This window comes from Croceicoccus marinus, assembly GCF_001661675.2.
Classification (GTDB): domain Bacteria; phylum Pseudomonadota; class Alphaproteobacteria; order Sphingomonadales; family Sphingomonadaceae; genus Croceicoccus; species Croceicoccus marinus.
Genome location: NZ_CP019602.1, coordinates 2,403,862 through 2,519,204 on the forward strand (window position 1 = coordinate 2,403,862; position 115,343 = coordinate 2,519,204).

At 65.8% G+C, this 115,343-nt stretch carries 96 protein-coding genes and 2 tRNA genes (2 of these 98 only partly in view); 51 read left to right on the forward strand and 47 right to left on the reverse strand.

Going from position 1 to position 115,343, the window contains the following annotated elements:
- Both A9D14_RS11485 and A9D14_RS11490 read left to right on the forward strand, forming a co-directional pair.
- On the forward strand, positions 1 to 1,079 hold the 3' portion of the coding sequence (locus A9D14_RS11485; protein WP_066846558.1) for a capsular polysaccharide export protein, LipB/KpsS family. Its footprint begins 625 nt before the window's first position; the window shows 1,079 of its 1,704 coding nt (coding positions 626-1,704); its start codon lies beyond the left edge, outside the window; it ends in the stop codon at positions 1,077 to 1,079.
- Positions 1,079 to 2,272, forward strand: a complete 1,194-nt coding sequence (locus A9D14_RS11490; protein ID WP_066846561.1) for a glycosyltransferase family 4 protein — start codon at positions 1,079 to 1,081, stop codon at positions 2,270 to 2,272. The genes A9D14_RS11485 and A9D14_RS11490 overlap by 1 nt, the downstream gene beginning before the upstream one ends.
- Positions 2,273 to 2,276: 4 nt before the next feature.
- Here the strand turns inward: A9D14_RS11490 and A9D14_RS11495 are convergent, their stop codons facing one another.
- Positions 2,277 to 2,888, reverse strand: a complete 612-nt coding sequence (locus A9D14_RS11495) for a sterol desaturase family protein (protein ID WP_066846564.1) — start codon at positions 2,886 to 2,888, stop codon at positions 2,277 to 2,279.
- A gap of 85 nt (positions 2,889 to 2,973) precedes the next feature.
- Between A9D14_RS11495 and A9D14_RS11500 the strand changes: the two genes are divergently transcribed.
- Positions 2,974 to 3,774: an SDR family NAD(P)-dependent oxidoreductase gene (locus tag A9D14_RS11500; RefSeq protein ID WP_066846566.1), complete on the forward strand. Its 801-nt coding sequence runs from the start codon at positions 2,974 to 2,976 to the stop codon at positions 3,772 to 3,774.
- Here the strand turns inward: A9D14_RS11500 and A9D14_RS11505 are convergent.
- On the reverse strand, positions 3,771 to 5,276 hold the full coding sequence (locus A9D14_RS11505) for an LTA synthase family protein (protein ID WP_232468525.1): 1,506 nt from the start codon (positions 5,274 to 5,276) through the stop codon (positions 3,771 to 3,773). The genes A9D14_RS11500 and A9D14_RS11505 overlap by 4 nt on opposite strands.
- 321 nt (positions 5,277 to 5,597) lie before the next feature.
- Here A9D14_RS11505 and A9D14_RS11510 point away from each other — a divergent pair, with 321 nt between their 5' ends.
- Positions 5,598 to 6,779 (forward strand): capsule biosynthesis protein, encoded by a 1,182-nt coding sequence (locus tag A9D14_RS11510; RefSeq protein WP_066849011.1) that lies wholly within the window; start codon positions 5,598 to 5,600, stop codon positions 6,777 to 6,779.
- 51 nt (positions 6,780 to 6,830) lie between these two features.
- On the opposite strand, the gene A9D14_RS11515 is transcribed toward A9D14_RS11510, so the two are convergent.
- The gene (locus tag A9D14_RS11515; RefSeq protein ID WP_232468527.1) at positions 6,831 to 7,940 is read right to left on the reverse strand and encodes a polysaccharide biosynthesis/export family protein; all 1,110 of its coding nucleotides are present in this window, start codon (positions 7,938 to 7,940) and stop codon (positions 6,831 to 6,833) included.
- Positions 7,941 to 8,133: 193 nt separating this feature from the next.
- On the opposite strand from A9D14_RS11515, the gene A9D14_RS11520 reads away from it, so the two are divergent.
- Positions 8,134 to 9,942: a glycosyltransferase family 2 protein gene (locus A9D14_RS11520; RefSeq protein ID WP_066846573.1), complete on the forward strand. Its 1,809-nt coding sequence runs from the start codon at positions 8,134 to 8,136 to the stop codon at positions 9,940 to 9,942.
- 173 nt (positions 9,943 to 10,115) lie between these two features.
- Complete coding sequence (locus A9D14_RS11525; RefSeq protein WP_066846575.1) at positions 10,116 to 11,519, forward strand: methyltransferase domain-containing protein; 1,404 nt, start codon at positions 10,116 to 10,118, stop codon at positions 11,517 to 11,519.
- Between the two features lie 66 nt (positions 11,520 to 11,585).
- Here A9D14_RS11525 and A9D14_RS11530 read toward each other — a convergent pair whose 3' ends face one another.
- From A9D14_RS11530 to A9D14_RS11565, 8 genes are all read right to left on the reverse strand, one after another.
- Entirely contained in the window at positions 11,586 to 12,035 is a 450-nt protein-coding gene (locus A9D14_RS11530; protein WP_066846577.1) for an alginate O-acetyltransferase AlgX-related protein, read from the reverse strand.
- Positions 12,036 to 12,215: 180 nt separating this feature from the next.
- Positions 12,216 to 12,476, reverse strand: coding sequence for an alginate O-acetyltransferase AlgX-related protein (locus A9D14_RS11535; protein ID WP_157668213.1), 261 nt, complete (start codon positions 12,474 to 12,476; stop codon positions 12,216 to 12,218).
- Entirely contained in the window at positions 12,448 to 14,250 is a 1,803-nt protein-coding gene (locus A9D14_RS11540; RefSeq protein WP_198302014.1) for a glycosyltransferase family 2 protein, read from the reverse strand. Before A9D14_RS11540 ends, A9D14_RS11535 begins: the two co-directional genes overlap by 29 nt.
- 72 nt (positions 14,251 to 14,322) lie before the next feature.
- Entirely contained in the window at positions 14,323 to 14,970 is a 648-nt protein-coding gene (locus A9D14_RS11545) for an ABC transporter ATP-binding protein (protein WP_066849014.1), read from the reverse strand.
- The gene (locus A9D14_RS11550) at positions 14,967 to 15,749 is read right to left on the reverse strand and encodes an ABC transporter permease (protein ID WP_066846586.1); all 783 of its coding nucleotides are present in this window, start codon (positions 15,747 to 15,749) and stop codon (positions 14,967 to 14,969) included. Before A9D14_RS11550 ends, A9D14_RS11545 begins: the two co-directional genes overlap by 4 nt.
- Positions 15,749 to 16,930 (reverse strand): KpsE/RkpR family capsule polysaccharide export protein, encoded by a 1,182-nt coding sequence (locus tag A9D14_RS11555; RefSeq protein ID WP_066846589.1) that lies wholly within the window; start codon positions 16,928 to 16,930, stop codon positions 15,749 to 15,751. The genes A9D14_RS11550 and A9D14_RS11555 overlap by 1 nt, the downstream gene beginning before the upstream one ends.
- A gap of 60 nt (positions 16,931 to 16,990) precedes the next feature.
- The gene (locus A9D14_RS11560; protein ID WP_066846590.1) at positions 16,991 to 17,869 is read right to left on the reverse strand and encodes a DUF5672 family protein; all 879 of its coding nucleotides are present in this window, start codon (positions 17,867 to 17,869) and stop codon (positions 16,991 to 16,993) included.
- 1 nt (position 17,870) lies between these two features.
- A complete protein-coding gene (locus tag A9D14_RS11565) occupies positions 17,871 to 19,493 on the reverse strand; it encodes a glycosyltransferase family 2 protein (RefSeq protein ID WP_066846592.1) in 1,623 nt (540 codons plus the stop codon).
- A 236-nt stretch (positions 19,494 to 19,729) separates the two neighbouring features.
- On the opposite strand from A9D14_RS11565, the gene rfbA reads away from it, so the two are divergent.
- The 8 genes from rfbA (at position 19,730) to A9D14_RS11605 (ending at position 27,906) form a co-directional block, all read left to right on the forward strand.
- Entirely contained in the window at positions 19,730 to 20,617 is an 888-nt protein-coding gene (gene rfbA / locus A9D14_RS11570) for a glucose-1-phosphate thymidylyltransferase RfbA (RefSeq protein ID WP_066846598.1), read from the forward strand.
- Between the two features lie 10 nt (positions 20,618 to 20,627).
- The gene (gene rfbC, locus A9D14_RS11575) at positions 20,628 to 21,173 is read left to right on the forward strand and encodes a dTDP-4-dehydrorhamnose 3,5-epimerase (protein WP_066846601.1); all 546 of its coding nucleotides are present in this window, start codon (positions 20,628 to 20,630) and stop codon (positions 21,171 to 21,173) included.
- A complete protein-coding gene (rfbD, locus tag A9D14_RS11580; protein WP_066846604.1) occupies positions 21,170 to 22,042 on the forward strand; it encodes a dTDP-4-dehydrorhamnose reductase in 873 nt (290 codons plus the stop codon). The genes rfbC and rfbD overlap by 4 nt, the downstream gene beginning before the upstream one ends.
- Positions 22,035 to 23,096 carry a dTDP-glucose 4,6-dehydratase gene (gene rfbB / locus A9D14_RS11585; RefSeq protein WP_066846607.1) on the forward strand — a complete coding sequence of 354 codons (1,062 nt, stop codon included), beginning with the start codon at positions 22,035 to 22,037 and terminating at the stop codon, positions 23,094 to 23,096. The genes rfbD and rfbB overlap by 8 nt, the downstream gene beginning before the upstream one ends.
- 164 nt (positions 23,097 to 23,260) lie before the next feature.
- Complete coding sequence (locus A9D14_RS11590) at positions 23,261 to 24,316, forward strand: NAD-dependent epimerase/dehydratase family protein (protein WP_066846610.1); 1,056 nt, start codon at positions 23,261 to 23,263, stop codon at positions 24,314 to 24,316.
- A complete protein-coding gene (locus A9D14_RS11595) occupies positions 24,316 to 25,593 on the forward strand; it encodes a class I SAM-dependent methyltransferase (RefSeq protein WP_232468529.1) in 1,278 nt (425 codons plus the stop codon). The genes A9D14_RS11590 and A9D14_RS11595 overlap by 1 nt, the downstream gene beginning before the upstream one ends.
- A gap of 197 nt (positions 25,594 to 25,790) precedes the next feature.
- Positions 25,791 to 26,915 carry a glycosyltransferase family 4 protein gene (locus A9D14_RS11600; protein WP_066849020.1) on the forward strand — a complete coding sequence of 375 codons (1,125 nt, stop codon included), beginning with the start codon at positions 25,791 to 25,793 and terminating at the stop codon, positions 26,913 to 26,915.
- A 10-nt stretch (positions 26,916 to 26,925) separates the two neighbouring features.
- The gene (locus tag A9D14_RS11605; protein ID WP_066846613.1) at positions 26,926 to 27,906 is read left to right on the forward strand and encodes an endonuclease/exonuclease/phosphatase family protein; all 981 of its coding nucleotides are present in this window, start codon (positions 26,926 to 26,928) and stop codon (positions 27,904 to 27,906) included.
- Between the two features lie 19 nt (positions 27,907 to 27,925).
- Here the strand turns inward: A9D14_RS11605 and A9D14_RS11610 are convergent, their stop codons facing one another.
- Positions 27,926 to 29,416 (reverse strand): lipopolysaccharide biosynthesis protein, encoded by a 1,491-nt coding sequence (locus A9D14_RS11610; protein WP_083987884.1) that lies wholly within the window; start codon positions 29,414 to 29,416, stop codon positions 27,926 to 27,928.
- 472 nt (positions 29,417 to 29,888) lie between these two features.
- On the opposite strand from A9D14_RS11610, the gene A9D14_RS11615 reads away from it, so the two are divergent.
- A complete protein-coding gene (locus A9D14_RS11615) occupies positions 29,889 to 30,212 on the forward strand; it encodes a hypothetical protein (protein ID WP_087910509.1) in 324 nt (107 codons plus the stop codon).
- A gap of 53 nt (positions 30,213 to 30,265) precedes the next feature.
- Here A9D14_RS11615 and A9D14_RS11620 read toward each other — a convergent pair whose 3' ends face one another.
- The 4 genes from A9D14_RS11620 to A9D14_RS11635 form a co-directional block, all read right to left on the reverse strand.
- Positions 30,266 to 31,738, reverse strand: coding sequence for an O-antigen ligase family protein (locus tag A9D14_RS11620; RefSeq protein ID WP_066846623.1), 1,473 nt, complete (start codon positions 31,736 to 31,738; stop codon positions 30,266 to 30,268).
- Positions 31,739 to 31,844: 106 nt separating this feature from the next.
- Positions 31,845 to 32,891 carry a glycosyltransferase gene (locus A9D14_RS11625; RefSeq protein WP_083988055.1) on the reverse strand — a complete coding sequence of 349 codons (1,047 nt, stop codon included), beginning with the start codon at positions 32,889 to 32,891 and terminating at the stop codon, positions 31,845 to 31,847.
- 101 nt (positions 32,892 to 32,992) lie between these two features.
- Positions 32,993 to 35,128, reverse strand: coding sequence for a GumC family protein (locus A9D14_RS11630; RefSeq protein ID WP_066849026.1), 2,136 nt, complete (start codon positions 35,126 to 35,128; stop codon positions 32,993 to 32,995).
- Between the two features lie 103 nt (positions 35,129 to 35,231).
- Entirely contained in the window at positions 35,232 to 36,554 is a 1,323-nt protein-coding gene (locus A9D14_RS11635) for an outer membrane beta-barrel protein (protein WP_157668214.1), read from the reverse strand.
- Between the two features lie 895 nt (positions 36,555 to 37,449).
- Here A9D14_RS11635 and A9D14_RS11645 point away from each other — a divergent pair.
- Together A9D14_RS11645 and A9D14_RS20080 are read left to right on the forward strand one after the other, a co-directional pair.
- The gene (locus tag A9D14_RS11645; protein WP_232468531.1) at positions 37,450 to 37,995 is read left to right on the forward strand and encodes a polysaccharide biosynthesis/export family protein; all 546 of its coding nucleotides are present in this window, start codon (positions 37,450 to 37,452) and stop codon (positions 37,993 to 37,995) included.
- Between the two features lie 185 nt (positions 37,996 to 38,180).
- On the forward strand, positions 38,181 to 38,858 hold the full coding sequence (locus A9D14_RS20080; protein ID WP_066846629.1) for a response regulator transcription factor: 678 nt from the start codon (positions 38,181 to 38,183) through the stop codon (positions 38,856 to 38,858).
- An 88-nt stretch (positions 38,859 to 38,946) separates the two neighbouring features.
- Here the strand turns inward: A9D14_RS20080 and A9D14_RS11655 are convergent, their stop codons facing one another.
- The gene (locus A9D14_RS11655) at positions 38,947 to 40,233 is read right to left on the reverse strand and encodes a cell wall hydrolase (RefSeq protein WP_066846632.1); all 1,287 of its coding nucleotides are present in this window, start codon (positions 40,231 to 40,233) and stop codon (positions 38,947 to 38,949) included.
- A 161-nt stretch (positions 40,234 to 40,394) separates the two neighbouring features.
- Here A9D14_RS11655 and A9D14_RS11660 point away from each other — a divergent pair, with 161 nt between their 5' ends.
- The 5 genes from A9D14_RS11660 to dapE all read left to right on the forward strand — a co-directional run bounded on the left by A9D14_RS11660 (position 40,395) and on the right by dapE (position 44,175).
- Positions 40,395 to 40,859 carry an MJ0042-type zinc finger domain-containing protein gene (locus A9D14_RS11660; protein WP_066846635.1) on the forward strand — a complete coding sequence of 155 codons (465 nt, stop codon included), beginning with the start codon at positions 40,395 to 40,397 and terminating at the stop codon, positions 40,857 to 40,859.
- 103 nt (positions 40,860 to 40,962) lie between these two features.
- Positions 40,963 to 41,577: a DUF4136 domain-containing protein gene (locus A9D14_RS11665; RefSeq protein WP_066849033.1), complete on the forward strand. Its 615-nt coding sequence runs from the start codon at positions 40,963 to 40,965 to the stop codon at positions 41,575 to 41,577.
- 26 nt (positions 41,578 to 41,603) lie between these two features.
- Entirely contained in the window at positions 41,604 to 42,737 is a 1,134-nt protein-coding gene (locus A9D14_RS11670) for a M14 family metallopeptidase (protein WP_087910510.1), read from the forward strand.
- Between the two features lie 45 nt (positions 42,738 to 42,782).
- On the forward strand, positions 42,783 to 42,923 hold the full coding sequence (locus A9D14_RS19525; protein WP_157668215.1) for a hypothetical protein: 141 nt from the start codon (positions 42,783 to 42,785) through the stop codon (positions 42,921 to 42,923).
- Positions 42,924 to 43,008: 85 nt separating this feature from the next.
- Entirely contained in the window at positions 43,009 to 44,175 is a 1,167-nt protein-coding gene (gene dapE, locus A9D14_RS11675) for a succinyl-diaminopimelate desuccinylase (RefSeq protein WP_066846641.1), read from the forward strand.
- Here dapE and A9D14_RS11680 read toward each other — a convergent pair.
- Positions 44,145 to 44,504 (reverse strand): YigZ family protein, encoded by a 360-nt coding sequence (locus tag A9D14_RS11680; RefSeq protein ID WP_066846643.1) that lies wholly within the window; start codon positions 44,502 to 44,504, stop codon positions 44,145 to 44,147. The genes dapE and A9D14_RS11680 overlap by 31 nt on opposite strands.
- Positions 44,505 to 44,624: 120 nt before the next feature.
- On the opposite strand from A9D14_RS11680, the gene A9D14_RS11685 reads away from it, so the two are divergent.
- Both A9D14_RS11685 and A9D14_RS20305 read left to right on the forward strand, forming a co-directional pair.
- Entirely contained in the window at positions 44,625 to 45,863 is a 1,239-nt protein-coding gene (locus tag A9D14_RS11685; RefSeq protein WP_066846646.1) for a dicarboxylate/amino acid:cation symporter, read from the forward strand.
- 212 nt (positions 45,864 to 46,075) lie between these two features.
- The gene (locus A9D14_RS20305; protein WP_269769210.1) at positions 46,076 to 46,210 is read left to right on the forward strand and encodes a hypothetical protein; all 135 of its coding nucleotides are present in this window, start codon (positions 46,076 to 46,078) and stop codon (positions 46,208 to 46,210) included.
- Between the two features lie 49 nt (positions 46,211 to 46,259).
- On the opposite strand, the gene A9D14_RS11690 is transcribed toward A9D14_RS20305, so the two are convergent.
- The 8 genes from A9D14_RS11690 to lgt form a co-directional block, all read right to left on the reverse strand.
- Positions 46,260 to 47,192 carry an N-acetylneuraminate synthase family protein gene (locus A9D14_RS11690; RefSeq protein ID WP_066846649.1) on the reverse strand — a complete coding sequence of 311 codons (933 nt, stop codon included), beginning with the start codon at positions 47,190 to 47,192 and terminating at the stop codon, positions 46,260 to 46,262.
- Between the two features lie 193 nt (positions 47,193 to 47,385).
- Positions 47,386 to 48,630, reverse strand: a complete 1,245-nt coding sequence (locus A9D14_RS11695) for a DUF2279 domain-containing protein (RefSeq protein ID WP_083987886.1) — start codon at positions 48,628 to 48,630, stop codon at positions 47,386 to 47,388.
- A gap of 230 nt (positions 48,631 to 48,860) precedes the next feature.
- A tRNA-Gly gene (locus tag A9D14_RS11700) sits at positions 48,861 to 48,934 on the reverse strand.
- Positions 48,935 to 49,079: 145 nt separating this feature from the next.
- Entirely contained in the window at positions 49,080 to 49,934 is an 855-nt protein-coding gene (locus A9D14_RS11705) for a cytochrome c1 (RefSeq protein ID WP_066846653.1), read from the reverse strand.
- Between the two features lie 30 nt (positions 49,935 to 49,964).
- Positions 49,965 to 51,290: a cytochrome b gene (locus A9D14_RS11710; RefSeq protein WP_066846656.1), complete on the reverse strand. Its 1,326-nt coding sequence runs from the start codon at positions 51,288 to 51,290 to the stop codon at positions 49,965 to 49,967.
- 12 nt (positions 51,291 to 51,302) lie between these two features.
- The gene (gene petA / locus A9D14_RS11715; protein WP_066846659.1) at positions 51,303 to 51,881 is read right to left on the reverse strand and encodes a ubiquinol-cytochrome c reductase iron-sulfur subunit; all 579 of its coding nucleotides are present in this window, start codon (positions 51,879 to 51,881) and stop codon (positions 51,303 to 51,305) included.
- A gap of 232 nt (positions 51,882 to 52,113) precedes the next feature.
- Entirely contained in the window at positions 52,114 to 53,208 is a 1,095-nt protein-coding gene (locus A9D14_RS11720) for a class I SAM-dependent methyltransferase (protein ID WP_066846660.1), read from the reverse strand.
- Positions 53,209 to 53,212: 4 nt separating this feature from the next.
- On the reverse strand, positions 53,213 to 54,091 hold the full coding sequence (lgt, locus tag A9D14_RS11725; RefSeq protein WP_066846662.1) for a prolipoprotein diacylglyceryl transferase: 879 nt from the start codon (positions 54,089 to 54,091) through the stop codon (positions 53,213 to 53,215).
- A gap of 260 nt (positions 54,092 to 54,351) precedes the next feature.
- Between lgt and A9D14_RS11730 the strand changes: the two genes are divergently transcribed.
- Entirely contained in the window at positions 54,352 to 57,099 is a 2,748-nt protein-coding gene (locus A9D14_RS11730) for a [protein-PII] uridylyltransferase (RefSeq protein ID WP_066846665.1), read from the forward strand.
- Positions 57,100 to 57,309: 210 nt separating this feature from the next.
- The gene (locus A9D14_RS20310) at positions 57,310 to 58,611 is read left to right on the forward strand and encodes an MlaA family lipoprotein (RefSeq protein ID WP_083987888.1); all 1,302 of its coding nucleotides are present in this window, start codon (positions 57,310 to 57,312) and stop codon (positions 58,609 to 58,611) included.
- A gap of 20 nt (positions 58,612 to 58,631) precedes the next feature.
- Here the strand turns inward: A9D14_RS20310 and gltX are convergent, their stop codons facing one another.
- From gltX to rpoB, 6 genes are all read right to left on the reverse strand, one after another.
- The gene (gene gltX / locus A9D14_RS11740; RefSeq protein ID WP_066846667.1) at positions 58,632 to 59,984 is read right to left on the reverse strand and encodes a glutamate--tRNA ligase; all 1,353 of its coding nucleotides are present in this window, start codon (positions 59,982 to 59,984) and stop codon (positions 58,632 to 58,634) included.
- A 41-nt stretch (positions 59,985 to 60,025) separates the two neighbouring features.
- Positions 60,026 to 60,550 (reverse strand): hypothetical protein, encoded by a 525-nt coding sequence (locus A9D14_RS11745; protein WP_087910511.1) that lies wholly within the window; start codon positions 60,548 to 60,550, stop codon positions 60,026 to 60,028.
- Positions 60,550 to 62,211 carry an NAD+ synthase gene (locus A9D14_RS11750; protein ID WP_066849046.1) on the reverse strand — a complete coding sequence of 554 codons (1,662 nt, stop codon included), beginning with the start codon at positions 62,209 to 62,211 and terminating at the stop codon, positions 60,550 to 60,552. Before A9D14_RS11750 ends, A9D14_RS11745 begins: the two co-directional genes overlap by 1 nt.
- Before the next feature lie 148 nt (positions 62,212 to 62,359).
- Positions 62,360 to 64,678, reverse strand: coding sequence for a putative bifunctional diguanylate cyclase/phosphodiesterase (locus tag A9D14_RS11755; RefSeq protein ID WP_066846671.1), 2,319 nt, complete (start codon positions 64,676 to 64,678; stop codon positions 62,360 to 62,362).
- Between the two features lie 202 nt (positions 64,679 to 64,880).
- Positions 64,881 to 69,245 (reverse strand): DNA-directed RNA polymerase subunit beta', encoded by a 4,365-nt coding sequence (gene rpoC / locus A9D14_RS11760; RefSeq protein ID WP_083987889.1) that lies wholly within the window; start codon positions 69,243 to 69,245, stop codon positions 64,881 to 64,883.
- A 73-nt stretch (positions 69,246 to 69,318) separates the two neighbouring features.
- Positions 69,319 to 73,509 carry a DNA-directed RNA polymerase subunit beta gene (gene rpoB, locus A9D14_RS11765; RefSeq protein ID WP_066846673.1) on the reverse strand — a complete coding sequence of 1,397 codons (4,191 nt, stop codon included), beginning with the start codon at positions 73,507 to 73,509 and terminating at the stop codon, positions 69,319 to 69,321.
- 491 nt (positions 73,510 to 74,000) lie between these two features.
- Here rpoB and A9D14_RS19530 point away from each other — a divergent pair, with 491 nt between their 5' ends.
- The 12 genes from A9D14_RS19530 (at position 74,001) to A9D14_RS11825 (ending at position 84,401) form a co-directional block, all read left to right on the forward strand.
- Entirely contained in the window at positions 74,001 to 74,177 is a 177-nt protein-coding gene (locus A9D14_RS19530; protein ID WP_157668216.1) for a hypothetical protein, read from the forward strand.
- Between the two features lie 41 nt (positions 74,178 to 74,218).
- Positions 74,219 to 74,749 (forward strand): DUF2975 domain-containing protein, encoded by a 531-nt coding sequence (locus A9D14_RS11775; RefSeq protein ID WP_066846678.1) that lies wholly within the window; start codon positions 74,219 to 74,221, stop codon positions 74,747 to 74,749.
- The gene (locus A9D14_RS11780) at positions 74,749 to 75,003 is read left to right on the forward strand and encodes a helix-turn-helix domain-containing protein (protein WP_066846681.1); all 255 of its coding nucleotides are present in this window, start codon (positions 74,749 to 74,751) and stop codon (positions 75,001 to 75,003) included. The genes A9D14_RS11775 and A9D14_RS11780 overlap by 1 nt, the downstream gene beginning before the upstream one ends.
- A 321-nt stretch (positions 75,004 to 75,324) precedes the next feature.
- Positions 75,325 to 75,840 carry a 50S ribosomal protein L10 gene (gene rplJ / locus A9D14_RS11785; RefSeq protein WP_066846684.1) on the forward strand — a complete coding sequence of 172 codons (516 nt, stop codon included), beginning with the start codon at positions 75,325 to 75,327 and terminating at the stop codon, positions 75,838 to 75,840.
- An 89-nt stretch (positions 75,841 to 75,929) separates the two neighbouring features.
- Positions 75,930 to 76,304, forward strand: a complete 375-nt coding sequence (gene rplL / locus A9D14_RS11790) for a 50S ribosomal protein L7/L12 (RefSeq protein WP_066846687.1) — start codon at positions 75,930 to 75,932, stop codon at positions 76,302 to 76,304.
- 139 nt (positions 76,305 to 76,443) lie between these two features.
- On the forward strand, positions 76,444 to 77,874 hold the full coding sequence (locus tag A9D14_RS11795) for an MATE family efflux transporter (RefSeq protein WP_083987891.1): 1,431 nt from the start codon (positions 76,444 to 76,446) through the stop codon (positions 77,872 to 77,874).
- A 243-nt stretch (positions 77,875 to 78,117) separates the two neighbouring features.
- A complete protein-coding gene (gene groES / locus A9D14_RS11800; RefSeq protein ID WP_066846697.1) occupies positions 78,118 to 78,405 on the forward strand; it encodes a co-chaperone GroES in 288 nt (95 codons plus the stop codon).
- Between the two features lie 47 nt (positions 78,406 to 78,452).
- On the forward strand, positions 78,453 to 80,102 hold the full coding sequence (gene groL, locus A9D14_RS11805; RefSeq protein WP_066846699.1) for a chaperonin GroEL: 1,650 nt from the start codon (positions 78,453 to 78,455) through the stop codon (positions 80,100 to 80,102).
- A gap of 176 nt (positions 80,103 to 80,278) precedes the next feature.
- Positions 80,279 to 80,686: a baeRF12 domain-containing protein gene (locus A9D14_RS11810; RefSeq protein ID WP_066846701.1), complete on the forward strand. Its 408-nt coding sequence runs from the start codon at positions 80,279 to 80,281 to the stop codon at positions 80,684 to 80,686.
- Positions 80,687 to 80,705: 19 nt separating this feature from the next.
- Entirely contained in the window at positions 80,706 to 81,314 is a 609-nt protein-coding gene (locus A9D14_RS11815; protein WP_083987892.1) for a biliverdin-producing heme oxygenase, read from the forward strand.
- The gene (locus tag A9D14_RS11820; RefSeq protein ID WP_066846704.1) at positions 81,311 to 83,875 is read left to right on the forward strand and encodes an HWE histidine kinase domain-containing protein; all 2,565 of its coding nucleotides are present in this window, start codon (positions 81,311 to 81,313) and stop codon (positions 83,873 to 83,875) included. The genes A9D14_RS11815 and A9D14_RS11820 overlap by 4 nt, the downstream gene beginning before the upstream one ends.
- Positions 83,835 to 84,401 carry a hypothetical protein gene (locus A9D14_RS11825; protein WP_232468534.1) on the forward strand — a complete coding sequence of 189 codons (567 nt, stop codon included), beginning with the start codon at positions 83,835 to 83,837 and terminating at the stop codon, positions 84,399 to 84,401. Before A9D14_RS11820 ends, A9D14_RS11825 begins: the two co-directional genes overlap by 41 nt.
- On the opposite strand, the gene A9D14_RS11830 is transcribed toward A9D14_RS11825, so the two are convergent.
- A complete protein-coding gene (locus A9D14_RS11830; protein WP_332459783.1) occupies positions 84,398 to 85,471 on the reverse strand; it encodes an agmatine deiminase family protein in 1,074 nt (357 codons plus the stop codon). The genes A9D14_RS11825 and A9D14_RS11830 overlap by 4 nt on opposite strands.
- Before the next feature lie 46 nt (positions 85,472 to 85,517).
- Here A9D14_RS11830 and A9D14_RS11835 point away from each other — a divergent pair, with 46 nt between their 5' ends.
- Complete coding sequence (locus tag A9D14_RS11835) at positions 85,518 to 85,985, forward strand: COG3650 family protein (protein WP_157668217.1); 468 nt, start codon at positions 85,518 to 85,520, stop codon at positions 85,983 to 85,985.
- A gap of 440 nt (positions 85,986 to 86,425) precedes the next feature.
- Positions 86,426 to 88,738 carry a CDC48 family AAA ATPase gene (locus A9D14_RS11840; protein ID WP_066846708.1) on the forward strand — a complete coding sequence of 771 codons (2,313 nt, stop codon included), beginning with the start codon at positions 86,426 to 86,428 and terminating at the stop codon, positions 88,736 to 88,738.
- Between the two features lie 36 nt (positions 88,739 to 88,774).
- On the opposite strand, the gene A9D14_RS11845 is transcribed toward A9D14_RS11840, so the two are convergent.
- The gene (locus A9D14_RS11845; protein ID WP_083987894.1) at positions 88,775 to 89,926 is read right to left on the reverse strand and encodes a mechanosensitive ion channel family protein; all 1,152 of its coding nucleotides are present in this window, start codon (positions 89,924 to 89,926) and stop codon (positions 88,775 to 88,777) included.
- A gap of 56 nt (positions 89,927 to 89,982) precedes the next feature.
- A complete protein-coding gene (locus A9D14_RS11850; protein WP_198302015.1) occupies positions 89,983 to 91,296 on the reverse strand; it encodes a sensor histidine kinase in 1,314 nt (437 codons plus the stop codon).
- A gap of 245 nt (positions 91,297 to 91,541) precedes the next feature.
- Between A9D14_RS11850 and A9D14_RS11855 the strand changes: the two genes are divergently transcribed.
- Complete coding sequence (locus A9D14_RS11855) at positions 91,542 to 93,140, forward strand: helicase HerA-like domain-containing protein (protein ID WP_066846712.1); 1,599 nt, start codon at positions 91,542 to 91,544, stop codon at positions 93,138 to 93,140.
- A 273-nt stretch (positions 93,141 to 93,413) separates the two neighbouring features.
- Here A9D14_RS11855 and A9D14_RS11860 read toward each other — a convergent pair whose 3' ends face one another.
- The 4 genes from A9D14_RS11860 to A9D14_RS11875 form a co-directional block, all read right to left on the reverse strand.
- Positions 93,414 to 94,826: a sensor histidine kinase gene (locus tag A9D14_RS11860; protein ID WP_066846714.1), complete on the reverse strand. Its 1,413-nt coding sequence runs from the start codon at positions 94,824 to 94,826 to the stop codon at positions 93,414 to 93,416.
- Positions 94,827 to 94,832: 6 nt separating this feature from the next.
- A complete protein-coding gene (locus A9D14_RS11865; protein WP_066846716.1) occupies positions 94,833 to 95,591 on the reverse strand; it encodes a response regulator in 759 nt (252 codons plus the stop codon).
- A gap of 39 nt (positions 95,592 to 95,630) precedes the next feature.
- Positions 95,631 to 96,167 (reverse strand): EF-hand domain-containing protein, encoded by a 537-nt coding sequence (locus A9D14_RS11870; protein WP_066846718.1) that lies wholly within the window; start codon positions 96,165 to 96,167, stop codon positions 95,631 to 95,633.
- 238 nt (positions 96,168 to 96,405) lie between these two features.
- A complete protein-coding gene (locus tag A9D14_RS11875) occupies positions 96,406 to 98,208 on the reverse strand; it encodes an aminopeptidase P family protein (protein WP_066849069.1) in 1,803 nt (600 codons plus the stop codon).
- 96 nt (positions 98,209 to 98,304) lie between these two features.
- Here A9D14_RS11875 and A9D14_RS11880 point away from each other — a divergent pair, with 96 nt between their 5' ends.
- Together A9D14_RS11880 and A9D14_RS11885 are read left to right on the forward strand one after the other, a co-directional pair.
- Complete coding sequence (locus tag A9D14_RS11880) at positions 98,305 to 100,452, forward strand: S9 family peptidase (RefSeq protein ID WP_083987896.1); 2,148 nt, start codon at positions 98,305 to 98,307, stop codon at positions 100,450 to 100,452.
- Entirely contained in the window at positions 100,449 to 100,874 is a 426-nt protein-coding gene (locus tag A9D14_RS11885; protein WP_198302016.1) for an acyl-CoA thioesterase, read from the forward strand. The genes A9D14_RS11880 and A9D14_RS11885 overlap by 4 nt, the downstream gene beginning before the upstream one ends.
- 21 nt (positions 100,875 to 100,895) lie before the next feature.
- Here the strand turns inward: A9D14_RS11885 and A9D14_RS11890 are convergent, their stop codons facing one another.
- Together A9D14_RS11890 and A9D14_RS11895 are read right to left on the reverse strand one after the other, a co-directional pair.
- Positions 100,896 to 101,597: a TonB-dependent receptor gene (locus A9D14_RS11890; protein ID WP_066846722.1), complete on the reverse strand. Its 702-nt coding sequence runs from the start codon at positions 101,595 to 101,597 to the stop codon at positions 100,896 to 100,898.
- Positions 101,598 to 101,677: 80 nt separating this feature from the next.
- Positions 101,678 to 103,396 (reverse strand): GGDEF domain-containing protein, encoded by a 1,719-nt coding sequence (locus tag A9D14_RS11895; protein ID WP_066846725.1) that lies wholly within the window; start codon positions 103,394 to 103,396, stop codon positions 101,678 to 101,680.
- Between the two features lie 201 nt (positions 103,397 to 103,597).
- Here A9D14_RS11895 and A9D14_RS11900 point away from each other — a divergent pair, with 201 nt between their 5' ends.
- Positions 103,598 to 104,218, forward strand: a complete 621-nt coding sequence (locus A9D14_RS11900; protein WP_232468536.1) for a flavin reductase family protein — start codon at positions 103,598 to 103,600, stop codon at positions 104,216 to 104,218.
- A 97-nt stretch (positions 104,219 to 104,315) separates the two neighbouring features.
- On the opposite strand, the gene A9D14_RS11905 is transcribed toward A9D14_RS11900, so the two are convergent.
- Positions 104,316 to 104,819, reverse strand: a complete 504-nt coding sequence (locus A9D14_RS11905) for an RrF2 family transcriptional regulator (protein WP_232468538.1) — start codon at positions 104,817 to 104,819, stop codon at positions 104,316 to 104,318.
- Between the two features lie 54 nt (positions 104,820 to 104,873).
- Here A9D14_RS11905 and A9D14_RS11910 point away from each other — a divergent pair, with 54 nt between their 5' ends.
- The gene (locus A9D14_RS11910) at positions 104,874 to 105,326 is read left to right on the forward strand and encodes a globin domain-containing protein (RefSeq protein ID WP_066849086.1); all 453 of its coding nucleotides are present in this window, start codon (positions 104,874 to 104,876) and stop codon (positions 105,324 to 105,326) included.
- A 13-nt stretch (positions 105,327 to 105,339) separates the two neighbouring features.
- Positions 105,340 to 105,618 (forward strand): TehB family protein, encoded by a 279-nt coding sequence (locus tag A9D14_RS11915; protein ID WP_066846731.1) that lies wholly within the window; start codon positions 105,340 to 105,342, stop codon positions 105,616 to 105,618.
- A 281-nt stretch (positions 105,619 to 105,899) separates the two neighbouring features.
- Here the strand turns inward: A9D14_RS11915 and A9D14_RS11920 are convergent, their stop codons facing one another.
- A complete protein-coding gene (locus A9D14_RS11920; protein ID WP_066846734.1) occupies positions 105,900 to 108,302 on the reverse strand; it encodes an FtsK/SpoIIIE family DNA translocase in 2,403 nt (800 codons plus the stop codon).
- A gap of 145 nt (positions 108,303 to 108,447) precedes the next feature.
- Positions 108,448 to 108,981 carry a thiamine phosphate synthase gene (locus A9D14_RS11925; RefSeq protein ID WP_066849089.1) on the reverse strand — a complete coding sequence of 178 codons (534 nt, stop codon included), beginning with the start codon at positions 108,979 to 108,981 and terminating at the stop codon, positions 108,448 to 108,450.
- 55 nt (positions 108,982 to 109,036) lie between these two features.
- Here A9D14_RS11925 and A9D14_RS11930 point away from each other — a divergent pair, with 55 nt between their 5' ends.
- Both A9D14_RS11930 and A9D14_RS11935 read left to right on the forward strand, forming a co-directional pair.
- Positions 109,037 to 109,762: a YggS family pyridoxal phosphate-dependent enzyme gene (locus A9D14_RS11930; RefSeq protein ID WP_083987898.1), complete on the forward strand. Its 726-nt coding sequence runs from the start codon at positions 109,037 to 109,039 to the stop codon at positions 109,760 to 109,762.
- On the forward strand, positions 109,749 to 110,039 hold the full coding sequence (locus A9D14_RS11935; RefSeq protein ID WP_066846737.1) for a GNAT family N-acetyltransferase: 291 nt from the start codon (positions 109,749 to 109,751) through the stop codon (positions 110,037 to 110,039). The genes A9D14_RS11930 and A9D14_RS11935 overlap by 14 nt, the downstream gene beginning before the upstream one ends.
- 117 nt (positions 110,040 to 110,156) lie before the next feature.
- Here the strand turns inward: A9D14_RS11935 and A9D14_RS19865 are convergent, their stop codons facing one another.
- Together A9D14_RS19865 and A9D14_RS11945 are read right to left on the reverse strand one after the other, a co-directional pair.
- Positions 110,157 to 110,528: a Flp family type IVb pilin gene (locus A9D14_RS19865; RefSeq protein WP_066846738.1), complete on the reverse strand. Its 372-nt coding sequence runs from the start codon at positions 110,526 to 110,528 to the stop codon at positions 110,157 to 110,159.
- 192 nt (positions 110,529 to 110,720) lie between these two features.
- Positions 110,721 to 110,795: transfer RNA gene (locus tag A9D14_RS11945), tRNA-Thr, on the reverse strand.
- Between the two features lie 128 nt (positions 110,796 to 110,923).
- Here A9D14_RS11945 and A9D14_RS11950 point away from each other — a divergent pair.
- Together A9D14_RS11950 and bla are read left to right on the forward strand one after the other, a co-directional pair.
- The gene (locus A9D14_RS11950; protein ID WP_066846739.1) at positions 110,924 to 111,106 is read left to right on the forward strand and encodes a hypothetical protein; all 183 of its coding nucleotides are present in this window, start codon (positions 110,924 to 110,926) and stop codon (positions 111,104 to 111,106) included.
- Between the two features lie 95 nt (positions 111,107 to 111,201).
- A complete protein-coding gene (bla, locus tag A9D14_RS11955) occupies positions 111,202 to 112,269 on the forward strand; it encodes a class A beta-lactamase (protein WP_066846741.1) in 1,068 nt (355 codons plus the stop codon).
- A gap of 120 nt (positions 112,270 to 112,389) precedes the next feature.
- Here the strand turns inward: bla and A9D14_RS11960 are convergent, their stop codons facing one another.
- Complete coding sequence (locus A9D14_RS11960) at positions 112,390 to 112,662, reverse strand: hypothetical protein (RefSeq protein ID WP_066849091.1); 273 nt, start codon at positions 112,660 to 112,662, stop codon at positions 112,390 to 112,392.
- 269 nt (positions 112,663 to 112,931) lie between these two features.
- Here A9D14_RS11960 and polA point away from each other — a divergent pair, with 269 nt between their 5' ends.
- Positions 112,932 to 115,343 carry the 5' portion of a DNA polymerase I gene (gene polA / locus A9D14_RS11965; RefSeq protein WP_066849094.1) on the forward strand. It continues 480 nt past the right edge of the window, so the window shows 2,412 of its 2,892 coding nt (coding positions 1-2,412); the start codon lies at positions 112,932 to 112,934; the stop codon falls past the right edge of the window.

Here is a 115,343-nt window from a genome sequence, read left to right on the forward strand (position 1 = left end):
CTGGCGAGACCATTGTGGCGGCCTGCGGGATCGCCTGGTGGAAACGTGCCGAAATTCGCCGTTTCCTGTGGACGCCGGGGCAGCGGCTGCGGATCGTGTCCAGCCCGCGCCGCGCAGTCGCGGTCGCGGCCCGGGCGGGCGGCGCGCTGGCCATCTGGCCCTCGCGCGTGTCGCCCGCGCTGCTGGCCGCGGCGCACGACAAGGGCGTGCCGCTGGTGCGGGTGGAGGACGGCTTCGTTCGCTCGGTCGGGCTGGGCAGCAATCTGGTGCCCCCATCCTCGATTATCGTCGACCGCCGCGGCATCCATTTCGACCCTTCCGGCCCCAGCGCGCTGGAGGACATACTGGCGGGCGCTGAATTCTCCGAAGAGCTGTTGGGCCGTGCGCGGGCATTGGCGCAGACCATCCTGTCCGCCGGTATCAGCAAATATGCGGCTGGCCGCGGCGATACCGCGCTGCCGCAGCGGAAGGGCGGTCGCTGCATCGTGCTGGTGCCCGGCCAGGTCGAGGACGACATGTCGGTGCTGGCGGGCGGCGGCGGGCTGACGTCGAACCTGGAACTGCTGCGCCGCGTCCGCGCGCGAGAGCCCGAGGCGGAGATCTGGTGGCGGCCGCATCCCGATGTCGATGCGGGCCACCGGCTGGGGACGGTGCCCGACGAACAGGCGCTTCGCCATGCCGACCGCATCATGCGCGGGGGCAGCATGGCGGCCCTGCTCGACCATGTCGATGCGGTGCATGTGCTGACCTCGCTGACCGGGTTCGAGGCGCTGATGCGCGGGCGCGAGGTGGTCTGCCACGGCACGCCGTTCTATGCGGGCTGGGGACTGACGCGCGATCTTGCCCCGGTGCCCGACCGGCGCGGGCGCAGGCTGGACATCGACCAACTCGTTGCAGGTGTGCTCATCCTCTACCCGCGCTATCTCGATCCGGTGACCGGACTCCCCTGCCCTCCCGAAACGCTGGTGGCGCGCATGGCGCGGGACAGCGCGGTCAACCGGCAGGGCTGGATCGGTCCGCTGCGCCGCTGGCAGGGCCGCCTGATGACGCGGGTGCGGAAGCTGGGCAGCACCGCGTGATGAGCGGCGTGATCCTCGATATCTCGCGCCTGATTTCGCGCGTGCGCCATGTGACTCCGTCGGGCGTCGACCGGGTCGAGATGGCCTATGCGCGCGGGCTGCTGGCCGAATATGGCGACGGCCTCGCATTTGCGGCGGTCCATCCCTCCGGCCTCTATGGGCGCCTTAGGCGCAAGGCGGCGCTTGCCTATCTGGACGAGCTGGAGCGGCGCTGGGCGCATGACCGCGAAGACAGCCGCCAGCGCTCGCTGGGTTCGGCGATGCCGTGGCTGTCGGCGCTGCGGCCGACGGCTCGCGGTATCGGGTCGGGCGGTGTCTATGTACAGGTCTCGCCCCATCATCTGACCCGCAAGGAACAGGTGGGCCGCATCCTGGCGCGCGAAAATTGCCGCTATCTGGTGCTGGTCCACGATCTGATCCCCATCGAATATCCCGAATATGCGCGCCCCGGCGGGGCCGAGCTGCACGCCAGGCGCATGGACAGCGTCGGCAGCCATGCCGATGCGGTGATCGTCAATTCGCAGGCAACCGGCGCGTCGCTGACCCGCTGGCTGCAGGCGAACGGCCACCGCGTCCCGCCGGTACACGTGGCGCTGCTGGGGACCGAGCCGGTGGCCGACGTGCCGGCATTCCGGTTTCCTGACGAGAGGCCCTTCTTCCTGTGCCTTGGCACCATCGAGCCGCGCAAGAACCACCTGCTGCTGCTGCATTTGTGGCGGGAGATGGCGGCCAGCCTTCCCGCCGAAACGGTGCCGCGGCTGGTCGTGGTCGGCCGCCGGGGGTGGGAGAACGAGCAGATCGTCGACCTGCTGGACCGGTGCGAGGGTTTGCGGCCGCATCTGGCCGAGATCAACCGCTGCCCCGATCATCAGCTGGCCGCCTTGCTGCGCGGCGCGCGCGCCCTTGTCATGCCGTCCTTTGCCGAGGGTTACGGCATGCCCATTGCCGAGGCGCTGAGCGTCGGCACGCCCGTCATCGCCAGCGACAAGCCGGCCCACCGCGAGGTCGGCGGCGCGGCGCCCGATTACCTCGACCCGCTGGACGGTCCCGGCTGGCGCAAGGCGGTGCTGGATCACGCGGGCGGAGGATCGTTGCACACCGGCCAGATGGCGCGGCTTGCCGAATGGCGGGCTCCCGGCTGGGGTGCCCACATGGCCACCGCGCGCAAGGCCATCGAAAGCCTGCGCGGCTGAACCGTCAGCGCTTCAGCGAGCGCAGATGGCTTCCGAAGACGCGGTCCCAGAACAGGAAGGTGACCGCGTAATTCGCATTCTCGTCAATATGATGGTGACGCATGTGATGGCGCTTGATCGCGCGTGCGAGCCCGCTGCGCATCGGCAGCTGGTGACAGGCGAAATGGGTCAGGTCGTACATTACATAGCCCAGCATGAAGCCCAGGAAAGCCCATGTGCCCGCATCGCCCAGCAGCAGTGCGAAAATGCCCCAGATGCACAGCGCGACCGGAATGCTGACCACCGGCGGCATCAGATTGCGCAGTCGGTCGTTCGGTTGCAGATGGTGGCTGCCGTGGATCAGGAAGGCCAGCGCCTGAAGCGGTGCGAAGCGCGCCTTCCAGTGGAACAGGAAGCGGTGCATCGCATATTCGAACAGGCTCCACACCAGAAGCCCGGCGGCGGAAAGGCCAAGCCCCGCCAGCGGACCGACCGCGCCCCAGCCCGCCAGCGCGATCAGCGGCAGCAGCACGCCCCAGGTCACCAGGAACCACGAGAGCGATACGACCGTCAGCCGCTCCAGCCACGCGTTCTGGAACAGGGGCATGCGGTTATCGATGGAAGCGGCGCGTTTCATTGCCCCCAAGTCTGGACAGAACGGCCCTGCCGCTGTCAAGCGGTTCGCACCGAAATGGCCTGTATGAAAGACAGATGATGCCGACATGTCGAAAATAGGTCGCACATTTCCCGGCATTTCCGGTCCGAAACGGATCCTTGTCACCGGCGCGTCGGGCGGGCTGGGTTCGGCGCTGGCGCGCGTGCATGCGGCGCCGGGCGTTTCGCTGTGCCTGTGGGGCCGCGATCGCGCCCGGCTGGACGCGGCGGCCGACCAGTGCCGCGCGCTGGGATCGGCGGTAGAGGTGCGCAGCCTGGATCTTGCCGATGGCGAGGCGGCGCTCGATGCCTTGCGGGCAGAAGATGCCGACATGCGATTCGACATGGCCTATCTGGTCGCAGGCAGGGGCGACACGCGCGCGCCGGGACAGCGCATCGAAAGCGCCGGGCTGGCGCTGCGCCTGGGGCAGGTCAATTTCAGCGTGCCCGCCGCGATGGCCAGCGAACTGGTCCAGCATATGGCCGAACGCGGCGGCGGCCGGGTGGTGCTGATCGGATCGGCAGCAGGCCAGCATGCGCTGCCCTTTGCGGCGGCCTATGCGGCCAGCAAGGCGGGCCTGGCCCGCTATGCCCAGGCGCTGCGGATCGCCGCCGCGCCGCTGGGCGTTTCCGTGACGCTGGCGGCGCCGGGCTTCATCGACACCCCCGCCGGGCGCGCGGTTCCGGGACCAAAGCCGCTGCTGCTAGGCGCCGACGAAGCCGCGAGGCGGATCGCGCGCGCGGCAATGGCGGGCAAGGGCCATTTCGTCACGCCCTGGCCGTTCGCCGCCTTGCGCGTGATCGATCGGATGCTGCCCACCGGCCTGCGCGCGCGCCTGCTGCGCGGCCTCGCTCCGCCCGGGGGCTAGTCCGCCGCCGGGCTTAGCGTGCAGTCCAGCACCAGATGATGCAGCGCGGCGGGCGTCAGGTCGCGGCGCTGGCCGTCGCCGCGAATCGGCCGCCCCTGGCCATCGAAGCGCAGCACGACATAGGGCGTGTGGCGCTCGCCGCCCGGCTCGCTGGCGCCGGGGATGCTGGGCCGGTGGTCGCCGAAGAAGACCAGCATGGCGGGCCGGCGCAGCGCCGCGATTTCGCCGCGCAGATCGGCCAGCATCGCATCGCCCTTTGCCACCAGCCGCAGATATTTGGCGACGAGGCGGCTGGCTTGCGTTCCCGATGGCGCATCTTCGGCGCTCTCGTCCGCCGACCACGGGCCGTGATTCTCGATCGTCACGGCATAGAGCAGCGTCGGATCGGCGGCTTCACGGGCCAGTTCCATGATCTTGCGGGCGATGGCCGCGTCGGTGACATAGCGCCCCTCGCCCTTGGCGGGCGGGTCGAAACTGTCCTCTCCCACCAGGCGCGCGAAGCCGCTGGCGGGCAGGATCCGGTCGCGGCCATAAAAGCGCATGTCGTGCGGGTGGATGAACATGCTGTTCCAGCCAGCAGGCTCCAGCCGCCGGGGCAAGGCATAGGCCGTGTCACGCAGCGCGGTAAGGAAGGGGTCGAACCGGCGAAAGCCCAGTTCGCTTTCCTCTCGCCCGAAGATCACTGCATATTCGGTGCGCATCGTATAGGCGCCGAAACCGCTGACCTGCAGGCGTCCCCATTGCCACGCATCGTTTCTCGCCCCGGCAAGCGCGGGCAGCGCCAGTGCGGGATCGCCGAACAGATCGACCGGGTCGGCAAAGGATTCGCACTGGATTGCGACGATCAGCTGCGGCGCGTCGCCCCCGCCGATGGCGCGGCGGACTGGCGGGCGGGCGGGCGCCTCGACAACGGCGCGCCAGCGGCGCCAGTGCAGCAGCAAGGTCGGCACCAGCCCCAGCCGCATCACATCGGCTTCGGCATCGGGCACAAGCGCCAGCGCGCCGAAACGCGGCAGGCGCATGATCGCAGTCAGCGCCGCCAGGCTGGCCAGCGCCAATCCCGCGCCCAGCAAGTGCGGCAGCGGTTCGGGCACCAGCAGCCAGGCCACCAGCGCGGCCAGCAGCACGGCGACGATGATCATCGCGGCGATCTGCAATCTGGTCAGCGCCGACAGATAGAATTGCGGATGCCGGAAAATCGCGCCCACCAGCGCCAGGTCGGAAAACAGCAGGGGTTCGCCCAGCATCGCCCGCTTGGCGTTCGACGCCAGCGTCAGCAGGGCCAGCAGCGCGAATGCCAGCAGGACGGACAGCGCCGCATTCCCGCACAAGGCCAGGAACCCGCCATACAGGGCCACGCTGACCAGCGCGAGCAGCACGCTGCCCTCCACGCTGCGCCAGCCGGCGCCGAAACGCCGCGCGGCCTGCGGGCGAGCCAGCCCGTCGAGCACCAGCGCGGCCGCGATCAGCGGAAGTATCGGCAGCAGGACGGTCAGGATCACCGGGGTGTCCGTCGGAAAGCAAAGGCATGGTTGAATTGTGACATCAGGGCAACGTCCGTGCGCATAGTTCATCCCATGGTCAAGGTAGTTACGCTCTGGCTTCGTCTGATGGGGTAAGACGGGTCCGATCCCATTGGATTCAGGGCCGGAACGCATTAGCGGAAGCAGCATATGTATCGTTTGACCGACAAGGAAAATGCCGTGCCGGCGGTTCCCGACAGGGCGCTGGGGCATCGGTCCGGCCGTTTTCCCACGCCGGCCGCCGAACCTAACGACGAAGGCAATCCCGAACGGCGCAGCGTGCTGCTGCTGCAGGGCCTGATGGGCCCGCTTTTCCGCCGGCTGGGGCAGGAACTGCTGAAAGACGGCCATGCGGTCCACAAGGTGAACTTCAACGGCGGCGACCGGCTCTACTGGCGCCTGCCCGGCGGTATCGAATATCGCGGTTCGCTCGAGGACTGGCCCGAGGCGCTGCGCGCGATCCTGCAGGACAAGCAGGTTACCGATGTCGTGCTGTTCGGCGATTGCCGGTTGCACCATCTGGCCGCCACCGCCGTCTGCCGCGAAATGGGCGTGCCCGTCCACGTGTTCGAGGAAGGCTATATCAGGCCCGACTGGGTGACGCTGGAACTGGGCGGGGTGAACGGCCATTCGCTGCTGCCGCGCGATCCGCAATGGTACCGCGACGCCGCCGCCGCGCTGCCGCCGGTGCCCGAACACCGGCAAGTGCCCTCGTCCTTCCGCAGGCGCGCGCTGGAAGGGCTGCTGTACAATGTCGGCGATGTGCTGACGCGGCGGGCCTATCCGCACTGGACCAACCATCGCCCGTGGCACCCGGTGATCGAAGGCGTGGGATGGATGCGCAAGCTGGGTCGCCGCAAGGCGGTGCGCAGGCAGGCCACCGCGCTGATCGAACGGCTGGTGATCGAGCAGCCGGAATATTACCTTTTCCCGCTGCAGCTCGACAGCGATGCGCAGATCCGGCTGCATTCGCCCTTCGCGGGCGTGGCCGACGCGATGCGGCTGGTGCTGGAATCCTTCGCCAGCCACGCCCCGGCGAATACGCGCCTGGTGGTCAAGGAGCATCCGCTCGACAATGGGGTGCGCAACTGGCGCGAGGAGACCGAGAGCCTGGCCGCGCTGTTCGGCATTTCCGACCGGGTCGACTACATGGGCTGGGGCGATATCGTGCCCATCGCCCAGCGCGCGCGCGGCATGGTAACGATCAACAGCACCAGCGGCACGCTGGCGCTGGCGCTGGGCGTGCCGGTGGTGGTGCTGGGGCACGCGGTCTACGACATTCCCGACATCACCTGCCAGGACGGGCTGGACGCGTTCTGGACGAACCCCGCCGCCCCCGATCAGCAGACATTCGCGGCCTTTCGCCGCGTGCTGGTCGATCGCTGCCTGATCCCCGGCGGCTTCTTTTCGGAAGAAGCGCTGGAAAAGGTGGTGCGCCATGCCGTCGCCCGGTTCGAGGGCAAGGCGCTGCTTCCGGAATGATTCGCAAGACGTCGGCCCCGGTACGGTGCCGGGGCCGATGCCCGCGAACGATCAGTTGCCGAGGGTGTTGGCCACGGTGGTCACGGTGACAACCGGCGCGAACAGCTGGCTGATCGTCTGGATCAGCAGACGCGGCTGGTTCGCCTCGGCATTGCCGAAGTAGAGGATGTCATCGTCGCGCAGCGCGAATTGCTGCGCCAGGAAATAGGTCGGCGTCTTCATCAGGTTGAAGTGATAGACGACCGGCTCTGCGCCGTTCGGCCCGGTAAAGCGCAGCAGAAACACCGCCTGCGGGTCCGCCGTGCTGCGATCCGGGCCGCCTGCATTGGCAATCGCCTCCATCACCGTCATCGTGTCACGGGTGAACGGGAACTGCTGGACCCGGCCCGACGCGCCCATCACCGAATACATCATCGGTTCGGGCAGGATTGTCAGCCGGTCGCCGGGATAGGCCTTCAGATCCTCGTACATGCCGGCCATGACCTTGCTCAGCCGGATGCGCGCCTCGTTCTCTCCACGCTTCACCCTTAGGACGAGGTCCTTGGGATCGCCGCGATAACCTCCCGAAAGCGCGACCACGTCGGACATGCTTTCCTGGTTCGTCTGCAGCACAAGCCGCCCCGGCTGCACGACTTCGCCCGCGACGATCACCGAATTGGTGATGACTTGCTCGCGGTTCACCAGCACCTGCGGATCCTGCGAAAGGGTCCGCAGCGACTGGCTGATCATCTCCTGCACTTCGGTGACGGTGCGGCCCCTTACATTAAGCCGGCCGACATAGGGAATCGTAATCTCACCGTCGTCGTTGACGCGGCTGGCGGGCAGCGCCTGCATCTTGACTGCGGGGTCGAAGCTGCCGCCCATCTCCGCACTCGCGCCCGTGCTACCGAACAGGGGGATGCCCGCTTCATAGATGCTGATTGCCAGCACGTCGCCCGGCCCGACGATGTCGGTCGGCGTCGTGGGCTGCATCGGCAGGGTCCACTCGACGGGGGGAAGCACCGGGGGCACGACTTCCGCGCGGTCCACTTCGACAATAGCAATCTGCGGGCCCGTTCCGCTCTCGACCGCCTCTTCGGCAGTCGATCGGATCTGGCTGCCGGTGGGCCCGGTGCTGGGCAGCGTCGAACACCCGCACAGGATGCCCAGCGTGACAGGCACCAAGCAATATCTAAAATTCATGCGCAATTGCAAACCAGTCTGTTATAGCGATCGGCCCACCTAACGAATTACCATTGGCAGGCAAAGGCCGAACTCGCTTTACTCGTCCAACCGATTGCGCCGTGCGGGAAAGGACCATGCCCCCCTCGCGCACAATCCGTCCCGGCCGGGCAACGCCCCTGATGCGATTGCAATGACGCGACACTCAAACCTTCAGTCGGCCCGCCGGATCGCGGCGATACGCGATGCGCTGCTGCTGGTCCTGCTCCGTCCGGGCAGGCTGGCGGGCGCGGGCTGGGCAAGGCTGTGCGGCAAGCGGGTGCGCGCGCGCAACCGGCTGCACGCCGCAATCGCCAGCCTTCCCTTCGCGCACCAGCGCCGGATGCAGGCGGCAGCGCTAGACGATTTCGGCGTCCTGTCGGGGGTGGAGGATGACGCGCTGCCCGGATTGGCCGTTCATCTGCATCTGCAGCCCGGCGGCCGGCCCGAACAGATCCGCCGCGCGCTCACCTCGGCGCGGCGGCAGAGCCTTGCGGCGCGGCGCATTCTGGTAACCGCCGCCGACGGCGCGCCGACCGACTCACTGGACGGCGCGGTCGAACTGGTCGCCGGCCGGTTTCCGGACCGCTTGTCCGGCCTGGGCGCCGCGCTCGATGCAGCGCATGGGCTGGGGATCGAGCTGCTGGTCCCGCTGGCAGCCTGCGACGCCCTGCCCGGCGACGCGCTGACGGCCTATGCGGCGGCGACCACGGCCTCTGGTGTCCCCTGCCTGCTTTACGGCGATCAGGACGAATTCGGACCCGGCGGCGGCCATGGCCGCGATCCGTGGCTGAAGCCGCAATGGGACCCGCGCCTGTTCCTGTCGCAGGATTATATCGGCCATGCCTGCGCGCTTCCGGTCAATGCGGTCAGGGCCGATCTTGCCGCCGTGCCGCCGCGCGCCGGAGAGGCGCTTTACGAACGGTTGCTGCGTCTGACGCTCGATCCGGCGGGGCCCGCCCTTGCCGTTCGTCACGTCCCCCGCGTTACGGCCCGTACGCCGGTGGGTGCATGGCTGCGTGAACAGGAAAGCCGCCGCGTCGCGGTCGCGCGCCTGCTGGACGGGCGGGCGACCATCCGGGCCGGACAATACGGAGCGGTCGCGGTCGAATGGAACCTGCCCTCGCCGCTCCCCCGCGTCAGTATCGTCGTCGCCACGCGCGACCGCGTCGAACTGCTGCGCACCTGCATGGAAGGTCTGCTCGAAGACACCGATTATCCGAATTTCGACATCGTACTGGTCGACAACGACAGCCGCGATCCCGAAACACTGGACTATATGGCGGGTATCGCCGCCGATCCGCGCGTGCAGCTTCTGCGCTGGCCGCACCCGTTCAACTATTCGGCGATCAACAATCATGGCGCGCGCCATGCCTCGGGCGAGTTCCTCTGCCTCCTTAACAACGATGTCGAGATCGTGCATCCCGACTGGCTGACCGCCATGGTGCGCGAGGCTGTTCAGCCCGGCGTCGGCGCGGTGGGCGCACGGCTGCTCTATCCCGACCGGTCGATCCAGCATGCGGGCGTGGTCATCGGCATGGGCAACGCCGCGGGCCATGCGCATCGCGGACTGGTCGAGGGCGAGGCGGGCTATTTCGCGCAGGCCCATGTCGCGCGCGGCGCCAGCGCGGTCACCGCCGCCTGCCTGCTGGTGGCCAGAACGCATTTCGACGCGGTCGGCGGGCTGGACGAGGAAGGGCTGGCGGTGGCCTACAACGATGTCGACCTGTGCCTGAGGCTGCGCGCGCTGGGCCTGTCCAATATTTACACCCCCGCCGCCACGCTCGTGCACCACGAAAGCAAGTCGCGGGGTCTGGACTTCGCGCCCGAACACATGGAACGCTATTTGCGCGAACTCGCCGTGTTTCAGCAGCGCTGGGACAGCATCGGACATGTCGATGCATGGCATCACCCGCATCTCGACCGCGCGAGCGAGACCTATGTGGCGGGTTTCCCACACTGATTGCGAACGAGCGGGGCGCTAGGCACGGGCGCGGCAATTGCACCCTTGCCTTCGCCGGATTTGACGGGCAATTGCGTTTCCCTGACATGCGGTACGACCCACGAAGGTCCGCCAGCCATCGCTCGCCGCGATGCGTCACACCATTCCGTCAGACAGGAGCGCGTCGGTTCAGGATGCATGATACTGCACTAGAGATCGGCCGTCTGGCGATCGAGATCTACGGCGGCGGCGCCGGCCAGAAAATACTCGAGATCGGTTCGCTGGACGTGAACGGCTCGCTTCGGCAGTTCCAGCCCGAAGGCAGCCATTATCTCGGCGTCGATCTGGAGGCGGGCGATGGCGTCGACATGATCGTCAAGCCGGGCCAGCCGCTGCCGTTCGCCGACGGCAGTTTCGATCTGGTGCTGGCCTCCTCGGTGTTCGAGCATGACCCCGCCTTCTGGAACACCTTCCTCGACCTGGTGCGGCTTCTTCGCGAGGGGGGCATGCTGTACATCAACGCGCCGTCCAACGGGCTAGTCCACCGCTATCCCGAGGATCACTGGCGCTTCTATCCCGATTCCGGCCGTGCCCTCGAACGCTGGGCCGCGTCGCAGGACATGGAAGTCCGCCTGATCGAGAGTTTCATCGCCCCGCGCAAGAAGGACAACTGGAACGATTTTGTCGCGGTGTTCCGCAAGGGATCGGACGAAGGCGGCCTGTCGGGCCGGTTCATCCATGCGGAGGTCGAAGGGTTCAACGTCTGGACCATAGGCGTCGCCGAACCGCTCAAGTCCGTCGGCCCGACCGAGGACATGCAACTGCTGCGGACCGAGCGCGAAAGCGCGAAGAAGCTGAAGGACGAGCGCGAGCAGGCGGTCAAGGCAGCGGACGATGCAAGAAAGGACGCCGCGGCCACGCAGGCCACCCTTGAAAGCAGGTTGCGCCAGCGCGAGGAGGAAATCGCGCAGACGAGCAGCGAGCGCGACAAGTATCGCAAGGCTGCTGACGAAGCCGGCAAGCTGCAGAAAGATCTGACGGAAGCCAATGGCTGGGTGTTCCGGCTATCCCACGAACGGCAGAAATTCGCAGCCGAGCTTGCACGCGTGCGAAATCGCGCGGCGCGGCTGGAAACCGAACTGAAGGCCGAAAAGGCGGCGACCCGCAATCTGTCTGCCCAACTCAAGCGCGAGCGAGCGAAGGTGGAAAAGCTGGCTGCAGCCATGCCAAAGCAGACCGGATCGTCCGAAACGCCGGAAAAGCTGCGCGCGGCCGAGGAAAGCCTGCGCGCCCGCTATGGCGAGCTTGCCACCATGACCCGGCTGCTAAAGACTGCGGAGACGCAGCGGCAGAAGATTGCGGACGACAGCGAGCGCATGGTCGAGATCACCGCCGTCCTGAACGCCACGCCTCGCTGGTGGGCACTGATGCCACGCTCGTGGAGGCGGAGCAAGGAACACGCCCGGCTCAAGTCGCGCCGCCTGTTCGATGCTGCCAGCTATCTGCAGCGCTATCCCGACGTGGCCGGCGAAGGCATGGACCCTGTCGTTCACTTCATGCGCCACGGCAGGCACGAAGGCCGCGAGCCGATCGGCTGAAGCGGGTGGGTGGGTCCAGGGGCGGGGACCTGCCTATTCTGGATATTGGGCCAGCGATTTTATCGATCAGCTTGCAGTGCGCTTCTTCGCAACATGCTCCGCATTGGTCGGTCCAGCAGCGTCATCGGGAACGCTGACGAGGAAACGTTCGACCTGCTGGCTGACCACGAAATCGGGCTTTTCGCGCGCTATGATGCCGTAATCGATATTCGGCTGCCATACAGCGACCACTCGTGAGAAGCGCGATGCGAACATCTGCATCTGCGCGGAACCGAAGGAGTCCCTAAATAATACCAATGTAGGCAGACTGGTATCCTCGTTCTCCATGATCAGCAGTCGGCCCACATTATTGACGCCATTATCCTCGACCAGCCTGAATCGGGGGTTGAGCATACGACCCAGTTGCGTTTCGGTCGTCTGGCCGATCTTTTCCGTCAGATCGCCGGGTATGGTGCGCAGGTCGAATGCAATATCTTCCGCGCCGAGTTCTGGCAGCCCCAGTTCCCGCATCAGCACGTTAAAGGCGCATGCGGCTCCGCGATGGTTCCAGTGTGTATCGCCCTCGCAATAGGTCTGATAATCCAGCGAGCCGGCGATCAGGTCGTCCAGAAAGTAACGATGCGGGATACGGCCCTGTGCCGCATCAAGGATGTCATGAACCGGTCGGCGTTCCGCGAGGACAATCTCGGTGGGAAGTTATTGCGGATAGACGCAGGCCTTGTTGGGAATGATGCCAAAGAAGTAGCGATCGGTTAGTTCCGCCATCCGCGAGGCGCGGTATTCGAACAGGCGGCGCCACCGATCCTGGAAATCGCCGGGCAGCGGATAACGACCCGTAACCTGCGCCATCACATCATTCGTATCCTGGCAAAGGAACAGCCAGCCATCGCGGCCGACCATGACATTGCGATGCGTGGCCGGAACAGGCTCAGGCTGCGGCACGGGATTGGCTTTCAAGCTTTTCGAGTTTTTCGACATATTCGTCGATCACAACCTGGATCGCAGGACGATATTTCGGATCAGCCACATCGCGAACGATCTCGCGTATTTCCATCGCATTGCGTATCTTGCCCGGTGTAGTCAGGCCCGACCATGTTCCGCCACTGTGATGACGATAGGCGGTCATCGCGTCATTGATATATCCGATCGGCCCATGCTTTTCGAGGAAGAACGCGACAGTGATTTCAGAGAGACGGTACGTATAGGCATGATAAGGAAGCCTTCTCATAAGGTCGGTAACGAAGACGCAGGCTGAGAAATTGACTATCAGATTCATGTTTGGATCCGCGATGAAATCCGAACCGGTTAGCTTGTCGGTCTTCAGCTTGATCTGCCGCTCGAGATATCGGACCTCCTGCGACCCATTCTTCTCACGCACCATTTTGATTTTCGAAAAGACCATCGAGCATTCGGGACTTTCCCGCAGGAAGCGGACTTTCCTTGCGATGTTATCGTCGGCTTCCCAATAGTCGTCGCCTTCGAGGATTGCGATATATTCGCCTGCCGCTTCCCGGAAGCAGCGGCGAAAATTTTCGGATATACCCATGTTGAATGGGCTCGAGATGTTTCGCACGACATGTGGATGCTTCTTCGCGAACTCCGCTATGATCTCTGGCGTGCGGTCCGTCGATCCGTCATCGGCGATCAGGATTTCGAAGGTGAACCAGCCCTTCTGACAGATCGCACTTTCCAGCGCTTGAAGGATATATTCTTCTTGATTGTAGCTCAGGACCGCGATGGTTACCGTAGGGCGGAAATCATGCTTGCGGTGAACCTGCATGCGGGCCTGGGGATAGGACTGGTTGCGCGTGATACGCTCGTCGGAATCACGGTCGCAGTAGTCCATCAGCACCACCGGAAGATGTACCGGCGGAAACACCTTGGCATAGCGGAGGATCAGTTCCCAATCGACAAGGCGTTTCAATTCGCTGTCGAAACCGCCTAGCATCTTGTAGCACATGCGCGAGTGACAGAAGACGCCGATGTCGATAAAATTGCGTGACGCCAGATCTTTCAGATCGAAGGCGCGTCCACCGATCCTGTCGCTACCGTTTACCTTGAAGTTGGCATAAATCGTCTGTGTCTGCGGATTACGTACGATCGCCTGCGCGAACGTGTCGAGAAACTCCGGACGGATCGTATTGTCGGAATCTAGATATGTGATCCACTTCCGCGATGCCTTTGACAAGCCGATATTCCGGGCCATGCACACGCCGGAGCCAGTCTCGTTACGGATATAGACGATCTGCCCGGCGGCCAGAGCATCGGCATATTTGCGCGCGACGAGCTGCTCGGTTCCGTCGGTAGAGCCATCGTCCACAATCACCAGCTCGAAGTTGCGGTGCGATTGCGCCATCAGCGAATCGATTGCCGCCACGATGCAATGAGCCCGGTCGCGGGTCGGCATGATCACGGAAAAGGCAATGCCGGCGGGATCGGTCAGCGGCAATGACGCCGTTGCCGCACCTACCGGACCGGATGTCCCAGCCGCCGAAATTGGTATAGGCGCGCCCGTGCGGACGTGGTGAAGCAACGGGTTCTCATTCTCGGCAAGGCTTCCGACATGCCGTTCGCGATAGGCACCCGTGTCAAAAGTCGGGGAAGGATTACGCCCCAAATGCGCACCGATCCAGAGATAGTGTTCGACCGGATCGATCCCGGCGTCGGCAACGTCCGGATACTGGGTCCGATACCAGTTCTCGTCAAACAAGCCGCTCTGCTTGATGGTCATGATGTCTTGCTGCATTCCCGAACCCGTCATTTTTCCCGTCGCTTGAAAAGCCATTGGCCAAGTGATGCGCCCTCAAAGCCCCTCGTATATCGAAAGGGCCTCGCCCACATCCTCGTGCATGGTGGCGATGCCCTGGTGCAGGACGATCGCGCGATTGCAGTATTTCCTGACCATCTCCAGGCTGTGCGAGGCAAGCAGCAGCGCGCGGTCCTGTCGCTGTTCGAAGAATTCCTCCTCGCACTTCTTCTGGAAAGCGCGATCGCCCACCATGATCACCTCGTCGATCAGATAGCATTCGAATTCGATTGCCAGCGACAGGGCGAAGGCCAGCCGCGCGCGCATGCCCGACGAGTAGTTCTTGACCGGCATGCGCAGCTGGCTGCCAAGCTCGGTGAACTCCTCGATGAAATCGCGCATCTCGCGATAGGGTCTGTCATAGATGCGCGCGATGAAGCGGGCGTTGTCGAAGCCCGTCAGGCTGCCCTGGAACCCGCCGTTGAAGCCCAACGGCCACGAACAGCTCATCTTGCGCACGATCTTGCCCGACGTCGGCATCTCGACCCCGCCGATCAGCCGGATCAGCGTGGACTTGCCAGCGCCGTTGCGGCCGAGCAGGCCGATGCGGTCGCGCGGGTTGATCGTGAAATCGACTCCGCGCAGCACCGTCTTGGTGACCGGGCCGCTGCGGTACTGCTTGTGGAGGTTGCGGCAGTGGATCATGCCACGGCCAGCGTCCGGCGAACCCGGCGGCACAGCACCAGCCCGGCGAAGATGAACCCGAAGCTGACGATCAGCGCCTTGGGCACGTCGTAATAGGGAAGCACCAGCTCGCCGAACAGGCCGGCGCGCATCATCTCCATTCCTGAGACCAGCGGCGACCACATCAGCGCATCGCGCAGCTTTTCGGGCAGCCACGAGGCCATGTTGAACACGCCGGACAGCGGGATCGCGATATAGACGCTAACCGGGACCAGCTTCTCCACCACCGTCGACACTTCCGACAGCGGGGCAAGGACGAGACAGATCGAGAGGACGAACAGCACGTAGATCGCCCAGCCCGCGATCAGCAGCGCGACATCGGCGGGCATCGGGAAAAGGCCAAAGAACATCAGCACGATCCCACCGAAGATATAGGCCATCATCGCACCGATCGCTTCCAGCGCGACCCGCACGAAGACGAAATCCAGCACCTTGACCTGCCGGTGATACAGCAGCGCGCTGTTGGCGACGAAAATCTTGGCCGATTGGCCGAAGGAATGGCGCAGGAACGTCAGCGGGATATAGCCGCTGACGACAAAGGGGATGATGCCGATCCCGTGGCTTTCAGGACCCTTAAGGAAGGACCACAGCGTGCCCACCATTCCGGCGAACAGCAGCGGTTCGGCCATGATCCACAGGAAGCCGATATTCTCGCGTCCGAAGCGGGTGACCAGTTCGCGGACCATCAGCGCCTTGATAACCTTGGCCTGGATCCGCAGGCCTTCAGCAAAGCGTTCCATCAGTCGTCCGGCGCGTGCTCGAGTATTCCGACGACGAGCATCCAGCCGACCAGGTACAGGCACAGGCAGGCGAACAGCACGGCCAGCACGCTCTTGAGCCTGTTCGGCAGCAGCGCATCGTCAGGGCGGTTGGGTTCGACCACCCGTTCAAGATAATATTGCTGGCTCACGGCCTCGGCGCGCGCCTGTTCCAGCGAGGCGTTGGCAGCCGTCAGCATCTGCGTCGCGAATTCCTGTTCGACCAGCAGCGTTTCATAGCCCGTCAGCTTCGACGCGATGCCGCCCGGCGTGCCGACGGCGCGTCCGGTCTGTTCGGCGACCTGCTGGGCCAGCGCCGCCACCCGTTCGCGCATGGCGGGCAGAGAGGGATGATTGGGCGTCGCGGCCTCGACCTCGGACAGCTTGGCACGCATGGCCGCTTCCTGCGTGATCAGATTGCTCGATACCGCAAGCACGGCGGCGCCCTGCTGCTCGGGATCGAGCAGGTCGGACTGGTTGCGAAAGGCCGCCAGCTGCACGCGCGCATTGCGCACCCGCTGCTCGGCAAGCTGCACGCGGTCCTGCGCCTCGTCGATGGCCTGAGCGTTGACCCGCTCGTTCAGCCGGTTCACCAATTGCTCGCTCAGGTCAAGCAGGCCCGCGTTCAGCGTCTGCGCATCTTCCGGCCGGAACGCATTGACCTGCAGGATCGTCAGCCCCGTTTCGGCATCGGGACCGGCATAGACCATCTCGTTGTAATATTCGTACAGGTCCTCGAAATTACCGCTTTCGAACGGGCCGGGGAACTGGCTGAGAAAGTCGGCCTCTTCCGCCGAGAAGATCGCGCGCACGTCGACCGAGCGCGAGACGTCGACGAGGGCATCGCGCGAGCGCAGATAGCCCAGGATCTCGCTGCTCTGCTCCTGCCCGCCGCCCAGGCCGGCGTTCTGCATGAAGCTGCTGAACGACGACATCGAATTGGCACGCCGGTCGGGCGCCTTGATCACGAAACGCGATTCCGAGACATACACGTCCGCCGCGATCACCCCGTAATACAGCGAGGCGATCAGCGTGGGTGCGATCACGAACAATGCGAACCAGCGCCATTTCGTGAGCTTGTCGCCGACCTTGCGGAGAAGACCGCCGCTATTGTCGGTGCCAACCTCCTCGGCCAGTCGCTGAAGATCTTTATCGTGATGCATCAAGGCAGGTTTCTGTATAGCGCGTAGTAAAGACGCAGGTTTCAGTACCGTAGGTCAGGCTTAATCACCATTCCCGGACGGGATGCAAAGAGATTCGCGATTCTTCCCCGGTTTGTTTACCCGCCGGAATCGCCGCCCGATCGTCGCATCGCCCAGTCTGCGCCCGATCATCGCCAAAGCGCGCCGTGCCCCCCTAGCGCCCCCGAACACCGCGCGCAACAGGTCGGCGAAGTCGGGTTTCAGGCTCGATCGCTCGTCCAGCGAGGCATAGGCGGTCCAGAAACCCTCTGCCCCCAGCACGCGCGGCATCAGGAACACGCCGTGATAGCCGAAACTGCGATCGGGGTCCCCGGCGCGTTCGGCGGCGAACCGGTCGGCGACTTCGCGCGGGGCGAAACGCATGCCCTTCGCCTCGAGCAGGGGGCGATTGGTGCGCCCGATGGCCAGGTCCTCGGGGTGGTGGGCGGCGAAGTCGGGTGACCGGCATGCCTCCAGCAGGCGGCGGCTGCGCAGCGAGAAGCCGCCATTGCCCACGTCGTGCCCGTCGCCGAACTGCGGCCAGCTTGCCCCGACATAGTCGTAGTCGAGGAATTCGGCGCTCCAGCGCCCCGCGTCGATGACATGGCCGTCCCATTGCACGACCAGGCAATGCGAGCTGACCACGTGATCCGCCAGCCCTTTCAGGATGAACGACGAATAGGCCGCGGAGGACAGCATCGGCGCGACATGCACCAGCTTTATCGGCGCGGGCACCGGCGGCGCCTTCGCGATCGAGGCGCTGTCGGTGAACAGCAGCACCTGCGCAAAATCGATCTGGGCCATGCACGCTTCCAGCGCGCGGATCGTCGCTGCAAGGTTCACCGAACTCGCGGCGCAGAGCGTCACCTGGGGCAGCGACAGGCGGCGGTCGCCTGCGATCGTGGGGTTGGAATCGTCCATGTCAGATCCGCACCACGAATCGTCCGGAAAACGGGCTGAGCTGCGGGTGGTGGAACGGGTCCGCCGCCCTCTCGCTTCCGTCATTCGGGTCCAGCCCCGTGCCCCACCGCTCCTTCAGCGCGGCCAGTTCGCCCGCCAGCCGTGCCGCGCCGACCGGATCGCGGTCGAGCCCGCGCGAAACGGATTCGTGATGGATCAGCACGGCGCGCGGTTCGTAGAACGATTGCCAGCCGCGCGCTTTCAGCTTCAGACAAAGGTCGACATCGTTGAAGGCAACGGCGAAATTCCGTTCGTCCATCCCGCCGACTTCCAGGATCCGCGACCGCTGCGCCACCAGGCAGGCGGCGGTTACCGCCGACACGAACTGCGGCAACGCGTGGCGATGGAAATAGCCCTCCTCCTCGGGCCGCAGCAGCCGGTGCGCATGCGCCGCGCCCCCGCCCACGCCCAGCACCACGCCCGCGTGCTGGATCCGCCCGTCGGGATAGAGCAGCTGCGGCCCCACCGCACCGACTTCGGGCCGAAGCGCCTGCCGGACCAGCGTTTCCAGCCAGTGCGGGTCGCGGATCTCGATATCATTGTTGAGCAGGCAGACCATCCTGCCCGTCGCCTGCTCGACCGCGCGATTGTTCATCGCCGCGAAGTTGAACGCGCCCGGATGGCGCAGCACCCTTGCCGTCTCCGGCTCCAGACCCTTTAGGAAGGCGAGCGCTTCCGGATCGTCGCTGTCATTGTCGATCACGATCACGTCCAGCGCGCCCGCATATCGCGTGTCGGCAATTCCCTGCAGGCAGGTGCGCAGCAGGTCGACCCGATTGCGCGTGGGTACGATGATCGTGACCGATGGCTGGGACGAAGACGGATCGTGGCGGGCAGCGGCGGGCCGGATCGGGGCCGGGCGATCGCATCGGTGGTGGAGAATGGCGCGTACATGCAGCGGGTGCGCGCCTTCGGCCGCGGTGCGGGCTAACACGCGGCGCGTCAGGACCTCGGCGCGGTTGCCGCGCGGCAAGTCGTCCAGATCGCTCGCGCCCACGCGCAGCAGCGAGGCGCCTGTCAGAAAATCGTGATGCTCGAACAGGTCCGCATTCCAGTCTGGCTTGAAATGCGGCCTGCCGCGCGATCCGTCGGCGCCGATGATGTCGTCGTCGGCATAGAGGACATGGGTCCCCGGACCGGCCTGCGCGGCGGCATGGCGATAGGCGCCGCCGGCGCCCTCAGCCAGCAAGTCCCCCGCCTGCAGCGGCATGATCCAGGCCGCATGACCGGCATCGCGCATGGTCGCGGCGGGCGCGGCGATGTGCTCGATCCCCTCGCGCCGCAGGCTGGCCAGTGTCCTCTCGATGCCGGGCCCGTCCTCGACCAGCGCGACGATCGCGGGGCCCTCGACGGGCTGTGGCCGGTCGTCGGCTTCCGCCTGCGCCATCAGCCACAGCCGATAGGCGCGCGGCGAAGCGCCAAGCAGCGGCGCCATCTGCGAACGCGATCGCAGCCGCTTGCCGCACAGCCGCCACCACGCCGCCAGCAGCCACGCGCGCGGCGCTGCCCGCAGCGCATCGGCATGCACGGCAACGTGCAGCAGCGCCCGCCGCGCAGCGTCCAGCTTGGTATTGCCACCCGTCATCGACCCAAGCCGTTACCGCCAAGATGAAGCGGCGCAAGCCCCGTGCCCGAAAATGTGCGGATTTCGCGGTGGCGGGGCCGCCCGCCCGCATCCGCCGCGGCCCTGTGGGGTTGGCCCGGGGCAGGCTTGCAAGCCGGGTTCATTGCCCGTAGTCAGCCGACCGCAAGGGTTCAGGTGCAGGCCCGTTCGTCCGGACCGTCCGAGACTTGAACGGGCAGGCACGCAGCACAAGGGCAATGATAGTGCAACGCAAGGGCATCGTGCTGGCCGGGGGTTCAGGAACCCGGCTCTATCCGCTGACACGCGGCGTTTCCAAGCAGCTGGTCCCGGTCTATGACAAGCCGATGATCTATTACCCGCTGGCCGTGCTGATGCTGGCGGGAATCCGCGAGATCCTGATCATCACCACGCCCGAGGACCAGGCGCAGTTCCTGCGACTGCTGGGCGACGGGTCGGAATGGGGCCTCACCCTCGAATATGCGGTGCAGCCCAGCCCCGACGGTCTGGCGCAGGCATTCCACATCGGCGCCGATTTCGTGAAGGGCCATCCCAGCGCGCTGGTGCTGGGCGACAACATCTTCTACGGCCATGGCCTGCCCGAACAGCTGGCCGCCGCCGATGCCCGGACCGAGGGCGCAAGCGTATTCGCCTATTGGGTGTCGGACCCAACCGCCTATGGCGTGGTCGGCTTCGACAAGGGCGGCATGGCCACCAGTCTTGAGGAAAAGCCCGCGAACCCCAAGTCGAACTATGCGGTCACGGGCCTGTATTTCTATGACGAGACGGTGGTGGACCGCGCGCGCGACCTCAAGCCCTCGCCCCGCGGAGAGCTCGAGATCACCGACCTCAACCGCCTCTATCTCGACGACGGATCGCTATCGGTCGAAATCATGGGGCGCGGCTATGCGTGGCTTGACACCGGCACGCATGGATCGCTGCTGGATGCGGGCACCTATGTCCGCATTACCGAGGAACGGCAGGGCCTGAAGATCTGCTGTCCGGAAGAGATTGCCTGGCGCAACGGCTTCATCGACGACGCCAGGCTGCGCCAGATCGCCGAGCCGCTGAAGAAGTCGGGCTATGGCGATTACCTGCTCGGCCTGCTCGACCACGGCCCGGATTGAGGGGCGCGCCATGAACATCATCGAGACCCGCTTGCCCGGCGTATTGATCGTCGAGCCCAAGGTGTTCGGCGACGAGCGCGGCTTCTTCCTGGAAAGCTGGAACCGCGCGCGCTTTGCCGAGGCGGGGCTGGACGTCGATTTCGTGCAGGACAACCATTCGCGGAGCAATCGCGGCGTGCTGCGCGGCATGCATTTCCAGAACCCCGGCCCGCAGGGCAAGCTGGTGCGCGTGGTATCGGGAGCGGTATACGACGTGGCGGTGGACCTGCGCCGGTCCAGCCCGGCCTTCGGCCAGTGGGTCGGCGTGGAACTGAGCGCGGCCAACCACCGCATGCTGTGGGTGCCCGAAGGCTTCGCGCATGGCTTCCTGACATTGGAAGACGGCACCGACTTCCTCTACAAGTGCCGCGGCGGATACGAGCCCAAGGCGGAGCATTCGCTGGCGTGGGACGATCCCGATGTCGGAATCGAATGGCCGCTGGACGGGATTGAGCCGATCCTGTCGGGCAAGGACGCGCAGGGCACGCCGCTGGGCGAAGTGGAGACGTTTGCATGAAGGTGCTGATCACTGGCGCGAACGGACAGCTGGGCCGCGCGCTGGCGGCGACTGCGCCCGGCCCGCACGAGTCCGACCGGCACGAGATCGCCGCGCTGACCCGCGCCGAACTCGATCTGGCGGACGCGGACAGCATCGCCTCGGCCATCGCGAACCGCAAACCGGACGTGGTCATCAATGCCGGTGCCTATACCGCGGTCGACAAGGCGGAGAGCGAGACCGACCTCGCGCAGCGCATCAATGCCGACGCGGTGGGCCTGCTGCGGCGTAGCTGCGCCGACATCGGCGCGCGGCTTGTCCATGTCTCGACAGATTTCGTGTTCGATGGTGGTGCGGCCCATGCCTACCGCGTGGACGACATGCGCAATCCGCTGTCCGCCTATGGCCGCACCAAGGCCGCGGGCGAGGACATGGCCGGCCCCGACGCGCTGATCGTGCGCACCGCCTGGGTCTATGCCGCGGGCGGCGCCAGCTTTGTCGCCACCATGCTGCGCCTGATGCGCGAGCGGGACGAGATCGGCGTCGTATCCGACCAGATCGGCGCGCCGACATGGGCGACTTCGCTGGCGCGCACGATCTGGGGCCTGATCGCGAACGAGGAGAGCGGGATCCACCATTTCTCCGACGCCGGCGTCGCCAGCTGGTACGATTTCGCGGTCGCCATCGGCGAGGAAGCCGCCGCCATCGGCCTCATCGACCGGACCATCGCGGTAAAGCCGATCACCACCGAAGATTACCCGACGCCTGCCGTGCGCCCCGCCTTCTCGCTGCTCGACAGCCGCGCGACGCGCGAGGCCGCGGGCGTCGATCCCGTTCACTGGCGCGAGAACCTGCGCCACATGCTTCAAGAGGTAAAACAGCTTGGCTGATCTGCTCGTCACCGGCGGGGCCGGATTCATCGGCGGCAATTTCGTGCATTACTGGCGCGAGCGGCATCCCGGCGACACGATCGTCGTGCTCGACGCGCTGACCTATGCCGGCAACCGCGAGACCATCGAGGATGTCGACAATGTCGAGCTGGTCGTCGGCAATATCTGCGACACCGCGCTGGTCACCCGCCTGCTGGAAGAGCGCGGGATCGACACCATCGTGCATTTCGCGGCCGAGAGCCATGTCGACCGATCGATCAGCGCACCGGACGATTTCATCGAGACCAATGTCATCGGCACGCACAGCCTGCTGAAGGCCGCGCGCGATGTCTGGGTCGAAAAGGGATCGGGCCGCCCGCACCGGTTTCACCATGTCTCGACCGACGAGGTCTACGGCTCGCTCGGCCCCGACGATCCAGCCTTCAGCGAGACGACGCAATATCAGCCGAACTCGCCCTATTCGGCGTCCAAGGCCGGGTCCGACCATCTTGTGCGCGCCTATCACCACACCTTCGGGCTTGAGGTGACGACCAGCAATTGCTCGAACAATTACGGGCCCTATCAATATCCCGAAAAGCTGATCCCGCTGTTCCTGCTGAACGCGCTGTCGGGCAAGCCGCTGCCGATCTATGGCGACGGCATGAACGTGCGCGACTGGCTGCATGTCGAGGATCACTGCCGCGGGATCGAGGCGGTGCTGAAGAACGGCAAGCCGGGCGAGACATATAACATCGGCGGCGGGCAGGAACTACCCAATCTGACGGTGATCGAGGAAATCTGCCGCGGCGTCGACGCGATCTTCGCATCCGATCCCTCGCTGGCCGAGCGCTATCCAGACGCGCCCGCCGCCAAGGGCCGGCCGACCGATACGCTGAAGACCTTCGTCACCGACCGCAAGGGCCACGACCGCCGCTACGCCATCGACGAGACCAAGGCGCGCGAGGAGATCGGCTATACCCCCAGCCGCGACTTCCCGACCGGCTTTGCCGAGACCTTGCGCTGGTATCTCGACAACGAAGGCTGGTGGCGCGCCATTCTCGCCAGGGCGGGATAGCGCGCGCCGCGATCAATGCGGCGGCGATCCTTGTTGCCCTTTTGGGCAACGCGCTGGCTTGATGCGTAATTGCATCGAATCGCCAATTCGTGCTCCTTGTGCCTGTTCGCTCGGTCTGCGGCTTCTTGCGAAGGCGCGACCGGTTCGAAGGGGGATTTGGGGCCATGAAAATCCTGGTCACGGGACACGCGGGCTATATCGGCTCGGTTCTGGTGCCCATGCTGCTGGATCGTGGACACGATCTGGCCGGTCTCGATTCGGAACTGTTCGCGGCCTGCGATTTCGGGGCGCCGCCCGCCGCGATCCCTTCGCTGGGCCAGGACATTCGCGATTTCATCGCCGCGCCCGATGCTGTCGAACGGCTGGCGGGCTTCGACGCGGTGATCCATCTGGCGGGCCTTTCGAACGATGCGCTGGGCGATTATCGCCCCGACCTTGCCGATACGATCAACTGCACCGCCTCGATCGTGCTGGCGCGCATGGCGAAGCTGGCGGGGGTATCGCGCTTCCTGTTCGGATCGTCGTGCTCTGCCTATGGCGACACGCGCGGGCGGCTGGTCGGCGAAGGCGAGCAGCTGCGCCCGATCACCCCCCACGCGGTCGCGAGCATGGAGGTGGAGCACGCCCTGATGCCGCTGGCCGACCGCGGGTTCAGCCCGGTGTGCTTGCGCGGGGCGACCGCCTATGGCCCCTCGCCCCGGCTGCGGTTCGATCTTGTGGTCAACAGCCTGGTCGCCTGGGCATTCACCCGCCGCACCGTCCGGCTGAAGAGCGAAGGCAGCGCCTGGCGTCCGCTGGTGCATGTCGAGGATCTGGCCGCCGCCTTCGTCGCCGCGGTCGAGGCGCCGCCGGGCATGATCCATCGCGGTGTCTTCAACGTCGGGCGCACCGAGGAGAATTTCCGCGTGCGCGACATCGCCCGCCTTGTACGCGACATGATGCCCGGCACCTTGATCGCCCATGCCGAGGATGCGGCCCGCGATCCGCGCAGCTACCGCGTGCGCTGCGACCATGTGCGGCGGGTGCTGCCCGGCTGGCATCCACGCTGGACCTGCCGCGAGGGGATCGCGCAATTGCTGGACCTCTATGCCGCGCAGGGCCTGGCGGGGACGGAGTTCGACGGGCCGCGCTATGACCGGATGGCGCATCTGCGGCACCGGGTGGCGACAGGCACCGCCGACCGCGATTTCTATCCCGTGGAACAGAAGATCGCCGCCTGATGCGCGTCGAGGGCCGTCTTCTGAACCCGGTGTTCGACAATCGGCCCATGTCGCGCACCGAACAGGCCTGCCGCGCCTGCGGCTGCCCGCAGCTTCACCGCTTTCTGGACCTGGGCGAAACGCCTTTGGCCGACCGGCTGCTGACATCGCAATGGGACTGCCGGGCAGAGCCGCGCTTTCCGCTGATCGTCGCCCTGTGCGCCGAATGCGCGCTGGTCCAGCTGACCGAAACCGTCCGGCCCGAGGTGCTGTTCACCGACGATTATCCCTATTACTCCTCGGTGTCGCGCAGCGTGCTCGACCATGCGGCGGCCAATGTCGCGGCGCGGCGGGCCGAACGCAGGCTCGACCGGTCGAGCCTGGTGGTCGAGATCGGAAGCAACGACGGCTATCTGCTCAAGAACTATGCAGCCGCGGGCGTGACGGTGCTGGGGATCGACCCTGCCGAAGGCCCGGCCAGGGCAGCGCGCGCCGCGCGGATCGAGACCATGGCGGAATTCTTCACCGCCAATCTCGCCCACGATATCAGGCACAGGCGCGGCCAGGCGGACATCGTCCATGCGAGCAATGTACTGACCCACAGCGACGATCTGCGCGGCTTCGTCGCCGGCATCTCGGTGCTGTTGAAGCCCGATGGTGTCGCGGTGATCGAAGTGCCCTATCTGCGCGACATGGTGGAGGGGCTGCAATTCGACACGATCCACCACCAGCAGCTGTGCCATTTTACGCTGATGTCGCTCGATGCCCTGCTGCGCGGTGCGGGCCTGTTCGCCAATCGGGTTGAGCGCACCGCTATCCACGGCGGATCGCTGCGCGTCTTCGCAGAGCGGTACAGCAACCGTAACGCCAGCGTGACCGACCTGCTGGCGCAGGAGCGGGACATCGGCATCGGTTCGCCCCGCTACTTCGCCGCGCTGGCGGACGATGCCGCACGTCTGCGCGAAGAACTGGTCACCATGGTCAACGATCTGCGCGCCGGCGGCCACCGCATCGCCGCCTATGGCGCGGCGGCCAAGGGCGCGGCCCTGCTCAATGCCTGCGGGCTGGGGCGGCACCAGATCGATTTCGTCGCCGACCTCAGCACCCATAAGCAGGGGCGGCTGATGCCCGGCGTCCACGTGCCGATCCGCCCGCCCGAGGCGCTGTTCGACGAGCGGCCCGGCTATACCCTGCTGCTGGCCTGGAACTTCGCTGACGAGATCCTGGCGCAGCAGGGCGCCTATCGCGAGGCAGGCGGCCGGTTCATCATACCCTTGCCGCACCCCCGCATCGTCTGATCGAGCCGATAGGACAGGCGTGACTCTGGCCATCGGGACAGGCCCGCGACCCCCGGAAGGTAGGCGAATCATCCGTTTGCGCGCTTGTCCTTCGCGGGCTGGCCATGCAGCCTAGGGGTATTATGCACGACCTGCTCGACAATGGTGCCAGACCCCGCGCCGACGTGGCTGCGCCTGCTTCCCAGGCGGCAAGTCCTGTGCCCGCCCCTGCCGGAGCGAGGGCTGCCGGTCGCGGCCAGGCGCGGCAGTTCATCATCAACGGGCGCTTTCTGGCCAGCCAGCCGGTCGGCGTGCACCGCGTCGCGACCGAACTGGTCCGCCACGCCCATTCCCTGATAGAGGACGATCCCGCGCTGGCCCGGCGCATCGGGATGAAGCTGTGGATCCCCGCCGACGCCGAGGAGCGTGCCGCCGCTCTGGGCGTGCCCTATCGCGTGATCGGACCGCTGACGGGTAATGCGTGGGAGCAATTGACCCTTCCCGCCCGCGCGGGCCGCGACACGGTGGTCAGCCTGTGCAATGTCGGTCCGGTCCTGCGCCGCAATGCGGTCACCATGCTGCACGACGTTCAGGTGCTGCTGTCGCCCGAGAGCTATTCCGCCAATTTCCGCCGGTGGTACCGCCTGCAGCAGCCGCTGGCCGGCGAAAGGCACAGGCGGATCCTGACCGTGTCCGAATTCGCGCGCGACCAGATCGTCGAGGCGGGGGTGGCGCCTGCCGAAAAGATCACGGTCATCCACAACGGCTGCGACCATGTCCTGGCCGACGGAGCGGACGAGCGTGTGCTGGAGAAGCTGGGCCTGACGCAGGGCGACTATGCGTTGGCGCTGTCCAGCACGCAGGCGCACAAGAACATTCCCATGCTGCTGCGCGCCTTCGCCCGGCCCGAGCTGAAGGACCGCATATTGGTGCTGTTCGGATCAGCCAGCCGCGAGCAGTTCGTCGCGGCGGGCCATCACGTGCCGTCGAACGTGCGCTTCACCGGCAGGGTCAGCGACAATGAACTGCGCGCCCTGTACGAAAACGCCCAGCTTTTCGCCTTCCCCTCCACGACCGAGGGTTTCGGACTGCCCCCGCTGGAAGCGATGCGGCTGGGCACGCCCGCCATCGTCGCGCCTTGCGGCGCCCTGCCCGAGGCTTGCAGCGACGGCGCGCTTTATGTTCCCTTCGACGATCCGGCGGCCTGGACCAAGGCGATCGCGGCGATCTACGACAATCCCCAGCATCGCGGCGAGCTGGCTGCCCGCGCACTGGGCCGGGCCAAGCGGCTGACGTGGGACCGCGCTGCACGCAATCTTCTCAACACGCTGCTTTCGCTCTAACGCGCGGGCTATGCCCAGAAGAAAACACCGGTCGCGCCATTATCTTTCGTTCGCGGTGCTGCGCCTTGCCGCGCTTGTGCTGGCGCTGTCGTGGACGGCGGCCTGGGTGCCGCTGGCGGATTACGTCAATATCGCCGCGGCCTGGTGGTGGCCGGTGCTGCTGGCAGCGGTGGCGATCGCCTGCTGGCGGCTTCGCCATCGCCTGGCCTTGTGGCCGGGGATCGCGGTTTTCGTCGCCGCTCTGGCGACCGGGCTGGTCCTGTTTCATCCTTTGCTGAAGCAGGGCCCATCGATGGGCCGCTCGACCCAGCCGGTCAGCATGATCGAGTTCAACATGCTGAAGTCCAATCCTAATGCGCGCGAGGATGCCGCGTGGCTTGCCGCGCATGATGCCGATATCCTCGTCCTGCTGGAAGCGTCGCGCATGCAGAAGGAATGGGGCGCGGTGCTGCAGGCGAAATATCCGACAATGGTGTCCTGCTCCGAGCATTATTCATGCTCGACCGTGCTGTTTTCCAGGTTTCCGCTGGTCCGGCATGAGGCGCATGCCGGGGACGGCGATGCCGATAATCGCAAGGCATTGTCGGCGCTGACCGCGGTGCTGGACGTCAACGGGACCGAACTGACGGTGATCGCGGCGCATCTCGACCGCCCGTGGCCGCTCGGCGAACAGTCGCGCTGGATCGAACCGATGCGCAAGGTCGCGGCGCAGGCGACGGGGCCAGCGGTCATGGCCGGCGATTTCAACACCGCCCCGTGGACCCACGCCATGCGCACGATCAGCGGGGCGGGGGAGTTCCGGCTAGGCAGCGGCCTGGTGACGAGCTGGCCGAAGGAGAACGCCGCGCTCCTTCGCTTGCCGATCGACCAGCTCTATCTGCGCGGCAGGGTGCAGGCGACCAGCGTCGAGACCGGACCGCGCCGTAGTTCGGACCATCTGCCGCTGATGATCTACCTGGAAATCCCCGACGGGAAGGACAATCGGGACTGAACTTTCAGGACCCTGAAACTCAGGACGATGCGGCAGCGGTATTTCCGCGACTCAGGCCCGACTGAATCAGGTCGATCAGGAAATGCTCCGGGCTGTCGTCGGGCATGCCGGCCAGCTTCCACAGGGCCAGATGCACGGCGATATAGCTGATCCCCGCCGCGATCCCCGAAGCTGCCAGAAGCGTGGCCAGTTCGACCCAGTTCCCGTCCGCCATGGTGTGCGACACCAGATAGAGCACCGCCGCGAACACCGCGCTGCCGATGACCGAACGCCATGGGTTGATCAACTGCCTTGCCACCGGAATGTCGGACAGGCGCGTCACCATCTGCAGACTCATGGCCGTATGCACCAGCCCGGCCAGCACCCGGCCGAGGACGGCGCCGCTCAGCCCGTAATAGATCGCGCCGAACGTCACGGCCGGGATCGATACGACCAGGGTGACCGCCTCTCGCCAGATCATCTGGCGGATCTCGCCCGTTGCCATGGCCAGCGAATGGGCGGGCATGGAGAAGGTCGCCGCGGCATTCAGCACCGAAAGCGCCTGCATGACCGGAACCACCAGAAGCCACTCGTCGCCCAGTGCCAGCCGCACCAGCGGATCGGCCAGTACGCCGAGGGCAAGCGAGACCGGCAGGATCGCGAAGACGATCATGCCCTGTCCGCGAAGATAGCTGCGCCGGAACCGCGGAGGATCCTCGCGGATCTGGGCAAGGCCCGGGTACATCACGGCCAGCAGCGGCATGGCGATCGCCCAGCTCGCGGTGGTCGCGACGCTGCGTCCCATCGAGAAGAAGCCTAGCGCCGCCTTCCCGGCGAAGCCGCCGACGAGGAAGCGATCGCCTTCGGACGACAGCGTCGCCAGCACGCGCGAAATCGTGACCTGCCCCGCGAAGGACAGGATGAAGCGCATCTTCGACAATGTGAAACGCGGGCGATACGGGGCGATCAGATGGGTGGCGATCAGTTCGATGATCTGCGGCGTGACCGACAGGATGACCAGCGACAGATAGGATTCCGTGTACCACGCGCACGCCACCGCCAGCAGGAAGGACGTGATCCGGCAGAACATGTCGATGACCGCAAGCGGCTTGTAATTCACCTCTCGCCTGAACTTGACCATCATCGTGCTGCGCAAGCCGCGTGCGACCGGTGCGATCCCGAGCAGGCAGATCAGCAGTATCAGGCGATTATCGTCATAGATCATCGCCAGCGGAACCGCCGACGCACATAGAAGCGCTGCCACGCTCAGTCCGCGCAAGGCAGAGAGGGTGAAGGCGGTGTTCACGTCCTCGTCCCGCAGCTCCTTCTCGCGAAGCAGCGCGTCCTCGACCGGAAGCTCGGTAAAGGATTCCAGCACCATCAGGGCCGCAAGACCGATCGTGACCACGCCGAAATCGGCAGGGGACAGGAAGCGCGCCATGACGAGCGCCGCCACAATGTCGAGGCCGCGACCCAAAAACCGGCTGCCGGTCAGAAATGCCGAAGAGGCGAATACTTTACGGGCTAGCATCGGTGTAGGGCGACCTTCATGGACTCTGATGCGCGGTCATAACACGCCGCCCGGCGATTCAACGGGCTGATCTGACGCGATTTCATATTGGCACAGATACAACGGGGGTGCGAAACCTCGTCCCGCCTGCATGCGCAATCTCGCGGCCCGACCATGGGCCAATGCGCACGCTGGAGCCATTGCCCATTCGCAGCATAACCCGATTTAGCAGCGCTCCTGCGCCGGCGCTCCCTCTCGCGACAGTGCATCCGTTTGATTTGGCTTGCTGATTTTGGGGAATGGCAGCACCTGTCGATCACGGAGGACTTGTCCGCACGGACCAGGATAGCCATTCGGACCCGGCCCATCGATTTGGGGTCATGTTCGGCGCGCAGGTATAAGAGTGCTTTCCTTGTCAATCGCTTCGGGTAGATTGGGCGGCGATGTATCATCCCGAAACAAGTTCGGTCTCGACCAATGGAGGCGACGACAGATGTACGATGGTTCCTTCAAGGTGAGAGCGATGCAGGAAGGACTGAACGTGGACGATGAAGAAGGCATAACCGGCCTGCCGGACCTGCCTGAAATGCGATCGGACGCGGCGACCCCGCCGTTCGAGGCTTTCGCCCATGTGTCGAAACGCATGCTCGACGGCTATAGCCTGCTGGTCAGCAGTGGCTTTCGGCCCGACGCGATCGGCATGGCCATGCTGGGTGCGACGGTGAATTTCTATGACATGCTGGGCATGCGCGAGGTGCTGCCCAATATACTGCGGTCGATGGCAGACAGCATCGACAGCGACGACTCGCTACACTGATCGGTGCCGTCAGCGGGTTGGAGAGGCGCATGCCCCGGCCCACTGACGGATGATCAATCCGCTACGCGCCAGCCCCGGCGAATGGGCGCGGGCTCTTCCATTCCGGCTTCCGCCAGAACCTCTCCCTGAACCTCCGTCGCCGCGTTGCTGGGCTGGCCGATCCGCCGGAAAGCCAGGGCCGCACCCGCCAGGATCGCGAATTCGCTGGTCGGCACCGGCGACGCCGCCGCCACCAACGCCGGGATCTGCGATACGACCGCTGCCGTCGCCGCCGCGCCGCCAAGGCGCGCGGCCATGGGTCCGGCGGCACCCCAGGACGATCCGCGCCGCGGTTCGAACACGATCACCAGATAGGCCACGAAGCTGATGACGCCGATCAGCCCGCTGGACCCGATGATCGCGGTCGCAAGGCTGGAGGAGCGGAAACTGCCCGGCCCGATGCCCAGACCCCACGACATGAAGAAGGCGTCGATCCCCTGCATCGCCCAGAACAGCCGCTGGCGACCCGATTCGCTATCCGCCTTGGCGAACAGCATGTCGTCGATCATCTGGCCAATGGCCTCGGTAAAGCTGGGCAGCACGGCCAGCAGGATTGCGGTCAGCACCGCCCCCGCCAGGCCGATGACGATCGCTTCCTTAATGCGCGAATGGCTGGCCAGATTGGGGAAGAATGACATGCGGATCGCGAAGAACAGCGCATAGCCGCCAAGGCCGACATAGGCGGAGGACGAGGTGGAAAAGAACATCACCAGCGCCAGCAGCAGCGCCGCGCGCCCCGTCGACTTGGGCTCGATCGAACGATACCAGCACTCTGCCAGGAACACGAACCACGAGAAGGCGAAGGCCGACCATGACGACGGTTCGGGGAAGATGCCGTTAATGCGGATGAAGCCTTCATACGCCTGGCTGTGCTGCGTGTAGTTCGCGTTGCGCAGCAACTCGAAGAAGCTCTCGATCGGCGTGCCCCGGCCGACCGCACCCAATATGCCGGTGAGTGCATGCACCCATGCGACCACGACGGCGGTCTTCACCAGCGCGTTGGCCCCGCCCCGATACATGCAGGCGACATAGGTCGCGACCGCGGTCAGAAGCGCGCCGATCAGATAGACCGAAGCGGTCATGTTCTGGGATGTCGGCATCAGCGGCGCGGTGTCGAACAATCCGCCCCCCGCGCCCGAGAAGCGCAGCGGCGTGACATTGATCTCGCCCGCGAACAGGCGCGGGCCCACATAGCCGATCGCCACGCCATAGACGACGAAGATGATCAGCCAGAAATTCTGCCGGAAGGCGGGACCCAGCGAATCGAGGAAACGGCTGCCGGGGATCACCATGCGTAGCCATACGAAGGCCAAGGCGAATTGCGCTGGCGGGATCGAAGAGCCGCCAATGGCGCTGAGGATGATGGCTGCGGACCCGCCCATCATCCCGGACAGCATCAGGAAGGCCAGCATGGCAGCCAGCGATCCGCGGATGAGCAGCAGCAGGCCGATCGCCGCCATGATGATGCCGATGAACGTTACCGTCATGACGGATCCGCTGCATTCCCCAGAGAGTGGACGTTCCCTGCCCGCCGCGGCGTCGAGAAGCCGCTGACGTAGCTGGCCTGCGTAGCGCAGGCGGCGTGCTTTGCCATCAGCTGAATTGCTTGGTCAGTTGCCGGATCTTCTGGTCGAAGCGCTCGGGCGCGAAGTTCTGCGCATGGCTGACGGCATCGGACGGATTGAAGTGGGGCAGCCAGCGCTCCATCTCGTCGATTCCGCGCGCCAGCGATTCGGGCGTCTGGCGGTCGAAGAAAATGCCGGTGCGTTCGTGCACTACGCTATCCAGGATGCCGCCGCGGCCAAAGCCCAGCACCGGACGGCCCGAAGCCATCGCCTCGACCGGAACGATGCCGAAATCCTCTTCCGCCGTGAACACCAGCGCACGGGTGCGCGCATAGGCCCGGCGCAGCTCATCGAAATTCAGCCGGTCGACGAACTTGATGTTCGGCTTGGCGATCTTCTTCAGCTGCTTTTCCATGCCGCCGGTACCGACCATCATCAACGGCTTTCCGCTGGCGTTGAAGGCTTCGACCGCCAGGTCGGGCCGCTTGTACGGCACCATCTGGCCGACCCACAGATAATGATCGTCGATCTCGGTCGAGGCGGTGAACAGATTGGTCTCGACCGGCGGGTGGACCACGTCGGCCTCTCGCCGCCAGTTCTTCATGATGCGCTGGCGGATGAAGTTCGAATTGGCGACGAAATTATCGACCCGCGCGCTGGACGACACGTCCCACTCACGCAGCTTGTGATACATCATCGGCATGGCCGCGCGCGCGATCGGGTTCGCGTCCTTGCGGTACTGGTGGTAGTGATCCCACAGATAGCGCATCGGCGAGTGGCAGTAGCACATGTGGTGGCTGGTGGGATCGGTGATCACGCCCTTGGCCGGCCCGCTTTCCGACGAGATGATCAGGTCGTAGCCGCTCAGGTCGAACTGCTCGAGCGCCATCGGCATCAGCGGCAGGTAATACTGGTACCACCGCTTGCTCATCGGCATCTTGTCGATGAAGCTGGTCGTGACCTTCGCCTCGTTGATGCGGTTCGACATCTTCGACGGATCATAGACATGGGTGAAGATGTCGGCCTGCGGGAACAAATGCATCAGCCGTTCCAGCACACGCTCGCCGCCGCGCATCGCCACCAGCCAGTAATGGACGATGGCGACCCGCGGTTCGGAATAGCGAGGGCGCGGCACGTCATCGTCGCCGACGCGGAGCGTTACGGGCTGAAGCGCATTCACGCGTAATACTCCCGATATTCCTTGTAGTAGAAATTCGGATCGCGCTTCGAGAACAGGCCGCGCTTGCGCAGGTCGACCTGCGTCAGCGCGATGCCCGCTCGCGACACGCGGCCGCGCGGCAACTGGCGAAGCGCCGCCTGTACCGCAGGAACGGTCGTGCTGCGCCAGCGGGCCAGCATGATCGTGGTATCGGCATATTGCGCGATCGAACGGGTCGCGGCGATCGGCAGCACCGGCGGCAGGTCGAGGATGACATATTTGAAGCCCTGGCGCAGCGCGGTCAGGAATTCCTCGAACTCGGGCCCGCTCATCAGCGATTCCGCACGCTCGTTGGTCGAGACGATGGGCAGGATGGCCAGCCCCTCGCTGCCCTGGCGGATTGCTTCAGCAAGGGTCGCCTTGCCTGACAGCACGTCGAGCAGCCCCTGCGTTTCGTCCGACAGGTTCAGCAGACGCGACACGCCGCGCTTCACATAGTCGCAATCGACCAGCAGCGTCGGGTGCCCCTGCATCGCCAGCATCTGGGCCAGACAGGTCGAGGTGACGGTCTTCCCTTCCCTCGGCAGGGTCGAGGTGATCGCGATCACCTGCGGCGGCGTATCGCATTGCTGTTCGACCGCGATCATCAGCGAGCGGAACGCCTCGGTGAAGGGAGAGCGCGGCTCTTCCAGCACGGCGCCGACACCCGTTGCGCCCTTGCTGACCGACTGCAGCAACGGGATCGAGGCGAGATAGTTCTGGCCCAGCTCCTGCTCGATCTGCTCCGGCGACGAGATGCCCTTGCTGGTCGCATCCGCGATCATCGCCGCGAAGACGCCCAGGCCCACGCCAAGCACCAGCGACAGCGCCATGTTGAGCATGGTGTTGGGCGCGCTCGGCTCGGTGGGGATCTCGGCCAGCGTGATGATCCGGGCGTTCGGCGTTTCTGTGCCTTCCGATGCCAGCAACTGCTTGTAACTGGACAGATAGGCTTCGTAGAGACCCTGCGACGCCTCGGCCTTGCGCTCAAGCTCGCTCAGCCCGACCATCGCCGAGTTCGACCGCGACAGCTTGGCCTGCGCCGCGCCCAGCGAACCGGTCAGCGAGGCAAGACGCTGGTTGGCGACATCGCGCTCGGCCTTCAGGTTTGAAATAACGCGGTTGATTTCCGCCTGGATGCGCTGGCGAACCTCTTCCAGCTCGCCCCTGGTGCGGACCAGCTCGGGATGGTTGGGGCCATAGCGCGACGACAGATTGGCCACCTGCCCCGCAAGCGTCGATTCCTGCGAACGCAGCGATCCGATCACGCCCGAACCCAGCGCGGCGCCGACATCCTCGCCGCTCGATCCGCTGCGCAGCTGCGCGGTCGCGGTATTCAGCCGAGCTTGCGCTTCCGACGCCGCAGCACGGGCGCGCGTGACTTCCTGGTTATAGCTCGAGATTTCCTGCTCGGTCAGCGAACTGCCCGAAGTCGACAGCAGGTCGTTCGCGATCCGATAGCTCTGCAGGCTGGCGGTGTCGTTCTGGGCCTGTGCGCGCAGCTCTTCTAGCCGCTCGCTGATGGTGCCCATCGCTTCGCCCGCGCGGCTTTGCGTCGCCAGCACGTTCCACAAGGTGAACTGCCGGGCGAATTCATTCGCGATCCGGGCGGCTTCCTCGGGAGTCTCGGCGCCGTACGAGATCGACAGCGCATAGCTTTCGCCCGTGCGGCCCGCCTCGACATTGTCCTGCAGCGTATCGATGATCTCGCGGCGCTCCGGGGCATCCGTGCCTTCGAGCATGTCCAGCGATTCCGCCACGCGCGATGCCATCTCGCGCGATGTGATGATCTCGACCTGCGTTTCGATGAAGGCGGCGGACAGGTCGGGCGTCGACCCGGACTGCTGGCCATCGGTGCTGACCAGCTCCTCGTTGGACGTCTCGAGGCTGGTGACCGCGGTCGCCGTATAGGTCTTGTCGGACAGCACCGAAAGCAGCGCCCCGGCCAACATGCAGGCCGCGATCACGGCCGCGATCAGCCAGAAATGGCGCTGCAGGAACGAGATCGACTTCGAGATGTCGACACGGTCGGTCTGCGCGGGAAGCTGATCCCCTACCTCGACCAGGGCCCGGCCGGGCATCCCCGGCTGCATGATCTGCTGAGAGACGTTCATGGGCATGTCCATTCCACAACTTGGCCGCTAGGGACCGAACCCCGATCCCCTCGGGAAAACAACGCCTGGGCTTCCACTTCGGCACAAAGGCGCATCGCCAGAATCAAAGTGACACCGCCAGGCCGACACGGAAGCTGGCCCCCTCGTACTCGCGCGGCATGTCGCCCGAGCCGGTCTGTGTGCGATAGCCGGCACCCGCGAGGGCGGTCAGCTGGTCGAAAACGAGGTAACGCAAGGTTAGTTCACCGCCGAAGCGCGATTCCTGTCGATCGATGCCCTGGTAGTCCCAGTTATCGTAGGTAACCTCGACCCCGGTCAGCAGTCGGCGACCCAGGCTGCGCTGGGCGACTGCCCGCAGGCGGGTCTGCAGAACGGCCGGCACCTCGATCAGCGGAGAACGCTCGAAACTGCGCGCGCCTTCCAGGCCGAACAGCCAGCGCGGCGTCGGTGTCCAGCGGCCCGACACGCGGAAGTTGAACCCGTTGAAATCGTCGACCGTCGGATCCTCGAAGCTGCGATGGGCAAAGCCGATCGCCGCCTCGGCGTCGATCAGATCGGATACTTCGGACCGAACGCCCACCAGCACGCCGAAGCCGTCGGAATCGCGTGGCGCGTCGATGGGGTCGTCGGTGTAATCGGTCTGGCTGGCGTTCAATTCGACGAAGGTGCGCAGCCGACCGGTCGCGCGATAGTCGGCCCGGACGAACCCGCCCAGCGTATCCTCGTCGCGGAAAGTGTTCGGCAGGGGTTCGCCGTTGAGCGTCGAAGGGTCGTAGCGCACCTTCGCCCAGTTGCCGCCCCCGCGCAGTTCCAGCATGCCGCCGGTCCTCTCGACCGAAGCCCGCGCCTCGAGCACGTCATAGCTGATCGGCTCGTCTGTCAGGAACTGGTCGCCGAAGGTACCTCGCGATTCGATCCGCTGCGCATAGCGAAGCGAGCCATAGGCCGCCGTGCGCTCGGCGAAGTCCAGCCGTCCGCGGGCACCCACCGCCCACTGGTCCGAATTCTCGGTCGTGGTGTCGAAATAGCGGCGGATCAGCGCGTCGGCTTCCAGCCTGATCTGGTGACGCTCGAGATCGGGCTGCACCGCCACGCTGGGCCGCGCCACGAAAACCGTGTCCTCCACCTCGAACGTATCGGTGTTGTAGATGTTGGTATCATGCTCGAGATCGAACTCGATACGCGGATAGACGACAACGCCGTTCACGCGCACGCCCTGGGTCTCAGGCCGCAGCAGCAGGCTTTCGGGCGTATCGACGCCGAGTGGCTGCGCCTGCGCGGCACCCTGCACGAACATGGCGGCGGCAAAGCCGACCGTGACGCGCGCTGCGGGGCCCGCAATCCGGTTCATGGCAGCAGGCACGTTCACGCCCGACGCGCCCAGGCGAAGGCTGCGGGAAAGGCCGCGCGAATTCTGACGGACCACCGGGCCCTTGCTCTTCTTACGAATGATAGTTGACCCCCAAAAGTCGTAACTCTTTTGTTTCTTGCCGCTCACACCGTTGCGCGGGAAATCCATGCTCAAGAACGCCCCGGTACACACGACGGGAGCATCATGATCGTTAACTGTAAACTTCGCGTTGCCAGCGCTGGAGAAAAGAGCACCGCCGTTTTTCGCGTCCCGCGCGGCCTGCATCCGCCGGCCGCTCATCGCCATTCCCCCAGCGCATCGAATGCCGACATGGGAGCCCGCCCCGCAGCGCTCCTGGCGGCCGCGGCCAGCAGCAACGGTTCACCGCAGACGCAGGGGTCGGACGGCTCCGCGGCCCGCAGGATTGCGCGCTTTTCCGCCCTTGTGGCGCATGTCCTGCGCACATCGGCAGGCAGCGAACGGGCCAGCGCATCAAGGCTGCCGGCAGCGTGGCGACCGCCCGCGCTGGCGCCTTCACCGGCGCCGATCGCACCGTGATAGCTGGCCGCTTTTGTCTGCCTCGCGCGGGTTGCAGCGGACCTTGCGGACCGGGCGCGCTTGCTGGCGGGTCTTTCGGAATCAGGGGTAAGGCAGTCGAACAATTGGGAATCCATGTGACATCAAGTTACCCTGCATGATCGCCTGCCTTGCACTGGCGGGCAAACGCCCATCGGACTTACCCCTGCCTATCCGGTGGGGCGAGCGACCGAGGCAAAGGGGTTGTCCCCTATTGGTAATGGTTGAAAACGCTTGGGAACCCTAGTGTTCGGCCATGCGGACTTCTGTATGAAGATTCGTAATGATGTGTTTCGACGGGAGAATAATGATGTCCACGCCTGCCGAGCTTCGCTGCAATGATTTCGCGGGCCGCCGCTTGCTGCGCGCCGCGCTTGTTTCCGGAGCGATGGCCATGACCGCGCTTGGCCTGTCCGGCTGCGCCAGCAACGATTATCCGACCAGCAGCGTGGCCAACGCCAATACCACCATCAGCTCGGGCTATGCGGTCGCGGCGGGCGACAATTTGAAGGTCACCGTTTTCGACGAGCCTTCGCTGACCGGCGAATTCCTGATCGACAGCGCGGGCAACCTGGCCATGCCGCTGATCGAGAAGGTGCCGGTCGCGGGAAGAAACCCGAACGAGGTTGCCGGACTGATCAGCTCGCAACTGAAGGCCGGCGGCTATGTGCTCGACCCCAAGGTCTCGGTCGAAGTTCTCGCCTATCGGCCGGTCTATGTACTCGGCGAAGTCGCCCAGCCGGGCGAATATCCTTATTCGCCGGACCTGACTTTCTTTCAGGCTATTGCCAAGGCAGGCGGCTTTACGCCGCGCGCAAACAAGACAATGGTTGTACTTCAGCGTTCCGCCTGGTCCACGCCGCGAACAATTAAGCTTACGGATGAGCCACTTATCATCGCTCCGGGCGATACGGTGATCATCGAGGAATCGTTCCTTTGAGTGTGCCAAAGCGGGACATTAAAATTCGGTAAACCTTTTCAAATTGCGTTTTGCGCGAGATTCCCATTTTGTTGCGACTGCGAACGGATGATTCGACCTCTCCTGGGGGGGATTGGGGTCGATGGGATATCATCCTGAATGCGTAGTAACGCCGCTTGTCGGCAACAAACGTGGGGGTTTTCCATATGTCCGATCTTGTTTCTCTTATCTGCCGCAACCCGCTTCAACGCGAAGGGCTTGCCCGGATCCTGTCCGCTTCCGATTTCGAAGTCCTGTCCTCGGCCGCCGATGTGCGCGACGTGGACTGGGCTCGGACCGACGGCAACGCACTGGCTGTGATCGATACCGATCTCACCACCGATGCCGTCGGCGCCGTCCAGTCGATCCTTGCCCAGAACCCCACGCTGAAGTGCGTGCTGCTGGTCGACATGCTTGACATGCGGGTGATGCTGGATGCGTTCCGCACCGGTGCCCACGCCTATCTGGTGAAGGACATGGACTACGTGCCCCTCGTCACCACGCTCAAGCTGGCGGCGCAGGGCCAGAAGATCGTGCCGCCGAACATCATCGACGCGCTCGAGGGCCAGGCACTCAGCTTCTCCGATCCCGCCGGCGCCGAAAAGGCGCTGGATTCGGCCAATCTCTCCCAGCGCGAAACCGATGTGCTGTGCTGCCTGATGGCCGGACACTCGAACAAGGTGATCGCCCGTTCGCTGGATGTCAGCGAGGCGACCGTCAAGGTTCACGTCAAGGCGATCCTGCGCAAGCTGAAGGTCGGCAATCGTACCCAGGCCGCGATCTGGGCCACGAACAAGAGCGTCGGCACCCACTCGCCGATGGGAGCGCAGCTGCTGGCCATGTAGGGCCCGGCTCGTCACGCAAACGGAAGGGCGGCGCGATTGGGGGATCGCGCCGCCTTTTCTTTTGCCGTCTTTCGGTTGCGCCCTGCGCCTATTTCGCCGCCAATCGGTCGCGGTCGCGCATCATGTGGCGCAGCGCGGCGTCGTCCTCTGGCAGGCATTGGTCGTCGGAGGGACGCTTGATCGACCGGCAGTCCCACAACGCCCGGTCGAGCCCCGAATTGCCGTCACGCGTATAAAGGAAGGCAGGCCGCCCCTCGGGCGTGCGGCCTGCGGGATAGCCGATCACCTGGCAATCCGCCCTGCCATCGCAGCGATCCAAGGCCGCCATCGCCCACCGCCCTGAAGGCTGCTTCATGTCGAGGCCGATGACGATCTGGTCCGCGTCCTGCCCGGTTGACGCCTTGCCCGCCACGACCGGCGGCATGGCGGCGATCATCTCGGCAAAGCTCTGCTCTTCCGGAGTGCCCGGTTCGCCTGCGTCGGCGGCGCTATCGTGGTTCGCCAGCCATGCCAGCTTGGCGATATGTGGCTCTTCGCGCTTGCCCTGATCACGGAACACGCGGCGGCTGCCAAAGCCGCCGGGCCAGCGATAGAAGATGTGCGGGCCTACGCGGGCGATCTTTTGAAGATTGGGGCTCCAGTAAGGGACCACATATTCGGCGTGGTAATGGGTTGCGGTGCCGACCGCCTTGTCGATCCCGCCGTCCAGCGCCTCTTCCGCCACCTTTCTCGCCGCGAGCCATTGTGCTTCGCTGGGGCGGCGGCGCAGGGCTCCGTCGCAGGTGAAGGTGAACTGGCATCCGGTCTTCCGCTCGGCTCCTTCGAACACCACCTCGCACACTGTCTTGGGATAGGCGGGGTGGCGCACGCGGTTGAGCACGACCTGCGCCACCGCCTCCTGTCCCTCGCGGTCCGCGCCCGCTTCGTAGAAGGCGGCGGCGGCAAGGCAATCGGCAGCGCGGGTGCGGTCTTCCACACCGGCGGAAAAGCGGAACGCGGCGGGCATCTCGGGCTTGCCGTCGAAGGGGCGCTCGCCATTGATCTGGGCGGCGCTTTCCTCGTCGATTTCCATGACATCGAGCGCGGAGGTCTGGGCGGCCGCAACCTCGACCGGCGGCAATCCGCCCGGCGCGGTCGCATTTTGCGGCACAAGACCTGCACCGAATCGCCCGGTTTGGAACGCGCCCAGCCCCCAGGCCGCCAGCGATACGCCCGCCACAAGCAGCGGCAGGCCCAGCGCGGCGATATGTGCCTTGCGAAAACGGGATTTCCGCCCCGCCGCAGCATCGCCTGACGCGAAGCCGGGAGCACCTTCCTCCTCGGCGGGCGGCAGGGTTGCGGGGAGTTCGGGACTCGAAGGGCGATCCACTGCCATGCGAGGGACCTTGCCCGACCCCCGTCCAACCCGAAAGGTCGAATGCGGACTACCCATGCGGAATAGGGGGCGGTAACGCTGTTGTTTAAATTCACAGCAAAACGCGCTAGGACAGCCCTGGGTCGCTTGAAAGTCGAAATAATTGAAAGCAAACGACTCTCATGCATGTGACCTGCGATCATTGCGACAGCGACTATAGCGTCCCAAGCCAGCTGCTTGGCGGCGAAGGGCGGCCCTTGCGATGCGGCGAATGCGGCTCGCGCTGGTGGCAGCAAGGCGAACAATCGACCATGCTGACCAGGTCCGGCAGGCGCACGCTGGTCGTGTCCTCCAACGGCCGCTATCGCGAGGAAGCGCATCGCTTCACCTCGTTTTTCGACGGTATCTCGAACCGCTTCGCCGCCCAGCCCGACGATGCGACCGCGCTTGCCTCGCAGCGGTTCCAGCGCCTGCGCGAAACGCGCGGCCAGCGCCGCTACCGCGAATCCACCGCCATCGTCGAGGCGGAGTTCAAGGAGATCCGCGATTTCGCCCAGATGCGCGACACCATGCGGGTGTGGCTGCCGCGGATGATCGCGATCGGCCTGTTCGCTTCCGCCATGCTGGTGCTGCTTCTGGCGGCCTGAATCCCGCGCCGAAGCATAGCGCCTTGAACTAGGGCCTCTTTATCGCCAATTTCCATTGCAGACGCCCGGCAGTTCGCATGGGCGATGCAAAGGCGAGCAGCCCATGACACAGACCCATCTTCGTCGTCCGGCGCTTGTCGCCGCCCTGCTGGCTTCGGCCATGCTGGCGGGCTGCGCCCCGTCGATGCAGCCGATCGAGGTGACGCGCTTCCACGCGCCCACGATAGCCGAGACCGGGCAATATGGCTCGATCGCGGTGCAGGCCGCGCCCGGCAACGAGGAATCGCTCGCCCTCGCCCCCTATGAGCAGGCCGTCAGCGCCGAACTGGCGCAGGTCGGTTTCAGCCCCGCCGCCGCCGGCAGCGCCGCGCGCGTTGCCGAGGTGCGCGTGTCGCGCAGCAGCTGGCAGCCGGGCCGCGACGGCAGTCCCGTCAGCGTGGGCGTCGGCGGATCGACCGGGGGCTATGGATCGGGCGTGGGCGTCGGCCTTGGCATCGATCTTTCGGGTCCGCCGGCCGAGCAGGTCAGCACGCAGCTTTCGGTCGTCATCCGCGACCGGGTGAGCGGCCAGTCGGTCTGGGAAGGCCGCGCCGAGCAGGTCGTCGATGCCGATAGCGCGCTGGCCCAACCCGCCGCATCGGCGCAGGCGCTGGCCGATGCGCTGTTCGTGGACTTTCCGGGCGAAAACGGCGAAAGCTTCAGCGTAAAGCCGAACTGACCGCCATTTCGTTTCAGGGATCATCCGTGCAGCCCATCGCCGTCCATGCCGCCTTCGACAGCGGCAATATCGAAGTCCGCCGCATTGCCGACACCTCCGCCTGGCTGGAATTGCGGCCGGATCCGGGCAATGCGTTCAAGCAATGGTTCCATTTCGCCGTCATCGGCGCCGCGGGGCGCGAGCTGACGCTGAAGATCACCGACCTCAATACATCGGCCTATCCGGCGGGCTGGCCGGGCTATAACGCCTGCGTCACCGAGGATCGCCTGCGCTGGGACCGCGCGCCCAGCAGCTTCGACGCGAACGAGGATGGCGGCACGCTGACGATCCGCTTCCAGCCCAGGGGCGATCTGGCGTGGTTCGCCTATTTCGCGCCTTATTCGCTGGAACGCCACATGGATCTGGTCGCAGGCAGCGCCGCGGCCGAGGGTTTCGGTCACCGCGTGCTGGGCTGGTCGCTCGACGGGCGGCCGATCGATTGCCTGGAATGCGGCGAAGGCGACCGGCATGTCTGGCTGTTCGCGCGCCAGCATCCGGGTGAGAGCATGGCCGAATGGTGGATGGAAGGCGCGCTGGCCAAGCTGGCCGACCGCAGCGACCCGGTGGCGCGCGCCTTGCGGCAGAAGGCGCGGTTCCACATCGTGCCCAATTGCAATCCCGACGGATCGTTCAGGGGCCATCTGCGCACCAATGCGGCGGGATCGAACCTGAACCGCGAATGGGGCACGCCCTCGGCCGAGAAATCGCCCGAGGTGCTGGCGATCCGCGATGCGATGGACGAAACCGGCGTGGATTTCGCAATGGACGTGCACGGGGACGAGGCGATTCCCCACGTCTTCCTGGCGGGGTTCGAGGGCATGGCCGGGCTGAAGCCGCACCAGAAGCCGGGCTTCGATCTGTATAGCGAATTGCTTGCCGCGCAGACGCCCGATTTCCAGACCCGGCATGGCTATCCGCTGACGCCGGCCGGCCGCGGCAATCCCGCGATGGCGACCAACCAGCTCGCCGCCCGCTTTGGCTGCGTGTCGATGACGCTGGAAATGCCGTTCAAGGACCATGACGACCTGCCCGACCCGGTGCAGGGGTGGAGCGCGGAGCGTTCGATGCAGCTGGGGCGCAGCTGCCTGGATGCGCTGCATCTATGGTTCGCGCGGCGTTAACGGGCATTTACCTTTTGGTAGGGTTTCGCGGCGCATGATCGCGCCATGGCCCAGAGAATCGCCCGCGCCGCCCTCTATCGTCCCGCCGCCGACATGGACGGGGCCATTGCCGCCGCTGCGCGCTTCGCGATCGTGACGGGCAGCGCCGCCGCGCTGATCCTGGCCGGGCCCTTCCTGCCCTTCTGATCCGCTTGGTGCCGGTCGGCACGCGGGACGCTCTTTTACCGGGCGCCCTTTTACCGTGCGGCAGGTTCGGCTAGGCGCGTTGGCGATGACCGATAGCCCCACCCCTTCGCCGCTGGAGCTTGCCAGCCGCCTGATCGCCTGTCCCAGCGTGACGCCAGCGCGCGGCGCGGTGTTCGACGCGCTTGAGGCTATGCTGAAGCCGCTGGGCTTCAACGTGCTGCGCACCATCGACGGCGATGCGCCCAGCGGCCCGGTCGAGAACCTGCTGGCGGTGCGCCCCGGCCCCGAAGGCACGCGCCATTTCGCCTTTGCCGGCCATCTCGACGTGGTGCCGGCGGGCGACGGCTGGACCAGCGATCCCTTCACGCCCGAGGTGCGGGGCGAGATGCTGCATGGCCGCGGCGCGGTCGACATGAAGAGCCAGATTGCCGCCATGGTCGCCGCCGCCGCGCGCATCCCGGCAGAGGCCGGCACGATCAGCTTCATCATCACCGGGGACGAGGAAGGCCCGGCCCGCTTCGGCACGCTGGCGCTGATGGAGCACATGGCGGCGCGCGACGTCGTGCCCGACCTGTGCCTGGTGGGCGAGCCGACCAGCGTCGCCCGGCTGGGTGACATGATGAAGATCGGCCGCCGCGGCAGCGTGAACATCTGGCTCGAGGTGCACGGTAACGAGGGGCATGTCGCCTACCCGCACCTCGCCGACAATCCGATCCCGCGCCTGGTCGCGATGCTGGCCGAGCTGGACGCTCTGGAACTGGATGACGGGACCGACTGGTTCCAGCCCTCCAACCTGGAAATCACGGATCTGGAAGTCGGCAATCCGGCGACCAATGTCATTCCCGCCGCGGCCCGGGCGCGGCTGTCGATCCGCTTCAACGATCTGCACACCGGCGCGCAGCTGTCCGCCCGCGTGACCGAGATTGCAGAGCGGCACGGCGGCACCGCCCGCCCCGTCATCAGCGGCGAACCCTTCCTGACCGAGCCGGGCGCGTTCAGCGCGCTGCTGGCCGAAGCGATCCGCGCCGAAACGGGGCTGGAGCCCGAACTGTCCACCGGCGGCGGCACGTCGGATGCGCGCTTCCTGAAGAGCATCTGCCCGGTGATCGAGTTCGGTCCCTGCAACGCGACCATGCACAAGCGCGACGAAGCCATCGCCCTGCCCGACCTCGACGCGCTGGTGCGCATCTACGAACGCGCGGCGCGGGCGGCGCTGGCGCTTCAGGAGTCCTTCGCCAGGGATTCAAGGTAGATCCGCACCGCTTCCTGCACATGGCGGAAGCGGTCGCCGCCCAGCTGCTTGCCGCCGTACCAGCGCGTGACGACGATCAGATGATCGCGCAGCCCTTCACGATCGAGCATGCGCAGGATCACCATGCCGGCCCCGCTCTCGCCGTCGTCGTTCTTGATGGGCCCGTCTTGGCAGATCAGGCCCCAGCTGTTGTGCGTGGCCCTGGCAAAGCGCTTGCCCTGCTTCAGCCGCACGAGCAGCGCCGCCGCTTCCTGCGCCGACCGGCACGGCGCGCCCGAGACCGCATATTTCGATCCCCGGTCCGAGATGATCCTGTCGATGATCCGCATCGCCCAGCGCTCTAGGCGCGCAGGCTTCTATGCGCAAACCGGCACGCCCCCTTGCGGGCCGAGCGGCATGCGGGCACAGGTTTCGGTTGAAACGGCCTAATCGAGGGATCACCCCAACCCATGCTTGCGACCTGGTTCCGAATTCCGCTGTGGCAGCGGGTCATCGCCGCGCTTATCCTGGGCGTCATCACGGGGCTGGCCTGGGGTCCGGGGGCGGAAAGCATCAAGATCATCGGCGACGTGTTCATCGCATCGATCAAGATGCTGGTGGTGCCGCTGATCTTCTTCAGCCTCGTGTCGGGCGTGGCGGCCATCGGCGACCTGCGCAAGCTGGGTGCGGTGGGCGGGCGCGCGCTGTTGCTGTTCGTGGTGACCGGGCAGATCGCGGTATGGCTGGGCCTTGCCTTGGGCACCTTCTTCAAGCCGGGCGAGGGGCTGGACCAGTCGCGCATCGAAATGGGCACCGTGCCCGAGGCCGCGACGCAGAGCTGGCGCGAGATGATCCTGTCGATCGTGCCGCAAAGCCCGGTGCAGGTGATGGCCGACGTCAACGTGCTGCCGCTGATCGTGTTCGCGCTGCTGATCGGCATCGGCATATTGATGGCGGGCGAGGAAGGGCACCCCCTGCCCCGCATCTTCGATGCCGGATCGGTGGTGATGCAGAAGGTCACGATGATCGTGATGGAGTTGACCCCGTTCGGCGTCTTCGCGCTGATGGCATGGGTCGCGGGCAACTTCGGTACCGACGCGCTGCTCTCGCTCGCCAAGCTGGTGGGGCTTAATTATCTCGGCTGCCTGCTGATCATCTTCGGCATCTATTCCGCGATGATCAAGTTCCTGGCCAAGCTGCCGGTGCGCGATTTCTTTCGCGGGATCGTCGATGCGATGGCGGTGTCCTACTCCACAGCCAGTTCCAACGCGACGCTGCCCGTCACCCTGCGCTGCGCCGAGCGTAACCTGGGCGTGTCGAACTCGGTCGCCAGCTTCGTGATCGCGCTGGGCGCGACGATCAACATGAACGGCACGGCGATGTATCTGGGCCTTGCCACGCTGTTCGGCGCGCAGATCTTTGGCGTCGATCTGTCATGGGCCGATTATTTCATGATCTCGATCACCGCCACGCTGGGCGCGGTCGGCGCAGCGGGCATCCCGGGCGCGGGGCTGATCATGATGACACTGGTGTTCTCCAGCGTTGGCGTCCCGCTTGAGACGATCGCCTTCGTCGCGGGCGTGGACCGGATCATGGACATGATGCGCACCACCACCAATGTCTCGGGCGATGCGGCGGTGGCGACCACGGTTGCAGTCATGACGGGCGAGATCGACCGCGCCGAAATGGTCAGCGCCGACGACGTCTAGACTGGCATCCAAAGCTGGAGGATCGGGATGGACGACTTGCTAATCGTAGCGTTCGTGATGGCGGCGCCCGTGCTGCTGGTCGCGGAACTGCGCCGGGTGCTGGTCAGCTATTTTCTGAACCGATCGATCCAGAAGGCGCCCGGCTGGAGCGGCCGGCACCATCGGCGGTATCGCGGGTCGGGCTGGGGGCTACGATCTTCGGCGCGGCCTTTATGGCCAGCCTGCCTTTCGCGGAAAGCGGCAACGATCCGACCGAGATGGCGATCGGCGCCGGCATGACGCTGTTCGGCATTGCCGCCCTGGTCAGCCGCTGGGTCGCTACGGGCAGGGCCGGAACGCGCGGCTGATTGGCGAAACGAAAAAGGCCCGCGCCTGTCAGGTGCGGGCCTCTTTTTATCAGCTTGCCAGGCGGACGACCTGGTCGCCGTGCTTGTCCTGCGACCATTTCAGCTTGTCGCGCTGGACCTGCTCGATCGGCAGGATCTCGTCCGACTTGTAGGTCAGCGACTGGTCGACATGGCGAATGTCGCGGCACAGGCGGCGCAGGCCATCGGGTTCGAGGCTGGCGGCGTGGTCGGTGCCCTTCCAGGTGCGGTCCAGAGTGAAATGCCGCTCGACATAGCCGAAGGTGCCCTGGCCATAGCGATGCTGGCCCGTGCGGCCCACCGCCAGCGCCGCGACATCCGCCGCGATGCCCAGATGGTGCCCCGAAAAGCCGATATACTTGACGCGGTCGCCGAAGTTTTCCTGCAGGCGGTTGATCTCGAGCAAGGCCAGATCCTCGAACGGAACGGGATAGCCCGAGGTGCAGGCATAGAGCACCAGATCCTTCGACCGGCCCATCTCGGCATAGAAACCGACCAGCTTCTCGATCTCGGCATGGTCGGTCATGCCGGTCGAGACGTGGATCTCGCCGCCGTAGTTTTCGCACAGATAGCGCTGCAGCTCGTAATGCTGGTTGGTCGCCGAGGGGATCTTGATCAGCCCGGGATTGAGCGAGGCGATCTCGCGCGCAGAGGTCAGGTCCCAGACCGAAGTCGAATATTCGATGCCGTGCCGCTCGCACTCTTCCTTCAGCTCGGCATGCTGGTCGACCGAGAATTCCAGGAATTCGCGGTGCGCGCCATAGGTTTCGCCATAGCTGTTCGCCGGGTTCGGATGCGGCGTGCTGTATTCGGCAGGGGTCAGAAGCTCGCGGTTGTTGCGCTTCTGGAACTTGGCGACATGCGCCTTGCAGACCTGCGCGGCCACCTGGATCAGTTCCCTGGCGATGGCCATGTCGCCCTTGTGGTTGCAGCCGATCTCGGCGATGACTTTGACTTCGTTCATGGTAGAGCCCTGTAGTTTCCCGGGAAAGGAGCGCCGCACCTCTTCCGGTGCATGCATGGCGACTCGCGGCCCCTTTCCGTGGTGAATGCGATAAGCCGATGGGTTTAATAGCCTAATTCGCGCAAAGGCGCAGCCATGTCTACCGCAATGTCGCGCAGCCCCCTGGACGCCCCAGGGCCGCACCGGCGAAGGGTCAATAGCTGATGTCCCCGCGCTGGTCCACGCGCAGCGAGGTATAGGGCAATTGCAGATAATCGAGCGCCAGGTCCGCGCCCTTGGAGAAGCTGGTGGTCTTCTTCCTGCCGAACAGGATCTCGCCCAGGTTCAGCCCCACGCCCAGGAAGACATGCTGCTTCGGCACGATCCCCGCCGCGCGGTCCTCGTTCAGGAAGTCGGACGCGTAATAGCCCAGCTGCAGGTCGAGGAAGCGCAGCGGCGTATTGTCCAGCGCATCGAACCCGCGGCCTTTCAGCGACAGCATGTAGCGCTGCTGCTCGTAATGCTTCTTGCCGCGATAGCTGTAGATGTCGTCGTTCGGCACGATCTCGATCTTGAACGACACTTTCTCGCGCATGCCCGGCACCGTGTTGCGCAATACCGAGAACATCGCCCCGACGGTGTTCATCGCGACATCCTCGAGCGAATAGCCGCTGTCGGGTTCTATGCCGTCCGAAATCTCGTTCAGCGCCATCAGCGTGGAGGCCATGGCCGCTGCGGTCACCGCATCGCCCTCGGACGCATGGGTGTTCTTGTGCAGCCGCATGTGCAGGATTTCGGCGATCAGATAGGTGTCGAACGCGTGCAGCATCTTGTCCGCGCCAAGATTGGTGGTGTTCTTTCCAAACCAGCCTTCGCTCTTGAAATGGAAGTCGGTCGTCTCGCGGAACAGCTTCTTGCCGCTCTGCGCCGAGAAATAGGCGGCAAGGATCAGCAATTCGGTCTTGATCGAGCCGATTTGGCTGCCGAAGCTGCGGTGGGTGGCCGAGGCGCGCGGGACGTGGTTTGCCCAGGCAGGCTCCATCGCGGCTTCGTCCAGCGTGATCGGCCTGATCGGACCGTCGAGCGCGGACTGCCCGAGCGCGGACTGCTCCGCGCCTGAAAGACGCGCCTGCAGCAGGGCTGGACGGGCATCGGGCGCCTGCACCGCCTGGATATCGAAGTCGAGCGGCGTAACCCGCAGCGCCGCGGGAAGCGTGAGCGAGGCGATCTGGTTTAGCGAAGGCCGGTTTAGCGCTGGGCGATCCAGCGCAGGCGCGCGCACATCCCCACTCTCGACCAGCGGCTGGTCCGGCAGCACCGCAGGCGCATCCAATCCCGCCAGCGCCGCCGTCTCCAGTTCCAGTTCGCCTGCTTGCGCCGTAGTGACGAACATCGGGGCCAGGAAGGCGATCGTGGCGACTGTGCGCGTCAGATGGCGGGACAGGGCATGGATAGGCACGGGCGGATCGACTCTCGAATGGCTGGGATCGGCGTATTGAGCGGGCCTGCCGTACCAGCTGCGTTGCGACCGAAGCGTGAGAAGCGAACAAGCGGACCGAAGGTCATGCGGCGCCCGGTTTCCCAAGCCAGCTAGACCGATCGGCGCGGCTTTCCAACGGCGAAACGCGCGGTTTCCACCGAACAGGCGCCGATCGGCGACCAATGTCCCATATCTGCGGGTGGGAGAGCTGGAGCGGGTAAGGGGAATCGAACCCCTCTAGCTAGCTTGGAAGGCTAGAGCATTACCACTATGCTATACCCGCCCGCTGAAGCCGTCAGGCGACGCGCTGCTTGCCATCTTGCATGGCCCGACGTCAATCGCAGATCGCACCAAATTCGTAACTGCCAGCAAAAAGGGCCGCGCGGCATGTGCCGGCGGCCCTTTGTGTCGATGCGCGCGATGCGCCCTTAGTGCTTCACGTTCCGCCACACGTTGCGATAGGCAAGGAAGCCCAGCACCGTGGCGAAGATCAGGAACAGCACCACGGGGAAGCCCGTCTGGTGACGCTTCTGCAGCGTGGGTTCTGCCGTCCACACCAGGAACGCCGCGACGTCCTGCGCCATCTGGTCGACCGTCGCTTCGGTACCGTCGGCATAGGTCACCTGCCCGGCACTCGTCAGCGGCGGTGCCATCGCGAGGTTGAGGTTCGGGAAATACGGGTTGAAGTGCAGCCCGGTCGGCGTCGTGAAGTCGGGGAATTCCTCGTTCAGCGACATTCCGTCGTGGGTGTAACCCGCCGGATCGCGATAGCCGGTCAGCAGCGAATAGACATAGTTGCCGCCGTCGTGACGCGCCTTGGTGATCAGCGAAAGATCGGGCGGAACCGCATTGTTGTTCGCGGCAGCCGCGGCGACATTGTTCGCATAGGGCAGCGGGAAGACGTCGGTCGGCAGCGCCGGACGCATCACCGGCTCGCCGGTGGCGGGATTGATCCCGGGCACCTGCCAGGTCGCTGCCTCGGCCTTCACCTCGGCCTCGGTATAGCCCAGCTCGGCCAGGTTGCGGAAGGCGACGTGGCGCAGCGAGTGGCAGGCCGAGCACACTTCCTTGTAGACCTGGTAGCCGCGCTGCACCTGCTGATAGTCGAACGTGCCGGTCCAGCCCGCGCTCTGCAGATGCGCGTCGCGCGGGTGCAGGTGGAACTCGTGCTCGGCGGTCGGGGCCGCATCGTCGGTGGCGGCGGTATAGGCGCCGACAACGAACGAATAGGCCAGTATGATCACGAAGCCGAGGCCGACGAGGATTGCAATAAGGCGTGCCATCTTACGCGTCTTTCTGTGTTTTCGTCAGTCTCAGGCGGTGGCCGGACGGCCCGCGGGAGCATCGTGGGTGGTTTCGAGCGGCACGTGGTCGTGCGCCCCGCTCTTGTCGCCCAGCACGGCCTCGGTGATCGAGCCCGGCAGCGGCTTCGGCGTTTCGAAGCTCGACACCAGAGGCAGGATGATGAGGAAGTGCGCGAAGTAGTACAGCGCCGCGATCTGGCTCAGCATCACATAGGGTTCCTCTGCCGGCGCGCCGCCGCACCAGAACAGCACCGCCATCGCGGGGATCAGGCCGAACCAGAAGAACTTGCGGAACAGCGGCCGATACAGGCCCGAACGGACCGGCGAACGATCCAGCCAGGGCAGGAAGAACCACACCAGGATGGCGGCGAACATCGCGATCACGCCCATCAGCTTCGCCGGCAGGAACAGGAAGTCCTGGGTGAAGGCGCGCAGGATCGCGTAGAACGGCCAGAAGTACCATTCGGGCACGATATGCGCCGGGGTCGAAAGCGGGTTGGCCGGGATGTAGTTGTCCGGGTGGCCCAGCTGGTTCGGCATGAAGAACACGAACAGCGTGTAGAGCACGAGGAACACGCCCAGGCCGAAACCGTCCTTGGCGGTGTAATAGGGGTGGAACGGCACGGTGTCCGATTCCTGCTTCACTTCCACGCCCGTGGGGTTCGACGAACCCGGGATGTGCAGCGCCCAGATATGCAGGATGACGACACCCGCGATCACGAAGGGCAGCATGAAGTGCAGCGAGAAAAAGCGGTTCAGCGCGGCATTGTCGGGCGCGAAGCCGCCCAGCAGCCAGATCTGCAGCGGCTCGCCCACCAGCGGGATCGCGCCGAACAGGCCGGTGATCACCTTGGCACCCCAGAAGCTCATCTGACCCCAGGGAAGCACGTAGCCCATGAAGGCGGTCGCCATCATGAGCAGGAAGATGACTACGCCCAGCAGCCAGATCATCTCGCGCGGGGCCTTGTACGAGCTGAAGAACAGGCCGCGGAAGATGTGGATATAGACCACGACGAAGAAGAAGCTGGCGCCGTTCGCATGCGCATAGCGCATCATCCAGCCCCAGTTGACGTCGCGCATGATGTGCTCGACCGAATCGAAGGCAACCAGCGCGTTGGGCGCATAGTGCATCGCCAGGACCACGCCGGTGACGATCTGCAGCATCAGGCAGAAGCCCGCCAGCACGCCGAAGTTCCAGAAATAGTTCAGGTTGCGCGGCACGGGATAGCCGGCACCGATGGCGTTATAGACGAGGCGCGGAAGCGGCAGTTTCTCGTCCAGCCACTTCATGACCGGCTGCTTCGGCTCGTAATGCTTTGCCCAGGGGAAGCTCATCGTACTCTATCCTCAGCCCAGAACCACGGTGGTGTCGGAAGTGAACTCGTATTCCGGCACTTCCAGATTGAGCGGCGCAGGCCCTTTGCGGATGCGCGCGGCGGTGTCGTAGTGCGAGCCGTGGCAGGGGCAGAAATAGCCGCCGTACTCGCCGCGGTTCTCACCTTCGGCGGCGCCCAGCGGGACACAGCCGAGATGGGTGCACACGCCCATGGTGATCAGCCAGTTGGTCCGGCCTTCCTTGGTACGCTCTTCCAGAGTCTGCGGATCGCGCAATGCTGATAGCGGAACCGCGTCCGCTTCGGCAATTTCCCGTTCGGTCAGGTTGCGCACGAAGACCGGCTGCTTGCGGAACACCGCCTTGATCGCCTGCCCGGTCTCGATCGCGGAAAGATCGATCTCGGTCGTGGATTCGGCCAGCACGTCCTTGGACGGCGCCATCTGGCTGATCAGCGGATAGAGCACCGCAAGCCCGCCCACGCCGGCGGCGCTGACGGCGGCAATCTCGATGAAGTCGCGGCGGCGGACACCGGTCTCGCCTTCGCTGGTACCCTCGACGGTCCCTGTGGTGTCGATGGTCGCGTCTGCCATGCCAAATCCCTGAACTGACTGCGCGGGAGCACAGGATGCGCCCCGCCGCTTCGCTACGAATGTCCCAAGTCTTGGGAAGGTCGATCCCCGGCCAGGGGCTGTCCCGTCCAATCGCGACTGCGCCAGTGTGAACCCACGGATGGTGCCGATTCACGCAAGGCGAGGCCGCGGCAAGCCTCGTTCCGGGCACCCCATAGACACGAAGCTTGAAATTTCCAACAGCGATTTTGCTTTATGATGGCGCATGCGCAAGGCCGGCACCCTGCGGCCAGCCGGGCGCGGCCAGCGCCAGCACCTTGAAAAGCGATCCCATGGCCCGGGCCGACACCAGCCTGTCGAGCGCCTCGGCGACCGTTCCGGCCGATGCGGGATTGGCGCGCGCCAATGCCGCCGCGCGCTGCGCGATCCCCAGCGCCAGCAGGAATTCGCCCTGCTGCGCCATTCCGTCGACCCGGCACCCGGCGGCGCGCGCGGCATCCGCCAGAGCGGCGAAATCGACATGGGCGGTCAGGTCGGCGGCGCCGGGATCGGTGAAGGGATCGACCTTGCGGTGCGCGCGCACGGCCTGGAGGCTGGATCCGGTGAAGGGCTGCAGATGTCCGTAATCCAGCGCCAGCATCGCCCCGCCCTGCCTCGCCAGCCGGCCGCCCAGCTCGTGCATGATCGCGCTGGCGGCGGGGCAGACCTCGATCAGCGTATCGGCTGGCGCGTCGGCGCGGGCCGGGGGAATGGCCGAATCCATCGGGCGGTCGCCGGGAACGGGCACGAAGGATCGGGCATCCGGTTCGTCTGCATCCGTGCCCGCCAGCGCGACGACCATCTCGCGCCAGCCCCGCGGGGTGCGGACCAGCTGGCGGATCGGCAGCGCGTCGAAGAATTCGTTGGCGACGATCAGCAAAGGCCGATCCTCGGGCAGGCTGGCCGCGCTGTCGTGGAAGACCGGCGCATGCTCCGCCAGCAGGCTGCGCTGCGCCTCGCGCAGGACGGGCGAGGCTTCGACGAGGTGCACTTCGGGCCGCAGCCCCGCGCCCGCCATCACGCGCAGAGCGTCGCGCGCCAGGGTGCCGCGCCCCCCGCCCAGTTCGACGTAGCAGGCGTCATGCGATCCGGCGCGGACCGCCATGTCGGCCAGCCAGCCGCCCAGCATCTCGCCGAACATCTGGCTGATTTCGGGCGCGGTGACGAAATCGCCGGTGACGCCCAGCGGATCGCGATGCGCGTAATAATGCGCGTTCGCCTCGGCCATGTATTGCGCCAGCGGGATCGGCCCCAGATGCGCGATCGTCCGCGCGAGGCGCCCGGTCAGGCTGTCGTGCGGCCCGGCCACGCGTCTAGGCAGAGGGTGCCGTCTTGCCGGCGCGCAGGGCAGTGCCATGCGGCGGGCGGACCAGCGCGATGACGATCAGCGCCAGCCCGACCAGGATCATCGGCATGGTCAGCCACTGGCCCATCGAGAACCCGGTCTCCACCGCGAAATCGGCCAGCTGCTGGTCGGGCTCGCGGAAGAACTCGACCGTGAAGCGCGACAGGCCGTAGCCCAGCGTGAACACGCCCACCAGCAGCCCGGTGCGCCAGCGCGCCCGGGTCAGCCAGAACAGGCACAGCAGCACGATGCCCAGCACCAGCCCCTCGAGCGCAGCCTCGTACAGCTGGCTGGGATGGCGTGCGACCGGGCCGCCATGCGGGAACACCATCGCCCATGGCACGTCCGGCCCCGCTGCGCGGCCCCACAGCTCGCCGTTCACGAAGTTGGCGAGCCGTCCGAAGAATAGGCCGAAGGGCACGTTGACCGCGATATAATCGGCCACGCGGATGAATTGCAGCTTGCCGCGCCACGATACCCAGGCGATCGCCAGCACGGTGCCGATCATCCCGCCATGAAAGCTCATCCCCCCGTTCCACACCGACAACAGCGCGAGCGGATCCGACCACAGCGACGGTTCGTAGAAAGTGGCATAGCCCAGTCGCCCGCCGAAGATGACGCCCAGCGTACACCAGAAGAACAAATCCTCCGCATGGCGCTGCGCCAGCGGCGCGCCGGGCGATCTGATCATGCGCGTCAGGTGCCAGTACCCCAGCGCGATGCCCGCCAGATAGGCCAGCGAATACCAGCGCAGCGTGAAGAAGCCGAGGTCGATGCCCGGACGCAGGCCCAGGTTCTCCCAATAGATCGGCGCATTCGCCGCCGCAGCGGCCAGTTCGAGCGGCACTCGCAATTCTCCTTCGGGGCGCGGACGGGGCGCGGGGACCCGTTCGGGCGTCCGCATGGGCACCCGTGTTGCCGCCCGCGCGCGGCGCGCCGCTCTTTGGCACAGCGCGCCGCGCGATGAAAGAGAGCGCACAACCCGGGCGGCCCGATTGGCCCCGCCCTGGAAAAACGGCTATTCGCGACAATATAGGAAGGACCGGGATCGCAAGGATCGGGCCGCAGCGCCCCCCGCCACGCGTGACCCCCGTTGCAAGGAATCGCATGAGCCAGCCCCGCATACCCAACCAGCGCGCCATCATCGACCGGCGGAAACTGTCCGCCACGGTCGATGCGGCGGTTGATGCGGCGCAGGGCAAGATCAAGCGGCAGAAAATCGTCGCCATCCTCAAGGATGCGCTGGCCACGGGCCGCAAGGACATCGCCGCCCGCCTCGATGCCGAGCCGTCCGCCGGCCACAAGGTCGCCGCGGCGCAAAGCTTCCTGATCGACCAGCTGATCCGCGTGATCCACGACCATGTCATCACCCATGTCTATCCCGCCGCCAATCGCAGCGCGGGCGAGCGGCTGACGCTGGTCGCGGTCGGCGGATACGGCCGGGGCGAGATGGCGCCGCAGTCCGACGTGGACATCGCCTTCATCACCCCGATGAAGAACACTCCCTGGTGCGAGCAGGTGATCGAGGCGATCCTGTATTTCCTGTGGGACCTGGGGCTGAAGGTCGGCCATTCCAGCCGCAGCCTGGACGACATGGTCAAGATGGCGAAGCAGGACCTGACCATCCGCACCGCCTTGCTGGAAGGGCGCTTCCTGTGGGGCGACCAGGCCTTGTTCCAGAAGGCGAGCGACCGGTTCTGGGCCGATGTCGTCGCGGGATCGGAAAAGCAGTTCGTCGCCGAAAAGCTGCTGGAGCGCGAGGAGCGGCACAAGCGCATGGGCGATTCGCGCTATGTCGTCGAACCCAATGTGAAAGAGGGCAAGGGCGGCCTGCGCGACCTGCACACGCTCTACTGGATCGGCAAGTATATCCACAAGGTCCGCACCGCGTCCGAACTGGTCGATGCCGGCCTGCTGACCCGCACCGAATATCGCGCGTTCCGCCGGGCGGAAAACTTCTTCTGGGCGGTGCGCTGCCACCTCCACACCATCACCGGGCGCGAGGAGGACCGGCTGACCTTCGACCTGCAGCGCGAGGTGTCGGCCCGGATGAATTTCGTCGACCGCCCGGGGAAAAGCGCGGTCGAGCGCTTCATGCGGTTCTATTTCCTGCAGGTGAAGCGCGTGGGCAGCCTGACCGGCGTGTTCCTCGCCCAGCTGGACGAGCAGTTCGCCCGTTCCAAGCGGCCCAGCCTGATGACCCGTTTCCGCGACCGCACCCGCATCGTCGAGGGGTTCGAGATCTCGTCGGGCCGCATCAACGTGCCCAGCGACGATTTCTTCCAGCAGGACCCGGTGCGGCTGGTCGAGATCTTCACCCTCGCCAATGCCGAGGGGGTGGAGGTCCATCCCAATGCCATGCGGCTGGCCGACCGCGATTCGGGGCTGATCGACAACAAGGTGCGCCGCGACAAGCGCGCCAATGCGCTGTTGCTTGCCCTGCTGACCAGCCGCGACAATCCCGAGCTGGCCCTGCGCTGGATGAACGAGGCGAGCGTGTTCGGGCGCATCATGCCGGAATTCGGCCGCGTCGTGGCGCAGATGCAGTTCGACATGTACCACCACTATACCGTCGACGAGCACACGATCCGCGCCATCGGGGCGCTGGCCCGCATCGAATCGGGCGAAAGCGCCGAGACGCATCCGACCGCGACCGACATCATCGGCAAGATCAAGCATCGCCGCGCGCTGTATGTCGCGGTGCTGATGCACGACATCGCCAAGGGGCGCGGCGGCGACCATTCGATCCTGGGGGCCGAGGACGCGCTGAAGGTCGGTCCGCGGCTGGGGCTGGACGAGACCGAGACCGAGCTGGTCTCGTGGCTGGTCAGGCAGCATCTGCTGATGAGCGCGACCGCGTTCAAGCGCGACCTTGCCGATCCCAAGACAATCGCCGATTTCGTGGCCGAGGTGCAATCGCTCGAACGGCTGCGGCAATTGATGGTGCTGACGGTGGTCGACATCGGGGCGGTCGGTCCGGGCGTATGGAACAGCTGGAAAAGCCAGCTTCTGACAGACCTGTTCCACGCCGCCGAGGAACGCATCCGGCTGGGCCACAAGAGCGTGGGCCGCGAAAAAGGCGTCGAGATCAAGAAGGCTCAGGTCGCCGACCTGCTGGAGGGCGACAAGGGGCTGATCGACAGCGCGGGCAAGGCGATGCTGTCCTCCTACTGGATCGCCGAGGCGCCCGAGGTGATCGTGCCCAACCTGCGCCAGATCGACAGGATGGAAGGGCAGCGCAAGCTGTCGATCGAATGCCATTATTCCGAGAATCGCGGCGCGACGCTGGTCACCGTGATCGTGGGCGACCATCCCGGCCTGTTCAGCCGCATCGCGGGCGGCATCCATCTGGCGGGCGGAAACATCATCGACGCGCGCTTCCACACCAGCCGCAACGGCGTGGCGGTCGACAACCTGCTGGTGCAGGACCCGCTGGGCCGCCCGTTCCACGAACAGCACCAGATCGACCGGCTGAAGCAGGCGATCGAGGATTCGCTGGCGCACCGGAACGAGCTGGTTCCCGAGCTGGCGGCCCGCCCGCTGTCGCGCCTGCGCGCCCATGCGTTCGAGGTGAAGCCCCGGATCGAGTTCGACAATGACGCGTCGAACCGCTTCACCGTGATCGAGGTCAGCGCCCGCGACCGCCCCGCCCTGCTCAACCGCCTGGCGCGCGCCTTGTTCGAGGAGCGGCTGATGATACAATCGGCGCATGTGACGAATTATGGCGAACGCGCCGCCGATACGTTCTATGTGACCGATCTGCTTGGCGACAAGATCGTCTCGGAAAGCCGGATGAAGGCGATCGAGGCGAAATTGCTGGACGCGGTGCGCGCGACCGAGGAAGCTGCGGCCTGAATTCGGCGTCGACTGAACGGAGCGCCGGCCGAACGGGGCGCCGATCGAACGGGGCGCCGTGGACGAAATCAGATGGCGGCGGGGCACAAAGCCGCGCCGTGTGAGTTAATTCTCGGTTTAGATGGCCCTGCTACCGCATCAGGCGCTCCGCAATGGCGGGCGATTGCGGGGCGGGAACGGCCCCTGCCGGGTCGTATCAGGTGAGGTGGAATGGTAATTACGGGTCTGGCGGCAGCGATCGCCATGGGCGGCGCTGGCGTATCTGACGATGCGGGCTTTGCACGCAGATTGCACGAAGGCGGAACGTCCCGCGCGGCCGTGGCGATGGCAACTCCATTGCCCGCCGAACTGGTGCAGGCGCTGGAGCGCAAGCGCTTCGACATGCAGCCGCGGCTGGCGCTGGTGCAGGACATTCCCGATCCCGGCCCCGCGCCGGTGCCGGGCCAGCCCGAAACCCCGCCCGCGACGACGGAAGACCAGGACGTGCCTCCTCCCGCCGATGGCGGCGAGATCATCGTGCAGGGCGAAGTCGGCGCGCCAAGGGGCGATCCCGCCGAACGTGTCAATGCGCTCAGCTATGAGGTAGTCGACGCCGTCGACGAGGCGGTCGTCGAACCCATTGCCACGGCCTATGGCAGCTCGATCCCCGAACCGATCCGCGACGGGGTGGACAATTTCCTGTCCAACCTGGGCGAACCGGTCAGCGCGCTGCACTATCTTCTCCAGCTGAAGCCCGGCAGGGCACTGCAGACGCTGGGACGCTTTGCGATCAACACCACGATCGGCATCGGCGGCTTGTTCGACGTCGCGGCGAAGGAGCCGTTCTATCTGGAGCACCAGCCCAACGGCCTTGCCAATACGCTGGGCTATTACGGCGTGGGTCCCGGACCTTACCTGTATCTGCCGCTGATCGGGTCGACCACGGTGCGCGATCTGATCGGGCGCACGGTCGACCTGGCCGTTCTGCCGACGGTGATCGGAAAGCCGCTCAACAGCCCCTATTATGTCATCCCGGCGGGCACGCTCAATTCGCTGAACGACCGCATCGACAAGGACGCGCAGATCGCCTCGGTGCGCGAAAAATGCGGCGATCCCTATGCGGCCGAACGCGACCTGTATCTTATCCAGCGCGAGGCGGAAATCGAGGCGCTGAAGGGCAATGCCAACCCCGACCTGGGCGAAATCGGCGAGCGGCTGCAGTTCAATTGCGACATCGAGATCAGCGATACGCCCAGCGGCGTGACCCAGCAGACCGACTTTGTGCGTGAAAGCACCACGCTGATCGACGGCTCGTCCGGTTCGAAGGCCGCTGCCGAGGGTGAGTTCGATGCCGCGTCCGAACCGCAGCAGTCCGCACCCGATGCCGCGCCGGTGGATCCCCAGCCCTCCTACGAACCTGCGCCCTCCTACGAACCTGCGCCTGCCGCCGAGCCGGCGCCGCAGCCCGCGCCTGCACCGCAGCCGGTTTTGCAGTCGCGCCCGGTGGTGCAGCCCCTGCCCTCCGACGCCTAGTTTCCCGAATTAAGTCCGCGTCAGGCGGCGGGCCGCGATCCGGCGGCCCGCAGCCTTTGCGCTGCGCGGTCACGCCCTATCAGCGGCAGCAGGGCGTTCATGTCCGGCCCGTGATCGATGCCGGTCAGCGCCAGCCGCAGCGGCAGGAACAGCGCCTTGCCCTTGCGGCCGGTCGCCTGTTTCAGCGCTTCGGTCAGCGCCTTCCACGTGCCGCTCTCGTCGCTCCAGTCCATAGCCTCGGCCGCGTCGGCTGACGCGCCGACGAATGCGGCATCCTCATCCGACAGTTCGGGGCATTCGACCGGACCGGTCACGACCTGCCACCATTCGCGCGCATCGCTCACCCGCTCCAGGTTCGGGCGGATCGTCAGCCACGCCTTCTCATCCATGCCTTCGGGCAGGCGGGGCGCGGCGTCGGCATGGTCCATCGCATGCACCAGCTGCGCGTTGAGCCGCAGCAATTCCGCCTCGTCGAAGCGGGCGGGCGCGCGGCCGAAGGTGGACAGGTCAAAGCCGTCGGTCAGCGCCGTCATGTCTTGCTTCGCTTCCACCGGCTGCGAAGTGCCGATCCGAGCCAGCAGCGAATTGATCGCCATCGGCTCAAGCCCCTGCTCGCGGAAATCGGCCACGCCCGTGGAACCGAGACGCTTCGACAGTTTCCCTTCCCCGCCGACCAGCAGCGCCTCATGCGCGAAGCGCGGGGGCGGCGCATTAAGTGCGGTAAACATCTGTATTTGCACGGCAGTATTGGACACGTGATCCTCGCCGCGCAGAACGTCGGTGATGCCCATGTCGATATCGTCGATGCAGCTGGGCAGCATGTAGAGCCACGACCCGTCGGCGCGCCGCACAACCGGATCGGACATGGCCGATGCGTCGAAATGCTGCGGCCCGCGTATGCCGTCATCCCAGGCTATCGCCTCGCCGTGGTCCAGCCGGAAGCGCCAATGCGGCGCCTTGCCCTCTGCAGCAAAATGCGCGTGATCCTGGTCGGTCAGGTCCAGCGCGGCGCGGTCGTAGATCGGCGGCAGCTTGCGCCCCAGCAGGATCTTGCGCTTCAGATCCAGTTCCTGCGCCGTCTCATAGGCACGATAGACGCGACCCGCAGCCCTCAGCCGTTCGAACGCCTGCTCGTACAGCGCCAGCCTTGCCGATTGCCGCTCCTCGCCGTCCGGGGTCAGGCCAAGCCAGTCCAGATCGGCGCGGATCGCCTCGACAAAGTCCTCCCGCGACCGTTCGGCATCGGTGTCGTCGATGCGCAGCATGAAACGCCCGCCCGCCTTGCGCGCCAGCAGCGCATTATGCAGCGCGGTGCGGATATTGCCGACGTGAAGCTGCCCGGTGGGCGACGGAGCGAAGCGGGTGACGATCATGCGCTGCCCTATAGGCGCTTTCGCGGGCGATGAAACCGCCTCTACTGCGAGAAAAGCGTCACCGAACGGCCACCGCCCGACAGTTCGATGCCGTTCTGCGGCGTGCGCACGGCCGTATCGGCGGCATCCAGTGCCTGCATCGCCCGGTCGACGGCAGGCGGCACGCCGATCGTGCACAGCGCCGGCGGAGGGCGCGGCAGACCCTTCTGCGCCTCGGGCGGCGGGGGCGGTTCCAGCGTGATGCGGTCCCCCTCGATACGGTAGAGACGTACCAGCCCGGCGCATTGCGGCTCCCACCAGATCCTCTGGTCGGTGGCGGACAGGGCGATGCCGTAACTCTCGTCAAGCGGCTCGCCGTCGATCCCGGCCACGCGCCATTCGCCGGCCAGAGTGTCGACCGGCCCCGTTTCCACAACGGGCGCGGGGTCGGCAACGGGCGCAGGCGAGTCGGGCGCGGGCGAGTCGGGCCCGGCGACATCCTGCCGCCCGGCCGCATCGCGCGGTTCCGGCGCGTCGCCGCCGCATGCCGCCAGCGCAAGCGCCAGCAAGAGAGCAAGCCGCCGCATCAGCCCGACCGGAAACTGTGGGTGATGGGATAGCGCCGGTCGCGCCCGAAATTGCGCGCTCCCAGCTTCACGCCGGGCGCGGCCTGCCGCCGCTTGTATTCGGCCAGGTGCAGCAGCCGTTCGATGCGCTGGACCACCTCCCGATCGAACCCTTCCACGACAAGCTGGTCCACGCTCTTCTCGTGCTCCACCAGCCCGTGCAATATGCCGTCGAGCAGATCGTAGTCGGGCAGCGAATCGGAATCCTTCTGGTCGGGCCGCAACTCCGCGCTGGGCGGCTTGGCGATGATATTGGCCGGGATCACCTCGCCCTTCGGGACCTTGCCGATCTTGGGGCGGGCGCGATTGCGCCATCTAGCCAGTTCGAACACCGTCGTTTTATAGGCGTCCTTCAGCGGATTGTACCCGCCCGCCATGTCGCCATAGATGGTCGCATAGCCGACGCTCATCTCGCTCTTGTTGCCGGTGGTGACCAGCATGTGGCCGAACTTGTTCGACAGCGCCATCAGCGTGACGCCGCGGATGCGGGACTGGATGTTCTCCTCGGTCAGGTCGACGTCGCGGTCGGCGAAATCGCCCGCCAGCATGTCGTCGAAACCGGTCACGGCGGGCTGGATCGGGATGGTCGACAGGCGGCAGCCCAGCGCCTTGGCGCAGGCCTCGGCATCGTCGAGGCTGTCCTGGCTGGTAAAGCGGCTTGGCAGCATCACGCACCACACCCGGTCCGCGCCCAGCGCATCGACCGCGACCGCGGCGCATAGCGCGCTGTCGATCCCGCCCGACAGGCCCAGCAGCACGCCCGGAAAGCCGTTGTGGTCGACATAATCGCGCAGCGCCGTGACCATCGCGCAATAGATGTCTTCCGGATGGTCGGCCAGCCGGTGCAGCGCGCCCGGCACGCAGGACCAGCCATCGCGGCCCCTCACCCAGCGGGTCGAAATTTCCACCTCTTCCCAGTCGGGCAATTGCGCGGCCAGCGTGCCGTCGCCGTTGATGACGAAGCTGGCACCGTCGAACGCCAGCTCGTCCTGTCCGCCGACGCGGTTCAGATAGGCGAGCGGAACGCCGGTATCGATCGCGCGGCGCTTGGCGACGCCGTCGATGCGCAGCACGTCCTTGTCGATCTCGTACGGGCTGCCGTTGATGCAGATGAAGATCTGCGCGCCCATGTCGGCCAGGTGGCGGCACACGTCGGGGTGCCAGATATCCTCGCAGATCGGCAGGCCCAGCATCGCGCCGCGGAACAGCACCGGGTCGGGCAGGTCGCCGGGGGTGAACAGGCGCTGCTCGTCGAACGTGCCGTAATTGGGCAGCTCGTGCTTGAAGCGCGTGGCGGTGATGCGCCCGCCGTCCAGCAGCGCGACGCCATTGTGCAGCGCCCCGTCGCGCACGAACACGCTGCCGACCAGCATGCCGGGCCCGTCCTCGTCCGTCGCACTGGCCAACCGGTCGAGTTCGGCGGCGGCGCGTTCGATCAGCGCGGGTTTCAGCACCAGATCCTCGGGCGGATAGCCGATCAGGTGCATTTCGGGAAAGACGATCAGGTCCGCGCCCGCCGCCCTGGCTCGCTGGCGTGCGGCCAGCATGGCATCGGCATTCCCGGCGAGATCGCCGACACGCTGGTTATGTTGGGCGAAAGTGATCGTGAGCGTATCGGCCATGTCCATCGTCTAGGAAGCGGGCGCGGAACCGACAACTGCAAATGCGCGCGATTTCCCCCGCCGCGATTCGCTCGGCGCTCTCGTCACGCTGCGCCTGGCCCTGTCACGCTGCGCCAGCGTTCTCGTCACGCTGCGCTCGGCCTTATTGTCACGCTGCGCTCGGCAGGTGCCGGATCGCGCTGCGCCAATGCTCGCGCTCGCCGTCGAGCGGGCGGCCATCGCTGAGTTCCTCGATATTGAAGGGGTACGAGATGTAATAGCCCTGCACCTCGGTGCAGCCCGCCTGCCGCAGCCAGTCGAGCTGTTCCTTGCGTTCCACCCCCTCGGCCACCGTGTCCATGCCCAGCGTGCCCGCCAGCGAGGTGACGGCGCGGATGATCGCCTGGCAATCCTCGCGCTGTTCGAGGTCGGCGACGAAGCATTTGTCGATCTTGATCTTGTCGAACGGAAAGCTGCGCAGATAATTGAGCGAGGAATAGCCCGTCCCGAAATCGTCGAGCGAGATCCGCACACCCAGTTCGCGCAGCTTGTGCAGCAACGCGACATTGGCCTCGGATTCCTGCATCAGCACGTTTTCGGTGATCTCCAGCTCGATCCGGCCGGGATCGATGCCCGTATGCGCGATCGCGGTGACCAGCTGCGACATCAGCCGCGGGCTGCGCAGCTGGATGGGCGACAGGTTGATCGCCACGCGCAGCCCCTCGCGCCAGGTGGCGGCCTGCATGATCGCGTTGCGCAGGATCCATTCGCCCAGCGGCACGATCAGGCCGGTATCCTCGGCGATGGGGATGAACTCGCCCGGCATCACGACGCCCAGCGTCGGGTGATCCCAGCGCACCAACGCCTCGAACCCGGCGACCTCGCCGCTGTCGATCTTGACCAGCGGCTGGAAATGCAGCGCGAACTGCCCTTCCCTGATCGCGGAGCGCAGGTCGGATTCCAGCGCAGCGCGCTCGCGCTCGCGGTCCTCCATCCACGGTTCGAAGCGCGCGAAACAGCCGCGCCCGCGCGCCTTGGCGGCATAGAGCGCCAGATCCGCCTGCCGCAGCAGATCGTCAGAATTGCCGCCGGTGCCGCTGAAGAACGCGACCCCCACGCTGGTCGAGATATTGAGCTTCTGCCCCTCTATCCGGAAGGGTTCGCAAATCGCCTCGACGATGCGTTCGGCCACCGCCAGCGCTTCCTCGGTATCGCGGAACCGGGTCAGCAGCACGGCGAATTCATCCCCGCCCAGCCGCGAGACGAGGTCGTGGCCCTTGACCTTGCTGGTGATGCGGCGCGCCGCCTCGGTCAGCAGCAGGTCGCCGCAGCTGTGGCCAAGCGTGTCGTTGATCGTCTTGAAATGGTCGAGGTCGAGATAGAGCAGCGCGCACTTGTCGCTCCGCCGCTGGCGTGCGAGCTGCCCGGCCAGCGTTTCGCCGAACAGGAAGCGATTGGCCAGACCCGTCAGCCCGTCGTGATGCGCCATATAGGCGACCCGCTGTTCGGTGCGGCGCGCGGCGGTAACGTCGCGGGCGACGCCGCGGATCGTGCCGTCCTCGCGCGGGGAGGCCGACAGCATCCACCAGCGCCCGCCGATCGACTCGTCCGCCGTGTCGGCCAGCTCGATCGTCAGGTCGCGGAACGGTTCGCGGCGCAGCAGACGGTGCGAAAGATGCTCGCGCGCGGGGCCGGGCCTGAACAGGCTGACAAGTTCCTTGCCCTCGATCTCGGGCGGGGGCAGCGCGGCCGCTTCGCCGAACCGGTCGCATACGCCGACCAGGCAGCCCGCGTGGTCGACGCGCCACAGCCAGTCCGCGCTCTGCGCCTCGTAATCGTGGAGCAGCAGCTGGATCGTCTCCGCGCTTTCGTGAACCTCGAACTCGGCATGGAAGCGCGCTTCATAGACGGCGGCATCGGCGCGGAAGCAGTACAGCACCACCGCGGCATAAAGCGTCATGATCGGGATATTGACGAAATCGCTGACCGGCCCGCTGAGCGCCGTCGCCATGACGCCGCCCGCGACAAAGGCCACCGTCAGCGAGATGCCGACCCGCGGCATCGAGCGCAACGTGATGGCGGAGGTCGTGAGCATGCCGATCAGCAGGATGCACACCGTCACCCGCGCCGGGTAGTCCAGCAGCGACCCGATCAGCGACAGGCAGCCCGCCCAGCACAGCGCATCGCCATAGGCGAGCCATTCGGCCATCTGCGCCTGGCGGCTGATATAGCCGAAATCGATGGTCAGCGCGTCGATCCGCCTTGCCTGCCAGATGCGGGCCCCGCTGACGGCGCCGACGATCACCAGCCAGGCGGCGGACAACATGTGCCAGGCCGCCAGCGCGCCGCGCGGAGCCAGGTTCCACACGATCATCGCCGATAGCGCGCTAAGCATCACCGCAACGGGCGCGCGGCGGGCGTAATCGGCCAGCCGCCGGGCCAGCAGCAATTCGTCGCGGCTTAGAACCGCCGCCTGCCTTGTGCGCATTGCCCCCGCCTTCCGCCCCGAATTCGTCAACCCGGTGGCTAGAGGACAGAAGTTAATATCCGCGTAAAACAGTACCCTGTACTTTTATTCTTTCGTCCGAACCCGGCGGGCAAGGAAAAGCCCCGGCAAAAGCGCAGCCGTGGGCCGCGCCTTCACCGGGGCTGATCCTGTCGCCAGGGCAGGCCCGCCGGTCGTTCAGCGATCAGGCGTTGTCGTCGCCGTCCTGATCGGTCTCGACCGTCTGGTCTGCACCGGTCTCCTCGACTGCCGCTGCGTCGCCGTCGGCGGCTTCGGGGTTCAGGTAATCGCCCGCATCCGCGTCGGTGCCGCGGGTCTCACCCTCGACCGCCGCCAGCGGATCGTCGCCGATCGCCGCTTCCGGACCCTGGGCCAGCTCGGCCTCGTGCTCGGCTGCGGCGGTGTCTGCCGCGATCAGCGCTTCCTGCATCTTGCGATACTGGGCGCGCAGGGCTGCATCGCGGCTGTTGGCCGTGACGCGGACCCGGTTCATGCCCGCGCCGGTACCGGCGGGGATGAGGCGGCCCACGATCACGTTTTCCTTCAGACCGATCAGCGAGTCCTTCTTTCCTTCGACCGCCGCCTGCGTCAGCACGCGGGTGGTTTCCTGGAACGAAGCGGCCGAGATGAAGCTGCGGGTTTGCAGCGACGCCTTGGTGATGCCCAGCAGGACCGGCTTGCCTTCGGCCGGTTCCTTGCCCTTGCCCAGCTTGGAGTTGTACTCGAGCATTTCCTCCAGATCGACCTGCTCGCCCGGCAGCAGCGTGGTGTCGCCGCCGTTCGTGATCTCGACCTTCTGCAGCATCTGGCGAACGATCGTCTCGATGTGCTTGTCGTTGATCTTCACGCCCTGCAAGCGATAGACTTCCTGGATCTCGTTCACGAGATACTCGGCCAGCGCCTCGATCCCCAGAACTTCCAGAATGTCATGCGGATCGGGCGAGCCGCTGATCAGATTGTCGCCCTTCTTGACGAAGTCGCCTTCCTGGACGTCGATCACCTTGGACTTGGGGATCAGGTACTCGACCGGTTCGCCCTCTTCCGGGATGATCGCGATCTTGCGCTTTGCCTTGTAGTCGCGGACGAACTCGATCCGGCCCGAGACCTTGGCGATGACCGCATTGTCCTTGGGCTTGCGCGCCTCGAACAGCTCGGCAACGCGCGGCAGACCGCCGGTGATGTCGCGGGTCTTGGCGGCTTCACGGCTGGCACGGGCCAGAATGTCGCCGGCCTGCACTTCCGCACCATCCTCGACCGACAGCGACGTGCCCGGGGCAAGCATGTAGCGCGCCGCCTCGGTCTCGTCGCTCGCCTGGCCCAGCAGGGTGATCCGCGGACGCAGATCTTCCTTCTTGGACCGGCCCGCGGCGCGATATTCGGTCACGACGCGCTGGGCGATGCCCGTCGCTTCGTCGACCTGCTCGGTCATGGTCTTGCCGTCGATGATGTCCTGGTACTTCACGACACCCGACTGCTCGGTGATGATCGGCAGCGTGAACGGATCCCATTCGGCCATCCGGTCGCCCTGCTTCACCTGGGCCCCGTCGTCGAACAGGATGACGGTACCGTAAGGCACGCGGTGCATTTCGCGCTCGCGCCCTTCGGCGTCGATCACCAGGATCTCGCCGCTGCGGGCCATCGACAGGCGCCGGCCGCGCTTGTCGGTGATGGTCGGCATGTCGCGATAGACAAGCTTGCCGTCCGACACCGCTTCCAGATGCGAGGTTTCGTTGAGCTGCGCCGCGCCGCCGATGTGGAACGTCCGCATCGTCAGCTGGGTGCCGGGCTCGCCGATCGACTGCGCGGCGATCACGCCGACAGCCTCGCCGATGTTGACCGGCGTACCGCGCGCCAGGTCACGGCCATAGCATTTGCCGCACACGCCCTGCTGCGCTTCGCAGACCAGCGGAGAGCGGATCTTGGCGACCTGCGCCTCGGCTTCCTCGATCGTCTTGATCGCTGCCTCGTCCAGCAGCTGGCCCTTGCTGGCCAGCACTTCGCCGGTCTTGGCGTGGACGATGTCCTCGGCCAGGGTACGGCCCAGGATACGCTCGCCCAGCGAGGCGATGGTCGAACCGCCCTGGATGATCGCGCGCATTTCCAGCGCCTTCTCGGTCCCGCAATCCTCTTCCACGATCACGCAGTCCTGCGAGACGTCGACCAGTCGGCGGGTCAGGTAACCCGAGTTCGCGGTCTTGAGCGCGGTGTCCGCGAGGCCCTTGCGGGCGCCGTGGGTGGAGTTGAAGTATTCAAGGACGGTCAGGCCTTCCTTGAAGTTCGAGATGATCGGCGTCTCGATGATCTCGCCCGAAGGCTTGGCCATCAGGCCGCGCATGCCGGCCAGCTGCTTCATCTGCGCCGGGCTGCCACGCGCACCGGAGTGCGACATCATGTAGATCGAGTTGATCGGCTTGAGACGGCCGGTGTCCTCGTCCTTGGGCTGGGCCTTGATCTCGTCCATCATGGCGGCTGCGACCTGGTCGCCGCAACGGCTCCACGCGTCGATCGCCTTGTTGTACTTTTCCTGCCAGGTGATCAGGCCGTCCTGGTACTGCTGCTCGTATTCCGCGACCTGGTTCTTGGTCTCCTCGACCAGCGGTTCCTTGGCGTCGGGGATGATCATGTCGTCCTTGCCGAACGAGATGCCCGCACGGCACGCGTGGCGGAAGCCCAGCACCATGATGGCGTCGGCGAACAGCACCGTGTCCTTCTGGCCGGTGTGGCGATAGACCTGGTCGATGACGTCGCCGATGTCCTTCTTGGTCAGCAGGCGGTTGACGACCTCGAACGGAACCTTGTGGTTCTTGGGCAGGCATTCGCCGATCAGCATGCGGCCCGGAGTAGTCTCCACGCGCTTGAGATAGGTCTTGCCGGCCTCGTCCGACTGCGGAACGCGGGTCACGATCTTCGAGTGAAGCGTCACCGCACCCACTTCGAGAGCCTGGTGCACCTCGGCCATGTCGCCCAGCATGCTGCCTTCGCCCGGCTCACCCTCGAGGTCCATCGAGAGGTAATACAGGCCCAGCACCATGTCCTGCGAAGGCACGATGATCGGCTTGCCGTTGGCGGGCGACAGGATGTTGTTGGTCGACATCATCAGCACGCGCGCTTCCAGCTGGGCTTCCAGCGAAAGCGGCACGTGGACAGCCATCTGGTCGCCGTCGAAGTCGGCGTTGAAGGCCGAGCAGACGAGCGGGTGCAGCTGGATCGCCTTGCCTTCGATCAGCACGGGCTCGAACGCCTGGATGCCAAGACGGTGCAGCGTCGGCGCGCGGTTCAGCAGAACCGGGTGCTCGCGGATCACCTCGTCCAGGATGTCCCAGACTTCCTTGCGCTCCTTCTCGACCCACTTCTTCGCCTGCTTGAGGGTCATGGACAGACCCTTGGCGTCGAGGCGGGCGTAGATGAACGGCTTGAACAGTTCGAGCGCCATCTTCTTGGGCAGGCCGCACTGATGCAGCTTCAATTCCGGCCCGGTCACGATGACCGAACGGCCCGAATAGTCGACGCGCTTGCCCAGCAGGTTCTGGCGGAAGCGGCCCTGCTTGCCCTTCAGCATGTCGGACAGCGACTTCAGCGGACGCTTGTTTGCACCCGTGATGACGCGGCCGCGGCGGCCGTTGTCGAACAATGCGTCGACGGCTTCCTGCAGCATGCGCTTTTCGTTGCGAACGATGATGTCCGGCGCGCGCAGCTCCATCAGGCGCTTGAGGCGATTGTTGCGGTTGATCACGCGGCGATACAGATCGTTGAGGTCCGAGGTCGCGAAGCGGCCACCGTCGAGCGGCACCAGCGGGCGCAGTTCGGGCGGGATGACCGGCACGACTTCAAGGATCATCCACTCGGGACGGTTGCCCGAATCGATGAAGCTCTCGACGACCTTCAGACGCTTGATGATCTTCTTGGGCTTGAGCGCCGACTTCGTGGTCGCGAGTTCCTCCATGAGGTCGTCGCGCTCCTGCTCGAGGTCGAGGTCCATGAGCATGGTCTTGACCGCCTCGGCACCGATCGCGGCGCTGAAGGCGTCCTCGCCATATTCGTCCTGCGCGTCGAGAAGCTCGTCCTCGGTCAGCAGCTGGAACTTCTCGAGCGGGGTGAGGCCCGGCTCGGTCACGATATAGCTCTCGAAATACAGCACGCGCTCAAGCTGCTTGAGCTGCATGTCGAGCAGCAGGCCGATGCGCGAAGGCAGCGACTTCAGGAACCAGATATGCGCGACGGGCGCGGCCAGCTCGATGTGGCCCATGCGTTCGCGGCGCACCTTGGTCACGGTGACCTCGACGCCGCACTTCTCGCAGACGACGCCCTTGTACTTCATGCGCTTGTACTTGCCGCACAGGCACTCATAGTCCTTCACGGGGCCGAAGATGCGCGCGCAGAACAGACCGTCACGCTCGGGCTTGAACGTGCGGTAGTTGATGGTCTCGGGCTTCTTGATCTCGCCGAAGGACCAGCTGCGGATACGCTCCGGGCTCGCCAGGCCGATCTGGATCTGGTCGAAGGTCTCGGGCTTGGCAGCCGGGTTCGCGAATTTCGTCAGTTCGTTCATTTTTCAAATCCCTATGAGGGGAAAACTTCTGGTGGCGGGTAGACGGGCCGCCCGGGGGAGCGGCCCTGTCCCTTTATTCCGCCGCCTGGGTCAGGGCCGGACCGTCCTCGTCGCTGTCGTCGGTCAGCGAGGACAACTCGACGTTCAGACCCAGCGAGCGCATTTCCTTGACGAGCACGTTGAAGCTCTCGGGAATGCCGGCCTCGAAGGTGTCGTCGCCCTTGACGATCGCTTCATAGACCTTGGTGCGGCCGACCACGTCGTCGGACTTCACCGTCAGCATTTCCTGCAAGGTGTACGCCGCGCCATAGGCCTGCAGCGCCCAGACCTCCATCTCGCCGAAGCGCTGGCCGCCGAACTGCGCCTTGCCGCCCAGCGGCTGCTGGGTGACGAGCGAGTAGGGGCCGATCGAACGCGCGTGGATCTTGTCGTCGACCAGGTGGTGCAGCTTCAGCATGTAGATGTAGCCCACGGTCACCTTGCGGTCGAACGCGTCGCCGGTACGCCCGTCGAACAGCGTTACCTGGCCCGATCCGGGCAGGCCCGCCTTCTCGAGCATCGCGGTCACGTCGCTCTCGCGCGCGCCATCGAACACCGGGGTGCCCATCGGGACGCCGTTCTTCAGATAGCCCGCCAGTTCGACGATCTCGGCCGGTGAACGGCCTTCGATGTCCTCGTGGTAGTTCTCGCCGTAGACGTCCTTCAGCTTCTCGACCACGGCCGTCGGCGGAGCCGCCGCTTCCGGATCGGGATTGTCCTCGCGCCACTGCTCCAGCGCCGCGGTGACCTGCTGGCCCAGACCGCGCGCAGCCATGCCAAGGTGGGTCTCGAAGATCTGACCGACGTTCATGCGCGAAGGCACGCCCAGCGGGTTCAGCACCAGGTCGACGGGGGTGCCGTCTTCCAGGAAGGGCATGTCCTCGGCAGGCAGGATGCGCGAAATCACACCCTTGTTGCCGTGGCGGCCGGCCATCTTGTCGCCCGGCTGCAGCTTGCGCTTCACCGCGACGAAGACCTTGACCATCTTCAGCACGCCCGGAGCCAGCTCGTCGCCGCGCTCCAGCTTTTCCTTGCGGTCCTCGAACTTGGCGTTGATGGCCTTGACGCTCTCGTCGTACTGGCTCTTCACCGCTTCAAGCTGCTGCTGGCGATTGTCGTCGGCCACCGCGAACTTGAACCATTCGAAACGCTCGAGCTCGTCGAGCATCTCGTCGGTGATCTCCACACCCTTCTTGATGCCCTTGGGCGCTGCCGAAGCCGTCTGGCCGACCAGCATGTCGCGGAGGCGATTATAGGTCGCGCGGTTGAGGATCGCACGCTCGTCCTCGCGGTCCTTGGCGAGGCGTTCAATTTCCTCGTTCTGGATCGCGCGGGTACGGTCGTCCACCTCGATGCCGTGGCGGTTGAACACGCGCACGTCGACGATGGTGCCCGACACGCCCGGCGGCAGGCGAAGCGAGGTGTCGCGCACGTCGCTGGCCTTTTCGCCGAAGATGGCGCGCAGCAGCTTTTCCTCGGGCGTCATCGGGCTTTCACCCTTGGGCGTGATCTTGCCGACAAGGATGTCGCCCGGATGCACTTCGGCGCCGATATAGACGATGCCCGCCTCGTCGAGGTTGCGAAGCGCTTCCTCGCCGACGTTCGGGATGTCGCGGGTGATGTCCTCGGGACCCAGCTTGGTGTCGCGGGCCATCACCTCGAACTCGTCGATGTGGATCGAGGTGAACACGTCGTCCTTCACGATGCGTTCGCTGATCAGGATCGAGTCCTCGTAGTTGTAGCCGTTCCACGGCATGAACGCGACGAGGCTGTTGCGGCCCAGCGCCAGCTCACCCAGGTCGGTCGAGGGACCGTCGGCGATGATGTCGCCGGTCTCGATGACCTCGCCCACCTTCACCAGCGGGCGCTGGTTGATGCAGGTGCTCTGGTTCGAACGCTCGAACTTCTGCAGGCGGTAGATGTCGACGCCCGACTGGCCGGCCTCGACGTCGCCCTGCGCGCGGATCACGATACGGGTCGCGTCGACCTGGTCGACGATACCGCCGCGCTTGGCGCTGATCGCGGCGCCCGAATCGCGGGCCACGGTCTCTTCCATGCCGGTGCCGACGAAAGGCGCTTCGGCCTTCACCAGCGGCACGGCCTGGCGCTGCATGTTCGATCCCATCAGCGCGCGGTTGGCGTCATCGTTCTCGAGGAACGGGATCAGCGATGCCGCGACCGACACGAGCTGCTTGGGCGACACGTCCATCAGCGTGACCTGCTCGGACGGGCTCATCACGAACTCGCCGTTCTGGCGGGCCGAGACGAGATCCTCGACGAACTGGCCGTCGCCGTCGATCTCGGCCGAAGCCTGCGCGACGGTGTTCTTCTGCTCTTCCATCGCCGACAGGTACTGGACGTCGCCGGTCACCTTGCCGTCGATCACCTTGCGGTACGGCGTCTCGATGAAGCCGTACTTGTTGACGCGCGCAAAGGTCGACAGCGAGTTGATCAGGCCGATGTTCGGGCCTTCGGGCGTTTCGATCGGGCAGATGCGGCCATAGTGGGTCGGGTGGACGTCGCGGACTTCGAAGCCTGCACGTTCACGCGTCAGACCGCCGGGTCCGAGCGCCGACACGCGGCGCTTGTGCGTCACTTCGGACAGCGGGTTGGTCTGGTCCATGAACTGCGACAGCTGCGAGGAACCGAAGAACTCGCGCACCGCCGCCACGGCGGGCTTCGCGTTGATCAGGTCGTTCGGCATCACGGTCGACACGTCGACGCTGCTCATCCGCTCCTTCACCGCGCGTTCCATGCGCAGCAGGCCGACGCGGTACTGGTTCTCCAGCAGCTCGCCCACCGAACGCACGCGGCGGTTGGCCAAATTGTCGATGTCGTCGACTTCGCCCTTGCCGTCCTTCAGGTCGACCAGCTCCTTGACGACGGCAAGGATATCCTCGCGCCGCAGGGTGGTGATCGTGTCCTCGGCGTCGAGGCCGAGGCGCATGTTCAGCTTGACGCGGCCCACGGCCGAAAGGTCATAGCGCTCGCCGTCGAAGAACAGGCCTTCGAACAGGGCTTCGGCAGTTTCCTTCGTCGGCGGCTCGCCGGGGCGCATCACCTTGTAGATGGCTTCCAGGCCCATCTCGCGGTTCTCGGCCTTGTCGGCCTGCATGGTGTTGCGGATCCACGGACCGGTGTTGACGTGGTCGACGTCCAGCAATTCCAGGCGGTCGACGCCGGCATTGTCCAGCGCTTCCAGATTCTCGGGCGAAACTTCGTCGCCCGCCTCGATCCAGATGCGGCCGGTCGATTCGTCGATCATGTCCTTGGCGGCATAGCGGCCGAAGATTTCCTCGGTCGGGATCAGCAGGTCGGTCAGGCCGTCCTTCTGCGCCTTGTTGGCGGCGCGCGGGCTGATCTTGGTGCCGGCGGGGAACACGACCTCGCCCGAGCTCGCATCGACGATGTCGAACGCGGGCTTCTGGCCGCGCCATGCCTCGGGCGTGAACGGGATCTTCCAGCCGTTCTCGGCACGCTGCCACACGACCATGTTGTAGAAATGCTCGAGGATTTCCTCGGAATCGAGGCCGAGCCCATAGAGCAGCGCCGTGACCGGCAGCTTGCGCTTGCGGTCGATGCGGACGTTGACGATGTCCTTGGCGTCGAATTCGAAGTCCAGCCACGAGCCGCGATACGGAATCACGCGCGCGGCGAACAGATACTTGCCGCTGGAGTGCGTCTTGCCGCGGTCATGGTCGAACAATACGCCCGGCGAACGGTGCATCTGCGACACGATCACGCGTTCGGTGCCGTTGACGATGAACGTGCCGTTCCCGGTCATGAGCGGCATGTCGCCCATGTACACGTCCTGCTCCTTGATATCGAGCACGGAGCGGGCTTCGGTGTCGGGATCGATCTCAAACACGATCAGGCGCAGCGTCACCTTCATCGGAGCCGCATAGGTGATGCCGCGCTGGCGGCATTCGGTCGTGTCGTACTTGGGCTCTTCCAGCTCGTAGTGGACGAAGTCCAGCTCGCTGGTGCCGGCGAAGTCGCGGATCGGGAACACCGAACGCAGCGTTTTTTCCAGGCCCGAGACATAGCCGGTCGCCGGATCGGAACGCAGGAACTGCTCGTAGCTTTCGCGCTGCACCTCGATCAAATTGGGCATCTGCACGACTTCGTGGATGTCGCCGAAGATCTTGCGGATGCGCTTCTTCTTGGTGCCGATCCCGCGGGCGTTTTCGCTGCGGGGTGCGGTGTCGTCGAGCTGGGTTGCCATAAGAGAGGGAGCCTCTTTCGCCGTTAGAATTCGTCTCGGGTCCGGGCGGGTGCGCGCCGAATCGCCAATGCGATTCGCCGCGGCATGACCGTCCATGAATTTCGTGCACGAGGATATGTGTCGCAAACGACGAAAGGCCGCCTGGCGCACGATGTCCCGCCCCAATCGGCGAGTCGTGGCCTGCAGCCGCCGCGTCGTTTGCTGATGCCCCGCTTCCTTCCCGGGTGACCTTACGCGCAAAGGTCGCCTTGCTCGAAGCTGTCGGACGAACCGGCATATAGGAGCCCGCCCCCGCCCTGTCAAAGGGTGCGCAAAAAGGGGGTCCGGGAAAAGTGGGTCAGCGAGAACGGGGTCAGCGAGAAGGCGATTCGCCCCGCGGCGCCCGCGACGATCCCAAGGCCAGCGCGCGGCGCCGACGGCTTTTCGCAAAACAATCAGCGCCTTATCGTTTTTCGATATTTATCGATTGACGATATGCGGCAGCGCATTTATTGAATAGCGATATAGACCATATCGGAGAACGTGAAATGACCCGCTACACCACCCAAGGTTTCGCCGCCCTCGCCGCCCTGCTGCTTGCCGCTGGGCTATGGGCGCCCACCGTCGCCCCCGTCACCGGCAGCACCGCCGTCGCGGCAGCCGTCATGACCGCCCCGGTCGTGGCCTGATCCGGACGACGAACCGCACACATCATAGGGAGCAACCCGCCATGTCGCTTCGAAAAGCCGACCCGCTGCTCGCGATCGCGCGCATCGTCCTGATCGTCATGCAGGCGCTTGCCGCCTTGGGCGCGATCGCCTGCGCCATCGCGGTGCCCGCAATCTTCATCTTCCGCTCGCAGGTCGAGACGGAACTTAGAAGCGAGGGCATCCCGCTCGATGCGTTCACCGCGCTCGCCTCGCTGCTGGCGCTGGCCGCCATCGCGGCAGCACTGGTCTTCCTGGTCGCGCGGCTGCTGTGGCGAATGGTGGGCACCGTGCGCGACGGCGATCCGTTCGTGCCCGAAAACGCCACCCGCCTCAGCCGCATGGCGTGGATCACGCTGGCAATCCAGCTGATCGGCATCCCGATGGCCGCCGTGGCCGTCTGGCTGAACGAGATCACCCAGGACGCCCATGCCGAGAATGTCGGCGACGGCATCTCGGTCAGCGCGATCCTGCTCGTGCTGATCCTCTTCATCCTCGCCCGCGTGTTCCGCAAGGGGACCGAGATGCGCGAAGAGCTGGAAGGAACCGTCTGATGCCCCCCAAATCCGACAAGGCCAAGTCCGAGAACAGCGAGGAAGGGACCCGCATCGTGGTGAAACTCGACGACCTGCTCTACCAGCGGCGCATGACCCTGACCGAACTGGCCGAGCGGGTGGGGCTGACGCTTGCCAATCTGTCGATCCTCAAGACCGGCAAGGCCAAGGCGATCCGCTTCTCCACGCTCGAGGCGATCTGCCGCGAACTGGACTGCCAGCCGGGCGACCTGCTGGGGTACGAGACACGCTAGAATGTCACCTTTCGGTTGACTCCTGCGCGCCACAAGGTACAGGCCCGCCACTGACCGGTGGGCTCTGGCCTGCCTGTCATCCGTCCGAGACAGTTGGTGACCGGAATTTGCCGGTCTTAATTGCCAGCCTAGACGGGGAAACGAGATTTACGCGGTCAGCCCCGCCATCAACGGGGCATCGGCCGCCAATCGCGCCATTTCGGCGCACTCCTTCCCTGATCGACGGACTCGACCGCGCTTGCCGCCGCAAGGGGGCTTGTGCGGACACAATGAGCCGATCGCCTGCCCGCAAAGCGGGCGGTCATACGTGAAGGAGTAAGCATGGATCGTTCGCAGAAAGCCGAAGCGGTCGCACAGCTGAACGCCGTCTTCCAAGAGGTGGGCGTGGTGGTCGTCACCCGCAACCTCGGCCTTTCGGTCGCCCAGTCGACCGACCTCAGGCAGAAGATGCGTGACGCCGGTGCGTCCTACAAGGTCGCGAAGAACCGTCTTGCCGTGCGGGCCCTCGCCGAGACTCCCTATTCGGGTCTCGAAGAGTACCTCACCGGCCCCACCGCGATCGCGACTTCGGTCGATCCGGTGGCCGCCGCGAAGGTTGCCATCGATTTCGCCAAGAGCACCGACAAGCTCGAAATCGTGGGTGGTTCCATGGGTGGCCAGCTGCTCGACGCCGAAGGGGTCAAGGCGCTCGCCTCGATGCCCTCGCTCGACGAGCTGCGTGCCAAGCTGGTGGGGCTCGTCAACGCCCCGGCGACGAAGATCGCCCAGCTGTCGACGGCTCCCGCAGCCAAGCTGGCCCGCGTGTTCGGCGCCTATGCAGCCAAGGACGCTGCATAAGCCGGCCCGCAACAGGGACAAACGTTCTTTCGATCGAATTACGGGCCGCCGCATGATGGGCTGCCCGACACGAAATGGAGTGAATTGAAATGGCCGATATCCAGAAGATTGTTGAAGAGCTGTCGCAGCTGACCGTTCTCGAAGCCGCCGAACTCGCCACCGCGCTTGAAGAAGCATGGGGCGTCTCGGCTGCCGCTGCCGTTGCCGTTGCCGGCCCGGCCGCTGCCGCTGAAGGTCCGGCTGCCGAAGAGCAGACCGAATTCGACGTGATCCTCACCGGCGACGGTGGCAAGAAGATCCAGGTGATCAAGGAAGTCCGTGCGATCACCGGTCTGGGCCTCGCCGACGCGAAGGCTCTGGTCGAAGGCGCGCCCAAGCCCGTCAAGGAAGGCGTGAACAAGACGGAAGCCGAAGAGATCAAGAAGAAGATCGAGGAAGCCGGCGGTACCGTCGAACTGAAGTAAGTTCGACTCGCTGAAGCAAGAAAGAAAGGGTTTTTCGAAACCCGACTTTCACAGCCTCGAAACTCTTCGAAGCTCTCTGGGGCGGCGTCCGCAAAGACGCCGCCCCAGTTTTTTGCCTGCAAGAGATTCGAGAATACCAATGTCCACCCTGCCCCACACCGCGACGCAGACCGTCCCGCCCCCCGGCGACGCGGGAAGCGACACGCGCCCGCTGCGCACCGAATTCGCCGCGACCGCAAGGTTGGCGATCCCGCTGGCGGCGGCGAACCTGCTGCAGATGGCGGTCTATGCCATCGACGTGATCTTCGTGGCACAGCTGGGCACGCAGCAACTGGCCGCGATCACGCTGGCCACCTCGGTCTATGGCATTTCCCTGTGGTGCTCGCTGGGGCTGATCGGCGCGGTCGCGCCGATGGCCGCGACGGCGCTGGGCCGCGGGCGCCATGCGCTGCGCGAGATGCGCCGATCGTTCCGCATGGGCCTGTGGATGAGCCTGTTCGCAGGCCTTGCCGTCATGGCCGTCGCGCTGGGCGGAGAGCCGCTGATGAACGCCACCGGGCAGGACCCGGTCGTCGCGCGCATGGCGGGCGAATATCTTTCGGTACTGTCCTTTGCCGCGGTCCCGGTCGTGGCCGCCAACGTGCTGCGCATCTTCGTGTCGACGATGGACCGCGCGGTGATCGCGACGTGGATCACGGTGCTGGCGCTGCTGGTGAACACCACCGGCAACTGGATCCTGATCTTCGGCAATCTGGGAGCGCCAGCGCTGGGCCTGCGCGGCGCGGCGATCGCCAGCGTCATCACCTCGCTCGCGGTGCTGGCGGCCTATGTCGCGATCATCCAGTCCGACCGGCGGATGCGGCGGCATTATCTGTTCGGGCGGCTGTGGCGGCCCGACTGGCAGCGGCTGGGCGAGATCTGGAAGATCGGCCTGCCCATCGCGGCGATCACCTTGGCAGAGGGCGGGCTGTTCGGCGCCGCCGCGTTCCTGACGGGAGCGTTGGGCGGCCTGCAGCTGGCCGCGCATACGGTCGCGCTTCAGCTGGCGGCGCTGTGCTTCCAGGTGCCGTTCGGCATCTCGCAGGCGGCGACGATCCGCGTCGGCATCCACAATGGCGCGGGGTCGCGCGAAGGCGTCCACCGCGCAGGGATTGCGGTGCTGGCGCTGACCGGCGCGATGGCGGTGATCTTCGCCGCGCTGATGCTGGCCGCGCCCCGCCTGCTGCTGTCGATCTATATCGATACGGGCGATCCGGCCAATGCTTCGCTGCTGGCGCTGGCGATGACGTTCCTGCTGATCGCGGCGGGCTTCCAGCTGTTCGACGGCGCGCAGGCGGTGCTGGCGGGCCTGCTGCGGGGCCTTGCCGATACGCGCGTCCCCTTCGTGATGGCGGTGATCGGCTATTGGCTGTTCGGCTTCGCCGCCGCCTGGCTGCTGGGGTTCCATACGCCGCTGGCGGGCAAGGGCGTGTGGCTGGGCCTGGCGCTGGGCCTGCTGGTCACGTCGATCCTGCTGGGGTGGCGATGGCACCGGCGCGAACGTCTCGGGCTTGTCATGAAGCCCGACTAGTCATGCGGGGGCGGCCTGGAAACGGGTCGCCCCTTTTTGGTCGGGCAGGACCCGCGCATTTCGTCGGCGCGAAAAAATCCCGCGAAAAAATTGCACGCGCCGTTCTTGACGCCTGCCCCGCGCCGGACCATATCCGCGGCGCTGGCACTCTCACCCAGAGAGTGCCAAAAGCACATCCAACCCAGGCGGTACGGGGACATCTAGCAGCCTCGCCCGCCATATCAACTGGAAGAGGTCATCATCATGGCATTCCGTCCGCTGCACGACCGCGTTCTGGTCCGTCGCATCGAAGCCGAGGAAAAGACCGCCGGCGGCATCATCATCCCCGACAGCGCCAAGGAAAAGCCGAGCGAAGGCGAAATCGTCTCCGTCGGTTCGGGCGCCCGTTCGGAAAACGGCACCGTCACCCCGCTCGACGTCAAGGCCGGCGACCGCGTGCTGTTCGGCAAGTGGTCCGGCACCGAGGTCAAGGTCGACGGCGAAGACCTGCTCATCATGAAGGAAAGCGACCTGCTCGGCATCATCGCCTGAGCTTCCGGTCCTTCCTGACAATCTGAATCCCAAGAGGAGAGAAAACAATGGCTGCCAAGGACGTGAAGTTTTCGCGTGACGCACGCGAACGCATCCTGAAGGGTGTCGACACCCTCGCCAATGCCGTCAAGGTCACGCTGGGCCCCAAGGGCCGCAACGTCGTGATCGACAAGAGCTTCGGCGCACCCCGCATCACCAAGGACGGCGTCACCGTCGCCAAGGAAATCGAACTCAAGGACAAGTTCGAGAACATGGGCGCCCAGATGCTGCGCGAAGTCGCATCGAAGGCGAACGACGCCGCCGGTGACGGCACCACCACCGCCACCGTGCTGGCCCAGGCCATCGTGCGCGAAGGCATGAAGTCGGTCGCGGCCGGCATGAACCCGATGGACCTGAAGCGCGGCATCGATCTTGCCGTCACCAAGGTGGTCGAGAACCTGAAGGCGCGTTCGAAGGACGTTTCGGGCACCTCGGAAATCTCGCAGGTCGGCGTGATTTCGGCCAATGGCGACAAGGAAGTCGGCGAGAAGATCGCCGAAGCCATGGAAAAGGTCGGCAAGGAAGGCGTGATCACCGTCGAAGAGGCGAAGGGTCTCGAATTCGAGCTCGACGTCGTCGAGGGCATGCAGTTCGACCGCGGCTACCTGTCGCCCTATTTCGTGACCAATCCGGAAAAGATGACCGTCGAACTCGACGATCCCTATATCCTGATCCACGAGAAGAAGCTCTCGAACCTGCAGTCGATGCTGCCGATCCTCGAGGCCGTGGTGCAGTCGGGTCGTCCCCTGCTGATCATCGCGGAAGACATCGAGGGTGAGGCGCTCGCCACGCTCGTCGTCAACAAGCTGCGCGGCGGCCTGAAGATCGCGGCCGTCAAGGCTCCCGGCTTCGGCGATCGCCGCAAGGCGATGCTGCAGGACATCTCGATCCTCACCAATGGCGAGATGATCAGCGAAGACCTGGGCATCAAGCTCGAGAACGTGACCCTGAACATGCTGGGCCAGGCCAAGAAGGTCAGCATCGACAAGGACAACACCACGATCGTCGACGGCGCCGGCGATGCCGACGGCATCAAGGCCCGCGTCGAGCAGATCCGCGCGCAGATCGAGACCACCACCTCGGACTACGACCGTGAAAAGCTGCAGGAACGCCTGGCGAAGCTTGCCGGCGGCGTGGCCGTGATCAAGGTTGGCGGCGCTTCGGAAGTCGAGGTGAAGGAACGCAAGGACCGCGTCGACGACGCGCTGCACGCAACCCGCGCAGCCGTCGAAGAAGGCATCGTCCCCGGCGGCGGCACGGCGCTGCTGTACGCCACCAAGGCCCTCGAAGGGCTCAAGGGCGACAACGACGACCAGACCCGCGGCGTGGACATTATCCGCCAGGCCATTCTGGCCCCGGTTCGCCAGATCGCGACCAACGCCGGCTTCGACGGTGCGGTCGTCTCGGGCAATTTGCTGCGCGAAGGTGACGAAACGCAGGGCTTCAACGCTGCGACCGACGTTTACGAGAACCTCGTGGCCGCCGGCGTGATCGACCCGACCAAGGTCGTTCGCACGGCGCTGCAGGACGCGGCTTCGGTCGCCGGCCTGCTGATCACCACCGAAGCGGCGATCAGCGAGTTCCCGGAAGACAAGTCCTCCCCCGCGATGCCCGACATGGGCGGAATGGGCGGCATGGGCGGCATGGGCGGCTTCTAAGCCACCCGTCCTGACCGGACCATGGAAAGGGGCGCTCTTCGGGGCGCCCCTTTTTCATGTGCCCCCCATTTTCCGTTGCCGCACCGGCGCTTGGCGGCGGCAAATTCCAAGACGACGGGCACAAACGGCGAACTGGCTCGTTAGGCGTACAGGCACGGATTCTCGGGAGATTTCATATGCGACTGCCCCACAAGGCTCATCTTGCCATCGTCGATGGGGAGCGCTTCATGCTCATGATCAACGACGGATCGCCGGACGAGCCTTCCCTGCGCGAAGTTGCCAGCCCCGATCTCGACGGGCAGAACTACAGCGCGGGCGTGCGCCACCAGGACGAGGTGGGGCAGCGCCTCGGACGCACCGATCTTGAAGAACTGGCCCATGCGGCCGCAGCGGCCGAATGGCTGAACCGCGCGGCGCTGGACAAGATGTTCGACCGCCTCGCCATCGTCGCCGACCCCAAGTCGCTGGGCGAGATGCGGCGCCATTATCACAAGGCACTGGAAGAAGTGCTGATCGCGGAAGAAGCCAAGACCGTGGGCGGAGAGTCCCTGTCGCGGATCGAATCCAAGCTTCTGTCTGCTTGATGTGACCAGGCCCAGATCCATGCTCACTGCCCATCATCCTCCCCAGCAAGGCCCCGGCGCCCCCGCCGGCGAGGGTGACGATGGCTCCGCCATAAGGCGCCCCGCGCGGCTGGTGCTGCGCGACCGTACGCGCTCGCAGCACGACGCGACGGAGGCGGCCTTTGCCGGCTACGACTTGTCCAAGCGGCACCATTACCGCGCGTTCCTGACGGCGCACGCGATCGCGCTTCCGGGTCTTGAGATCGCGGTGACGGGCCGCGGGTGGAGGGGCTTCCAGCCCCGCCTTCCGCTGCTTGCCGACGATCTGGCCGCGCTGGGCACATGGCTGCCCACCCCGATGATCGCCAGCGATACCAGCGATGCGGGCGCATGGGGTGTCCAATATGTGCTGGAAGGTTCGAAGCTGGGCGGCAGGCTGCTGTCCAAGGGCCTGCCCGGCGATGTCCCGGCCAAATATCTGTCCCCGGCAGCAAGCATGAGCGCCGACTGGCAGGCGTTCTGCGCTGCCTTCGACGAAGCGGCGATCATGCAGGACGGCGCATGGCTTGAAGACGCCATCGACGCTGCCATCGAATCCTTCCAGTTTTTCAGACGCGCGGCCACGTGCATCGCGGAGGACCTTAGTTGAACTACCATGAGCGCGACGCGGGCGCTGTCGATCTTACCAATTGCGACCGGGAACCGATCCATATCCCGGGCGCGATCCAGCCTTTCGGATTCCTGCTGGCGCTGACGCCCGGCTGGGCGATCGAGCGTGCCGCGAATACCGAGGCCTATTTCGGCTCTCCGGCGCGCGGCCTGATCGGCAAGTCGGCGGCCGACATCTTCCAGCCCACCGCGGTTCGCCTGCTGCGCGAACGCATTGCGTCGCTGCGCGGCGACGATTCGGTCGAACGCATGTTCTCCGTCCGGCTGATCAGCGACCAGCCCCTGTTCGATGTCGCCGTCCACATGTCGGACCGGCTGATCATCCTGGAATGCGAACCCGCCAAGGGCGACGAGATCGAGGTATCCTCGATGGTGCGCGGAATGGTTGCGCGGCTGGGCGCGACCGAGCAGGTCGGCTCGATCCTGCGCGAAGGCGCGCGCCAGCTGCGCATGCTGACCGGCTTCGACCGGGTGATGGTCTATCGCTTCGACCCCGACGGCAGCGGCGAAGTCGTGGCCGAGGCGCTCGAGCCCGGCGTCGACAGCTTCCTCGGCCTGCATTTCCCGGCGACCGACATTCCGCAGCAGGCCCGCGCGCTTTACGTGCGCAATTTCTTCCGCATCATCGCCGATATCGACGATACGTCCTGTCCGATCGAACCGGTCGAGGCCATGCCCCCGCTCGACCTGTCGATGTCGCTGTTCCGCGCGGTGTCGCCGATCCATATCGAATATTTGCGCAACATGGGCGTGCGCGCCTCGCTGTCGGTGTCGATCGTAGTCGACGGCAAGTTCTGGGGCCTGTTCGCCTGTCACCATTATTCGCCCCGCCTGCCCAGCTTTGCCGAGCGCAGCGCCAGCGAGTTGTTCGGCCAGATGTTCTCGCTGCTGCTGGGCAACGCCCTGCGCGAGGAAACCGCCGCCTACGAGGATCGCGCCCGCAAGATTTCCGACCGGCTGATGGCCGCCGCCGCACAGGACGTCGACCGGCTGAACGACGCCGAATGGATCGGCGACTTGGTGCTGGAAGCGATCCCCGCCGATGGCGTGGCCGTCAGCATCGACGGCGAAAGCTCGCTATCCGCGCTGACGCCGGCAAGTGACGATTTCCACCGCATCATCGCCGAACTCAAGCAGCGCGAGATCAGCCAGGTCTTCACGACCGCGCGCATCGCCGACATCGTGCCGAATGCCGAGCGTTTCGCGCACAAGGCGGCGGGGCTGCTGGCCATTCCGATCTCGCGCCGTCCGCGCGACTATGTCGTGCTGTTCCGCGCCGAACAGCTGCGCGCCGTGCGCTGGGCCGGCGACCAGGCCAAGAATATCGAATACGGCCCCAACGGACCGCGCCTGTCCCCGCGCCACAGCTTCGAGGAATGGTCGAACCTGGTCCGCGGCGAGGCAAAGCCGTTCGAGCATCACGAGATTCGCGTGGCCGAAGCGCTGCGAACCAGCCTTCTGGAAGTCGTGCTTCGCCTGACCGAGGCGGCAAGCGAGGAACGCCGCCGCGCGGGCGAGCAGCAGAAGCTGCTGATCGCCGAACTCAACCACCGCGTGCGCAACATCCTGGCGCTGATCCGCGCACTGATCGGGCAGACCAATCGCGAATCGGTCAGCGTCATGGATTTCGTCGGCACGCTGGACAGCCGGGTGCAGTCGCTGGCCCGGGCGCACGACCAGCTGACGGCCGAACAATGGGGTCCGGGCCATCTTCAGGACCTGCTCACGACCGAGGCCTCGGCCTATCTCAGCGGCGAGGCGCAGCGTCTTGTCATCGACGGGCCGGACGTGACCATCGCGCCCAATGCCTTCACCGTGATGGCGCTGGTCTTCCACGAACTGGTCACCAATGCGGCCAAATATGGCGCGCTCAGCGATAGCGGTTCGGTCCATGTCGGCTGGACGATGGACGATGACGGCAATCTCGCGATCGACTGGGAGGAAACCGGCGGCCCCGCGGTACAGGCGCCCGAACGCCGCGGTTTCGGCACCACCATAATCCACGATTCGATCCCGCACGAGCTGGGCGGCGAGGCGCGGATCGAATATCGCACCGCGGGGCTGCGCGCCCGTTTCGTGCTGCCCGGCCGCCACGTGGCGGGCATCGGCGAAGGAAATTCCAATCGCACCGAAAACAGGGCGCAGGCCCAGGACCACGGCGCCTTGATCGCGGGCCGCCACGTGCTGCTGCTGGAAGACAGCGCGCTCATCGCTCTGGACGCCGAGGACAAGCTGCGCGAACTGGGCGCGGCGGAAGTGACGCTGGCCTCCACCAATGCGGGGGCGGCGGCGGCGCTGGACAGCGGCAAGATCCAGCTGGCCATGCTCGATTTCAACCTGGGCAAGGAAAACTCGCTGCCGACGGCGACCCGCCTGATGGAAGAAAGGATCCCCTTTGTCTTCGCGTCGGGTTATGGCGGGGACGACACGATTCCCAGCCAGTTCGACGCCATACCGGTGATCCTGAAACCCTATGCCAGCCAGCAGATCGCACAGGCCATTGCAAAGCTCGATCCCGACAATCCGCCGACCGGCGACTGACCGCGTTCTTGCCGTGCTGCTGGCCCTTGCGGCGGCGCTTCTCGCGCTGCCTGCCTGGGCCAGCGTCACCGTCCATTTCCAGAGCTTCAACGGATCGGTGCTGTTCGGGCGCTATCCGCATACGTTCGTGGTGCTGCAGGGCACGCTCGACGCGACGGGGCAGCCCATCGACGAGAATTACGGCTTCACCGCCCGGCGCGTGACCCCCGCGATCCTGTCGGGCCCGGTCGAACACGACATCATGGTGGAGGAGCCGAAATACATCGATTCCACCAATCGCCATTTCAGCGTGACCGTGCCGGACGAAGTCTATTGGCGCATTCGCGAGGAAGTGGACGCGTGGCGCGACCTGCCAGGCAGAGGCTACGACCTCGAACAGCGCAACTGTATCCATTTCGTCGGCGCGATCGCGCGGATCGTCGGGCTCAGCATCGACTATCCGGAAAGGCTGATGCGCAAGCCCAAGGCCTGGCTGAACCTGATGGCGCAGCAGAACCCCTGGCTGAACGCCCGCGAAATCGACTAGCCGCCCGACTCGTCCCCCGTCTCGTCCCCCGTATCGTCCCCCGCCTCGCCTTCTGCCGAGGGCATTTGCTGGCTGGCGCAGTGGAAGCCGCCGCCGCCCGCCAGCACCGCATCGGCAGGCAGTCCCACGACCTGCCGGCCGGGAAACAGCGCCTTCACCGCCTCCACCGCTTCCTCGTCATGCACGCTGCCGAACACCGGCACCGCGACCAGATGCGTCGTGACGGTAAAGTTCATATAGCTCGCAGGCTCGGCGAAATCCCCCGCGCTGACCAGTCCGGGCGAGGGCATTTCGGCCACTTCCAGCCCGGCATCTTCGGCGCGGGCGCGGGCATCGTCATAGATCGCGCGATTGGGATCGTCCGGCAACGACGCGCGCGGAATCGCGATCCGGCCCGGCCCGACGAAGCGCGCCAGATTGTCGACATGCCCGTCGGTGTGATCGTTCAGCAGACCGTCCCCCAGCCAGACGACCCGCGTGAAGCCAAGGTCACGCCGCAGCCGCTCCTCGATCTCTTCGCGGGAGAGGGCGGGATTGCGATTGGCGTTGAGCAGGCATTGCGCGGTCGTCACCACGGTGCCGGTGCCGTCGCTGTCGATCGCCCCGCCTTCAAGGATCCAGTCCGCCGTCTCGACCTCCAGCCCGGCATCCCGTGCGATCTCGGCACCGATGGTCTGGTCGCCCTCCATCTCGAACTTGCCGCCCCAGCCGTTGAAGCCGAAGCGCATCGCCCGCCGCCCGCCTGCGCCGTCACGCATCACCAGCGGCCCGGTATCGCGCAGCCAGACATCGCCATAGACCCGCCGCTCCAGCCTGACCGCGGCGGTGGTCAGCTGCCGCGCCCGCGCCTCGTTCGCGGCGTCGCGGACCAGCAGGCGCACGTCCTGCCCGCTTTCGGCGACCGCATTGGCAAAGGCGGCGATCTGCTCCTGCGCGCGCGGCAGAGCCTCGGGCCATTCGACCGGATCGTGGGGAAACCCGATCCAGAGCCAATCCTGCTTTGCCCATTCGGGCGGCATCTGCCAGCCATTCGCCACGATCGATTTCCTGTTTTGCGCCGCGGCGGCCATGTGCGGCCACTCGCCTGAAAGCTGGGGCGCTGCTAGAACAATGGCCATGATTGCGAAAGCCCCCCTTCCCGCCCGCCTTGCGATACGCGCCGCCGCGCTGCTGGCACCTTTTGCCCTGACCGCCGCCTGCGCCCAGCCTTCAAGCAATGAGGATGCACCGCCCGCCGACATGCCCGAGCGCAACGGCACAGCCGAGCCGGTTATCCCGGCCGAATTCAAGGCGCTGGGCACCGAACCGTTCTGGGCGCTGACCGCGACCGGATCGGGCACCGCGCACAGCCTGCGATTCTCCACGCCCGAGAATATCGACGGCACGCTCGTCACCATCGAGGATGAAAGCGCCGAGGGCGAAACCCGCCGCATCGCCGGCACGCTCGATGGCACTCCCTTCACCCTTGCGCTGACGGTAGAGCCCTGCTCGGACGGGATGAGCGACCGCGACTATCCCTTCGCCGCGCGCATCGCTTGGGGCGGCGAAACGCTCCGCGGCTGCGCGCGCCCGCTGGACAACTGATGCTGCATCGCACCATCGCCAGCGCCGGGGGCCGGAAGTCGAATCGCCATTCGAATTATGCGGGGGCGGAAAAAGCCGCAGTACCGTGCTTTTACCCGTCAGTTGCATGCCATGCAACTGAGTTCGCTCTTTTCGCATTTGCGCAATATCGGCGCCTGCCCTACTTCGGAGGGGCCTTATAGGCATCCTCTCCCAAAACTTTCAGGCCCGGTCGGCAACGACCGGGCCTTTTTTTTCGCCCTGCTTCGTGCTGCCCTCCGGCCCGGCGCCTGCGCGCCCGCCGATGGCCGCCTGCCCCCGTGCGCGATACTCCCCCGTGCGCGATACTTTCGCCGGGCGACCCTTTGCATCCGGCACGCGCGATCCCCATGTCGGCCTTTCCGGACGCCCGATGCTCCGGGCCGATGACATAAGCGAATGGCTGAACTGGGGAATCTTTGATGGCGGATGCGGAAGCGGCGGTGAACGCGCGCGAGGTTAAATTGCAGGTGGCGGCGGCCAAGCAGGAGGAATCGGGCCACGGCATCGCCCGCATCCCGCGTGAAGCGATGGGCAAGATTGGCATCACAGAAGGCGACATCATCGAGATCGAGGGCAAGCGCACCACCCCCGCCCGCGCGCTGCTTCCCTATGCCGAGGACGAGGGGCTGGACGTAATCCGCCTCGACGGGCTGGAACGCGGCAATGCCGAAGTCGGATCGGGCGAGCATGTCATCGTCCGCAAGGCCGAATCGCGCCCCGCCACCCGCGTCGTCTTCGCCCCCGCCCAGCGCGAGATGCGGCTGCAGGGTCCGCCGCAGGCGCTCAAGCGCAATTTCTTCGGCCGTCCGCTGATGCAGGGCGACCTGGTCGCCACCCGCGGCCAGCAGCGCGTGCAGGACATGCCGCCCGAAGTGGCGCGCATGTTCAACGCGCCTGCCTTCGCGCTGACCCAGATCCGCCTGTCGGTGGTATCGACCAGCCCCAAGGGCATCGTCCACATCGACGAGAATACCGAGGTCGAACTGAAGGCCGAGTTCGAGGAACCGCGCGACGCGCGCGCCAGCGTCAATTACGACGACGTCGGCGGCATGGAAGAGACCATCAAGCAATTGCGCGAGATGATCGAACTGCCGCTGCGCTATCCCGAACTGTTCACCCGCCTGGGCGTCGATCCGCCCAAGGGCGTGCTGCTGCATGGCCCGCCGGGCACCGGCAAGACCCGGCTGGCGCAGGCGGTGGCGAACGAATCGGACGCCAATTTCTTCCTGATCAACGGGCCCGAGATCATGGGCAGCGCCTATGGCGAATCGGAAAAGCGCCTGCGCGAAGTGTTCGAGGAAGCCGAAAAGGCCTCCCCCGCGATCGTCTTCATCGACGAGATCGATTCGATCGCGCCCAAGCGCCAGAACGTGCAGGGCGAAGCGGAGAAGCGCCTCGTCGCGCAGCTGCTGACGCTGATGGACGGGCTGCACGCGCGCTCCAACCTGGTGGTGATCGCGGCCACCAACCGGCCCGACGCGATCGACGAGGCGCTGCGCCGACCCGGCCGCTTCGACCGCGAGATCATCGTCGGCGTGCCCGATGAAAAGGGCCGCAAGGAAATCCTGGCCATCCACACCCGCGGCATGCCGCTGGACGACGATGTCGATCTCAGCGAACTGGCCCGCACTACCCACGGCTTCGTGGGTGCGGACCTTGCCGCGCTCTGCCGCGAGGCCGCGATCGAGGCGGTGCGCAAGCTGATGCCGCGGCTCGATCTCGACGCGCGGACGATCCCGCCCGAAGTGCTCGACGACCTGTCCGTCACGCGGCGCGACTTTACCGACGCGCTCAAGGGCATCCAGCCGTCCGCCATGCGCGAAGTCATGGTGCAGGCGCCCACCGTGGGCTGGTCCGACCTCGGCGGGCTGGACCAGGCGGTGGAGATGCTGCGCGAAGGCGTGGAACTGCCCTTGAAGAACCCGCAGGCGTTCAAGCGGCTGGGCATCCGCCCGGCCAAGGGCTTCCTGCTCTATGGCCCGCCCGGCACCGGCAAGACTTTGCTGGCCAAGGCCGTCGCCAAGGAGGCGGAGGCGAATTTCATCTCGATGAAATCGTCCGACCTGCTGTCCAAATGGTATGGCGAAAGCGAGCAGCAGATCTCGCGCCTGTTCGCCCGCGCTCGTCAGGTCGCGCCCTGCGTGATCTTCATCGACGAGATCGACAGCTTGGTCCCCGCGCGCGGCAGCGGCGCGGGCGAGCCGCAGGTGACCGCCCGCGTCGTCAATACCATCCTGGCCGAAATGGACGGGCTTGAGGAGCTGCAATCGACCGTGGTGATCGGCGCGACCAATCGCCCGACGCTGGTCGATCCCGCGCTGCTGCGCCCCGGCCGCTTCGACGAACTGGTCTATGTCGGTGCTCCGGACGAGCCGGGGCGGCTGCATATCCTCAAGATCCACACCTCGAAAATGCCGCTTGGCAGCGATGTCGATCTGGCCGGCGTCGCCGCCAAGACGGAACGCTTCACCGGCGCGGATCTTGAAGACGTGGTGCGCCGCGCCGGCCTCAACGCGATCCGGCGGCAGGGATCCGACGTCACCAGCGTCAGCGCGGCGGATTTCGCCGATGCGCTGGAAGATTCGCGCGCGACCGTCACCGCCAAGATGGAGCAGGAATACGAGCAGATGCGCGGCGAGCTGAAGCGCCGCGCGGCCGAAAGCAATCCCATCGGCTTCATCGCGCCCGGCATGCTGACCAGCAAGCGCGACAACAAGCACGACGGCGATTGATCGAAACGGCGGCGGGGCGAGTGGCCCCGCCGCCGTCTATTGCATCGCCTGCGCGCCGGGCGATCCCGGCTCCGCGCCCGCGCCGCCGTCGCCACCCTGGCTCTCGATCCGCAGAGGTTCTGGCGACACCATGCGCTGGCGCACCAGCGCCTCGGGCATCTCGCTCGCCAGCCACTGGATCAGCGCCTCGCGAATGTCGCAGCGCAGGTCGAACAGCGTGGGCGAATCCTTTGCCGTCATCAGGAAGCGGATCTCGATCGCGTCGCGCGTCAGTTCCGTCACCTGCATATGCTTGACCCGCTGGTCCCAGCGCGCATTGCCCTCGACGAATTCGAAGAATTTCGCGCGGATCGGATCCAGCCTGGTCTGCGGATCGACATAGAGCATCACCGTGCCCAGAAGCTGCGATGTCGTCTTGGTCCAGTTCTGGAATATCTCGTCGAGGAACTTGGACGTGGGCACCACCAGCCGCCGCTCGTCCCAGACCTTCACGACGACATAGGTCATGCGGATCTCCTCGATCCAGCCCCACTCGCCGCCGATGATGACGGCGTCGCCGATGCTGATCGGCTCGGTCAGGGCCAGCTGGAAACCGCCGATCAGCGATTTCAGCGCAGGCTGCGCCGCCGCGCCGACCGCCAGGCCCGCAAGCCCCGCCGACGCCATCAGCGTGATCCCGATGTCGCGCACGCCGGGGATCGACAGCAGCATCAGCGAAATCACGATGAAGACGATGATGAAGGTGCCGATGCGCGAGAAGATCGTCAGCCGCGTGCGCCTGCGCCGCGCATCCAGATTGTCCTCGACCGAGATGTCGGCGCGCATGATCATCGTGTTGATCAGCGCATGGAACAGCGAGATCGCGATCCAGCCGATCAGCGCGGGCATGACGAAGCCCGCCAGCCGCTCCCACACGTCCTGCAGCGCCTCGATCTCGCGCGCGGCAAGCACCAGCGCCAGCGCGATCAGCGCATAGCGCGTGGGCCGCGCGATCCGGCGCAGCACCATGTCGTCGGCGCGGCTGCCGCTGACATGCACCAGACGCCGCATCACGCGGAACGCGATCTGGTGGACGATCAGCGCGATGGCGACGGCGACGATCGCCACGACAAGCGCGATGATCCATTCGGCGGCGCTGTTGCTGCCCACCTGGTCCTGAATCCACGCGCGCAGGGAAGAGGTGCTCATGACGCCAAGGCTAGACAGGCTGATGCTGCATTGCAACACCGGCCCGGTTGGCGCGTTCAGCCGGCTTGCGGGATCCGCATCTCGACCACCATGCGCCCTTCGGTGAAATTGCGGTCGATCTCTCCGCCCAGCTGCCGGGCCGCACTGCGCATCAGCATCGAACCGAAGCCCTCGTGCCCGTCGGGTACCCGGATCGACGGCCTGATCTCGGTCCAGCGCAGCACCACGTCGCTGCCTTCGTGCTGCCAGTGGATCGCGATGGTGCCCTTGTCGCCCTCGCCGTCGCTTGCCCAGGCGCCATATTTGACCGCATTGGTCGCCAGCTCGTGCAGCACCAGCCCGATCGGCGTCGCCTGGCTGGCGGACAGGGTCACGGGATCGCCGCCGATATCGGCCTCGTTCCCGTCGCTGCGATAGGGGGCAAGCACCTTTTCGACCAGCACGCCCATGTCGCCCTCTCCGCCGCCAGCCTCGCCGTCGGGGCCCTGCGTCACGTTATGCGCTTCCAGCAGGGCGTGGATGCGCGCCGCGATATTGTCGACGACCGGCGCCGCCTCGGGCTTGCCGCGCCCGCTCATCCGCACGATGGCCAGGATCACCGCGAACAGGTTCTTGACCCGGTGGTTCAGCTCGCGCGCAAGCAGGTCGGCGCGGTCGCGCGCTTCCTCGAGCTCGGCGGCGCGGCCCGCGGCCACCTCGGCGCGGGCGGCGCGCACGGCCAGCACGAAGCCGAAACCCAGCACCGCCGCCATCAGCGCCAGCGTCAGCACCAGCAGCGGCAGCACCTGCCGCTCCGCGCTGAAGGCCTGGTCCGAAGCCCGGTCCTGCAGCGACCGCTCGACCGCTTCCAGCCGCGACAGCGCATCGCCCAGCCGCTCCATGTAGAGCCGCCCGTCATTGCTCAGGATACGCTGCTGCGCGTCAGCGATCTGTCCCGCCTCGATCAGCTCGACCGTCCGGGAAAGCTCTTCCAGCTTGGTGTCGCCTGCTTGCTCCACCTCGGCCACCAGCCGCGCGATCCGCGCATCGTCGCTTGCCTGCGACAGGCCCTGCAGCCGCCCAAGCGCGCGGGGATAGAGATCGCGCCCGAACTGGTACGACGCCAGATATCGCCGATCGAGCGTGATGAAATAGCCGCGCTGCCCGGTCTCGGCATTGAGAGCGGCGCGGTTGATGTCGCGCAGCGCTGACACGACCTCGGCATAGCGGGCGGTCTGCAGCCGCTCGGCGCGTTCCTTGGAAATGGTCGACCACACCAGCAGGACCGAGAACAATATGCCCAGCGCCATCGCGCCCAGCACCAGCAGCGCGGAGAGCAGGCGGCGTCGCTTGCCCGGCGGCCGGGGCGGCATGGCGGTATCGGATGTCAAGCAGTCCTCCAGAAGTCGGGCGCGGCCGGTGCGGGCGATTATCGTTCGTCCGGCAGGACGGCAGCCCTCTCGGGTGCCTATGGTAATGGGGAATACGATAAATCCAAGTCCCGCCATGCCCGCGCCACTGTGCGCTTGACCGGCAGACCGGGATCGCGGCAAGCACATTGCGGATCAATCAGCGGATCGACAGGGACGACGCGGATCGACAGGAGCGACGCGGATCGACAGGAGCTACAAGGCGCATGGCGGACGGCACGGATCACGACACGGGAAGCATCTTCATCGGGCTGGGCGCCAATGGCGAACGGCAATCGCTGAACCCGAAGCGCGCCAATCGCCACGGGCTGATCGCGGGGGCGACCGGCACCGGCAAGACGGTGACGCTGCAGGGGCTGGCCGAAAGCTTTTCCGCGCGCGGCGTGCCGGTGTTCCTGGCGGACGTGAAGGGCGATCTGTCGGGCATCGCCTTGCCGGGCTCCGCGACGTTCAAGCATGCCGAAAAGCTGGAAAGCCGCGCGCGCGAACTGGGCATGGACGATTATGCCTATTCGGACAATCCGGTGGTGTTCTGGGACCTGTTCGGCGAGCAGGGGCACCCGATCCGCACCACCATTTCCGAAATGGGCCCGCTGCTGCTGGCGCGGCTGCTGAACCTCAACGACACGCAGGAGGGCGTGCTCAATATCGCGTTCCATTATGCCGACGAACAGGGCCTTCTGCTGCTCGACCTCGACGATCTTCAGGCGATGCTGGTTCATTGTGCCGAGAATGCGTCCGCGCTTTCGGCCAAATACGGGAATGTGTCGAAGGCCAGCGTCGGCGCGATCCAGCGGAGCCTGCTGTCGCTGCGCACACAGGGCGGCGACATGTTCTTCGGCGAACCCGCGCTTGAGATCGACGATTTCCTGACCGTCGACGAACAGGGGCGCGGCACGGTCAATGTGCTCGCCGCCGACCGGCTGATGCGCAGCCCCAAGCTCTATGCCACCTTCCTGCTGTGGCTGCTGTCCGAACTGTTCGAGACGCTGCCCGAAGTCGGCGATCCCGAAAAGCCCGTCCTCGTCTTCTTCTTCGACGAGGCGCACCTGCTGTTCGAGGATGCCCCCAAGGCGCTGGAGGACAAGATCGAGCAGGTCGTGCGTCTGATACGATCGAAGGGCGTCGGCGTCTATTTCGTGACGCAGAACCCGATCGACATCCCGGAGGAGATCGCGGGCCAGCTGGGCAACCGCGTGCAGCACGCATTGCGCGCCTTCACCCCGCGCGACCAGCGCGCGATCCGGGCAGCGGCCGAGACGTTCCGCATCAATCCCGACCTCGACGTCGCGGCGGCGATTACCGAGCTGAGGACCGGCGAGGCGCTGGTCTCGACATTGCTCGAGGATGGCGCGCCCTCCGTCGTCCAGCGCACTCTGGTCAAGCCGCCGCGCTCGCGCCTCGGTCCGATCACCGCGAAGGAACGGGCGATCATCCAGTCGGTCAGCCCGGTCGAGGGCAAGTACGACACCGCCGTCGACCGCGAAAGCGCCGAGGAAGTGCTGCTCGCCAAGGCCGCCGATGCCGCCGCGACGGCCGAGGAAGTCGAGGAAAAGGGCCGCGAGCAGGTGGCGAAGCGCCCGCGCAAGACCACCAGCCTGTGGGAAAGCGCCGGCAAGGCCGCGGCGGGCGCCGCCGCCAGCAGCGCCGCCGCCGTCATCGCCGCCAGGGTCCGCGGCCGCAAGAGCAGCGCCAGCGCCACCCGCAGCGCCGCCAGCGCGGCGGCAGGCACCATCGCGTCCGGCCTTGGCGGCGCGATCGCGGGACGCTTCGTGCGCAATCTGATCGGCGGGTTGATGCGTTAGGGTCGGGGTTCCTCAGACGCCGGGCGGCCCCCATCCGGGGGCCTTCGATTCCCTCGCATAAGCTCGGGCGCGCGTTCGCGCTTGCCGGAGTCGCTTCGCGCCCGGAAGTCCCCGCGCGATAGCTTTATGCCAGGACTCAAAAACTTGGCGCGCAGCGGCTCCCGCAAGGCCGAACGGCCGCCGCGCATTATTGGCGCGAAGCCAGGCGGCCCGAATGGGCCGCGCCCGGCGTTTGAGGGGCCAAACAAAGATTCCCCGCGTTTCAGGACCAAATCAAACAGGCAGCGCCAGTTCCGCGACGATCCCTCTCTTGCCATCGGTCCTGTTGGTGATGCTCAGCGTGCCGCCGTGCTGTTCGGCGATCGCGCGGGCCAGCGTCAGGCCCAGCCCCGCGCCGCCGGTGCCGCGATTGCGCGACGGGTCGCCGCGCCGGAAGGGCTCCATCATGAAGGCGATCTCGTCGTCGGGGATGCCCGGCCCCTCGTCCTCGACCCGCACCACCGCCTGCCCGCCGCGCTTCTCGACGCACACCTCGCAGCCGCCTGCATAGCGCAGCGCATTGCCGACCAGGTTGCGCAGCGCGCGCCGCAGCCATGTGGCGCGCAGCGGCAGCACCACGCGGCTGGTGTCGCCCAGCACGACATTCTCGCCCATGTCTTCGTATTCCTCGACCACGCTGGCGACCAGCGCGGACAGCTCGGTCACTTCCAGCGGATCGGACGGCCGGCCCACGCGGGCGAGCGAGAGGATGTCGTCGAGGCTGTCGGAAATATCCTTGATCGTGGCGGCCAGCGCGGCGCGCTCGGCATCGTCGTCGACGCATTCGATCCGCACGCGCAGGGCCGCCAGCGGGGTCTTCAGATCGTGACCGATCGCGCCCAGCATCACGTCCTTTTCGTCCAGCAGCGCGCCGATCCGCGCTTCCATCCGGTTATGCGCCGCGATCAGCCGCCTGGTATCGCGCGGCCCCTGCGGCTCGACCTGTCCAGCGGGAGGAGACGCCGGATTGGCGGCGAAGGCCTCCACCCGCCGCGTCAGCGCGCCCAGCGGCCCGGTGATGCGCCGCAGCACCAGCGCCACCACGCCGACCAGCACCAGATAGATCAGCAAGGTCTGCGCGATCAGCGGCCAGCCCAGCGCCCGCGCGCGCGGCGGTTCGAACACCCGCGCCAGGATCAGCCCGTCGCCCGGCGTCATGCGCACCGCGGCTATCGTCACCCGCGCAGGGCGCGGAAAATCGCGCATGCGCCGCTCGGCAAAGCCCGCGGCGCGCTCGTCATCGTCGAGGCTGCGCGAAAAGACCGCCAGCTGCGCCGCCGCAATGCCCTGCCCGCGCAGGATCGAATCCAGCCGGGCGGTCAGGTCGTCGTCGATCAGGTCGCCCTCGCGCCGCGCCAGGGCGCCGACCTGTTCCAGCCGCATCGGCCCGAACCCGCCGCGCGGCCCGCGATGGGTGCCGCGCATATGGCTGCCCCACCAGCGCCCGGCGCGCCGCTCGCCGCTTTCGGCGATCATCCGGCCCGCGATGATGCGAAAGGCCAGCGCATGCGCGGTCTCGGCCTCGGCCCGCTCCACCTGGGCGCGCCACACCAGCACCGCGCCCACCGCCTGCGCCACCAGCAGCGCCGCCGCGATGGCCAGCAGCACCTGCCCCTGAAGGCTTCTGGGGCCGATCCGGCGCAGCATGGCCGCTTACCCCTCGTCGCTGACGGAATCGTGCCGCGTCACATCGGCGGCCAGCATGTATCCGCCGCCCCGCACCGTCAGGATCAGCTGCGGATCGGTGCGGTCGGGCTCGACCTTGCGGCGCAGGCGGCTGATCGCATTGTCGACGCTGCGGTCGAAGAGATGCGCCTCGCGCCCCTGCACCATGTCGAGCAGCCGGTCGCGGTCCAGCACCTGCCTAGGATGGTCGAGAAACGCCTTCAAAAGCCGGAACTCGGCCGAGGATATCGCGACCACCGCGCCTTCGGGATCGGTCAGCCGCCGCTTCAGCGGATCCAGCCGCCAGCCCTCGAACCCATAGTCGCGCTCGATCGCGGGCATGGCTTCCGCACGCGCAGAGCGGCGTAGCACCGAGCGGATGCGCGCGACCAGCTCGCGCGGCTCGAACGGCTTCACGACATAATCGTCCGCGCCGATTTCCAGCCCGACGATCCGGTCGGTCGCCTCGCCCCGCGCGGTCAGCAATATGACCGGCAGGCTGCGCGTCTCGACCAGGTGGCGGCACAGCGACAGCCCGTCCTCGCCCGGCATCATGATGTCGAGCAGCACCAGGTCTGCCGGCCCGTCCTGCAGCATCGAGCGCGCCTTCGCGGCACTCTCCGCCTCGCGCACGGTGAAGCCCTGCTTGCCGAGATAGGCGGCCAGCGGCTCGCGCAGCGCCTGTTCGTCATCGACCAGCAGGATGCGGTCGGGCAGCGAACCAATGCCCTGGGGCGCGGAAGCCATCAGCCTCCGCGCCCCGTATGGTCGTTGGGTGCTGCGGCGCTAGCTGGCATCGCCCACGCCCCGGTGGCTGCGCATCGTCTCGCGCGCGGCCTGGCGTTCCCGGGCGGTGACGGTGCCGTCGCCATCGGTATCCATCATGGTGAAATGCCGGGTGTGCACCGCGTCGAACTCGGCCTTGGAGACCGCGCCGTCGCCATTCGCATCGGCCATTTTCATCATGCCGCCGCCCATCATGCCGCCCCGCATCTTGCCGTGATGGCCGCGATGGCCTCGCTCGCCGTCTCCGCGCGCCATGCGCTCGCCGCGGGCCGCGAACTCCTCGGGGCTGAGCGCGCCGTCGCCGTTCGTGTCCAGCCGTTCGAAACGCGCCTGCTGCCGCGCCTCGCGGTCGGCGGCATCGATCTTGCCGTCGCCGTTCGCATCCATGCGGGCGAACATCGCCTCGGACCGCGCCTCGGCATCGGCCATCGTCATGTCGGCTTTACGGTCCATGGGCCGGTCCGCGGGCTGGGCGGCAAAAGCCGCGCCGCCGACCGCGATCAGGGCCGCACCAGCGGCCAGGATGGTCTTTCTCATGGGACTTGCCTCTCTCGCCTATGCACCGATCGGGGCGGCGCCTTGAAACGGGTGAAGCCGCGGAAAGAACCGTCGGGCTTGGGGGAGGGGGACATCAGGGACAAACCCGGTTGCGGAACCCCCGCGACTTCTGAGGATCGTTATACGCCCCCGATGTCGCAGGATTATCCCCGCGCCCGGCCGATTTGTCGCATTTGGTATCAGCCGGGCGGGGTCGTTCATTTGACCGAAATCCGCGTCAGCCCAGTGGCGCGGTCTGCGCCTCCAGCCATGCCAGATCCTCGCCCGACAGCTGCGGCGCGACGATCTCGCGCACCCTGGCGTGATAGGCGTCCATCCACGCGATCTCGGCATCGGTCAGCAGCGACAATTCGATCAGCGTGCGGTCGATCGGCACGAAGGTCAGCGTCTCGAAGCCCAGCATGGCGTTCTCCGCGCCCTCGATGGCGCGTTCCTCGACCAGCACCAGGTTCTCGATCCGGATGCCGTATTCGCCCGCCTTGTAATAGGCCGGCTCGTTCGAACAGATCATGCCCGCGATCAGCGCCTGATCGACCGCGCGGGTCGAGATGTTCTGCGGCCCTTCGTGCACCGCGAGATAGCTGCCCACGCCGTGCCCGGTGCCATGCGCGTAATCGAGGCCCGTTTCCCACAGATACTGCCGCGCCAGAACGTCGATCTGGTGCCCGGTCGTGCCTTCGGGGAACACCGCGCGGTCCAGCGCGATATGGCCCTTCAGCACGCGGGTGAAACGCTCGCGGATCTCCTGCGGCGGCGCATCGGGCCCGACCCAGATCGTGCGGGTGATGTCGGTGGTGCCATCGGGATACTGCCCTCCCGAATCGACCAGATAGACGCTGTTGGGCTCAAGGGCGCGATTGCTCTGCTCGCTCACCCGGTAATGCGGGCTGGCGCCATTGGGGCCAGAGCCCGAGATCGTGTCGAACGACAGGTCGCGTAGCTGGCCCGTCTCCTCGCGGAAACCGCGCAGCTTCGCGGCGGCGGACAATTCGTCGACCTTGCCCTGCGGCGCGTCATTCGACAGCCAGTGAAGGAAACGCGACACCGCCGCGCCGTCGCGGCTCTGCGCGCTGCGGTGGCCGGCCTTCTCCGCCTCATTCTTGACCGCCTTGGGCAGCACGACCGGATCGGTCGCCTTGACGATTGTCGCGCCCGCCGCGTTCAGCGCGGCAAAGATCGCCTCCACCCCGCGCACCGGATCGACCGCGACGGTCTTGCCCGCATAGTCCGCCAGCGCGCCTTCGAAATCCAGCCGGGGGCGCAATGCGACATGGTTGCCCAGATGCTGCTTCAGCTCGCCGTCCACCTTCTCGGGCGCGATAAACAGTTCGGCGCTGCCGTCGCGCTTCACTACCGCGAATGACAGCGCGACCGGCGTACGGTCCACGTCCTTGCCGCGCAGATTGAACAGCCAGGCGATCGAATCGAGCGCGGTGATCACCACCGCATCGGCGTCGTTCTCCTCCAGCCACGCCGCGACATCCTCGCGCTTGGCGCTGCTGGCCTTGCCCGCAAGATCGTCGGGATGCGGCACGGCGGCGGCGGCGGAGGGCTCGGGCCGGTCCTGCCACACCGCGTCGATGGGATTGTCGGCGACCGCGACCAGCGTGGCGCCCTTCTTCTCGACCGCCTTCTTCAATTGCTGCGCCTGCCCATGCGCGTGCAGCCAGGGGTCGAAGCCGATGCGCTGCCCCGCCTTCACGTTCCTGGCCAGCCAGTCCGCGGGCGAGGTCGCGGGCACGCCGACATAATCCCACAGCTTCCCGTCCACCTGCTCGCGCACCTGCAGCGTATAGCGGCCATCGGTGAAGATCGCGGCTCCATTCCCGCCTTCCTTCGACGTCAGCACGATGGCCGAGCCTGCGGACCCGCCGAACCCCGTCAGCCATTCCAGCCGCTGTGCATAGGCGCCGACATATTCGCTCATGTGCTCGTCGCACAAAGGCACGACGAAACCGTCGAGTTCGCGGCGCTTCAGCTCGTCGCGAAGGGCGGCGAGTCGGGCTTCGTGGGTCTGCATCAACATGGGAAATTCCTGAAACGATTGGGGGTCTGCCTTGCGGCTTGCATGCACCGAACATAGTTTCATGCCGCGACGAGTTCCACCCGCAGACGCATGGCGCCCCTGCGGATCACCAGAATATCACAGAAAGCAGGCCGCCCCGTGACCGAGACCGCCAATAATGTTGCTTCCCCGATTGCCCCCCTCGCCCCCAAGAAGCCGCACAGCTTCACCCATCACGGCATCACGGTCGAGGATCCCTATGCATGGCTGCGCGACCCCGGCTATCCCAAGGTCGAGGACGAGGACGTCCTGAACCACCTCAAGGCCGAGAACGCCTGGTTCGAAAGCCGCATGGCCCCGCAAGAGGGGCTGACCGAGACACTGTTCGCCGAGATGCGCGCCCGCATCAAGGAGGACGACAGCTCGGTCCCGCAGAAGGACGGCGACTGGTACTACTGGGTCGAATTTGAAAAGGGCGCGCAATACAAGCAGTGGTGGAGGAAGCCCGCCGCCGGAGGCCGCGACGGGACCGAGGGCAGGCAATTGCTGCTGGACGAAGTCGCGCTGGCCGAGGGCAAGGACTACTTCAACCTCGGCAGCTTCTCGGTCTCCACCGATGGCACCAAACTGGCCTATTCCGCCGACACCGACGGCTCCGAACGGTTCGAGGCGCGGATCAAGGACCTCGCCACCGGCGAACTGCTGACCGACACGATCCCCGGCACTTTGGGCAGCCTGATCTGGACCGCGAACGACACGAAGATCGCCTATTCGCTGGCGAACGAGCAATGGCGCACCGACAATGTCCGCCTCCACACGCTGGGCACGCCGGTCGACCAGGACATCGAGATCTTCCACGAGGACGACGAGGGCTTCCGCTGCGGCGCATCGCTGTCGGCCAACGAGCAATGGCTGCTGATCGGCACCTCGGACCATGAAACGAGCGAGGTCCGCATCGTCCCCGCCGCCGACCCCACCGCCGAACAGCTGCTGGTCAAGACGCGGCAAAAGGGCGTCGAATATGAAGTCGACGTCAGGGGCGACACGATCTTTGTCCTGACCAATGACGACCACGTCAATTTCCGCCTCGCCAGCGCGCCGCTGGCAAACCCCGGCGAGTGGACCACGCTGATCGCCGGATCGGACGAATTCTACATCACCGGCTTCGAGCTTTTCGAAAAGTTCTACGTGGTCGAAGGCCGCCGCGCGGGCCTCGACCAGATCGAGATCCGCGACTACGCCGACCCCGCGAAAATCAACCCGGTCGATTTCCCCGAGGAAAGCTATGTCGCCGCCATGGGCAATAATCCCGAATGGGACATGGATGTGCTGCGCATCGGCTACAACTCGATGGTCACCCCCTCGACCGTCTATGACTATGACGTGGCGAGCGGCGAGCTTGCCGTGCTCAAGGTGCAGGAAATCCCCTCGGGCTATGATGCCGCGCAATATCGCACCGAACGCGTCGTCATCACCGCGCGCGACGGGACCGAAGTGCCCGTCTCGCTGATGATGCGCGCCGACACGCCGCTGGACGGAAGCGCGCCGCTGCACCTTTACGGATATGGCGCATACGGCATCGCCATGCCGCCCTATTTCTCGACGGCGCGGCTGTCCTTGGTGGACCGGGGCTTCATCTATGCCATCGCGCATATTCGCGGCGGCGACGACCTGGGCCGCCAGTGGTATCTCGACGGCAAGCTGGACAAGCGGACCAATGCGTTCAACGATTTCGTCGACGTGGCCAAGGGCCTGATCGAGCGCGGCTACACGTCGAAGGGCCGCGTTACCGCCTCGGGCGGATCGGCGGGCGGAGAGCTGATGGGCGCGATTCTCAATTCCGATCCCGATTTGTGGGGCGCGATCGTGGCGCATGTGCCCTTCGTCGATGTCCTCTCCACCATGCTCGACGCCTCGCTGCCGCTCACCCCCGGCGAATGGCCGGAATGGGGCAACCCGATCGAGGATGCCGCCGCCTTCGCCCTGATCCAGAGCTACAGCCCATACGACCAGGTCCGCGCGCAACCCTATCCGCCGCTGCTGGTGACCGCCGGCCTCAACGATCCGCGCGTCACCTATTGGGAACCCGCCAAATGGGTCGCCAAACTGCGCGAGCTGAAGACCGACGACAACGAGCTGCTGCTGAAGGTCAACATGGGCGCGGGCCATGGCGGCAAGTCGGGCCGCTTCGATTCGCTCAAGGAAACGGCCGAGGAATTCGCCTTCATCCTGTGGCAGATGGGCATGGCCGAGGCATGAGCGGCGCCCCGGTTTCCATCTGGCGCATGACATTCACCGCCGGCCCCGAACATATCGATTTCATGGGCCATGTGAACAATGCGATCTGGCTGACCTGGGTGCAGGAAATCGCGGGCGCCCACTGGGAAGCGGTCGCCCCGCGCGAGCATGTCGAAGGCTATCTATGGGTCGCGATCCGGCACGAGATCGACTACCGCGGCAATATCGCCGAGGGGGAGAGCGTCATCGCCGAAACCCGCATCGAACGGGGCCCCACGGGCGCCCGCTTCGAACGGCTGGTGGACTTCTTCCGCAATGAAGGCGGCGAACCGGCGGGCAAGCCCATCGTCTCGGTCCGGTCCAACTGGGGCATGATCGACAGGGCGACCCGCCGCATCATGCGCATCCCGCCAGAGGTGGCCGCGCCCTTCGTGGCGAATTAGCGCTGCTTCGGGGCCGGTCCGTCATGGCCGCGGGACGATGACCAATCTGTAGGGCACATAGAGCATGACCTCGGCCAGCCCGGCGCGGGTCCATTGCACGGGCATGTTCAAACCCTCGATCGTCACGGCGTAATCGGGGCCCATCTTCGCGGCCATCGCGCGGGCATCGTCCATCACCCTGTCGGCGATCTGGGCGCGATATCGATCGGGGCCCACGATCGACAGCGAGGGGTCGTCCAGCAGGTCCATCTCGGCCCGGCCCGTCTCGGGCACCGCCTCGACATAGGCCTCGATCCGGTCCTGCGCCGCCGCGCCCCCTTCCGATCCGCCCAGCGGAGCCTTTACCAGGAAGGCGATCTTCTGGCTGTCGGGCCGGGAATCGTTGCCGAGCGGAAGATCCTCAATGTTGCCGGGCGTGATAGGCGTCAGGATGTAGTCACCATAGGCCAGCTGCACGCCGTGCCTGCCGGCAAGCTCGACCGCCGTTCGCAGCATCCCGCGAATTTCGGCGGCCCGCTGCCGGGGATCGCGCGTATCGCCTCGAATGACCACCTGTTGCACCAGGAAATCCGCCGTGCGGCGCAGCCCCACCGCGGGCATGTCGTTCTCGTAACCGTCCTGATCGATCCGGCTGGCGGTCACGACCACTTCCTGGGAAGCAAGGTCCTGCGCGAACGAAGGCGTTGCCGCGACCAGGGATAAAACTGCCAGCCAGCATCTCATGTCACGGGCCCATGCAAGATTTCGTTTGAGAAAATGGTTACGCCGACGCGGCCGCCAGTCAATCGGATCGGGTGCCGCGCCTACCCCCCGACTCCCGCGGCCCGCCGTTCCCCGGCGCGCCGCTCGCTCTTGCGCCGCCGCACCGGTGCGTCGAACAGCTGGATGCGCTCGCTCAGCATGCGGTTGCGGCCGCTGTTCTTGGCTTCGTACAGCAGGCGGTCGGCATGGGCATAGACCCGGCGCAGCGTCGTCGCCACGCCCGGCGTCGTATCGACCAGCCCCAGCGAGGCGGTGATCGGCGCGTCGATCCCGTCGATCTCGTTCACGATGCGGATCGAGATCGCCCGCCGCATCCGCTCGGCCCGCTCGACGATGTCGGGCCCGCGCATCAGCATCAGGAATTCCTCGCCCCCAAGGCGGAAGCTGATCGTGTCGGGATCGCTCGACAACGCGGCCGCCGTTTCCTGCAGCACCCGGTCGCCCATCGCGTGGCCGTACTGGTCGTTCACCCGCTTGAAATGGTCGAGGTCGATCACCGCCAGCGCGGTATAGCCGTCGGCGCGAAGATCGGGATAGCGCGCCTCAAGCGCCCGGCGGTTGAACATGCCCGTCAACGCGTCGCGGTCCACCAGCGAGGCCAGCGAATCGATCCGCGCCTCCGCCTTGTCTCGGTCGCGGCGCAGCACCTCGAAGCGGTCGACCACGCCCAGCGCCGCCAGCACGATCTCGAACGCCAGCGTCAGATAGATCAGCTGGTCGCCCCAATGCGGCACCGCATACAGCCCGAAGCTTCTCACGATACGCTCGAGCCCCAGGGCGATGATCGGCGCCCAGCCATAGATCTGGAACCACACCGCCCGGCTGCGCCGCCTTGCCGCCTGCCACATGACCGCCAGGAACAGCGCGATGATCGGCAGGAAGCCGACCAGATAGAGCTTGTTGCCAAGGTCGCGCGTCGCCTCGATCGGCAGGCTGGCCCATGTGCCGAAGATCAGCGTGGCGACTCCCGTCCCCACCAGCAGGTCGCGCATCCGCCGGCTGATCGCATGCGGCTCGATGAAATTGGCGCAGAACGCCGCGCCCGCCGCGACCATGCACAAAAAGGTCATATGGTTCAGGAATGCCAGCGCGCCGATCCCCAGGTTGGCGAACCGGTGGATGATCCCGCTCGACACCAGCAGATAGGCGTTCATGCCCAGCACCATCGCCATGTGCCACAGGATGAACCGCTCACGCAGTACGAGGTAGAACGCGTAATTATAGATCAGCGGCGCGAACAGCAGGCCGATCAGCATGGCCAGCAGGATCAGCATATGCGGCGACCAGCCCAGCGTCCCCTTGTCGCCCGTCGCCCGCTGCACGGCGCCTTCGGCCATCATTGCGCTGCTGCCCGCGCGCTCGACCGCCACCAGCACCGATGTCGCGTCGCCGGCATCGGGCAGCGGTATCGCGAAATTCGCGCCGTTCACGAATAGCCGGATGTCGTCCATCGCATAGCTGCGCCGCTGCAGGACCCGCTCGCCCGCCAGGGTGATCAGCGTGATCCGGTCGAACCGCGATATGCTGGTGACGAAATGGGTCGCCCCGTCCGCGGCGCGCAGGTCTTCGGGCAGGAAGTGCAGCCAGCCGCGCGTCGCCCCCGATCCGTAATCCAGGGATCCGCATGTCCACGGTATCGCGGCCAATTGCGCCGCGGAAACAAGCTGCTCTGGCGCGATGCCGCCGTCTGCATGGCAACTGGCGCGTATCGCCGTCTGCGCCCGCGCCTCTGCCGAGACGAAGAGCGCAATGACCAGCAACAAGGCTGTCGATGCGAATCTGCGAAGCCGGCCCCACATGTCTGCATATTCGCACTGCAGCCCTACGGACCGGTTAACGGCGTGCCCGGTTGGGGCAACAATTGTACAGGCTGGCGCATTATCCGGTAGTTTATTGCGATTTCGGCGGCGCTCTGGTCATCGCGTGCGGCACTCGCTACCTCTCGTCTCATGCAATTCGACATGAAATCGCTGGCCCCGGCGGATCGCTACCGCCTGCTGGTCAACACCGTCACCCCGCGCCCGATCGCCTGGGTCGTCAGCCGCAACGCCGACGGCCTGCTGAACGCCGCGCCCTACAGCTTCTTCAACGTGCTGGGCAGCGAACCGCCGCTGTGCGTGCTGGGCATCGGCCAGCGGGCCGAGGGCGATCCCAAGGACACCGCGCGCAATATCGTGGAATCGGGCGAGTTCACCGTGAACCTGGTGGGCGAGCATGACACGCGCATCATGGTCGACACTGCCGCCGAAGCACCCCGCGACGTCAGCGAGATCGACGTGCTGGGCATCACCACGCGCCCCGCCAGCCTGGTATCGACGCCGCTGATCGCCAGCGCCCCCGCGGCGCTGGAATGCCGGCTGTGGAAGCCGATCGACACCGGCGGCAATTTCACCATCATCCTGGGCGAGATCCTGGCGCTGCACATCGGCGACGAGTTCCTGTCCGGTCCCGACGACCGCCCCCGCGTCGATACCGAGGCGATGGGCCTGGTCGGCCGCGCGTTCGGCGCCGGCGGCTATATCCGCAACAAGGACACGTTCGAGGAAGCGCGCGTCGGCTGGCCGGTGCCGGACCGGGGCTGAGCTCCTTTCGGCAGCCGCCTTCCGGACTCCCGTCCGGCGCGCGCTGGGCATGTCGGCAAGCCGCCCTGCCAGGAAGGCCGCCCCGCAGCGGCCGTGATCAGGCCCCGTCGACCGTTTCGGACAGAGACGAAGGCCGTCCGACCGGCGCGGCCATCTTCGTTTCGGCGGGCAAGGGCGCGCCCGGACCGTGCGCAACGGCATCGGCAAGACTTTTGCTGTCGAGGACGCCGAGAAAAGCGCTCATCGCCTCTCCCAGGACAGGCTTCAGGCCGCAGCCGCGATACAGAACGCAATTGCCGCAATCGGCTGGCTGCAGGGTTGGCTCGAACGCTCGCACCACCTCTCCCACGGTGATGCTCGCCGGGTCGCGTGCCAGCCAGAAACCGCCGCCGCGGCCGCGCGCCGTGACGATCAGACCCATCGTGGCCAGCTGGTTCACCACCTTCATCAGATGGTTGCGCGACACGTCGTGCACCGCGGCCACATCGGCAATCGCCAGCCGCGCGCCGGGATGGGCGGCGGCATGCAGGAGGACGCGCAATGCGTAGTCGGTCTGCAAGGTGAGCTTGATGGCGTCTACTCCTGAAGATGCATCTTGCATGCATCTTATGCCGTGCTAAACATGCATTATAGCTGCATCAATAAAGGATTCGCAATGGCTCGCACACTGTCACCCGAGACTATGGCCACCGTTAAGGCGACCGCCCCCGCGCTCAGGCAGCATGGTCTGGCGATCACCGAGCGCATGTACGAACGGATGTTTGCCACCCACCCGGAGGTCGAGGCGATGTTCGACAAGGCAGCGCAGAAATCGGGCGAACAGCCCAAGCGGCTGGCGGGTGCCATCCTTGCCTATGCCGAAAACGTCGACAAGCTCGAAAACCTGAGCGGGCCGGTGATGCGCATGGCGCAGCGCCATGTCGAAACGCATGTCAAACCGGAACATTATCCGATCGTCGCGGACAATCTGCTCGCCGCGATCAAGGATGTGCTGGGGGACGCCGCCACCGACGATATCCTCGAAGCCTGGGCCGAGGCATACTGGTTCCTGGCCGACATACTGATCGCAAAGGAACACGAGCTTTACGCCGACCAACCCTCTGCCTGATCGGTGACGCACCATGACCGAACCCTATAAATCGACGCCGGAATTCGACCAGGACAGCCTGCCCGACGCCCTGCGCAAGGCCCATAGCACCAAGGAAGGCGTCTGGGGCCTGCTGGTGGTCGGCAAGGGTGCGGTCCGGCTGGTCTTCCACGAACCCCGACGCGAGGTTTCGGTCCGGCCGGGCCAACCGGCGGTCATTCCGCCCCAGGCCGTGCATCATGTCGAAACCGACGGACCGATGCTGATGCATGTCGAGTTTCACACGCACGACCCATCGTCGGCCGCGGGCTGACGCCTCGGCCGGAAACCTTGCGCCGCGCCGCCGGCAGGCCCCGCAAACGCGTTGCCGCGCCTGACCAGGGCAAGCCGCTTTTCGCTGTCCTACAGCCCGACCGGACGATAGGCATTCGATGGCCCGGCTCTTTCCCATCGTCTGCTTTCTCTCGCCCCCCATGGTGTCAACCACGGGCCCACAAAGCCCGCATTTGCGCGCCATGCGGCCGGGTGACAGCACCTGTAGGATGTGTCGCCTGTGTCAACCGAAGACGGTGCCGACCGCAGGCAGACGCGATGCTACAGCGCCTGCCCGTCGCGGTCGCGATAGATCTCGCGCCGGCCGACATGGTTGGCCGGGCCGACCAGCCCGTCCTTCTCCATGCGCTCGATCCACTTGGACGCGGTGTTGTATCCGACGCCCATCTGCCGCTGGATCCAGCTGGCCGATGCCTTCTGGTTCTCGAACACCATCTGGCACACCTGCATGTACTTGCGGTCGTCCGGATTGTCCGCCGCGCCGTCCAGGTCATCGAAGGCGAAACCGCCGCCGTCCTCCGGCTCCTCGGTCACGCTGTCGACATAGGCGGGCTCTCCCTGCCCGCGCCAGAATTCGGCCACGGCCTCCACTTCCTCGTCCGACACGAACGGGCCGTGGACGCGGGTGATCGGACGGCTCGACGCCTTGTAGAGCATGTCGCCCTTGCCCAGCAGCTGCTCCGCCCCCTGTTCGCCAAGGATGGTGCGGCTGTCGATCCGGCTGGTCACATGGAACGAGATCCGGGTCGGCATGTTCGCCTTGATGACGCCGGTGATGACATCGACCGACGGGCGCTGCGTCGCCATGATCAAATGGATGCCCGCAGCACGCGATTTCTGGCTCAGGCGCTGGATCAGCACCTCGATCTCCTTGCCGACCGTGATCATGAGGTCGGCCAGCTCGTCCACCACCAGCACGATCTGGGGCAGCACCTCGTAGTCCAGCTGTTCTTCCTCGAACATCTCCTCGCCGGTTTCGGGGTCGAAGCCGGTCTGGACGCGGCGGCCCAGCGGCTTGCCCTTCGACGCGGCATTGCGGACCCGGTCGTTGAAGCTGACCAGGTTGCGCGCCCCGATGCTCGACATCATGCGATAGCGGCGCTCCATCTCCTCGACCGCCCATTTCAGCGCGCGCACCGATTTCGGCGGCTCGGTCACCACCGGCGACAGCAGATGCGGAATGTCGTCATAGCTCTTGAGTTCGAGCACCTTGGGATCGATCAGGATCAGGCGCACTTCCTCTGGCGTGAAATTGTAGAGGAGCGACAGCAGGATGCAGTTGAGCCCGACCGACTTGCCCGAACCGGTTGTGCCCGCGACCAGCAGATGCGGCATGGCGGCAAGATCGGCGACGATCGGCTCGCCCGCGATATCCTTGCCCAGGATGATCGGCAGCATGCCCTTGTGATCGACAAAGGCCTCGCTGGTGATCAGCTCGCGCAGCGCCACGGTCTGCCGGTCGGCATTGGGCAGCTCGATGCCCATGACGGTCTTGCCCGGAATGGCCGAGACGCGCGCCGAAATCGCGCTCATGTTGCGGGCGATGTCCTCGGCAAGGCCAATGACGCGGGCCGCCTTGATGCCGGGCGCAGGCTCAAGCTCGTACATGGTCACGACCGGGCCGGTGCGAACCGCGGTGATCTCGCCCTTGACGTTGAAGTCCTCCAGCACCGTTTCGAGCAGGCGGGCATTGGCTTCCAGCGCGGACTTGTCGATCACCTTGCCGGTCTGATCCGGGACCTCGGCCAGCAGGTCGGCGCTGGGCAGCTGGAAATCCTGTCCGAACAATTCGCGCTGCTTGGGCTTCTTGGGCGCAGCGGCAGGCCTTGGCGCCGAGGACGGATCGGCAATCTCGGGCGCGCGGCGCGGCGCCGGTTCGGCCTGATTGTCAGAAGGCGCGTCCTCGTCCCCGGCCCCGTCGCGGGCAGGCGCCCGTTCCGCCGCCGGTTTCGGCTGGCGCGCGGGGCGCGGCATGGCCTCGCCCTCGGCCTTGGGTTCGCGCCGCAATGCATGGGGCAGGGTCAGCAGACCGGCCCAGTCGATCGCGAACACGCGCCCCGCCAGCCCGGCGCCCGCCGCCAGCGCGACGATCGCCAGCGCCAGTACCAGCCAGTCCGACCAGGGTTCGCCCGCCAGCCCCGCCAGCGACTGGATCGCCCTGGCACCCAGCAGGCCCGACAGCCCGCCAAGGCCCGCCGGCATGTCCCACACCGGCCCGTCGATCAGCAGCGTCAGCACGCTGGACAGCAGCAGCATCGCGGCGACCAGCATCAGCAGGGGCCGGCCCCAGCGGCGCTTCCAGCCAGGCCGCGATTCGTCTTCCTCATGCTCGGCCATTTGCCACAGCCGCCGGGCAAAGACGTAGAGCAGCGGCAGCAGCAGCACCGCCATGGCGCCGAACAGCATGAACAGCAGGTCCGCGGCAACCGCGCCCGCCCCGCCCATCCAGTTCTGCGCCCGCCCGCCCGCGGCGGTGGAAAGCGACGGATCGGTCTGCGAATAGCTGGCCATCGCCAGCGCCAGGAACACGGCAAGCAGGATCAGCGCCACCGCGCCGACAAGCTCGGCGCTGCGGTTGAAGCTGGCCCGCATCGCCGCGCGCCAGTCAAGGTTCCGATTGGCCATGCCTCGTCCGGCAGGCGCGTGATTTGCGCGTGTCGCCATCGCGCCTTCCCTTCAGTCTGTGGCGGGTGAACAGTCGCCGATTATCGGCGCAGGGGAAATCAGGGTCAATCGCCCGGCGGGTTTGCCGGCGATCTGTGGATTACCTGTGCGGCATGCTGTGGAAAGCCCTGTGGACGGGCGGGGGTCAAGCTGCGGACAGACCGTCGATGGCCGCCCATCCATGGACATGCTCCACCCGGCGGAAAGCGCGGAAGCGGGAAGCGTCCATTCCGCCCAGCAGGATCGCGGGGCACCCGGCCCGCCGCGCCAGCAGCAAGGCCTGTACCGGTCCCAGCGATCGTGCCCCGGGATGCGAAGCGGTGGCGAAGACCGGCGAGACAAACACGGCGTCCGCACCCGATCTTCGCGCCGCGGCGAGTTCCCGCATCGAATGCGCGGTGGCAAGCCTCAGCAGTCCTTCAGCGCCTGCGATCCGGCCGGGCGCGCCATAGATCGCATCCGCACCCCAGGCCCTCGCCTGCCGGGCCGGAGCGGACAGCGCCACGACATGCCCTCGGCCGCGGGCGATGGCAGCCAGCCGCCCGAAGCGCGCCTGCCGCCGGACGGGATCGAGGTGATAATGCCGGTAAACGAACCCGCTCCCCCGGGGCAGGCGGCGCAGGGTTTGTTCCAGAGCGGCATCGTTGCGCGCGTCGCTCAGCAGCCAGATCTTTGGCATGGCGCGATGCTTGGGGGGCTGGCGGATCGTCACGCCCTCGCTATAGCAGCGCGCGATGACCGTGCCAGCGCTTCAGGAAACCCGCGACAGGATCGCCCACGCCGCCAGCATAGCCCGCCGCAAGCCGGCGGACGTGGCACTGGTCGCAGTCTCCAAGACCCATCCGGCAGAGCGGATCCGCCCTCTGCTTCAGGATGGCCAGCGCATGTTCGGCGAGAACCGCGTGCAGGAAGCGCAGGACAAATGGCCGGCGCTTTGCGAGGAGTTCCCCGATACCAGCCTGCATCTGGTCGGCCAGCTGCAGTCGAACAAGGCGGACAATGCCGTTGCGCTGTTCGATGCGATCCATTCGCTCGACCGCCCCAGCCTTGTGAAGGCATTGGCTAAGGCGATGGACAAGGCGGACCGCCGCGTACCCTGTTTCGTCCAGGTCAATATCGGCGGCGAGGAGCAGAAGGGCGGCTGCGCCATCGCGGACACGCCAGCCCTGCTGACGCAGGCGCGCGATGCCGGGATCGATATCGCCGGCCTGATGTGCGTGCCGCCACTGGAGGTCGAGCCTGCGCCTTTTTTCGCGCTTCTGGCCAGGATCGCTGCCGATCACGGCATTACCGGCCTGTCTATGGGTATGAGCAGCGATTTCGAGACTGCAATCATGCTGGGCGCCACTCATGTCCGCGTCGGGTCCGCCCTGTTCGGCACACGCGAGTACACGAAGCGGAACGTCGGCTTGCCTCTACCGTTCATCCGGGAAAAGAGGAGCCAACATGGACAATCTTGAAATCACCCGCCACGACGAGGAAACCCGCGGCGAATATCGCGCCCATCCTTCGGACAGTGACGCGATCGGCCGCCTGACCTACAAGAAGAACGGCGACGTCTATGTCGCCGACCACACGCTCGTCCCGCCGGAAATCGGGGGGCGCGGCATCGCGGCGAAGCTGGTGGAAGCACTGATCGCCGATGCGCGCGACGAAGGGTTCAAGATCGTGCCGCAATGTTCCTATGTCGATGCCGCTTTCAGGCGCCATCCCGACTGGTCGGACCTGCGCGCCTGATCGCGACAGTCGGCGAAGCCTTCATCGACCCGCCAGACTTCCAATACCAAAAATCGATCGGTCCGGAATCGCAATTCCGGACCGACTGACTCTGGACCCTTCGCAAACGGGGGCGACCTATTTATTCGGCCCGCCGCCGTTTCCATTGCCGCCCGGATTGTCCTTGTCGTGGCCCTTGCCAGGCGGTGTAGGCGCCGGCGATGGTGTGGGCGACGGCGACGGTGCCGGGGAAGGCGAGGGCGAAGGCTTAGGCTTGGGCGATGGTGAAGGCGACGTGTCGCCACCGCCCTTGGGCGATTCGACGAACTTGGGATCGAAATCGCCAACCTTGCCGTTCATCGACGAACCGACATTCGCTCCCAGCGCCAGGCTTGCCGCGCCGACACCCACGCCGACGACGCAGAGTATCAGCGCATATTCGGACGAGCTGGCGCCAAGCTCGTTCCTGCGAAAACTGCGCAGGCGAGAAATGCCTCTCCGAACTTCCATCGGTTGCCCCCGTTGCATGGCCGCCTGTTTGAATAGGACGGAAAGATCCTATCGCGGCGGCCATTAAGGACAGGTTAAGTCGCGCAAATACGGCAAATGCAAATCGATTTAGGAAGGTGACGGGCAATGTCACCAAGCTAACTCCCGGTGTCCGAAATTCCGACCCAGGTCGGCACAACTCTGGCGGGAAAATGGTGCTGCTGGGGAGGATTGAACTCCCGACCTCACCCTTACCAAGGGTGCGCTCTACCACTGAGCTACAGCAGCCCGGCGCGCGATGCATGATCATGCATGTCGGCGTCTTGCGAGGGCGCGCTATTGGCGGTGCCCGGCGCGCTTGTCAAGCGAAGCTGCACACGCTTGTCACCATCGCGGCTTGGTGCGATGAAACGGGGATGGCAAGCGGCGGAACCAACACCCCGGACACCCCCGCGACGACGGGCCCGATGACGCGCGAGGAACGGCTTGCGGCCCAGCTTCGCGCCAATCTGCGCCGCCGCAAGGCGCAGGCCCGCGCTATCGCGAAAGGCGACGGGGAAACGGACACGGATGGCGGGGAACGCGCTACATCCGACTGAAATCCCCCGCCTTCCACAAGCCGTCCCGCGGCGCTTGAGGAAATGAGCGGGATCGTTCATCTTGCGACAATGGGAAATTTGCTAGGATTGCGTGCATGAAGGGACTGTCATCGCACAAGCTGCGCCAAGCGGGCGCCATCATTCGTCGTTACGGAGTCGGCTTCCTGGCTGCTTCGGCGCTGGGATTCGCCCCCGCCGCACACGCCCAGGCCAAGCATCCGGAGGCGCAGAGTTTCGAGGAATTCCTCAACGGACCGGAAGGCGCCATTCTCGATTCGCACCAGGCGAACGAGAATCTGCCCGAAACGTTTCGCCGGCAACTCTTCGCGGTCGCACCGCAGGCGCAGGGCCGGATCGGTGTCGCTGCGCTCGATCTGACGACCGGGCAGACCGTGTCGATCCAGGGCGACGAGCCCTTCCCCATGGCCAGCACGTCGAAGATCGCGATCGCCGCCACCTTCCTGGCGGGTGTCGATTCCGGCAAGTACAGCCTGTTCGACCGCTACCCGCTGATGGTGCCGGTCGCGTCCGAGCCGTTCTCGAGCAAGGTTGCCCCCGTCCGCGCGGGGCAGACCATGACGGCCGAAATGCTGATCGAGCGGATGATCACCCGGTCCGACAATCAAGCCACCGACGCGCTGCTGGCGGTGGTCGGCGGCCCGCAGGCGGTGAATGCCTGGGCCCGCAAGGCCGGGCTGGGCCGCTTCCGGATCGACCGCGATATCGCCACGCTGGTGCGCGATCGCTGGGAATTCGACCTGTCGCGCCACGTCGACGTGCGCGACAGCACCCCGCCCGAGGAAATGGTCGAGCTGATTGCCGGCATCCATCAGGGCAAATGGCTGTCGCCCGCCAGCCGCGGCCTGCTGATCGGTGCGATGACGCGCACCGTCACGGGAAGCTCGCGCATTAAGGCCGGCCTGCCGCGCGGCGTATCCTTCGGTCACAAGACCGGAACGCTTAACAAAACCGCCAGCGATGTCGGCTTTGTCACCCTGCCCGACGGACGGGTGGTGGTGATGGCGATCTACGTCACGGGCCAGAGCGGCCCGGCCGCGCGCAATGCCAAGATCGCCGAGATCACGCGCACCATCTATAACGGATTCGCCACGGCTCCGGCCCGGCACGCGTCGAACGACAATAACGTTTTCGCCGCCAACTGACCGGCGATACGTCGCCCGCAATACGGCGGACGTACACTCCGGAAAAGGAAAAGGGCGCGGAAGGCAATTCCTTCCGCGCCCTTTCCTGTTGCGGTCCCCTGGGGGACTGCAGATCGACTATCAGTCAACCTGAGCTTCAGTGACGGTCTCGTCCTGAACGTCGGCTTCGACTTCAGCAGCAGCTTCGTCGGTCGCTTCCATTGCGGAATCGGTCGCCATTTCGGCTTCGGCAGCAGCGTCTTCAGCGGTGGCTTCGACGGCGTCCATATTGGCGTCGGCGTCAGCAGCCATCGAATCCATGGTGGCTTCGGCGTTTTCCTCGGTGCCTTCCGAGCAAGCGACGAGCGAGAGAGCAGCGCCGGCAGCGGCAGCGGCGAGAATGATCTTGCGCATGAAATGCATCCTTATTCAGATTGAACGTGAAGAATGAATATGTGCCTTCACGCGAAACCCGGTATTCCGGGCCTCGTGAGACACAGATAATCGTTCACGCACAGGGATGCAAGCGGCAACGCACAGTTCCGCATCGTTTATCTAAAATGCGAATATGGCCGCATTAGGGCGCGGGCGACAAATTTTCGTGGGAAGAGCCCAGATTCCCACCCCGATCAAGGCAGTTGGGGCATGATTTCCCCGCCCCTCGCTGCTACCGCCTGATGATCATGAGCGACGCAACCGAACTTGCCCCCGCAGCGGCTTCCGATGGCGCTGTGCGCAAACCGCACCTCTACCTGGTCGACGGCTCGGCTTATATCTTCCGCGCCTATCACCGGCTTCCCCCGCTGACCAATCCGCAGGGCACGCCGGTCGGCGCGGTCTATGGCTATACGACCATGTTGTGGAAACTGGCGCAGGATCTCGACGATGCGGACGGACCGACCCATCTGGCGGTCATCCTCGACAAGGCATCGCAAAGCTTTCGGCACGATCTCTATGCCGATTACAAGGCGAACCGCCCGCCCCCTCCCGAAGACCTCGTGCCCCAGTTCCCGCTGATCCGGGAAGCGACGCGCGCGTTCTCGCTCCCCTGTATCGAGGAGGACATGCTGGAGGCGGACGATCTGATCGCCAGCTATGCCCGCGCCGCCACGCGCAGGGGCTGGGACGTGACGATCGTGTCGTCGGACAAGGACCTGATGCAGCTGGTCGGCCGATGCGCCGATCCCGACGACGGGGTCGAGGGCGGCTGCATCGATATGCTCGACACGATGAAGAACGCGCGGATCGAGATTGCCGAGGTGGTCGAGAAGTTCGGCGTCCCGCCCGAAAAGCTGGGCGATGTCCTGGCGCTGATGGGCGATTCGGTCGACAACGTGCCGGGCGTGCGCGGCATCGGGCCCAAGACGGCAGAAAAGCTGATCAACGAATATGGCGATCTCGAAAGCGTGCTGGCCGCCGCGCCCGAGATGAAGAAATCCAAGATGCGCGAAAACCTGATCGAGCATACCGAGATGGCGCGCCTGTCGCGCCGGCTGGTGCAGCTGAAGGAGGATTGCCCGCTCCCCATGCCGCTCGACGAATTCGCGCTTGACGGCATTCCCAAGGAACCTCTGGCGAATTTCCTGTCGACGCATGGCTTCACCAGCTTGCTGAAGCGGCTGGGCGCGGGCAGCCCGTCGCGGCCGACCGACCTCAATCCCGCCAAGCCGGCCAATGCCGCGGCGGAAGCAGCGTCCGGAACCCGCCAGCCCCTGCCCGAATGGCCCGCGGTCGACCTCGACGCCTATGAATGCGTGACCACGCTCGACCGGCTGGATGCATGGATCGCGCGTGCGTTTGCCGCCCATGCGGTGGCGATCGATACGGAAACCAGCTCGCTCGATTCGATGCAGGCGGAGCTTGCCGGGATCAGCCTGGCGCTGGGCCCGAACGATGCCTGCTATATCCCGCTTGCCCACGGCAGCGACGACATGTTCGCCGAAAAGCCGCAGCAGGTTCCCAAGGCCGAAGCGCTCGCCCGGCTGAAGCCGCTGCTGGAAAGCGACGCGGTGCTGAAGATCGGGCAGAACGTCAAATACGACCTGACGGTGCTGCAGCGCTGCGGCATCGAGGTCGCGCCGGTGGATGACACGATGATCCTGTCCTTCGACCTCGACGCCGGGCGCGGCGGGGGCGGTATCGGACAGGCGCATGGCATGGATTCGCTTAGCCAGACGCATCTTGGCCACACCACCCTGACCTTCAAGGACATCTGCGGGACGGGCAAGAAGCAGATCCTGTTCAGCGCCGTGCCGCTCGACAAGGCGACTCGCTATGCGGCCGAGGACGCGGACGTCACCTGGCGCCTGCACCGCGTGCTGCGCCAGCGCCTGGCGGATGAAGGCGTTACACGCATCTACGAGAATGTGGACCGCCCGCTGATCCCCGTCATCGCGATGATGGAACGCAACGGCATCAAGGTCGACCGCGAGCATCTGGCACGCCTGTCGGGCGAATTCGCCGAGCAGATCGCCTCGCTCGAGGCCGAAGTGCACGAAATGGCGGGAGAAAGCTTTGCCATCGGCAGCCCCAAGCAGCTGGGCGACATTTTGTTCGACAAGATGGGCCTGAAAGGCGGGCGAAAAGGCAAGAGCGGCCAGTTCTCGACCGACCAGACGGTGCTGGAAAAGCTGGCGGGCGAAGGCGTGCCGATGGCCAACAAGGTGCTGGAATGGCGCGGCCTGTCCAAGCTGCGCTCCACCTATACCGAAGCTTTGCAACAGGCGATCAATCCCGGCACGGGCCGCGTGCACACCAGCTATAGCCTGGTCGGCGCGCAGACGGGGCGGCTGTCCTCCACCGATCCCAATCTGCAGAATATCCCGATCCGCACCGAAACCGGCCGCCAGATCCGCGAGGCTTTCGTGGCCGAGCCCGGCAATGTGCTGCTGGCCGCCGACTATTCGCAGATCGAACTGCGCCTTGCCGCGCACATGGCCGACGTTCCGCCGCTGAAGGAAGCCTTTGCCGATGGCGAGGACATCCACGCCCGCACCGCGCGCGAGATGTATGGCGAGGTTACCCGCGATACCCGCGCGCAGGCCAAGACGATCAATTTCGCGATCCTCTACGGCATTTCGCGCTGGGGCCTTGCA

Coding starts and splice junctions, on each gene's coding strand:
- A9D14_RS11490 (WP_066846561.1), top strand. CDS start 1,079: ATGAGCGGCGTGATCCTCGATATCTCGCGCCTGATTTCGCGCGTGCGC.
- A9D14_RS11495 (WP_066846564.1), bottom strand. CDS start 2,888: ATGAAACGCGCCGCTTCCATCGATAACCGCATGCCCCTGTTCCAGAAC.
- A9D14_RS11500 (WP_066846566.1), top strand. CDS start 2,974: ATGTCGAAAATAGGTCGCACATTTCCCGGCATTTCCGGTCCGAAACGG.
- A9D14_RS11510 (WP_066849011.1), top strand. CDS start 5,598: ATGGGCCCGCTTTTCCGCCGGCTGGGGCAGGAACTGCTGAAAGACGGC.
- A9D14_RS11520 (WP_066846573.1), top strand. CDS start 8,134: ATGACGCGACACTCAAACCTTCAGTCGGCCCGCCGGATCGCGGCGATA.
- A9D14_RS11525 (WP_066846575.1), top strand. CDS start 10,116: ATGCATGATACTGCACTAGAGATCGGCCGTCTGGCGATCGAGATCTAC.
- A9D14_RS11540 (WP_198302014.1), bottom strand. CDS start 14,250: ATGACCATCAAGCAGAGCGGCTTGTTTGACGAGAACTGGTATCGGACC.
- A9D14_RS11545 (WP_066849014.1), bottom strand. CDS start 14,970: ATGATCCACTGCCGCAACCTCCACAAGCAGTACCGCAGCGGCCCGGTC.
- A9D14_RS11550 (WP_066846586.1), bottom strand. CDS start 15,749: ATGGAACGCTTTGCTGAAGGCCTGCGGATCCAGGCCAAGGTTATCAAG.
- A9D14_RS11555 (WP_066846589.1), bottom strand. CDS start 16,930: ATGCATCACGATAAAGATCTTCAGCGACTGGCCGAGGAGGTTGGCACC.
- A9D14_RS11560 (WP_066846590.1), bottom strand. CDS start 17,869: ATGGACGATTCCAACCCCACGATCGCAGGCGACCGCCGCCTGTCGCTG.
- A9D14_RS11565 (WP_066846592.1), bottom strand. CDS start 19,493: ATGACGGGTGGCAATACCAAGCTGGACGCTGCGCGGCGGGCGCTGCTG.
- rfbA (WP_066846598.1), top strand. CDS start 19,730: ATGATAGTGCAACGCAAGGGCATCGTGCTGGCCGGGGGTTCAGGAACC.
- rfbC (WP_066846601.1), top strand. CDS start 20,628: ATGAACATCATCGAGACCCGCTTGCCCGGCGTATTGATCGTCGAGCCC.
- rfbD (WP_066846604.1), top strand. CDS start 21,170: ATGAAGGTGCTGATCACTGGCGCGAACGGACAGCTGGGCCGCGCGCTG.
- A9D14_RS11590 (WP_066846610.1), top strand. CDS start 23,261: ATGAAAATCCTGGTCACGGGACACGCGGGCTATATCGGCTCGGTTCTG.
- A9D14_RS11595 (WP_232468529.1), top strand. CDS start 24,316: ATGCGCGTCGAGGGCCGTCTTCTGAACCCGGTGTTCGACAATCGGCCC.
- A9D14_RS11605 (WP_066846613.1), top strand. CDS start 26,926: ATGCCCAGAAGAAAACACCGGTCGCGCCATTATCTTTCGTTCGCGGTG.
- A9D14_RS11610 (WP_083987884.1), bottom strand. CDS start 29,416: ATGCTAGCCCGTAAAGTATTCGCCTCTTCGGCATTTCTGACCGGCAGC.
- A9D14_RS11615 (WP_087910509.1), top strand. CDS start 29,889: ATGTACGATGGTTCCTTCAAGGTGAGAGCGATGCAGGAAGGACTGAAC.
- A9D14_RS11620 (WP_066846623.1), bottom strand. CDS start 31,738: ATGACGGTAACGTTCATCGGCATCATCATGGCGGCGATCGGCCTGCTG.
- A9D14_RS11625 (WP_083988055.1), bottom strand. CDS start 32,891: ATGCGCGGCGGCGAGCGTGTGCTGGAACGGCTGATGCATTTGTTCCCG.
- A9D14_RS11630 (WP_066849026.1), bottom strand. CDS start 35,128: ATGAACGTCTCTCAGCAGATCATGCAGCCGGGGATGCCCGGCCGGGCC.
- A9D14_RS11645 (WP_232468531.1), top strand. CDS start 37,450: ATGACCGCGCTTGGCCTGTCCGGCTGCGCCAGCAACGATTATCCGACC.
- A9D14_RS20080 (WP_066846629.1), top strand. CDS start 38,181: ATGTCCGATCTTGTTTCTCTTATCTGCCGCAACCCGCTTCAACGCGAA.
- A9D14_RS11655 (WP_066846632.1), bottom strand. CDS start 40,233: ATGGCAGTGGATCGCCCTTCGAGTCCCGAACTCCCCGCAACCCTGCCG.
- A9D14_RS11660 (WP_066846635.1), top strand. CDS start 40,395: ATGCATGTGACCTGCGATCATTGCGACAGCGACTATAGCGTCCCAAGC.
- A9D14_RS11665 (WP_066849033.1), top strand. CDS start 40,963: ATGACACAGACCCATCTTCGTCGTCCGGCGCTTGTCGCCGCCCTGCTG.
- A9D14_RS19525 (WP_157668215.1), top strand. CDS start 42,783: ATGGCCCAGAGAATCGCCCGCGCCGCCCTCTATCGTCCCGCCGCCGAC.
- dapE (WP_066846641.1), top strand. CDS start 43,009: ATGACCGATAGCCCCACCCCTTCGCCGCTGGAGCTTGCCAGCCGCCTG.
- A9D14_RS11680 (WP_066846643.1), bottom strand. CDS start 44,504: ATGCGGATCATCGACAGGATCATCTCGGACCGGGGATCGAAATATGCG.
- A9D14_RS11685 (WP_066846646.1), top strand. CDS start 44,625: ATGCTTGCGACCTGGTTCCGAATTCCGCTGTGGCAGCGGGTCATCGCC.
- A9D14_RS20305 (WP_269769210.1), top strand. CDS start 46,076: ATGGCCAGCCTGCCTTTCGCGGAAAGCGGCAACGATCCGACCGAGATG.
- A9D14_RS11690 (WP_066846649.1), bottom strand. CDS start 47,192: ATGAACGAAGTCAAAGTCATCGCCGAGATCGGCTGCAACCACAAGGGC.
- A9D14_RS11705 (WP_066846653.1), bottom strand. CDS start 49,934: ATGGCACGCCTTATTGCAATCCTCGTCGGCCTCGGCTTCGTGATCATA.
- A9D14_RS11710 (WP_066846656.1), bottom strand. CDS start 51,290: ATGAGCTTCCCCTGGGCAAAGCATTACGAGCCGAAGCAGCCGGTCATG.
- petA (WP_066846659.1), bottom strand. CDS start 51,881: ATGGCAGACGCGACCATCGACACCACAGGGACCGTCGAGGGTACCAGC.
- A9D14_RS11730 (WP_066846665.1), top strand. CDS start 54,352: ATGAGCCAGCCCCGCATACCCAACCAGCGCGCCATCATCGACCGGCGG.
- A9D14_RS20310 (WP_083987888.1), top strand. CDS start 57,310: ATGGTAATTACGGGTCTGGCGGCAGCGATCGCCATGGGCGGCGCTGGC.
- gltX (WP_066846667.1), bottom strand. CDS start 59,984: ATGATCGTCACCCGCTTCGCTCCGTCGCCCACCGGGCAGCTTCACGTC.
- A9D14_RS11745 (WP_087910511.1), bottom strand. CDS start 60,550: ATGCGGCGGCTTGCTCTCTTGCTGGCGCTTGCGCTGGCGGCATGCGGC.
- A9D14_RS11750 (WP_066849046.1), bottom strand. CDS start 62,211: ATGGCCGATACGCTCACGATCACTTTCGCCCAACATAACCAGCGTGTC.
- A9D14_RS11755 (WP_066846671.1), bottom strand. CDS start 64,678: ATGCGCACAAGGCAGGCGGCGGTTCTAAGCCGCGACGAATTGCTGCTG.
- rpoC (WP_083987889.1), bottom strand. CDS start 69,245: ATGAACGAACTGACGAAATTCGCGAACCCGGCTGCCAAGCCCGAGACC.
- rpoB (WP_066846673.1), bottom strand. CDS start 73,509: ATGGCAACCCAGCTCGACGACACCGCACCCCGCAGCGAAAACGCCCGC.
- A9D14_RS11775 (WP_066846678.1), top strand. CDS start 74,219: ATGTCGCTTCGAAAAGCCGACCCGCTGCTCGCGATCGCGCGCATCGTC.
- A9D14_RS11780 (WP_066846681.1), top strand. CDS start 74,749: ATGCCCCCCAAATCCGACAAGGCCAAGTCCGAGAACAGCGAGGAAGGG.
- rplJ (WP_066846684.1), top strand. CDS start 75,325: ATGGATCGTTCGCAGAAAGCCGAAGCGGTCGCACAGCTGAACGCCGTC.
- rplL (WP_066846687.1), top strand. CDS start 75,930: ATGGCCGATATCCAGAAGATTGTTGAAGAGCTGTCGCAGCTGACCGTT.
- A9D14_RS11795 (WP_083987891.1), top strand. CDS start 76,444: ATGTCCACCCTGCCCCACACCGCGACGCAGACCGTCCCGCCCCCCGGC.
- groES (WP_066846697.1), top strand. CDS start 78,118: ATGGCATTCCGTCCGCTGCACGACCGCGTTCTGGTCCGTCGCATCGAA.
- groL (WP_066846699.1), top strand. CDS start 78,453: ATGGCTGCCAAGGACGTGAAGTTTTCGCGTGACGCACGCGAACGCATC.
- A9D14_RS11810 (WP_066846701.1), top strand. CDS start 80,279: ATGCGACTGCCCCACAAGGCTCATCTTGCCATCGTCGATGGGGAGCGC.
- A9D14_RS11815 (WP_083987892.1), top strand. CDS start 80,706: ATGCTCACTGCCCATCATCCTCCCCAGCAAGGCCCCGGCGCCCCCGCC.
- A9D14_RS11830 (WP_332459783.1), bottom strand. CDS start 85,471: ATGGCCGCCGCGGCGCAAAACAGGAAATCGATCGTGGCGAATGGCTGG.
- A9D14_RS11835 (WP_157668217.1), top strand. CDS start 85,518: ATGATTGCGAAAGCCCCCCTTCCCGCCCGCCTTGCGATACGCGCCGCC.
- A9D14_RS11840 (WP_066846708.1), top strand. CDS start 86,426: ATGGCGGATGCGGAAGCGGCGGTGAACGCGCGCGAGGTTAAATTGCAG.
- A9D14_RS11845 (WP_083987894.1), bottom strand. CDS start 89,926: ATGAGCACCTCTTCCCTGCGCGCGTGGATTCAGGACCAGGTGGGCAGC.
- A9D14_RS11855 (WP_066846712.1), top strand. CDS start 91,542: ATGGCGGACGGCACGGATCACGACACGGGAAGCATCTTCATCGGGCTG.
- A9D14_RS11860 (WP_066846714.1), bottom strand. CDS start 94,826: ATGCTGCGCCGGATCGGCCCCAGAAGCCTTCAGGGGCAGGTGCTGCTG.
- A9D14_RS11865 (WP_066846716.1), bottom strand. CDS start 95,591: ATGGCTTCCGCGCCCCAGGGCATTGGTTCGCTGCCCGACCGCATCCTG.
- A9D14_RS11870 (WP_066846718.1), bottom strand. CDS start 96,167: ATGAGAAAGACCATCCTGGCCGCTGGTGCGGCCCTGATCGCGGTCGGC.
- A9D14_RS11875 (WP_066849069.1), bottom strand. CDS start 98,208: ATGCAGACCCACGAAGCCCGACTCGCCGCCCTTCGCGACGAGCTGAAG.
- A9D14_RS11880 (WP_083987896.1), top strand. CDS start 98,305: ATGGCGCCCCTGCGGATCACCAGAATATCACAGAAAGCAGGCCGCCCC.
- A9D14_RS11885 (WP_198302016.1), top strand. CDS start 100,449: ATGAGCGGCGCCCCGGTTTCCATCTGGCGCATGACATTCACCGCCGGC.
- A9D14_RS11890 (WP_066846722.1), bottom strand. CDS start 101,597: ATGAGATGCTGGCTGGCAGTTTTATCCCTGGTCGCGGCAACGCCTTCG.
- A9D14_RS11900 (WP_232468536.1), top strand. CDS start 103,598: ATGAAATCGCTGGCCCCGGCGGATCGCTACCGCCTGCTGGTCAACACC.
- A9D14_RS11905 (WP_232468538.1), bottom strand. CDS start 104,819: ATGCAAGATGCATCTTCAGGAGTAGACGCCATCAAGCTCACCTTGCAG.
- A9D14_RS11910 (WP_066849086.1), top strand. CDS start 104,874: ATGGCTCGCACACTGTCACCCGAGACTATGGCCACCGTTAAGGCGACC.
- A9D14_RS11915 (WP_066846731.1), top strand. CDS start 105,340: ATGACCGAACCCTATAAATCGACGCCGGAATTCGACCAGGACAGCCTG.
- A9D14_RS11920 (WP_066846734.1), bottom strand. CDS start 108,302: ATGGCGACACGCGCAAATCACGCGCCTGCCGGACGAGGCATGGCCAAT.
- A9D14_RS11925 (WP_066849089.1), bottom strand. CDS start 108,981: ATGCCAAAGATCTGGCTGCTGAGCGACGCGCGCAACGATGCCGCTCTG.
- A9D14_RS11930 (WP_083987898.1), top strand. CDS start 109,037: ATGACCGTGCCAGCGCTTCAGGAAACCCGCGACAGGATCGCCCACGCC.
- A9D14_RS11935 (WP_066846737.1), top strand. CDS start 109,749: ATGGACAATCTTGAAATCACCCGCCACGACGAGGAAACCCGCGGCGAA.
- A9D14_RS19865 (WP_066846738.1), bottom strand. CDS start 110,528: ATGGAAGTTCGGAGAGGCATTTCTCGCCTGCGCAGTTTTCGCAGGAAC.
- A9D14_RS11950 (WP_066846739.1), top strand. CDS start 110,924: ATGGCAAGCGGCGGAACCAACACCCCGGACACCCCCGCGACGACGGGC.
- bla (WP_066846741.1), top strand. CDS start 111,202: ATGAAGGGACTGTCATCGCACAAGCTGCGCCAAGCGGGCGCCATCATT.
- A9D14_RS11960 (WP_066849091.1), bottom strand. CDS start 112,662: ATGCGCAAGATCATTCTCGCCGCTGCCGCTGCCGGCGCTGCTCTCTCG.